Source organism: Bradyrhizobium sp. ma5 (assembly GCF_042258955.1).
Classification (GTDB): domain Bacteria; phylum Pseudomonadota; class Alphaproteobacteria; order Rhizobiales; family Xanthobacteraceae; genus Bradyrhizobium.
This window is the reverse complement of record NZ_CP170156.1, coordinates 4712778-4825026: the sequence shown is the minus strand read 5'-3', so window position 1 is coordinate 4825026 and position 112249 is coordinate 4712778. Positions and strand designations below refer to the sequence as shown.

The window sequence follows — 112249 nt, the reverse complement described above, 5'->3', positions numbered from 1 at the left end:
GGGATACGAGCTTCAACGACGCGATCGCCGCGGGCGCAGCAAAGCTCGCGCGGAGTTGACGGCCGTCGTGAGGATGTAGCCCATATGGGCTAGGTGATCGACGGGCAGGTTCCCGGAGATCGCGGCATTCTTCATCGCAAAACAGACGAGAAAGTTCCAGCGCGATCGCCGCCGGCTTGTGCCGTGCTGCCATGCAGGCCGGAAAGCTTGCGGGCCGCGCCAGGTCCGTACCATGATGGTGGGCGGTTCGAATGCGGGTCTGGTCAACGGGCCGGGCACGGCCTCCGAGGGGCCGGGCCAGTTTTGTTTGCAGCGGATGATTGTCGCTCATGCTGATTGTTGCCCGGAGCCGAAATTGAATCACGACACGTTGGCCAAGCTCACCGTCACCATCATCGTCCTGGTCGCGCTGCTGGTCTGGCGCGTCGCCGACCAGAAGAAGGCGATCGCATGCGGGCTGGACTGCCCGACCGACCTGTCGGCGAACCGGAAGCCCGCTCAATAGGAACAGCCCATTGATCGATGCCGCCTCGGAGGTGCGTGCCGCGCGCCTCTATCGGCCGTCGCGCGGCGCGTATATCGTTGGCGGCAAACACAAGATCGGTCCCGCGTGCCGGGTAACGACGTGAGGTGAGGAAGCGATGTCCGATATGCTGCTGTTTTCGCCGATGACCATCCGCGGCGTCACGCTGAAGAACCGCATCGTGGTGCCGCCGATGCATCAGTATTCTGCCGAAAAGGGCTTTCCGACCGACTGGCACCTGATGAATGCCGGCAAGTTCGCCGCCGGCGGCGCCGGCCTCGTGATCGTCGAATCGACCAAGGTCGAGCGTCGCGGTTGCGGGACGATCGGCGATCTCGGCATCTGGGACGACAAGTTCATCGCGCCGCTCAGCCGGCTCGTCAGTTTCATCAAGCAGCAGAACGCGGTGGCCGGCATCCAGCTCGGCCATTCCGGCCGCAAGGCGCGCGCAAGCCGCCCCTGGGAGGGTGACCGTCCACTCGAACGCAGCGCCGCAATCGAGGACTGGGACGCCTGGACCCCGGTGGCGCCGAGCGCGATCGCCCATAGCGAGCGTTGGCCGGTGCCGCGCGCGCTGGAAACGCATGAGGTGAAGGATCTCGTCGCGGCCTGGGGGCAGGCGGCGCGGCGCGCGCACGAGGCCGGGTTCGAGGTGCTGGAGCTGCACGGCGCCCATGGCTATCTCGTGCACGAATTCCTCTCCGCGCGCTCCAACCAGCGCAGCGATGAATATGGCGGCTCGGAAGCTAACCGGATGCGCTTCCTGATCGAGGTGACCGAGGCGGTGCGCGCGCACTGGCCGGATCACAAGCCGCTGTTCGTGCGGCTGTCGGTCGAGGACAATGCCGGCTGGGGTCCGGAGCAGAGCGCGCGGCTGGCGGCGATCCTGAAGGGGAAGGGCGTCGACGTGATCGACTGCTCGTCGGGGGGAATCAGCGAGATGGCGCCGATCCTGGGCAAGGAGATCAAATACAACTATCAGGTGCCGCTGGCGGAATATGTGCGCCGGCATGCCGATATCATGACCATGGCGGTCGGCCTGATCATCCATGGTGACCAGGCCGAGCAAATCCTGCGCAATAAACAAGCAGATTTGATCGCGGTCGGCCGGGAGATCCTCAATAACCCGAACTGGCCGATGGATGCCGCGCTAAAACTCGGGGTTGAAGGGCCATTTCGCAATGTTCCTCCGCAGTTTGGCTATTGGCTGGGTACCCGGGCCAAGCGCGGATTCGGGACTCGGCCATCGACCTGGCAGAACGGGTTGCGGGAGGCTGGGCCAGAGACCGACCGGGAGCTGACTTGAGGCCGGCTTTGGGGTGACTAAATGCTGATTTGGGGCTGACCAGGGCATCGTGACAGGACCGTAATGGTCCAGTGACGTGGCGGCCTTGATCCGACCAAAAAGCCGTTGTGTGGTGCCCCCGTCGGGGTGGGGCAGGCGAACGTTGCGGAACGTTGCCGGCCGATACGAAAAAGGATCGCGGATAATGCGCAAACATGTTGGCTTCTTCCTCGGGACGGTTGCGGGAGCGTGTCTCACCCTGCTCGTGGCCTCGCCGCAGGGGGCGCATCTGTTCGCCGTCGCCAATGCCGCCGCGCATGCCGACAACACCTATTCGCAGCTCAATCTGTTCGGCGAGGTGTTCGAGAAGATCAAGACCGACTACGTCGAGAAGCCCGAGGACTCCAAGCTCGTCGAAGGGGCGATCAACGGCATGATCTCCTCGCTCGATCCGCACTCCCGCTACATGAACGAGAAGGGCTGGGCGGAGATGCAGGAGACCACGCATGGCGAGTTCGGCGGGCTCGGCATCGAGGTCACGATGGAGGACGGCTTCGTCAAGGTGGTGGCGCCGATCGACGACACGCCGGCTTCGCGCGCCGGCATCATGTCGGGCGACGTGATCACCTCTATCGACGATGAGCAGATTCAGGGCCTGACGCTCGACCAGGCCGTCAACAAGATGAAGGGTGCGCCCAACAGCTCGATCCGGCTGAAGCTCATCCGCAAGGACGCCGACAAGCCGATCGAGGTCTCGATCACCCGCGAGATCATCCGCGTCCGCCCGGTGAAGTATCACGTCGAGGGCGGCGACATCGGCTACATCAGGATCACCTCGTTCAACGAGCAGACCACCGAGGGCCTGCGCAAGGCGATCGGCGAGATCCAGAAGCAGGTCCCGCAGGACAAGCTCGACGGTTATGTCGTCGACCTCCGCAACAACCCGGGCGGCCTGCTCGACCAGGCGGTCTCGGTCACCTCGACGCTGATGCAGCGCGGCGAGGTGGTTTCGACCCGCGGCCGCAATCCGGAAGAGACCCAGCGCTTCACCGCCCATGGCGGCGACATGACCAAGGGCAAGCCGCTGGTGGTGCTGATCAATGGTGGCTCGGCCTCGGCCTCCGAAATCGTCGCCGGCGCGCTGCACGACCACAAGCGCGCGACCCTGATCGGCACCCGCTCGTTCGGCAAGGGATCGGTGCAGACCATCATTCCGCTCGGCGCCGGCAATGGCGCGCTGGCGCTGACCACGGCGCGCTATTTCACCCCGTCGGGCCATTCGATCCAGGCGCTTGGCATCAAGCCCGACATCGAGGTGCTGCAGGACGTGCCGGACGAGTTCAAGACCCGCTCCGAGATCAAGGGCGAGGCCTCGATGCGCGGCCACCTCGCGGCCGAAGGCGGCGAGCAGACCGGTTCGCAATCCTACGTGCCGCCGGACGAGAAGAACGACAAGGCGCTGGCCGCGGCGTTCAACCAGCTGCGCGGCGTCACCGTGAACGCCGACGCCAAGAACGCGGACACCAAGGCCGCGCAGAAGCGGCCGGTGCCGAACTAGGCGCCGTCGTTTTCCGGTCGAAGCCGCTCGCTGCGGCAAGGTCCATGGACCTTGCCGGCTGGATCCGACCCGACACCTTGCGCGTCAATTGGGTACTGCGCGTCCGTGATCTTGCGCGATCTCGGTGGCCTGGTAGGCGAGATTTTGCCAGCGGCCGCCGAGCCACACCCAAACGGACAGAAATCGCGCTTGATAATCGAACGAAGCCGGACCGTTGCGGCCTGACGCCAGCCAGCGGCCGACGACGACCGCCGTGTCCTGGTACAGCCGGATGTCAAGTTCGTCGACGCGCGCGGCTTCCCAATGGCGCGTTCCGCTTCGGTACGAGGCGAGCACGTCCGCTTTGGTCTCGATCGCCCCGCCGGGTTGCACGATGACGTAGTCCGGGTGGATCAATCGATCGATCACATCCAGGTCGAGCGTCAGGTGCGCCGCGGCAAGTGCGTGCTCCGCAGCGGCAACCGCATCGAGGTCGGTGTTCGACGGAGCCAAGCGCGGGGGTCTCCTGATCAGGCGGTCACGCCGCGCCGGCGACGGGTTTGCGCCGGCGCGTGGCGGTCGGACCCGCAGCGGGGCCGCGGCGATGCCCGGCCAGGAGCTCGCGGATCTGGGCGGCCGGCTTCGGCGGGCTGAACAGATAGCCCTGCATTTCCGAACAGCCGAGCTCGCGCAGCAATTGCTGCTGCTGTGCGGTCTCAACGCCTTCCGCCGTCGTGGTCATGCTGCGCTCGGCGGCGATATTGACGACGGCCTCGACGATGCCGGCCGAACCTTGCGGATCGGCGATATCGGTGACGAAGCAGCGGTCGATCTTGATCTTGTCGAACGGAAAGCGCTTCAGATAGCTCAGCGACGAATAGCCGGTGCCGAAATCGTCAAGCGCGATCCTGATGCCGATGGCGCGAAGCTGGTGCAGCGCGGCCAGCGCCGTCTCGTCGTCGCGGATCAGCACGGCCTCGGTGATCTCGAGCTCCAGCCGGCCCGCCGACAGGCCTGATGCCGCCAGCGCGCCGATCACCTTGAGCGCCAGCGTGCCGGTCCGGAACTGGACCGGCGAGACGTTGACCGCGAGCTTGACGTGATCGGGCCAGTTCACGGCTTCCTTGCAGGCCGTCATCAGCACCCATTCGCCGAGCTGGTTGATCAGGCCGGTCTCCTCGGCGATCGGCACGAAGTCAGCCGGCGAGATCATGCCGCGCACCGGATGGCGCCAGCGCACCAGCGCCTCGCAGCCGGTGATCTCGTTGCTGCGCAGGTCGACGCAGGGCTGGTAATACACTTCGAGCCCGCTGCCCGCGGCGATGGTCTGCCGCAGCTCCACCTCGAGCTCGCGGCGGGCGCGGGCATCGGCGTCCATCGCCGGTTCGAAGAAACGCGCGACGCGCCGGCCGGCTGACTTCGCCGCATACATCGCAAGGTCGGCGTTCTTCATGATCTGGTCGAGATCGGTGCCATCCCTCGGCGCCAGCGCAATGCCGATGCTGGCGTCGGTCGTGACCTGGTGGCCGAGGCATTGATAGGGCGAACGGATCACCTCGTAGATGCGTGCAACGAGGTCGGTGACCTCGATGTCGTTCTTCACGCCAGTCTGCACGATCGCGAATTCGTCGCCGCCGAGCCGGGCGACGAAATCGCCGTCGCCGATCACGCCGCTCAGCGTCCGCGCAACGGACTTGAGCAGCTCATCGCCGACCATGTGACCGAGCGAGTCGTTGACGCCCTTGAATTCGTCGATGTCGATATAGAGCACCGCGAGCTGGCTGTCGGGGGCGACATGCGGCAGCTCGCGCTTGATCTCCTCGTGGAACAGCGCGCGGTTCGGCAGGTCGGTGAGCGCATCATAGTGGGCAAGATGCGTGATGCGCTCCTCGGCGCGGCGGCGTTCGGTGACGTCCTCGTGGGTCGCAAGCCAGCCGCCATCGGCCAGCGGCTCGTTGACGACCTGGATCGAGCGCCCGTCGGGCGTCGCGATCACCATGGTGTTGCGAATGCCGACGTCGCGCAGCACGAGGTTGACGTAGCGCTCGACGTCGCCCTGGAATGAACCGGTCAGGTGGCGATGCACGATGACGTCGCGGAAGCTGCAGCCAGGCCGGATGATGTCGGCGGACAATCCGTACATCTCGATATAGCGCTTGTTGCAGATCACCAGCCTCTGCGCGGCATCGAACAGCAACAGCCCCTGCGTCATGTTGTTGACTGCGGTGTCAAGCCGGAGCTTCTCCAGCGTCAGGCGCTGCTGCTGGGTTCGGTGCTGCTGCAACAGCTTGCGCACCACCAGCGTCAGCAGGATCGCGATCGCCAGCACCGATGCTGAGGTCACCGCGATCAGCATGCCGATCTGCTCGCGCCAGTTGGCGAGTGCCGCTTCCGTAGTGGTCGTGGCGACGACGACGATCGGGAATTTGGTGAGCGCCCGCGACGACACCAGGCGGTCCTTGCCATCGACCGGGCTGGTCATGCGCGAGGTGCTCTCGGGCTGCTCGAACACCTGCTGCTGATTGGCCGGACCGGTGCGGAAATTCTTCCCGATCATCTCCTCGACATGGGGATAGCGCGCCAGCAGCGTGCCGTCGCGATGGTGCATCGAGATCGCGGCGCCTTCGCCGAGCGCAACGGTCGAGAAGAATTTCTCGAAGGTCGCCGGCTCGATGCCGCGCCCGACCACGCCAAGGAACTCGCCATGCGGGCCCGTGACCTTGCGGACGATCGCGGTGGTCCAGTTTCCGCTGACGCGGCTGACCACCGGCGCGACCATCATGTCGGGCGAGTAGGGGCTGGATTTGAAGATGTTGAAGTAGTCGCGATCGGCGATCGAGGCCTGCGGCAGCGGCCAGGCGCCCGAGCTGTTGATCAGCGCGCCGTCGGCGTCGAACACGTTGAGGCTGCCGACATTGGACAGCGCGTCCATCTTGGACTTGAGCATCGCATGGATGTCGGCGGCGGACATCCGGCGCTTGTAGTTCTCAGGCGTCGCGATCCCGTTGTCGCGCATGAATGCGATCAGGTCGCGCTGGACCACCTCGAGGTCGTCGAGCTGCTGGTCGAAATGCCGCGCCAGCAGCAGCACGGTGTTTTCGAGCTCGCGCTCGCTGTTGTGCAGGGCGCGCTCGCGGAAATTCTCCGCCATCAGGGTGGCGCCGATCGCGATCGCGGCCATCAGCACCGCGCCGCCAAGGATCAGCCAGCGGATCGGACCGCTGCCGATCACTGAGGTGACGTTGAACGAGGCGCTGCCGTTTTGCTTCATCTGACGCTATCGCTTCCAGGCGTTTCACCCGGAAGTAGCTTTCACGCACCTCCGGCCCGCGAAAGTCGTATCCAAACGAAGTGGAGCGCCGGTTAGCGAGATTGGTTAACGAATGCTTGCGGGTGGCCGCGAGAAGTCATGTTCTCTGGATGATCCGGAAGTGAATCCGAAAGAGGTGGAGCCGACGCGACTAGACCCCGAAAGAATGTCGCATCTGAGTAGTCATGCGCTGGACAGCATCGGTATATCGACCCTGGGAAAATTTTTGATCGGCTATGTAAAGAACAAAGATAATTCCGACGGCAATAAGCAGCCCTTTCACCAGACCCTCCTCGTCATCATCGCTCTGGCAATAACCGGCGGAAGTTCTGTGTGTTCCGATTTGGGATTTCCAAGCGCGGTAGACCGCACTCACCTTGATTGGATTCGAACAACGGATAATCGCCACCGCTCATCGTCCTGAGATCGGTGCGGCACGTCGTCGATAATCCACAACGGGACAATTAGTTCCCGAAACGGAACTGCAATTTTTGCCGGTCGGTGCGGCTACACGGAATCTCTTGCCGCGTACGAAGTCGATGTAATCATCCGTTTACGATCTAAGTCCATGACCACACTCGACGTCATCGTCGGCACATTGTTTGCGTGTCGTCTCGCAAGATTCAGTACGTGAGTGTTGTCATAATGAAGAAGCTTGTGCAGAATTTTTGCGCCGACGAAACCGGCGCGACCGCGATCGAATACGGGCTGATCGCAACCGGCATCGCGATCGCGATCATTGCCGCGGTGAAGGGCGTCGGTACCAAGCTCTCGGGCACCTTCAATACGATAAGCGGTTCACTGAAGTGATCGAACGCACTCGCGATCACTTGCCCGCGCGATAGTGCCCGGACTTGCCACCGATCTTCTCGACTAGGTGAACGCCTTCGATCCGGATGCCGCGGTCGACCGCCTTGACCATGTCGTAGATCGTCAGGCAGGCAACCGAAACCGCGGTCAATGCCTCCATCTCGACGCCGGTCGGGCCTGTCACCTTGACGCCGGCGCGGACGATGCAGCCGGGCAGCTTGTCGTCCGTTGCGATATCGATCGTGACCTTGGTCAGCGCCAGCGGATGGCAGAGCGGGATCAATTCCGAGGTCCGCTTTGCCGCCATGATGCCTGCGATCCGCGCGGTCGCCAGCACGTCGCCTTTCTTGGCCTGTCCGGACTCGATCAGTGCCAGCGTTGCCTTGCTCATCAGGACGCGGCCTTCGGCGACCGCGGTCCGTTCGGTCGCGGGCTTGGCCGAGACGTCGACCATGCGCGCCTCGCCCTTGGCGTCGATATGGGTGAGGGCGGTGCCGGGTCCCTTCGATCCGGGTTTGGCCTTGCGCGCCATCGCGTCAACGCGTGCCGGTGGCGCGCGGTGCCGTTTGCCGCGTCAGCAAGGCGCGGGTGGCCGCGGTGACGTCCTCCTGGCGCATCAGGCTCTCTCCGACCAGGAAGGTCGACATTCCGACGCGCTCGAGGCGGGCGAGGTCCTCTGGCGTGAAGATGCCGCTCTCGCCGACCATCAGCCGGTCGGCGGGGATCAGCGGCGCCAGCGTCTCGCTGGTCGCAAGCGTGGTCTCGAAGGTGCGCAGATTGCGGTTGTTGACGCCGATCATCGGCGAGCGAAGTTTTAGGGCACGGTCGAGCTCGGCGCGGTCGTGGATCTCGATCAGCACGTCCATGGCGTAGCCGAGCGCAGCGTCCTCGATCTCCCTTGCCGCCGTGTCGTCGAGCGCGGCCATGATGATCAGGATGCAGTCGGCGCCGTGGGCACGCGCCTCCGCCACCTGATAGGTGTCGAACATGAAATCCTTGCGCAGCACCGGCAGATTGGTCGCCGCGCGGGCCGCGACCATGAAGTCGAGATGGCCCTGGAACGAGGGCGCGTCCGTCAGCACCGACAGGCACGCCGCGCCGCCGGCTTCATAGGCTTTCGCGAGCACGGGCGGATCGAAGTCGGCGCGGATCAGCCCTTTCGAGGGCGAGGCCTTCTTCACCTCTGCGATCAGCGCGTAGTCGCCGCGTGCATGCTTGTCCTTCAGCGCACGGACGAAGCCGCGCGGGGCCGAGGCCGCCTTCGCCTGCGCCTCGACGTCAGCAAGCCGACGCGCGCGCTTCGCGGCGGCGATCTCCTCGCGCTTGTAAGCCTCGATCTTGGTCAGGATGTCGGACATGTCTCGCGCTCTCAGCCGTTGGAAACCGCGACCAGATGCTTCAACCGCGCCGCGGCCGCGCCGCTGTCGAGCGACTGGGCGCCGATCGCCACGCCTTCCTTCAAATCCTTGGCACGGCCGGCCACGATCAGGGCTGCGGCCGCGTTGAGCAAAGCGACGTCACGATAGGCGCTCGGCTTGCCGGCAAGCACGCCGGACAGTGCGATCGCATTGGCATCGGCATCACCGCCCTTCAGCGCCTCGCCGCCGACGCGGCCGAGGCCGGCATCTTCGGGCGTCACCTCGGATGTCCTGATCTCGCCGTTCTCCAGCGTTGCAACGAAGGTCGGGCCGGTGAGGGTGATCTCGTCGAGGCCATCGGAGCCGTGCACGACCCAGACCTTGTCGGAGCCGAGGTTCTTCAGCACCTGCGCCAGTGGCTGCACCCATTGCCGCGAGAACACGCCGACCATCTGCCGCTTGACGCCGGCCGGGTTCGACAGCGGCCCGAGCAGGTTGAAGATGGTGCGGGTGGCGAGCTCGACCCGGGTCGGGCCGACATTCTTCATGGCCGGATGATGCGAAGGCGCGAACATGAAGCCGATACCGGCTTCCTTGACGCAGCGCCCGACTTGCGCGGGCGTCAGGTCGAGCTTGACGCCGAGCGCGGCCAGCACATCGGCGGCGCCGGAACGCGACGACAGCGCGCGGTTGCCGTGCTTGGCGACGGGCACACCGGCGCCGGCCACGATGAAGGCCGCGCAGGTCGAGACGTTGACCGAGCCGGAGCCGTCGCCGCCGGTGCCGACAATGTCGACGGCCTCCGCCGGTGCGGTGACCGGCAGCATTTTGCGGCGCATCGCAGTCACCGCGCCGGTGATCTCCTCGACGGTCTCGCCGCGCACCCGCAGCGCCATCAACAGCCCGCCCATCTGCGAGGGCGTGGCTTCGCCCGACATCATGCTGTCGAAGGCTGACGCCGCTTCTTCACGCGTCAGCGTGGCGCCGGTGGCGACTTTTCCGATGATCGATTTCAGGTCGTCCATTCGCTGGCTCAGGGTCTGTTGTTGGAGCTTGATCGCCGCGCAGCGCGTTGTCGCGCTGTCCCGATCATGCTCAATTATTCGCGCCTGTCACCTGTGCGAAGGCTGCCTGGTTGACGGTCACACCGATGTCGGTCTCGATCTTCGCGACATATTGCGCGACCTGCTCGTCGCTGAGCGAGCGCCGCAGCGCCTCGGTGAGCTGCTTGACCTCGTTGGAGGCGAAGTCGACCGGGGGCACCGTCACGTCGGTGACGCGGAACACCACCCACTGGCTGCCGCCGGCCGCGGAGGTCTGTCCGTCGCTGTCCTTGGCGGTGCGGAATGCGGCCGCGATCACGCCGGCCGGCACGTTGGGCAGCGTGGCCTCGCGGCGCAAGTTCGCAGCGGTCTCGACCCTGACACCGGCCGCGGCGGCCTCGTCGGCGAGCTTGGCGCCGCTGTCGAGCTTCTGGACGATCTCGGTCGCCTTGGCGCGCAGCTTGGCGGAGATCTGGTCCTCGCGCCATTTGGCCTCGACCTGGTCGCGGACCTCGTCGAGGGTGCGCTCGCGCGACGGCGTGATGCCGAGCACGTCGTACCAGACATAGCCGTTGTTGAACTGGATCGGGTCGTTGTCGACGCCGACGTCGCTGTTGAAGGCCTGCGACACCACGTCGAGGCCGCGCGGGATGTTTGAAGCGACCTGGCCGTTCGGCAGACGCCCCGAGCGATCGATCGCGTCGATGGTGACCGCGGTCAATTTCAGCTTCTGCGCTGCGTCGAGGACGCTGGAGCCGCCGCCGCGCTCGTCTTCCATCTTGTCGCGGAGTTCGGCGACCTTGGTGCGGGCACGCTCGGTCGCGATCTCGTTCTTCACCTGCTGCGCAAGGCTCTCATAGCTCGGGGTCACGCCGGGCTCGATCTTGCCGACCTTGACCAGCGCCACGCCGAAGCGGCCCTGGACCGGCTGGCTGACTTCACCTGCGGGCAGCGAGAAGGCGGCGTCGCCGACGGCCGGATCAAGGATCGCAGACTTCGCGACCAGGCCGAGATTGACGTCGGCGGGATTGAGCTTGCGCTCCTTGGCGATGTCGTCGAACGAGGCGCCCGAGGTGATGCGGGCGCGGGCGGCCTGCGCCTCACCGGCGTCCGGAAACACGATCTGCGAGACCTCGCGCTTCTCCGGCGTGCTGAGCCGGTCCTTGCGCTCCTCGAAGATCTTCTTGGCATCCTCGTCGGACACGGTCTCCCACTTGCCGATTTCTTCCGGCGTGATCGCGACGAAGGCGATCTTGCGGTACTCGGGCGCGCGGAACTGGACCTTGTGGTCCTCGAAATAGGCGGCGAGTGCTTCGGGCGAGGGCGGATCGATGGTGCCGGCCTGCGCAACGCCGAGCGTGACGAAGTCGATCGAGCGTTGCTCGTTCTGGAAACGGGTCAGTGCCTCGACCATCGATTTGGTCGGCTCGATTCCGGACGAGATGGTGCCGGCGATCTGCCGCCGCAGGCCGACGCGGCGCTGCTCGGCGATGTAGCGGCCCTCGGTGTAGCCGAAGTTGCGGATCACGGACTGGAAGCGCTGCGGATCGAACTGGCCGTTGAGGCCCTTGAAGTTCGGATCGTTGTAGATGGTGCGCAGCACCTCGGCATCGGACTGGTTGAGGCCCATGCGGCGCGCTTCCTCGTCCAGTGCGGCCTCCGCGAGCGTCTGCTGCAGCACCTGGCGGTCAATGCCGAAGGCGCGCGCCTGGTCCGGGGTCAGCGGACGGCCGAACTGGCGGCCAAGCTGCTGTAGCCGGTCGGTATAGATCTGGCGGAATTGCTCGGCCGAAATCTCGGTCCCGCCCACCTTGGCGAAGGTCGACTGGCCAAACCCCTTGAAGATGTCGGCAATGCCCCAAATTCCGAAACTGACGATCAAAACGCCCATCACCACGGCCATAATGGTCTTGCCGAGCCAGTTTGATGAGGCTTTCCGCATTCCTCGAAGCATGGGTCCAACTTGTTTTACAGGAGGGGAACCGGGTCGTGCCCAAATGGGACCAAAAGTCGGGACTTTTTGTCCGGCAGCAGGGCGTCACCGAATTGAAAACGCTTATAAAGTGGCTCGTGTCCCCCCGCAACCTCGGGCGCGCGGGCGGAAGCGTCGCACGGCAGGCGCGAAGCCGCGCTCTGGAAGTCGCCGCCCGGCTCTGATAGCGCAGGGGCACGCTTGAATGATGGGAAATCCGACATGACCGACGCCATCCGGCCGCTGATCGCCGGCAACTGGAAAATGAACGGCCTGAAATCCTCTTTTGCAGAGTTCGACGCGATGCTGGCCGGTGCCGGCGCTGTCGCCGGGAAGGCCGATCTCCTGGTCTGTCCGCCGGCGACTTTGGTCGGGGCCTTTGCCGACAAGGCGCGCGGCTCGAAGGTCGCCGTCGGCGCCCAGGATTGCCACCCGAAGGCGTCGGGCGCGCACACCGGTGACCTCTCGGCGGAAATGTTTAGGGATCTCGGCGCGGTCGCCATCATCGTCGGCCACTCCGAGCGGCGTGCCGACCATGGCGAGACCGACGGCTTGATTCGGCAGAAGGCGGAGGCCGTGTGGCGCGCCGGGCTGACCGCGATCGTCTGCATCGGCGAGACGCGCGAGCAGCGCGACGCCGGCAAGACGCTCGATGTCTGCGGCACCCAGCTTGCGGGCTCGGTGCCCAATGGCTCGACCGCGGCCAATCTGGTGGTGGCCTATGAGCCGGTCTGGGCGATCGGCACCGGCCTGACCCCGACCGCCAAGGATGTTGAGGAAGTTCACAGGTTTATCCGGGGTCAGCTCACCGATCGCTTCAAGGGCGAGGGAAACCGGATCAAGATCCTCTATGGCGGCTCGGTGAAGCCGTCGAACGCCGCCGAGCTGATGGCCGTCGCCAACGTCAACGGCGCGCTGGTCGGCGGCGCCAGCCTGAAGGCATCGGATTTTCTCGCGATCGCTGCGGGCTGTTAGGCTGGCCGCCGAGCTCCGGCACCGTCATCCTGAGGAGGCCGCGAAGCGGCCGTCTCGAAGGATCGACGGCCCGGCCGGTGGCCGTCGACCCTTCGAGACGCGCTACGCGCTCCTCAGGGTGACGGAATTGGCAGCATTGCGGCGGATCTATTTCTACTTGGCTGACTGACTCAGGCCGCAGCCGTCCCGATCTTCTTCCAATAGATCATCGTCCCGGTAAGGCCGCCATGCGGCTTCAGGGCGTAATCCGGGATGATGCCACTGAGCTGAAAACCCTGCTTCTCGTAAAGCGGCGCGGCGCCGTCGTCGACGGCGGTGTCGAGCACCAGCAGTGTGCGCCCGTGCCCGATCGCGAGCGCTTCGGCGGCGCGCAGCAATGCGGTCGCCACGCCGCGGCTGCGGTGGCTTACGCGCGTCATCATCTTGGCGATCTCCGCGCGGTGCGGCTGGTTCGGCGGCAGCTTCAACAGCAGCGTCACGGTGCTGATCAGGCTGTCGCCGTCGAATGCGCCGAGCACCACTCGCTCACCACGCGCGGCGGCACCAAGCGAGTCCTGCCAGAATGCATGGGCGTCATCCGGCGACAGCGGATGCATGAAGCTGACGGAGCCACCGCTGGCGACGGTCTCAATCAACAGCTCGCTGAGCGCGCGGCGAATCTCCGGCCCGTCCTCGAGCGGCTTGATGGAAAACGGCGACATGCATCAGCTCCGGGCCAGGGCGACCACGTAGGTGCAGCCGGCGTTGGTTTCGTTGGCGAAGGTGGTCTCAGCGGGCGGGCCAAAGCCGAGGCAATCGCCGCTCGCGAGCACGTAGCGTGCGCCGCCCTCGGTGATGACGAGGCTGCCGCTCAGCACCCAGACCAGTTGGCGGATATGGGCGTAGGACGATGCGGGCAGGGTCACGGATTGCTTCGGCGGCATTTCCACCCGGACCAGCTCGACCGGATGGTCGGGACGGCTGAACACCTGGCGGCGCAGATAGTCGGTTTCCGGATCGCGCCAAATCGGCTGCGTGGCGGCGCGCGATAGCCGCTCGCCCTGGCCTTCGGCGCGCAACATCAGCCCGGCCAGGGTGAGGTCGAAGGCCGACGCGAGTCGCACCAGCACGACCGCGGTCGGGCTGACCTCGGCGCGCTCGATCTTGCTGATCGTCGCCTTCGAGACACCAGAGCGGTCGGCAAGCTCGGCCAGTGACCAGCCACGGCCGTCGCGCTCCAGCCGGATCCGCTGCGCCAGGCGCTGGCTTAGATCGTCTATCAAAGTATCCATATGTCTATTATAATAGAAATTCCGGATTCCGATCAAGCCTCGGACTGATGCCAACGGCACCGCTTGAGATGTCGGCCATTGCGACTATCTCGGGGGTGACAATGCCCGGTCCAATCGTGTAACAGGGCGCGACTTCACGAAAAACCGCAAAGCCGATAGCGCCGTTTGTCTGGCCGCTTGGCGGCTTGTGACGGAAGGCTTGCGATGCAGACTGTCGTTATCATTATCCACCTCATGATCGTCGCCGTCATGATCGGCGCAGTGCTCTTGCAGAAATCCGAAGGCGGCGGCCTTGGCATGGGCGGCGGCGCTGGCTTCATGTCGAGCCGCGGCACCGCGAATCTGTTGTCGCGGACCACCGCGATCCTCGCGGCCGGCTTCTTCCTCACCAGCCTGTTCCTGTCCTGGTATGCGGGCTACGACCGCAAGCCGAGCTCGATCATCGGCACCGGCGCACCGGCGCAGACCCAGCCGGCCGGCGGCGCGCCGCTGACGCCTCCGACCTCCGGCGGCATCCTCGATTCGCTGAAGAAGACCGACGAGCAGCAGGGTCAGCAGGCCCCGAGCGGCCCGCAGGCACCACGGTCGCAATAAAGCAGGGGCGCCATGCAGGATGCAGCGCTGGCATCCTGCATCCGAAACCCCCATTAATGCTCTGAAATCGCTCTCAGTTTAACGTAACCCACAGCCCGGTGATTTGTTTGCCGGGAACAGCCGATTCGTTTTGCGAATCGCAGGAAGCGGCTTAAAGGTAAAGTCCCATGGCGCGGTACATATTCATCACCGGCGGCGTGGTCTCCTCGCTCGGCAAGGGTCTGGCTTCAGCGGCGCTCGGCGCTTTGCTGCAGGCTAGGGGCTACAAAGTCCGCCTTCGCAAGCTCGATCCCTATCTCAACCTCGATCCCGGAACGATGTCGCCGTATCAGCACGGCGAAGTGTTCGTGACCGACGACGGCGCCGAGACCGATCTCGATCTCGGCCACTACGAGCGTTTCACCGGTCGTCCGGCCACCAAGGCCGACAACATCACGACCGGGCGGATCTACCAGGACATCATCACCAAGGAGCGCCGCGGCGACTATCTCGGCGCCACCATCCAGGTGGTCCCGCACGTCACCAACGCGATCAAGGAATTCGTGCTGTCGGGCAACGACGAGTACGATTTCGTGCTGGTCGAGATCGGCGGCACCGTCGGCGACATCGAGGGCCTGCCGTTCTTCGAGGCGATCCGCCAGCTCAAGAATGAGCTGCCGCGTGAGCACGCCGTCTACATTCACCTGACGCTTTTGCCGTACATTCCAAGTGCCGGCGAACTCAAGACAAAGCCGACGCAGCATTCGGTGAAGGAGCTGCGCTCGATCGGCATCCAGCCGGACATCCTGCTGTGCCGCACCGACCGCGAAATCCCCAAGGAAGAGCGGCGCAAGCTCGGCCTGTTCTGCAACGTGCGCGAGAGCGCCGTGATCGAGGCGCGCGACGTCGACAACATCTACGCCGTGCCGGAGGCCTATCACGCCGCCGGTCTCGACGACGAGGTGCTGGCCGCGTTCGGCATCACGGCGAAGATTCCGCCTGTGCTGCAGAGCTGGAACGTGATCAACGAGCGCGTGCGCAATCCGGAAGGCGCGGTGACGATCGCGATCGTCGGCAAGTACACCGGCATGAAGGACGCCTACAAATCGCTGATCGAGGCGCTCTCGCACGGCGGCATCGCCAACAAGGTGAAGGTCAATCTCGACTGGATCGAGAGCGAGGTGTTCGAGAACGAGGACCCGGCGCCGTTCCTCGAGCACGTCAACGGCATCTTGGTGCCCGGCGGATTCGGCCAGCGCGGCGCCGAGGGGAAGATTCGCGCGGCGCAGTTCGCGCGCGAGCGTGACGTGCCGTATTTCGGCATCTGCTTCGGCATGCAGATGGCGGTGATCGAGGCAGCGCGCAATCTGGTCGGCATCGAGGAGGCCAACTCGACCGAATTCGGCCCGACCGAGGAGCCGCTGGTCGGCCTGATGACCGAGTGGCTGCGCGGCAACGAGCTCGAGAAGCGCTCGCAGAGCGGCGACCTCGGCGGCACCATGCGGCTCGGGGCCTATCCCGCGGCGCTGAACCGCGGCAGCCGCGTCTCGCAGGTCTATGGCGGCGCGACCGAAATCTCGGAGCGGCACCGCCATCGTTATGAAGTCAACACCGCCTACAAGGACCGGCTCGAGCAGCACGGCCTGCGTTTCTCCGGCATGTCGCCCGACGGTGTGCTGCCGGAGATCGTCGAGTACGAGGACCATCCCTGGTTCATCGGCGTCCAGTTCCACCCCGAGCTGAAGTCGCGGCCGTTTGAGCCGCATCCCCTCTTTGCATCGTTCATCGAGGCGGCAGCGAAGCAGAGCCGGCTGATGTAAGCGGTCATCGACTGCGCCGTCAGACGGCGCAGTCCTCGTTGGCCCGGCGTTCCTTCTTGATCGGTGAGACGCCTGCATCGGCCGCGGGCGTGACGTCGCGCGTGATCAGCTTGTATTGCGCGCGTCGCGTCAGCCGGTAGACCGCAGCGGGCGGCACGTTGAGGATGGCGCGATCGACCAGCGTGGCGCGCAGGCCGAGCCGGTCGAGGATCGGCCGCGGTATCGGGCAGCGCATGCCGTAGGTGAATTGATAGAACGCGCCATTGGGACGCATGTAGCTGAATGCGCCGCTGACGATCGAGATCACCTTGCGCGGCGACATGTTGAGCAGCGGCAGTCCGCTGACCACGGCGCCGACCGGCGCGCCCTCGTACAGCCGTTCCGAAGCCAGCCGCGCGGCGTCCATCCACAGCACGCGTGCGCCGGGAAAGCGGAGCTGCAAAAGCCGCATGAAATCCGAACCGTATTCGATCAGCGTGAGATCCTGCTGGCGCACGCCGCGCTTCAACAGTTGATAGGTGAAGACGCCCGTTCCAGGACCGAGCTCGAGCACCGGACCGGTGTTGGCGCTGATGTCGCGCGTGATCAGTTCGGCGAGCGCTGTGCCCGAGGGCGCGATGGCGCCGACGCGGCCGGGGGCCGCCATCCACGCCGTGAAGAAAGACAGGAGATCATGTGCCATTGGGATTCCCAGCAAAGTGTCACAGCGCCGCGACTCGATGCGCGGCGCGATCTCTTCTTTGCGGGGCCTGCATTGCGACAACATTGCGCTTGCGCGCATCACGATACGAGCGGCGCCAGCGGTAACGTGAGACGGAAGCTCGCGCCGCCCTTCGGTCCGTCGAGCACGGACACGTGACCGCCATGCAACCTTGCGATCTCGCGCACCATGTTGAGTCCGAGACCGGCGCCGCGATCGAGCGGCGCAAGCCGATAGAACGGATCGAAGATCCGGGTGCGCTCGTGCTTCGGAATGCCGTCGCCTTCGTCTGACACGTCGACAGTGGCGGCGCTGCCGACATGGATGGTGATGGTGCCGCGGCGGCCGCCATGCTGGATGGCGTTCTGCACGAGATTGGTCAGCGCGCGCTCCAGCGCGGCGCGGTCGCCCAGCGTCTCGACTCGACCGGTTGCAGTCTCGAGCGACAATTCGTAACCGGCCGCGATCGCGAGCGGCGCGAGGTCGGCGGCGACGCTGCGCGCGACCGCGACGAGATCGACGCGGCCGAACGGATTGCGGCACTGGTCGAAGCGCTGGATGTCGAGCAGCTGCTCGGCGAGCGTCGCAAGCCGCGCCGAGTCTTCGAGCAGGCGGGTCTTCTCCGGTCCCGGCGGCAGCGACTCCAGCCGCGTGTTGAGGATCGCGATCGGCGTGCGCAGTTCGTGCGCGGCATCCGCGACGAAACGCTGATGGCGCGAATAGCCGTCGTCGAGCCGTTTCAGCGCGTCGTTGACGGCGCTCACCAGCGGCGCGACTTCGAGCGGCAAATGGTCAGCCGACAGCCGGCTGCCGCGTTGGCGGAAGTCGATCCGGCGGGCCTCGTCAGACGCGGACTCGATGCCGGCAAACGCGCGCCGCACCACCATCGGCGTCGTGATGAAGGTGGCGCACGCCATCAGCAACAAGCCGGGCAGGGTAGAGCCCAGACACGTCGCCGCCATTACCAAGAGCGCCTTGGTTCCGGTCATCCGGCCTTGCGTCGCGGTGAGAATCTGGACGTTTCCGGCATCCGTGTTGACGCGCTTCAGCCGCGCCGCCGGCTTGCCGGGGCTGTCCTCCAGCATCTGGTAACCGAGCCGCGCCTGGCTGATATGATCGAGGGCATTGCCGATCCGCGCGAAATCGACCGGCACGTCGCCTTCGGAAAGCGTGTGTCCGTCGCGGTCCCGCACCGCGAACCAGAGATCGGGAATCTCGGCGCGCAGCTTGTTGAGATCGTCGGTCGGACGCAGCACCAGTTCGCCCTGCACGTCGCGCGCGACGGCCGATTGCACGACGTCGATGACGCGATCTTCATCCCGATTGACCAGCAGGAAGCCCGAGGCCCACAGTGCGCCAAGCACCGTGAGCACGAGTCCGGTCAGCAGGGCAGCCTGCAGTGCAACCAGGCGCCAGCTCAGTTGCGAGTGCAGGCAATAGTGATCGGCAGGTTCGCTCATGATACCTGCTTCAGCAGGTAGCCCACGCCCCGGATGCTATGGATTTCGACGCCGGCATCGGAGTCGGCGAGCTTGCGCCGCAGCCGCGAGACGTGAGCATCGAGCGCGTTCGACTGAATCTCGTCCTCGAAATTGTAGACGGCTTCCTCGAGCGTCCCGCGCAGCACGGTGCGGCCCATCCGGCGCAGCAGCGTCTCCAGCACCAGCAGCTCGCGCCGCGGCAGCTCGAACGGGCGGCCATTGACGCTGGCCTCGCGATGGCTGCAATCGAACGCCATGCGGCCGGCCTTGATGATCTCGAACTGCACGCCGGCGGGACGGCGCAGCACGGCGCGCAGCCGCGCCAACAGCTCCTCGACTGCGAACGGCTTGGCCAGATAGTCGTCGGCGCCGCTGTCGAGGCCGGTGATGCGGTCGGCGAGGTCGCCGCGCGCGGTCAGCACGATGATCGGCACGCCGGCGGCCTTAGCGCGCAGCTTCGGGATCAGCGTGAGGCCGTCGCCGTCGGGCAGCTGGCGGTCGAGCAGGACGGCGCCATGCACGTCGGCGGAAATCGCTTCCTCGGCCTCGGCAAGCGTCGGCACATGATCGACGACCATGTCGTAGCCCTTCAGCGCCTGCGCCAGCGCCGCCGCCATTTCGGCCTCGTCTTCAACCAGCAGTATCCGCATGTGCTTTTGGGTCCAGATCCCGTACGGCCGGTGCTAAAGCGCTATGAGGCGCGCCTTAGCCATTTGCTTGAGCATGCCCCATTTCGGAAAGCCGCTTCGCACTTTTCCGGGGACATGCTTTGGGCAGGTAACATTGCAACAACATTGCGGAAATGGCCGCTACCGACGAGCAGGGGTGCCATGTTGTCGCCCCCTCAAGACAGTCTGGAACCCGCTGGCTATAACCGCCCGCACAACTGGATCTGGGAGGACTGCCAATGATCTACGAGACCCGCGTCTATCGCTGCCTGCCGGGCCGGCTGCCGGCGCTGCTCAAGCGCTTCGAGACCATTACGCTGAAGCTCTGGGACAAGCACGGTATCAGGCAGGCCGGCTTCTTCACGACGCTGGTCGGCGAATCCAACCAGGAACTGACCTATCTGCTGGCCTGGGAATCGCTTGCCGAGCGCGAGAAGAAGTGGACCGCGTTCGCGACCGATCCGGAATGGATCACCGCGCGCGCCAAGACCGAGGAGGACGGCCAGATCGTTCTCAACATCGTCAACCAGCTGTTGGTGCCGACGTCGTTCTCGTCGGTCAAGTGATGCGGTAGCGATCGGGGCGCGATGGCGAGGCCTCGTCGCGCCCGGTCACCGGGCAGTTATTGCGGGCAGCCCGAGGTCTGATCGCCCTGGGTCACCATCGGCTTGCCGTTGATGAAGACGCCGTGGCTGCCTGAGGTCGTCTTGCCGCCGCAATGCGTGCGGTCGCCCATCACCACGGCCGGCTTGCCGTTGATCAGGACGTTGGGCACGCCCTCGACCAGCGCGCCGCCATTGCTGGTAGTATCGCCGCTACGCGCGGCCGGCTTGCCGTTGACGGTGACGCCGGCGGCGCCGCTGGTGACGACCCCGGGCTGGCTGCTGGTCTGGCCGTGCGCCAGGCTCGACATCGCCGACAAGGCGGCCACAGCTCCAATCATCAGCGAAATGCGCATTTCGTCCCTCATGGGAATCTGGTCCGCGCCAGTCTAGAGCCTTTTCCGTTCCGATTGAATCGGAACGGGGCTCTAGATTTGTTGTTTTGACGCGTTTTCTTCACGCGAACCGGTACCCACTTCGCTCGAAAACGCTCTAGAAGGGGCGGTTGGGGCGGGATTGTGATAGCACGGCGCACCCACGGCGTCAGCGCAACCCCCTCATCGTGCAGGACGGCTTGATCCCTCCCGCGCGCGATTGCATGGTCGCCGGCAAAAGGATGCAGCATTTTGACCAATCAGGTTTCCGCGGCCGCTGCCGCGCCGATCGTTGCCGTCGGATCGGCCAAATTCGGCAATGCCTTGCCCATCTCGATCATCGCTGGTCCCTGCCAGCTCGAGAGCCGCGCACACGCGCTCGAAGTGGCGTCCGCGCTGAAGGAGATCGCGGCCCGGCTCAAGATCGGTCTGGTGTACAAGACCTCATTCGACAAGGCGAACCGCACCAGCGCGGCGGCCGCGCGCGGCATCGGGCTGAAGCAGGCGCTGCCGATCTTCGCCGAGATTCGCAGTTCGCTCGGGCTGCCGGTACTGACCGACGTGCATGAACCCGACCAGTGCGCTGAGGCGGCGCAGGCGGTCGACGTGCTGCAGATCCCGGCCTTCCTATGCCGGCAGACCGATCTCCTGCTGGCCGCGGCTGCGACCGGCAAGGTCGTCAACGTCAAGAAGGGGCAGTTCCTGGCGCCGTGGGACATGACCAATGTGGTCAGCAAGATCACCGGCGCCGGCAACGCCAATGTGCTGGTCACGGAGCGCGGCGCGTCGTTCGGCTACAACACGCTGGTGTCGGACATGCGCGCGCTGCCGATCCTGTCGCGCACCACTGGCGCGCCCGTGATCTTCGACGCCACCCATTCGGTGCAGCAGCCGGGCGGCAAGGGGACCTCGTCGGGCGGCGAACGCGAATTCGTGCCGGTGCTGGCGCGCGCGGCGGTCGCGGTCGGCGTCGCCGGCGTGTTCATCGAGACCCATCCCGATCCGGATCACGCGCCGTCGGATGGCCCCAACATGGTGCCGCTCCGCGATTTCGAATCCCTCGTCAAGCGGCTGATGCAGTTCGACGCGCTCGCCAAGACGGCAGCCTGACGGTGTGACGACGACATGACCGCAAAGAGCGGCATGCCGCCGGTTCTCAACGTCATCACGCTGGCGACCTTCGCGGCGAGCCTGTCGGTGCGCGCGCTCGATCCGGTGCTGCCGCATGTCGCCGAGGATTTCGGTGTCAGCATCGCGACCGCAGCGAGCTTTGCCGCGGTATTCGCCTTCACCTTCGCAATCATCCAGCCGGCGATCGGCGCCGCCGCCGATCTGTTCGGCAAGGCGCGGCTGATGACGATCTGCCTCGGACTGCTCGGCGTCGCCAGCATTCTCGGCGCGCTGTCGACCTCGTTCCCGATGCTGTTCGTGACCCGCATCCTCGCCGGCATCGGCTCGGGCGGCGTGTTTCCGGTGGCGCTGTCGCTGACCTCAGATCTGGTCGGCCCCGACAAGCGGCAGCTTGCGATCGGGCGAACGCTCGCGGGCTCGATGACCGGCAATCTGCTCGGCGCCACGGCCTCAGGCCTGATCGGCGATTTCCTCGGCTGGCGCGGCGTGCTCGCGGTGCTCGGCGGCCTCGTGATCATCGTCGCACTTGCGGTAGCGGCCGGCTTCCGCGGCGCCGCGTTGAACCGTCCGCCGCGCACCAGCCTGAAGGCGCTTCGCCACGGCTATCGTACCATCTTCACCAATCCGAACGCGCGGATCTGCTATTCGGCGGTCTTCATCGAAGGCTGCTGCGTGCTCGGGCTGTTTCCTTTCATCGCCTCGTTTCTGTTCGAACTCGGCGAGACGTCGCTCTCGATCGCCGGCATCGTGATCGCGGGCTTTGCGATCGGCGGATTGCTCTACACGCTGACGGTGGCGCGCCTGCTGCCGTTGATCGGGGTGAGGGGTATGATGATCGTCGGCGCGACGCTGGTCGGTATCCAGCTGGTCGGCGTCGCCTTCGGGCCGCACTGGAAGTTGCAGATGGCGGGCCTCCTCGTGATGGGCCTCGGTTTCTACATGATCCACGGCTGCCTGCAGGTGTTCGCCAGCGAGCTATCGGTCGAGGCGCGCGCCACCGCACTGTCGCTGCACTCGTTCTTCTTCTTCATGGGCCAGACCGTCGGCCCGATCGCCTATGGCTTCGGCCTGCAACACGCCGGCAAGACCGCGACGCTGGTCTCCGCCGCCGCTGTGATGGTCGTGCTCGGATTTATCTGTGCGAGATTCCTGAAGCAGACGCGACCTGCGGACGCCGCCGCGCGGCCGGATGTCGAGCCCTAGCGATCCCAAGTCATCTCGGTCCGCGGACTCCCACAACTTATTTCAAAGATAAGACGACCGGCCCCGCAGCCGGATCGGTCACGCCGAGACCGTTGCCGAGATCTTCGAGCGTGTCGCGAAAAGAATTGAGCGTGGCAATCATGGCTGGCCGCGCCTCGATGCACACGTCCATGTTTTGCCACTCGGCGATGATGCAGTAGGAGCGGTCACCGGTTTTAATAATGTTGGCATGCAATAGACCCGGCCAGGTTGCTCCAATTGTCTTGTGAGCGTCCAGGAACTCCTGATCGCGCCCCGGCTTCACTCGAAAACGCACAGCATTGAAAGCGGTCACCGTCTTCTCCCAAAGCACTGAGACGCTAGAGGAAGCGCGCTTACGTGGGGCGCGTAAGTTGAAAGCACATGCATTCACTTCCGCTTCGCGGCGGTCACAGATCGATTGGCCGGCCTACTGGGCTTTTATCATCTTCGCCAATTCATGGCGCAATTCCGGGCTATCGTGATGGCCATGCACCGCGACAGCGTGTTGTACCGCCGCTTCCAGAAGTTCCTTTTGAGTATCAGCTGAAATCGCGATCGTGCAGTTCATCTCACTTGGGTATTCTCGGCAATCTACAAACAATCTACCCATATCTGTCTCCGTCAATACGAGCATACTATTCGCCATGCTGAACTTATCTACTCGCGACAATTCTGCGTCTGCGCGCCGTGCCTGACTTCTTCAAATGATAGTTCATGGCCGGCCAGCTTGCCCGCCGCCTACACCGAGCGTGTCAGTCGTCTCGATCGTGGTCGCGTCGCCCACATTGGAGGAGCCGTTATCGAACATATCACACATCGGAGGGAGCGCCATGTCGGTTCCTGGCCTGAGGCCGAACATGTATCTCGGCTTCTGCGCCGCCTTCGAGGATCAGTAGACGTGGCGAACTGAAGGGTGCCCGTCCTACCCCCGCCCGCGATACGTCGCGACGCCCTGGTCGGGAACCCAGAGGCCCTTCGGCAGCCGGCCGGTCTGGAAGAACACATCGATCGGGATGCCGCCGCGCGGATACCAGTAGCCGCCGATACGCAGCCATTTCGGCTTGATCTCGTCTGATATCCGCTTGCCGATCATGACCGTGCAATCCTCATGGAATGCGCCGTGGTTGCGGAAGCTCGCGGCGAACAGCTTCAGCGATTTGGATTCCAACAGCCAGCTGCCCGGAACGTAGTCGATCACCAGATGCGCGAAATCCGGTTGGCCCGTCACCGGGCAGATCGAGGTGAATTCCGGCACCGTGAAGCGTACCAGATAATCGGTACCAGCCTGCGGATTGGGCACACGGTCGAGCTGTGCCTTTTCCGGCGCGTCGGGCCATTCCACCGCACGGCCGAGTTGCAGGCCGGGGGAGGTCGTTGATTTGCTGGATTTCTTTGCCATTCGGGTCTCCGTGCCGCTCTCTTAGCTAATGCCGGGGGGCTCGTCACCCGGCCTTTTCCCCCTCGATGCATTGCGCTAGAAGCACCGCCATCCGACCCCCTGACTGCCACAAGAGGTTCTCATGACTGACATCGTCGACATCATCGGCCGCGAAATCCTGGACAGCCGCGGCAATCCCACGGTCGAGGTCGATGTGGTGCTGGAAGATGGGTCGATCGGCCGCGCGGCGGTGCCGTCCGGCGCCTCCACCGGCGCCCATGAGGCGGTCGAACTGCGCGATGGCGACAAGTCGCGTTATCTCGGCAAGGGCGTGGAAAAGGCGGTCGCCGCCGTCAATGGCGAGATCTTCGAGGCGCTCAGCGACCAGGCGGTCGAGGAGCAGGTCGCGATCGACCAGATCATGATCGAACTCGACGGCACGCCGAACAAGAGCCGGCTCGGGGCCAACGCCATCCTCGGGGTCTCGCTGGCCTGCGCCAAGGCCGCAGCCGAATCCTTCGACATGCCGCTGTATCGTTATGTCGGCGGCACCTCGGCGCGGACGCTGCCGGTGCCGATGATGAACATCATCAATGGCGGCGTGCATGCCGACAACCCGATCGACTTCCAGGAGTTCATGATCCTGCCGGTCGGCGCCACGTCGTTCGCCGAAGCGCTGCGCTGCGGCTCGGAGATCTTCCACACGTTGCGCGGCGAGCTGAAGAAGGCCGGCCACAACACCAATGTCGGCGACGAGGGCGGATTTGCGCCGAACCTGCCGTCGGCCGACGCTGCGCTCGAGTTCGTCATGAACGCGATCGGCAAGGCCGGCTACAAGGCGGGCGACGACGTCGTGCTCGGCCTCGACTGCGCCTCCACCGAATTCTTCAAGGAAGGCGCCTACGTCTATGGCGGCGAGAACAAGACCCGCTCGCGTTCGGAGCAGGTGAAGTATCTCGCCGACCTCGTCGGCCGTTATCCGATCGTCACCATCGAGGACGGCATGTCGGAAGACGACATGGACGGCTGGAAGGAATTGACGGACGCGATCGGTAACAAGTGCCAGCTGGTCGGCGACGATTTGTTCGTCACCAACGTCACGCGGCTTGCCGACGGCATCAAGAACGGCCGCGGCAATTCGATCCTGGTCAAGGTCAACCAGATCGGCACGCTGACCGAGACGCTTGCGGCGATCGAGATGGCCTACAAGGCCGGCTACACCGCGGTGATGTCGCATCGCTCCGGCGAGACCGAGGACTCCACGATCGCCGATCTCGCGGTCGCCACCAATTGCGGGCAGATCAAGACCGGCTCGCTGGCGCGCTCCGACCGTACCGCCAAGTACAACCAGCTGCTGCGCATCGAGCAGCAGCTCGGCACCCAGGCGAAATACGCGGGCAGGGCGGCCTTGAAGGCGCTGGCCTAGCGCCCCAACTGATCGGGACTGAACAAACGCAAAAAAGGGAGGTCGGGATGAGTGACGGCAAGAGCGGTCTGCAGCTGCGTTCGCTGCTCAAGAAGGATGGCGAACTGGAGATATCGCTGGTCAATGTCCCGACCCCCGAGCCCGGTCCCGACGAGGTCGTTGTCCGGGTCGAGGCCAGCCCGATCAATCCGTCCGACCTCGGGCTCCTGATCGGCCCGGCCAACATGGCGGCGGCCAAGGTCACCGGCAGCAAGGAATTGCCCGTGGTGACCGCGCGCGTGCCGGAAGCGGCATTGCCTGGCCTTGCTGCGCGGCTCGACGAGTCGATGCCGGTCGGCAATGAAGGCGCCGGCGTCGTGATCAGGACCGGCTCGTCGGACGCGGCGAAAGCGCTGATGGGGCGCACCGTCGCGATGATCGGCGGCGCGATGTATGCGCAATACCGGACGCTGCGCGTCGGAGAATGCCTGCCGCTGCCCGACGGCACCACGCCGGCGGAAGGCGCGTCCTGCTTCGTCAATCCGCTGACGGCGCTCGGCATGACCGAGACGATGCGGCGCGAGGGACACAAGGCGCTGGTGCACACGGCGGCGGCGTCGAACCTCGGTCAGATGCTCAACAAGATCTGCCTCAAGGACGGCATTGGCCTCGTCAACATCGTGCGCAACAGGGAGCAGGCCTACATCCTGCACAAGATCGGCGCCAAACATGTCGTCGATTCCAGTGCGTCCGATTTCATGGACAAGCTCACCGGCGCGCTGGTCGAGACCGGCGCGACCATCGCTTTCGATGCGATCGGCGGCGGCAAGCTCGCGGGCCAGATCCTGGTCGCGATGGAGACCGCGATCAACAAGACCGCCAAGGTCTACAGCCGCTACGGCTCGAACGTGCACAAGCAGGTCTACGTCTATGGCGGCCTCGATACCCGCGACATCGAGCTGCCGCGCGGCTTCGGCATGGCCTGGGGCATCGGCGGCTGGCTGCTGTTCCCGTTCCTGATGAAGATCGGTCCGGAGGCCGGCAACAAGCTGCGCCAGCGCGTGGTCGCCGAGCTGAAGACGACCTTCGCCAGCCACTACACCAAGGTGGTGTCGCTGCAGGAGACCCTGCAGCTCGACAACATCGCGGTCTACGGCAAGCGCGCCACCGGCGAGAAATTCCTGATCAACCCGAACAAGGGCGCGTAACGCTCTACTCGCGCTCGAATGCCAGCTTCCTGGAGCGCTTGTGGCGCTCCAGGGCGTGGCCGATCAGGACATCCATCAGCTCGGCTTGCGGCAGGCCGCTGGCCTCCCACAGTCGTGGATACATGCTGATGTTGGTGAAGCCGGGCAGGGTGTTCGCCTCGTTCACGAACGCCTGCTCGCCGTGCAGGAAGAAGTCGATCCGCGCCATGCCTTCGCAACCGAGCACGCGGAATGTCTTGATGGCGAGCTCCCTGATGGTTTCGGCGACGGCAGCCGGCACGTCGGCCGGCACTTGCAGCAGCGCGCCATCCGCATCGAGATACTTGGCGTCGTAAGAATAGAAGCCGTGTCTGTCGGACGGAACGATCTCGCCAAGCTGGGAGGCACGGATGCGGCCCTCGGCATCCTCGAGCACGGAGCACTCGACCTCGCGGATCGGTACGACACCGCGCTCGATCAGGATCTTGCTGTCGAAGCGAAACGCCAGTCTGCAACCAGCCTCGAACTCCTCTGCGGTGCGCGCCTTCGACACGCCGACCGATGATCCCATGTTGGCCGGCTTGACGAAGACCTCCTGCGACCCCAGGGCGCTGACCGCGTCGTCATAGCTGATGGGCGCCGCGCTCGACATCGCGACAAAGGGGACGATCGGCAATCCCGCCTCGCGCATCAAGCGCTTGGCTATGTCTTTGTCCATGCCGGCCGCCGAGCCCATCACGCGCGAGCCGACATAGGCGACATCGGACAATTCCAGCGCACCCTGCACCGTGCCGTCCTCGCCGTTCGGTCCATGCAGCACCGGGAAGACGACGTCGAACGCCGGCAATTCCGCGGGCCCCGCCGCCGGTCCCTGAAGCACCACGACGCGGCCCTGTCCGCCCGGCAGCAGAGCGAGTTGCGGTGCGTTGTCCGGAATGATCAGCGCGCCGCTTCCCGTGCCGGCGCCGTTTCCCGCATCGGTGACGAGCCAGCGGCCTTCGCGGGTGATGCCGATCGCCGTGGCGTCATAGCGATCCGGGTCGAGCGAGCGAAGCACGTTGGCGGCTGATGCCCGCGAAACGTCATGTTCGGCCGATCGCCCGCCGAACAGGATTGCAACCCGGATCTTGCGCTCTGCCATCAGCTGCTCTTCGGTCGGCTCGATGCTGCGTGGAACCGGTACAGTATGTTGCGAGGAACGTGTCGACAATTTGCCGCCGGTTGCGCTCGGCGCAGCTTTCGGGCGGAATGGCGTTGTCCGGCGGCGAGCTGACGGCGCTTGAGCCGCGGGGCCTCAGGGCCGTTCGTCCAAGATTCGCGAACGCTGCGTTTCCGGAATTGAGCGATCCATGCACTTGCATCTTTCTTGGCGTGCCGGTAGGTGATGTGCACCAGTCTTACGCGCAACCCGAGGGGAATTTTGCAATGGCCTATAACATCGTCGCCATCGTCGGCAGCATCCGCAAGCAGAGCTTCTCGCTCAAGATCGCCAATGCGCTGGCCAAGCTCGCGCCGGCCTCGCTGAAGCTCGATGTGACGACCCTCGAGGGCATTTCCTTCTTCAACCAGGACCTCGAGGCGGCGCCGCCGGCCGACTGGCTCGCCTTCCGCGAGAAGCTGCAGAAGTCGAACGGCGTGCTGTTCGTGACTCCCGAATACAATCGCTCGGTCCCGGGCGTGCTGAAGAACGCGATTGACGTCGCCTCGCGGCCCTATGGCAAGAGCTCGTTCATCGGCAAGCCGGTCGGCATCATCTCCAACTCGCCGGGCCCGCTCGGCGGCGTCAGCGCGGCGAAGCACCTGCAGAACATCCTGCCGGGCATTTCCGGCCCGATCCTCGGTCAGCCGGAAACCTATCTCAACGGCATCGGCGATGCCTTCGACGACAAGGGCGAACTGACCAAGGAGTCGCTCAAGACGGTGTTGCAGCAGTACCTCGACGCCTTCGCGGCTTTCGTCGCGAAGCAGAATGGCTGAGCAAGTTTAGCGTTCGTTAACCCCATGGCCGCATCTTCGCGGCCATGGTTTCCCGCACACGCCTTAAATCGATTCTGACCGGGCTCGCCCTCTACACGCTGGCGGCGCTGATGGTCGGCTATTTCGGCGTCAACGCCTACACCGGCAAATACGGTCTGAACGCGCGGCAGGAGCTCGACCAGGAAATCATCGCGCTGACCTCGGAGCTGGCGCGGTTGAAGAAGGAGCGGGCCGAGGGCGAGCAGCGGGTGTCGCTGTTGCGGTCGGACCGGGTCGATCCCGACATGCTGGACGAGCGTGCGCGCTTCCAGCTCGACTACGCCAACCCGCGCGATCTCGTTCGGATCAACAAGTCGAACTGACGCGTTCGCAAATTTCAAAAACGTTCGCGCACTATCACAAAAGTGTCGCGCCGCGCTGCAGTGCGGCATAGCAAAATTCCATCGGGCGAACGCAATCCTTTCAAGGCGATTTGAGTTGGGTTAGAGAGGGTTCTTCGACTTCTCTCACCCGGAATTGCCATGGCTGCACCCAAAAAAACCGTCGCAAAAGAATCAGGGCACGAGACGGCCGGCTCTCCTCCCGAATTCTCCAGGGAGCAGGAGCTCAAGGCACTGCGGGACATGCTCCTGATCCGGCGCTTCGAGGAGAAGGCCGGTCAGCTCTACGGCATGGGTGCGATCGGCGGCTTCTGCCATCTCTATATCGGCCAGGAAGCCGTCGTGGTCGGCATGCAGATGGCATTGAAGCAGGGCGACGAGGTCATAACGGGCTACCGCGACCACGGCCACATGCTGGCTTGCGACATGGAAGCCAAGGGCGTGATGGCGGAACTGACCGGACGCCGCGGCGGCTATTCCCACGGCAAGGGCGGCTCCATGCACATGTTCAGCAAGGAGAAGCATTTCTACGGCGGTCACGGAATCGTGGGCGCGCAGGTGTCGCTCGGCACCGGCCTTGCGTTCGCCAACCGCTATCGCGGCAACGATAACGTCAGCGTGACCTATTTCGGCGACGGCGCGGCCAACCAGGGCCAGGTCTACGAAAGCTTCAACATGGCGGAGCTGTGGAAGCTGCCGGTGATCTACGTCATCGAGAACAATCGCTATGCGATGGGCACCGCGGTGTCGCGCGCCTCGGCGCAGCAGGACTTCTCCAAGCGCGGCGTCTCTTTCAACATTCCCGGCAAGCAGGTCGACGGCATGGACGTGCGTGCGGTCAAGGCCGCCGCCGATGAGGCCGTGGCATGGTGCCGCGGCGGCAACGGTCCGATCATTCTCGAGATGCAGACCTACCGTTACCGCGGTCATTCGATGTCCGATCCGGCGAAGTACCGCACCCGCGAGGAGGTCGAGAAGGTTCGCCATGACCAGGACCCGATCGAGCAGGTGCGCAACCGCTTGCTGGCGGCAGGCGTGAGCGAGCAGGATCTGAAGGCGATCGACGCCGGCGTGCGCGAGATCGTCAACGAAGCCGCCGACTTCGCGCAGCACGATCCGGAGCCCGATCCGTCCGAGCTCTACACCGACATCTACCGCTGACCCCACCCGCGCAGAAGAATCTCAAGACCGATTTCGGGAGCTGATATGCCCATTCAAGTGCTCATGCCTGCGCTGTCGCCCACCATGGAGAAGGGCAACCTCGCCAAATGGCTGAAAAAAGAAGGCGAGACCATCAAGTCCGGTGACGTCATCGCCGAGATCGAGACCGACAAGGCGACGATGGAGGTCGAGGCGACCGACGAGGGCACGCTCGGCAAGATTCTGATTCCGGAAGGCACCGCCGATGTCGCTGTGAACACGCCGATCGCCACCATCCTGGCCGACGGCGAAAGCGCCGCCGATCTCGCCAAGGCACCTGCCGCACCAGTGCCGCAGCCGAAGGCCGCGGAGGCTCCTGCTGCGGAAGCCAAGGGGGATGCAAAGGCGGAAGCGCCGCAGCCCGCCGCGAAGGTGCCGGCCGCGCCGGTCAGCGAAGCGTTGCCCGACCCGGAAATTCCGGCGGGCACCGAGATGGTCACCCAGACCATTCGCGAGGCGCTGCGCGATGCAATGGCCGAGGAGATGCGGCGCGACGGCGACGTCTTCATCATGGGCGAGGAGGTCGCCGAGTATCAGGGCGCCTACAAGGTGACGCAGGGCCTGTTGCAGGAATTCGGCGCCCGCCGCGTGATCGACACGCCGATCACCGAGCACGGCTTCGCCGGCGTCGGCGTTGGCGCAGCGATGGCGGGCTTAAAGCCGATCGTCGAATTCATGACCTGGAATTTCGCGATGCAGGCGATCGACCAGATCATCAACTCCGCCGCCAAGACGCTGTATATGTCGGGCGGCCAGATGGGATGCTCGATCGTGTTCCGCGGCCCGAACGGCGCCGCCGCGCGCGTCGCCGCCCAGCACAGCCAGGACTACGCCGCCTGGTACTCGCAGATCCCGGGCCTCAAGGTGATCGCGCCGTACTCGGCCGCCGACTACAAGGGTCTGCTCAAGGCCGCGATCCGCGATCCCAATCCGGTGGTCTTCCTCGAGAACGAGATGCTGTACGGCCACACCGGCGAAGTGCCGAAGCTGCCCGATTTCGTGGTGCCGATCGGCAAGGCGCGGATTGCGCGCGCCGGCAAGGACGTCACCATCGTCTCCTGGGCGATGGGCATGTCCTACGCGCTGAAGGCGGCCGATGAACTCGCCAAGGAAGGCATCGAGGCAGAGGTGATCGATCTCCGTACCATCCGTCCGATGGACACCGAGACGATCATCAACTCGGTGAAGAAGACCGGCCGCGCGGTCACGGTCGAGGAAGGCTGGCAGCAGAGCGGCGTCGGCTCCGAGGTCGCTTCGCGCATCATGGAGCACGCCTTCGACTATCTCGATGCGCCGGTCGCGCGCGTCTCAGGCAAGGACGTGCCGATGCCCTATGCCGCGAACCTCGAAAAGCTCGCTCTGCCGTCCGTCGCCGAGGTGGTCGCGGCCGCCAAGGCCGTGTCGTACCGGTAACGCCGATGGCCGGTCCCAAGGAGCAGCCGCTGCCGCCTGATGTGATGGGCCGCGACGACGCCGTCGAGGTGCTGCGCGCCTTTGTCGTCGACGGCGGCCTGTCGATCGCGTTCCAGCGCGCCTTCGAGGAGCCGGACATGTGGGGGCTGATGCTCGTCGACATCGCCCGCCACGCTGCCCGCGCCTATTCGCGCGAGAGCGAGTTCACTGAAGACGAGGCGCTCGCGCGCATCGTCGAGATGTTCGAAGCCGAAATCGCCCGGCCGACCGACATGGGCCAAACCAAACCGCGGTCGCAACAAGGTCACTGACAATGCCGATCAATATTCTCATGCCCGCGCTGTCGCCGACGATGGAAAAGGGCAATCTCGCCAAGTGGCTCAAGAAAGAGGGCGACAAGGTCAAGTCCGGCGACGTGATCGCGGAGATCGAGACCGACAAGGCGACGATGGAAGTCGAGGCGGTCGACGAAGGCACCATCGCCAAGATCCTGGTGCCCGAAGGCACGCAGGACGTGCCGGTCAACGACGTCATCGCCGTCATGGCCGGTGACGGCGAGGACGTGAAGGCGGCAGCCAGCGCCGGAGCGGGCGCTGCACCGGCCGCCAAGCCCGCCGAGGCCCCGAAGCCCGCTGCCGCCCAGGCCGCGCCTGCCGCGGCTCCCGCACCGGCGGCTGCGCCCGTGCCCAAGCCGGCTGCTGCCCCCGCGGCGCCTCAGGCTGCTGCACCGGCCGCGCAGGCCAACGGCCACGCCCGCGTGTTCTCGTCACCGCTGGCGCGCCGTCTGGCGAAGGAAGCCGGCATCGATCTCGGACGCATCACCGGCACCGGTCCGCACGGCCGCGTCATCGCGCGCGACGTCGACGACGCCAAGTCCGGCAAGGGCCTGAAGGCGCCTGCTGCTGCGCCCGCTGCCGCAGGGCCCAGCATCGCGCCGTCGATGTCGGACAAGCAGATTCTCGCGCTGTTCGAGCCGGGCTCCTACGAGGTCGTGCCGCATGACGGCATGCGCCGCACCATCGCGCAGCGTCTCACCGCCTCGGTGCAGAACGTCCCGCACTTTTATCTCACGATCGACTGCGACATCGGCAAGCTGCTCGCCGCGCGCGAGGAGATCAACGCGGCTGCGCCGAAAGACAAGGAGAAGAAGCCGCTCTATAAGATCTCGGTCAACGACTTCGTCATCAAGGCAATGGCGGTCGCGCTGCAGAAGATCCCGAACTGCAACGTCAGCTGGACCGAAGGCGGCATGCTCAAGCACAAGCATTCCGACGTCGGCGTCGCCGTGGCGATGCCGGGTGGCCTGATCACGCCGATCATCCGCAAGGCCGAGACCAAGACGCTCTCGACCATCTCCAACGAGATGAAGGATTTTGCCGCGCGCGCCCGTGCCCGCAAGCTGAAGCCGGAAGAATACCAGGGCGGCACCACCGCGGTGTCGAACCTCGGCATGTACGGCATCAACCACTTCACCGCCGTGATCAACCCGCCGCATGCCTCGATCCTCGCGGTCGGCACCTCGGAGGAGCGTCCGGTGGTGCGCGGCGGCAAGATCGAGATCGCCAACATGATGAGCGTGACGTTGTCGTGCGATCACCGCGCGATCGACGGCGCGCTCGGCGCCGAGCTGATCGGCGCCTTCAAGCAGCTGATCGAAAACCCCGTGATGATGATGGTGTGACGGGCATCCGCCATGTACGCGATCTACGGTCCGTACGTCCTGCTCGCCGTTGTCGCCGTCGCGTTGCTCGTCGCGGTCAACCGCGACCTGATTTCGACGATCCAGTTCAGGATCATGATGATCGCCGCCGCCGTGCTGGCGCTGGCGTGGACCGTGTTCCTCGGTGCGGTATGGCAGGAGTACAGATAGATGGCCGGCACGGCTCGCACGCGCTGGCCCTGGATCTCGCTGCTGCTGTCGGCCGCACTGGTGTGCAATCCAGTCGGATTGGATTTTCTGCATTCCGCGTTCTTCGCCGGCGAACAGCTGGCGCGGAACATCGCCCAGCCGATCGTGCTGACCGCCCTGGCCATCATGGCCCTGGTGATCGGGCTCGAATGGCTGGTCAGGTCGTTGATCGCAAGAAGCCGCGGGCGCGGCGCCACACATTGAGTTGAACGGGAGCCGCCATGGCCGATACATCCTTTGACGTCATCATCATCGGCTCCGGCCCCGGCGGCTACGTGACCGCGATCCGCGCCGCGCAGCTCGGCTTCAAGACCGCGATCGTTGAGAAATCCTATCTCGGCGGCATCTGCCTGAATTGGGGCTGCATCCCGACCAAGGCGTTGCTGCGCTCCGCCGAGATCTACCACTACATGCAGCACGCCAAGGATTACGGGCTGTCGGCGGATAATGTCTCGTTCGATCCGAAGGCTGTGGTGCAGCGCTCGCGCGGGGTCTCGAAGCGCCTTAACGACGGCGTCGGCTTCCTGATGAAGAAGAACAAGGTCACCGTGATCTGGGGCGACGCCACGATCGACGCGCCCGGCAAGATCACGGTGAAGAAGTCGGCGGTCGAGGCGCCGAAGGGCGCGAGCGGCGAGGGCGTCTACCAGGCCAAGCACATCATCGTCGCGACCGGCGCACGGCCGCGCGTGCTGCCCGGGCTCGAGCCCGACAAGAAACTGATCTGGACCTATTTCGAGGCGATGGTGCCGGAGCGGATGCCGAAGTCGCTGCTGGTGGTCGGCTCCGGCGCGATCGGCATCGAATTCGCCTCGTTCTTCCACACCATGGGCTCTGACGTCACCGTGGTCGAGGTGCTGCCGCAGATCCTGCCCGTCGAGGACGCCGAGATCGCGGGACTGGCGCGCAAGCGGTTCGAGAAGATGGGCATCAAGATCATGTCCTCGACCAAGGTCACGAAGCTGGAGAAGAAGGCCGACAGCGTGGTCGCGACCATCGACGACGGCAAGGGCCAGCCGCAGACCAAGGAATTCGAGCGCGTGATTTCGGCGGTCGGCGTGGCCGGCAACATCGAGAATCTGGGGCTGGAGAAGCTCGGCGTCAAAACCGACCGCGGCTGCATCGTGATCGACGGTCTCGGCAAGACCAACGTCCCCGGCATCTACGCGATCGGCGACGTCGCGGGACCGCCGATGCTCGCGCACAAGGCCGAGCATGAGGGCGTGATCTGCATCGAGGCGATCAAGGGCCTGCATCCGCATCCGATGGACAAGTTGCTGATCCCGGGCTGCACCTACTGCAACCCGCAGGTCGCCTCCGTCGGCCTCACCGAAGCCAAGGCCAAGGAAGGCGGTCGCGAGATCCGCGTCGGCCGCTTCCCGTTCGTCGGCAACGGCAAGGCGATCGCACTCGGCGAGGACCAGGGCCTCGTCAAGGTGGTGTTCGACAAGAAGACCGGCCAGCTGCTCGGCGCGCACATGATCGGCGCCGAGGTCACCGAGCTGATCCAGGGCTATGTCGTGGCGATGAATCTGGAGACCACGGAAGAGGAACTGATGCACACCGTGTTCCCGCATCCGACCCTGTCGGAAATGATGAAGGAAGCCGTGCTCGACGCCTACGGGCGCGTGCTGAATATCTGATTGGCTCGGTCAGAGCTGGCAGTCCCGTCATCCTGAGGCGCTCACGCAGCGAGCCTCGAAGGATGCACGGTCCGGAACTAGCAGCTGGGCTCGTCGCCCTTCGAGGGCCGCTAAGAAGCGGCCACCTCAGGGTGACGGGTCTGATATGAGTGAACCCAAGAACAAGAAAGAGCACATCTCGTGAAAGACAACGACAACCTCACCATCGAACGTCCGACCTTCGTGACCCATCTCGAATGCGCGATGGAGGGCGATCATTATGCGGCCGATCAGGTGCACAACCTCTCCAAGGCCGGCAAGCCGCTGCTGGTGCGCTACGACCTTGCCGGGGTGAAGAAGGCGCTGACCAAGGACGCGCTGGCTGAGCGCCCCGCCGACCTGTGGCGCTACCGCGAGCTGTTGCCGGTGCGCAAATGCAAGGACATCGTCAGCCTCGGCGAGGTCACGACGCCGCTGATCCGGCTGCCGAAGCTCGGCGCCAAACTTGGCGGCGGCGAGATCATCGTCAAGGATGAGGGGCGGCTGCCGACCGGCTCGTTCAAGGCGCGCGGCCTTGTGATGGCGGTGTCGATGGGCAAGGCGCTCGGCATCAAGCACATGGCGATGCCGACCAACGGCAACGCCGGCGCGGCGCTCGCGGCCTACGCCACGTCCTGCGGCATCAAGACCACGATCTTCTGCCCCGCGGATACGCCGGAAGTGAATGTCAGCGAGATCGAGCTGCAGGGCGCCACCGTTTATCGCGTCAACGGCTACATCGACGACTGCGGCAAGATCGTCGGCGAGGGCAAGGCCAAGGTCGGCTGGTTCGATACTTCGACCCTGAAGGAGCCGTACCGGATCGAGGGCAAGAAGACGATGGGCCTCGAACTCGCCGAGCAGCTCGGCTGGGACGTGCCCGACGTGATCTTCTATCCGACCGGTGGCGGCACCGGCCTGATCGGCATGTGGAAAGCGTTCGACGAGCTCGAGAAGATCGGCTTCATCGGTTCGAAGCGCCCGCGGATGGTCGCGGTGCAGGCCTCAGGCTGCGCACCGATGGTGCGCGCCTATGAGGCCGGCACCGAGCATGCGGTGCGCTGGGAGGACGCTCACACCATCGCCTCCGGCATCCGCGTGCCGCAGGCGGTCGGCGACTTTCTCATCTTGCGCGCGGTGCGCGAGAGCAAGGGATTTGCGATCGCGGTCGATGACGACAAGATCACCGCCGCGCTCAACGAGGTCGCGCGCGAGGAGGGGCTGTTGCTGTGCCCCGAGGGGGCTGCAACCTATGCCGCCTACAAGCAGAGCCTTGCCGACGGCCGCGTCACCAAGGCCGACCGCGTGATGCTGTTCAATTGCGCCAGCGGCCTGAAATATCCGCTGCCGCCGGTGACCCGCGCGCTCGACAGGCACAAGCCGATCGACTTCTCGCAGTTCTGACGCTGCTACTGCGTCGTCATTGCGAGCGTAGCGAAGCAATCCATTGCACCGCTTGCGCTGAAGCATGGATTGCTTCGTCGCTTCGCTCCTCGCAATGACGGCCAGAAATCTTTGGAGAGGTGGGAATGATGCGTAGAGCAATTGTGACTGTGTTGGCGATGCTGGCACTTGCGGGTTTTGCGCGTGCGGAAACCTGGCCCGCGCACCCGATCACCATCGTCGTGCCGTTCGCCGCCGGTGGTCCGTCGGATGCGATGGCGCGCATCCTCGCCGAGCGCATGAAGCAGTCGCTCGGCGAAGTGGTTCTGATCGAGAACGTGACCGGAGCGGGCGGCTCGCTCGGCGTCGGCCGCGCGGTGCGCGCGGCGCCCGACGGCTACACCGTCTCGTTCGGCCATCTCGGCACCCATGTCGCGAACGGCGCGATCTACAAGCTCGGCTACGACCTCGTCGATGATCTCGAGCCGGTGGTGCTGCTGCCGAGCAATCCGATGATCATCGTCAGCAAGAACGCCGTGCCGGCGAAGTCGCTGAAGGAGCTGTTGGAGTGGCTGAAGTCGCGGCCGGCGCCGCCGACCGCGGGCACTGCGGGCGCCGGCAGCGGCAGCCACATCGCTGGGCTGTATTTTGAGAACGTCTCCGGCATCAAGCTGCAATACGTGCCGTATCGCGGCACCGGGCCGGCGCTGAACGACCTCGTCGCCGGCCAGATCGACATCATCGTCGACCAGACGTCGAACTCGATCAACCAGGTCCGCGCCGGCAACATCCGCGCCTATGCGGTCACCGATTCCAAGCGGGTCGCGAACGCGGCTGAGGTCCCAACGGTCGATGAGGCCGGCCTGCCGGGCTTCCACATGACGCTGTGGTCCGGCCTGTGGGTGCCGAAGGGCACGCCAAAGGAGATCGTGGACAAGCTCAACGTCGCGGCGATCCAGGCAATGAACGATCCTGCCGTGAAGAAGCAGCTCGAAAATCTCGGCTTGCAGATGCCGCCAAAGGACCAGCTCAAGCCGGACGCGCTCGGCGCCTGGCAGAAGGCGGAGATCGCAAAATGGTGGCCGATGATCAAGGCCGCCAATGTGAAGGTGGAGTGAGGGCGGGTCCCTCCACGTCGCCCCGGCGAAGGCCGGGACGACGGAGCATTATTGCGACGGCATTGTCTGCGCCGGCGCCGCGTTGCTCTCCTGGGTCACGACGCGCTCGCCGCTCTTTGCCGCCAACGCCGTGCCTGCGTCCTCGAACCGCGCCTGATAGACCGCGAAATTCTCCATCACGCGCTGGACGTAGTTGCGCGTCTCCGAGATCGGAATCCGCTCCACCCAGTCGACCGGATCGACCTTGGGATCACGCGGGTCGCCATAGGCCTTGATCCAGTCGCGGACGCGGCCGCGGCCGGCGTTGTAGCCGGCAAAGGTCATGATGTGGCAGCCGCGATATTCCGCCAGCAGCGCACTCAATTCGGCCGCGCCCATCTGGGTGTTGTAGACCGGATCGGAGACCATCCGGCTCCAGTCATAGCCGACGCCGAAGCGCTTGGCGGTGTCGCGTCCGGCCTCGGGTGTCACCTGCATCAGGCCGACGGCATTGGCCGCCGACTTGTCGCGCTGATCGAACGCGCTTTCGGTGCGTGCGATCGAGTAGGTCATGCTGCGCCCGATATCGGGGGCGATCGGGGTGTGTTTGGGAATGCCGATGACCGGGAAGGCGTAATGGTCGAAGGCAAAGCCCCGCGCGAGCGCGATCTTGCCGATCTGCAGCATGGCGCGGGCATCGTTATGGCGGCCGGTGAGCTCGCCGAGCGCCTCGAGCATTCCGACATCTGCGCTTTCCTCGGCAAGGTCGGCGGCGAAATAGAGCACGATGTCGGGCTCGCCGATCGCGTAGAGCATGTCGGCGGCACGCACGCGCTCGTCGGCCGCCATGCTGCCGGCGCTGGCCGCCGGCGAGGGCGCGCGCAGCTCGATGCCGTCACGGCCGAGCCTGGCGAGCGCGAGCTGACCGTAATAGGCGGTCGGGTAGCGCGCCGCGGCCTGGTAGTCGGCCCGCATCGCCACGCTGTTGCCCAGCGCCTCGGCGGCGCGGCCGCGCCAATAGGCGGCGCGCGCCAGCACGGTCGGGTTGGTCTGGCCTTCGTCGATCCGTGCGAAATGCGCCGCCGCGGTCCTGGCATCGTCGAGATAGCGCAGCGCGATCCAGCCGCGCATAAAGTGCATGTCGGAGCGGTAATACGGATTGTCCGGCGCCGCCGCGGCGCGGATGACGTCATAGGCCGCCTGGTACTCGCCCTGGTCGAGCAGCTTGCGTGAGAGGACGCGGCGCTCGCGCCACCACTGGTCGGTGTCCTGCTGCGCCATCGTCTCGGGCGCCGCCGCAATCGTCACGCGTGCCGCATCGTCGATCCGGTTCTTCGCGAGCAGCCACTGGATGCGGCACAGCGTGTAGCCAAGGTCGCTACGGGCGTCCGCCGGCACGTCCTTGAGCGTGTCCTCCGCCTTGCTGGATTGCCCGCGGACCGCGCCGCAAGCCTTCACGATCGCCAGCTCGTCGCTGCCGAGGTGCTGTGCCGCGCGCCGCGCGCCGGCGAGATCCTTGGCGCCGATCCGCTTGTCCATGCGCGCGCGATGATCGTCGCGCGTCAGCAGGTCCTTGAATGCGTCGTAGGCGTCGCTCTCGGTACGGTCCAGCAGTTCTTCCGAGCGCCAGGCCTCGCGCACCAGCCGCGTGGCGCCGTCGCGATCGCCTTCGGCGAGCAGCGTGCGTGCGAGCGCGAACTTGCCCTTGGGGCTGATAGGCTGGTCGAGCGTGAAAGCGTGCACCGTCGCCGGATCGCTGCGCTCCTGCCAGATTCGCGCTTCAGCCCGTCTGCGCAACAGCGTGACGCTTGGCCAGTCCGGGTTGGCCGTGACGAATGCCGCATAGCGGCTGAACGGCGCATTCGACTCGGAGTGGCGCAGCAGATACCACTCGACGAGCTTCCGCCCGACGGGATCGGTGATCTTTGCCTGGATATCGGTTGCGTCGCTGGTCTTGCCCCGGCGCGCCGCAGCGATCGCGTCCCTGACCGCGGCGAGATCGCCCGACAGCTGCGGCCCGGCGGGCTTCTCAGGCTCGGACGCCTTCGAGGTCTCAGCCGATTTGGACGGAGCGGATTTGGCCTTCGCGGATTTGTGTTTGTCGGCGCCGTGCCTGGCGTGCCGGCGCTTGCCGGAGGCGCTTTCGCGCGCAGCCTTCGTGCCGGCCTTGATGCCGGCCTTGGCGCCATGCACCTTCTTGTCCCCGTGGCCGCTCTTGGCCTGGTGCTGGTGATGTGGTTTAGCGGCTGCCTGAACGGGGAGCAGCGCAAGCGCGGAGGCGGTGGCGAAACACGCCAGCGGACGTAGGCACCGGTTCATTCCCTGGTCCCCCCTGAGAAACCACGAGGCACAAACAGAACGCGTCATACGGCGGCACGATCGCCGCAGATTATCACCACCCTCGATTCTCGAGTGTTAATGCTGACGCAACTCAACAGGGAAAACACGACAAAATAAGGCACAATGCGTGTGGAACCCGCGGGAACCGAGGATTTGGCGGCCATTTTGTGGGGGCTGAGGGTCCGGTTTGACCGGTTCCAGCGGCGATATATCCTCGTTGAACCGTGCGGCAGCGGGGCACTCTGATGTCAGATCAACTCAAAACCATCCTGGATGGCGGCCGCTATTTCGAGGGCCCGCGCTGGCATCGCGGGCGGCTCTGGTTCGTCGACTGCATGGCGCGGACGCTGCTCAGCATCAGCCCGTCAGGCGAACGTCAGGAGCATGCGGTGGTGACCGACGACACGCCGTGCGGTCTCGGCGTGCTGCCTGAAGGCGACATCGTCGTGCTGACGATGTTCAAAAAGCGGCTGCTGCGGTTCTCCGGCGGAGCGCTGTCGCTGTATGCCGATCTCTCCGGGATCGCGACCGGCACGATCGACGACATGATCGTCGACGGGCCGGGCCGTGCCTATGTCGGCGATCTTGGCTTCAATCTGCCGCCGCCGGAGGGCCGCGGCGCCGTCGGCCGCATTATCGTTGTCTTACCCGACGGCAGCGCCCGCGTCGTCGCCGACGGCTTGCGCTTTCCCAACGGCATTGCCGTCTCCTCCGACCATCGCCGGCTCGTCGTCGCGGAGATGGATGGTGCCGGTCTCGCCGATTACGACATCGCGCCGGACGGCGGCTTGAGCCTTCGCGGGCGGTTCGGTCGCGTCAATGAACCCGACGGCATCTGCCTCGATGGCGACGGCGCAGTCTGGGTCGCGTCGTTCACTGAAGACGCGTTTGTCCGGATCGATCGCGATGGTGTGGAGCGTGCACGCGTTGCGGTCCCCGGCCGCCGTGCGCTCGCTTGTGCACTCGGCGGTGCGGACCGCAGGACGCTGTTCTGCCTGAGCGCGGAGACGTCCTATGAGGAACTGCGGAAGGGTAAATCGGTATCGCGGATCGATGCGGTCGAGGTCGAGACACCGGGTGACGGCTATCCCTGACGGCGCCAGTTGCGTTGTGTCGTCCGGGTTCCAGCGCCAGCGACGGCATCCTGGGACTTGAGTTTTGTTCTTGTTTCGTTCATAGTGAAGGCGCTCCCGGAGAATGCCGTCATGGACGCCGAGCGAGACCGCGAAATCATCAGGCTATGGAATGAGCTCCGCCGGCTACAGCGCGAGGGACGTCCGACGGCGTTGCTGGTTCGCCGGATCGAGCAGGCTCTGGCGGCACGGGAGCAGGAGGCGGCCTGAAGCTCGGGCTTGACGCGCTTGCTTCAGGCGAACCGGTATCTGCTTCGCCCGAACGGGCCTAGCGCCCGCCGTCCGGCCCCATCACCAGATTGGGCAGCCCGGTCGAGATCTCCGGGAAGAAGCACAGCATCAGCACGGCGAACATCATCAGCAGCACAAAGGGCAGCGTGCCCCAGATCACCTCGCTCAGCGGGATGTCGGGTGCGACGTTGCGGATGACGAAGATGTTGAGGCCGACCGGCGGGTGGATCAGGCCCATCTCCATCACGATGGTCATGACGACGCCGAACCAGTTGATGTCGAACTCGGCGGCGCGGAGCGGCGGCAGGATGATCGGCGCGGTCATCAGGATGATCGAGACCGGCGGCAGGAAGAAGCCGAGCACGATCACCATCACGAGGATCGCAAACAACAGCTCCCAGCGCGGGAGATGCATCGCGACGATCGCCTCCGCCGCCGACTGCGAGATGTGCAGATAGCTCATCACATAGGAATAGAGCAGCGACATGCCGATGATCAGCATCAGCATGGTCGACTCGCGGATGGTCGATTTCAGGATCGGCGACAGGTCGCTCGGTTTCCACACGCTGTAGATCACGGCAATCAGGCCGAGCGCCAACAGGCCGCCGAGGCCGGCGGTTTCCGACGGCGTGGCGTAGCCGCCATAAAGCGCGATCATCACGCCGGTCAAGAGCAGCACGAACGGGATCACGCGCGGCAGCGCGCTGAAGCGTTCGGCCATGGTGAACTCGTCGCGCTGCAGGATCGCCGCATCCTTGCCGGTCGCGTCATAGGCGGCCTTGGCCATGGCGTATTCCTTGCGGAAGCGGAACACGGCGTAGACGCCGAACAACGACACCAGCAGCAGTCCGGGGCCGATGCCGGCGAGAAACAGCCGTCCAAGCGATTTTTCGGCCGCAACCGCGAACAGGATCATCGTGATCGAGGGCGGCAGCAGGATGCCGAGCGTGCCGCCGGCGGCGATGATCCCCGCGGCAAAGCCGCCGGAATAGCCGCGCTTGCGCATCTCGGGGATGCCGGCCGAACCGATCGCCGAGCAGGTCGCGGGCGAGGAGCCGGCCATCGCCGCGAACAACGCGCAGGCGAACACGTTGGCGACGCCGAGGCCGCCGGGCACGCGGTGCAGCCAGGCATGCAGCGCCGAGTAGAGGTCTTGGCCGGCGCGCGATTTGCCGATCGCCGCACCCTTCAGAATGAACAGCGGGATCGACAGCAGCGTGATCGAGGCCATCTCCTCGTAGACGTTCTGGGTCACCGTATCGAGCGAGGCCGCCGGCATGTAGATCGCCATGAACACGACGGCGACCGCACCGAGCGCGAATGCGATCGGCATGCCGGAGAACATCGCGAAAAGGGTGGCAAGCCCATAGGAGATGCCAATACCAAACACGGTCATCGGCGCGCGCCACCGGTCAGCGGAATGAGGATTTGCAGAAGCAGCTGCACGCAGAGCAGCGTCATGCCGAGCGCCATCAGCCCGTAGGGGATGGCGAGCGGCGGCGACCACATCGAGTTGGACACCTGGCCGTCGACATAGGCCTCGTGCGCCAGGGTCCAGGACTTCCAGGCGAAGAAGGTGCAGAACGCGAAGCTCGCGACATCGACCAGCCACAGCCTGATGCTGTTGGCGCGCGCCGAGAGCAGGCCGACGAACGCCTCGATGCTGACGTGACCGCGCTGGCTCTGTACATAGGCCGAGGACATGAAGGTGGCGCCGACCAGCAGGAACACGGCGGCCTCGTCCTGCCAGTAGTTCGGGCTGTGGAACACGGCGCGGCCGAGCACGCTGTAGCTCAGGATCACGCAGGCCGCGATCAAGGCAAGTGCGGCGAACACCACGATGATATTGTTGCAGACGGACAGCGCACGCGCGAGCATCGCCACGGCGGTATTGCCCGCGGCTATGCTTACGCTTTCACCTTGATCCGGGACCGGACCATGGATCATGCGGCGACGTCGCTTGCGAGTTTCAGCAAATTGGCGGCCGTCGCTGTCTTGGCGCCGTAGTCCTTCCAGGCGGTATCGCGCGCGATGTCGCGCCACTTGCCGACAATAGCGGCATCGAGCGCGCTGACCTTGGCGCCGGCCTTCTCATAGACCTTGGTGACCTCGATGTCGTCGTCCTGCGCACCCTTGCGGCCGAAGGCCTCGAGCTCGGCGCCGACGGCAAGGATGATGTCCTGCTGGTTCTTCGGCAGCTTGTCGAAGATCGCCTTCGACATCATCAACGGCTCCAGCATGAACCAGTAGGAGGCGCCGGCGCCGGAGGTCAGCGACTTCGCAACTTCCTCCAGGCGGAACGAGATCAGGCTGGTGGAGGAGGTGATGCCGGCATCGCAGGCGCCGGTCTGCATCGCGGCGTAGATCTCGTTGGAGGGCACCGACAGCACGGCGGCGCCGGCGGTCTGCAACACCATGTCCATCTCGCGCGAGCCGCCGCGCACCTTGAGGCCCTTGGCGTCTTCGGGCGCCACGATCGCCTTGGAGCGGCTGGCGACGCCGCCGGCCTGCCAGACCCAGGAGATCAGCAGAATGCCCTTGTCGGCGAGGAAGTCGCTCAGCGCCTTGCCGACCGGCTCCTTCTTCCAGCGCAGGCCTTGGTCATAGGTCGTCACCAGGCCCGGCATCAGGCCGATATTGGTCTCCGGCAACTCGCCGCCGGCATAGGGCATCGGATAGAGGCTGAGATCGAGCGCGCCCTTGCGCATCGCCGAGAACTGCGCGTTGGTCTTGATCAGCGAGGAGTTCGGATAGATCTCGGCGGTGAGGTCGCCGCCCGAGCGCTTGGCGACCTCGGCTGCGAACATCCGGCACAGCCTGTCGCGGAAATCGCCCTTGTCGATGGTGCCGCCGGGGAACTGATGCGAGATCTTCAGCGTGGTCGCGGCATGCGCGGTCCCGACACCCATCCGCAGGACGGCGGGCGCGGCGAGGGCGGAAGCGAGGACGTGGCGGCGTGTGAGCATGGTTCTTCCCCTGAAGAGCTTCTTGGGTGGCTGTTAGGCCGGCGCGGAGCTTTAGTTTAGCCGGTCTTCGCGTGAAACTTCTCTAGTCTGATAGTTCGAGGCGCCCTGATAGTGCGGGCCGACACGAGGTCGCACTCTTGTCATTCAAGTCTTGCCGTTGCTGCGGCGCACACTGCGCTGACGCAGCGTCGTCGTTCGGGCCTCGCGTGATGAGCGACGGGCGTACGCGGCGGCATGCTTCAAGAAATCGTTATTGAAGGTAACAACCGGCGGCGCAAGTGCGTCGAGGAGAGAGCGGCAAGTCGTCGCGCTCACATTTGACCACAAAAGGGATCACTCATCATGACCACCAAGACCCGCCTCGGCCTTTCCGCCGCGCTGCTCTCCTTCAGCCTTGCGCTGGCACCCGCCGCCTTCGCTCAGGACAAGATGGGCAAGGACGACGCGATGAAGAAGGAAGGCACGATGTCCAAGGATGCCATGAAGAAGGACGATGGCATGATGAAGAAGGACGACGCCATGAAGAAGGACGGCGGCGCGATGATGAAGAAAGACGACGGCATGAAGAAGAACTGACCGCCGCCACCGCTCATCCTTCACAGGCCCGCCGTCGTGGCGGGCCTGATTGCGCCTCAGCGCTTCTTCTTGCCGCGCTCCTTGCGCGCCGCGTAGCGCGCGTCGCGCTTGGCCTTTTGCTCCGCCTCGAGCGCGGCCAGTCTTTCGACTTCCTCTTCCTTCTCCCGAGCGATCCGGGCGGCCTCGGCTGCGGCCGCCTCTTCCTCGCGACGCTTCCGCTCGGCCCTCTCGATTTCACGGGATTCCCTGGCCTTGGCGCGGCGTTCGGCGATCGCCGCGCGCTCCTCGGCCCGTGCCTTCACGGTCGGATCGTCAGCGCCCGGCTGGGTACGAAACTTGTTGAGGAGGTTTTGCCGCGCCTGCAGGGCCGCTTTCTGGCGGTCGGCAAAACCCGGTTCCTTGAAGCCACTCATAGAGGAAGCCTGCTGCTTTCTGTTCGTTGATGGATGGGGTTCGGTTCGGCGTTCAATAAGTGAATAGCGGCGAAAAGGCCAGTGGCGAACGGGGGGCTGTGGAGCAAAGGAGATATGAGCGGAGAGCAAACGGCCGACGGCAGTGGTTGCACCCGGCTGGCGACCGGCGTGGTGAGTGGTTGGTCACCGAACCTGCAGATACGCCTAGCCGCGCTGAAACTGCTCGCGCCGGCCGTTGCCCGAGAGCTTTGTGCCCAGGACCTTGGCGACCGTCTCGGCGGTCATCGCGCTGCGGTCCGAGGCGCGCTGGGCTTCCAGCCTGTCGCGCGCCTTTTCGGTGATCAGGAGGCTGATCAGCCGCAGTCTGCTGGTCTCGTCGACAGCCTCCGAGAGCAGCTGCCTGTAACGCTGATAATCGTAATTCGCTTCGTGTTCGCTCACCGGCACGCCCCGCACACGCGCTCCACTTCAGCGAGCAGTTTTTCGCGAGTCGCGCGAGCCCGCAACGGAATTGCGTCGCCGATCGCTGCCGGCGCGCATTTCGTTGTGCGACTGTTGCAGAATTGATCGCACGCAACCGTGCAAAAGGTCATGATGCGGGCGATGGCAACAGGGAACCGAAGCGGCCATGAGCGAATCCGAAGACGGAGGCAACCGCCGCGGGGCGCTGATCGGACTGCTGGTCGCGGTGGTCATGCTCGCGGTCGGTCTCTGGCTTGCGCATGACCTCACGGCGGCGAGCAAGATGCAGGACTGCCTGATGTCGGGCAGGACCAACTGTAATGTGATCGAGCCGGCGCGCTGACCCTGCCTTGCGGCAGTGCAATATAGCTCCCACTTCAAGCCCAAAGATTCGGGCTGAACTGTTTGGTCCCGGTTGTGATTCCGGTCACACGCGGACAGGCGGGCTGCCTCGACTCCCAGAGATCGGCGGGAACCTAGGCCATGATGTCCAAGCTGTGGTCCGGAACGGGCGCGGCACTGGCTGCCGCAGGCGCGGCGGGTGCCGTTTTGGTAGCGTATCTATCCCTGACGCTGGCGTCGCCAGAGCCGGTGTCCAGCGCCGCGCTCGGGCCGGCGTGGCAGTGCAACCGGGTGGCTTTCGTGCTGACCACCTGCACGCGGGCGGGCGATGATGAGCAAGAGGCCAAGGCTGAGCGCGAGGTCAACGCTGAGCGCGAGGTCAAGACCGAGGGCGAGGTCAAGGCGATCCCGGTGCGGGCCAAGGACGATTGTCCGCCGGAACCCTAGATTTCTGGTTTCTGAGGTATCGTCTTCAGGCTGACGACGGCCCACTTCGCGCGAGAGCGCTCCGGCCGGGCTGCGCCCGCGGCCGCATTTCAAATTATTTCTTGGTGGCGCTGCGCGGCTTGATGGAGAGGCCAAGGCGCATCGCCATCTTCTTGATTCGCTCCGGCGAACGGCCGGTCGCCTTCACGACCTCCTCCAGCGACTTGGAGGAGCGCGCCAATTCCATCAGTCGTCGGTCCTCCTTGAACGACCACCGCGGCTTTCGGGCCATCTTGTTGGTATCCTTGTGCACTGCTGGGCAACAAAGCCGCCAGGCGGGGACGCCTGACGGCCTTGCCGGTGTGGGCCCGGACCTTGGGGAAATGTCCGGTGGATAAGCAATACTGCTTCCAGGTAAGGTCGCAATTGAAACCGGAATTTAACCTAACCTATCAAGGTTACTTGCAGGGTTTACATCGATAGAGCGTGGCAGGAGGCCTTATGCGCAAGGTCGCCATTTTGAGTGCCGCAGCATTTTTACTGTCCGGTTGCTGGTCCGACCCCGAGGTCACGGGATCGACCAACAGCTGCGCGGCCAATCTTTATAGCCAGTACAATCCCAAGGTCATGGATCAGTGCGTCAACGCCTGCATCAAGTGTGACCACGGCAACGTCACGACCTGCACGACCTCGTGCACGCTGAAGGGCGCGCGGTAATCGATCGCGCATTCACTGACGCGAACCGGGCTAAGCGGCCGTACGCTCGCTCGCGTGGATCGCGTGGCCTCGCGATATTGCCGCGCCTTGCGCGGCGTGATGAACGCCGTTATCGCGTCTGGTCAGCGGCGCCCTCGCAGCGCCGGAAACCCAGAGCGTGGAACAGAGCGCGATGAGCGGGCCTTCCTATGTCGCGGTCGATTGGGGCACCAGCAGCTTCCGGCTCTGGCTGATGAGCGCCGGCGGCGAGGTGTTCGGCGAACGGCGCAGCGACGAGGGCATGACGACGGCCGCCAGGATCGGCTTCGCGTCCTTGCTGCAATCGCATCTCGACGCGCTGGGCGCGGCGGCCAATCTGCCGGTCGTGATCTGCGGCATGGCAGGGGCGCGGCAGGGCTGGGTCGAGGCCGGTTACGTCGACACGCCGGCGCATCTCTCCGAGATCCTCAAGGGCGCCGTCGTGGTCAGCGGGCAGCCGCGTGACGTCCGCATCCTGCCCGGGATTGCGCAGCGCGATGCCGCGGCCCCGGACGTGATGCGTGGCGAGGAAACCCAGTTGCTCGGCGCGCTCGGTCTGGATGCGTCGGGTGAGGCCCTCGTTTGCATGCCGGGAACCCATTCCAAATGGGTGCGCCTGCGCGGTGGAACCGTCGCGCGCTTTGCGACCTTCATGACCGGCGAGTTGTTCAGCGTGGTTGCGCGCGACACCATCCTGTCGCACGCCGTTGCCGGCGCGGACGAGGCGGTTGATGCCGATGCGTTTCGCTTGGCCGTCGCCGAGGCGTTCGCCGCGCCGGCGCTATCCGGCAATTTGCTGTTTCGGGTGCGATCCCGGCAGTTGCTGTTCGGCGGCAGCGCGCAGGCGGGCCGTGAGACGATCTCCGGCACGTTGATCGGTGCCGAGTTGGCGGCCGGCCTTGCGGAGCGGGAGCGAGCAACGCCGGTGACGCTGATCGCATCGGGCCGCCTGCAGCGGCTCTATCAGATCGCGCTCGAAAGCCTTTCGATTCAGCCCCACGTAATGGATGCGGAGGAGGCGGTTCGCCGCGGCCTCGCCGGTGCCGCGGCGGCGATCTGGAACCATTGAGGGATCAACGCATGAGCATTCCGTTTCCGCCGATGAAGCGTCCGCTGGTCGCGATCCTGCGTGGTGTCAAGCCGGACGAGGCCTTGGGCATCGTGAGCGCGCTGCTCGAGGCCGGCATGACCGCGATCGAGATTCCGCTGAACTCTCCCGAGCCGTTCCGTTCGATCGAGATCGCGACGAAGCGGGCGCCGGCTGATGTCCTGATCGGCGCCGGCACGGTGCTGACCCCGGCAGATGTGGATCGTCTCCATGGCGTCGGCGGGCGCCTGATGGTGTCGCCGAACGTCGATGTCGACGTGCTGGCGCGCGCCCGGCACCACGCGATGATCACGATGCCCGGCGTGTTCTCGCCGACGGAGGCGCTGCTCGCCGCACGCGCGGGCGCCTCGAGCCTGAAATTCTTTCCGGCAAGCGTGCTCGGCGCGTCCGGCATTTCGGCGATCCGCGCCGTGCTGCCGCCGGATGTGATGCTCGCCGCCGTCGGCGGCGTCTCGGACCAGAATTTCGCGGAGTATGTGAAGGCGGGTATTCGCGCCTTCGGTCTCGGCAGCAGCCTCTACAAGCCGGGCATGTCGGCCGCGGACGTTGCGGCCAGGGCGAAAGTCACGATCGAGGCGTATGACAGCGCCGTGCAGGGCGCGAGCTAGGCCGGGTCCGAATTCCCGACCGCGGTCTATTCGTCCCGCTTGCCGCCGTCGATCACCCTGAACAGCGGCGCTGCCTCGCGGGGGTTTTCAAGCAGCTCTTCGACCATGGCGATCGCGGCCGCAACGTATTTTTCGGTCGCGGCGTCCAGCGGCCGTTCGGCTTCGTCTGCCAGCGCGAGCTTGGCGCCTTCGAGCAGTTTGCGGGTGCGGACGGCGGACTCGTCGCCGGAGGTGAGGGCGGCGCGAGCGATCGATCGCAGCACGAATAGCTCGCCCTCCAGCCGCAGCAGGCGGTCGTTCAGCTTGCTCAGCACAGTATTCAGGTTCCGCATGTCGTCCTCTCCGGCCGTTGGACCCGTCTTCCATACACGGTCATTCCTGACGAAATTCTTGTACCGGCCACACACCATCTGGTTCGTTGCGCCGCGTTGCCGGTCTCTTCATGGTCCCGGCGGCCCGGGCAGGCGCTGTCTTGCGGCGGAGCGATTTGTGGATCAGGGCGAATAGCCCTAGTAGAATGGCGCATGGGTGGGGCGCCATGCGCCCATCTGCTTCATTCAAGAAACGACGAAGGAACGCATATGAGGATTGCCGTCGAAACGATCGTTGTCGCGCCGATCGCCGATGTCTGGCGCGCCTACACCACGCCCGAGGACATCAAGCAGTGGAATGCGGCGTCCGACGATTGGCACACCACTGCTGCGACCGTGGACCTGCGCGCCGGCGGCGCATTCTCGTCGCGGATGGAAGCCAAGGACGGCAGCATGGGGTTCGATTTCGCCGGCACCTACACCAAGGTCGAGGCGCCCCGCCTGCTCGAATATTCGTTCGGCGACCGCACCGCGCAGGTTGCGTTCGCTCCTGAGGCGGACGGCGTCAAGGTGGAGGTCTCCTTCGACGGCGAGGACACCCATTCGGTCGAGCAGCAGCGCGGCGGCTGGCAGGCGATCCTGGATAATTTCAAGCGCTACGTCGAGGCAAAGCGGCGGTCCTGATCCGGCCATCGGAGGCGACGTGATCGATGCAGCAAGGGTCTGGCAGCTTGGCGCTGCCAGCGAGATCGAGGGACGGACCACCGGATCCGAGGCCTCGGTGATCGTCGTCGACATGCCGCCCGGGCCGGGACCGGCCTTGCACCGCCATCCCTATGCCGAAACCTTCATCGTGCTCGAGGGGCGCGCACGTTTCACGATCGAGGGCAGGGACGTCGAGGCTTCCGCCGGCTCGGTCGTGGTGGCGCCGGCGCATGCGGCCCACACCTTCATCAATCCCGGGCCGGGCCGGCTTCTGCAGGTCGACGTCCATGCCTCCGACCACTTCGTCACCGAATGGCTGGTACCGGAGGCGGAGCGCCCGCGGGGCCAGGTCGCAGCTCCGCGCGAGCGGAAGGCGTGATGCTGAAACGACCGCGCGCGACCATGCCGGCGGGGATCCGTCGCGAGCTCGACGCGAGCGGCCTGATGCAGGCGTTCAAGGAGCGCCCGCCGTATCAACGCAACGACTATCTGCACTGGATCGAACGCAGCGTGCGGGCTGCCACCAGGCGCAAGCGGATCGACCAGATGCTGGAAGAATTGAAAGCCGGCGGGGTCTATATGGGAATGGCGCACCGGCCGAGCAAACGGGCGAGGTGATCGTTCTCTCGGCGCGGTCGCGATGGTCGTCAGGAGCAAATGCGATGCGTTGTGTCTTGGCACTTGGCCTGTTGGTCATCCTGTGCGTGTCTGCGAACGCCGCAACACGGCGTCACTCCCACGCACGCCAACCCGCAACTGTTCGTGCGCCCGCGGATGCGCCGCCGTCTGGGCGCTTCGCCGTTCCCGGCTGGAGTGACGAATCGACGCGGCAATGGCTCGACCGCGCGTCGGAAAATGCCGGCCGAGGCGGATAGTGCGGCAACTCCCCGGAGCCAAGCTCAATCGGCGCCGTCGTCCTCGGTTCCCCGAGCGTTCGATGCCGAGCGCCCGCTGTATTGCCGGGGCACGCCCGCGGCCCTTCTCGCGCTCACGCCCTCGCTCTCACGCAGTTCCTTCCGTGCGCGCCGCGCGGTTCGCATCGCTCGCTTGATGTTTGAATCATGCGCGTCTTCGTCGAAGAAGAGGACGATCTCGCAGCTCGGGCACTGGCGCGAGTAACCGTTCTGCAGCCGCTTGGCTCGATCACGAAAGACGTTCTTGCAGCGTGTGCAACGGATCTGGACGGAGTCTTCCATATCGACCCCAAATATCGACGAACAATGAGAGCGCTGGCAATCTCTTCAAGGAAGCAATTCCGGATTAACAAATCACGAAGCACGCCGCGCAAGATCGCGAGAATCGGAACCTGCAACGTGACGAACAGAATACGTTCGGCATCTCAGGCGCCGTCGGAACTTTGTTCACGCACGGAGAACTACGGAAACGTTGCGTGCGCTGATTGATAAGGAACAAGACGCGATTTCAGAGCAGATCGTGAACATCAGAAAAAGAAAGGCCTCAGCGCGTGGGACACACTGAGGCCAAGTTGACACTTTGGTCGTGAGGCACCGTCACCGATGCCTCGGTGCTTAACCTACCTTCGTTTCTCTCCAGCCAAATGGCCCATATGGGCCATGATCGTTGGCACAAGACGTGCAAGCTTGGAGCTGTCAGGATTTTGCATCACCTTCCTGGGGCTAGAGCAACGCCGTCCGTACACATTTCAAGCGGGCGGCGTTGTGCGTTTCGGCGGCGGGTACGCGGCTTCGATCAGGATCAGCGATCCATCGGCCGAATTTCCAGGCTCTCGATTTTGACCGGCGGACTCGAGAACGCATCCTCGTTCAACGGATGCAGCGTGATCGGCGTAGTCGTGCCGCCGGTGAGGACATTGTCGCGCGCGCCGCTTTCGTGGGTGTAGCTGCCGGCGAGTTGGTCGAGCCCGAGCCACGGCGCTGGCGCCATCACCTTCCAGGCCAGTGCGACCTCCTCGTCGCCGATGAAAATGCCGAGGTTGGGAATGGCTGCGACGTAGTGACCGTCCGGTGCGCTATCGGCCTGCAGCACGCAATCGAGATTGGTCACCGGGCCCAGGGTGAAACCGGTATCGGGGCCGCCACGACAGGCGAGCGTTCCGGCCTGCACCTGTTGTGCCTCGGCGGTTGCGACGGGCGTGGCGAGAACGGCCGCGCTACACACCGCAACGATGATCCAATGACCCTTTGTACGCATGGCGCTGTACAACGTGGAGGGAAGCGCAATCGGTCCACGCTCTCGCGTGCGGCCTTCGCTTGTGGTTAAGGGATCCTTAGAATTGGGGCGGCCAACGAAACTACGCCGCCGGGCTCGAAATGAATTGTCCCGACGGCGCCCTGTTTCAATCTGGGCCCGCAATCCCAGTCATGTTCTGTCTGCGAGACTGGCGTCGAGGTTCGAGTAACCCGTATTCATACGGGCGTTAGCGTCTCGCGACAGTCTGGGGTTGGCTGCTGACCCTCTTGTGTCCCGGTGGCGGTCCGATGGTGACCCAGACCACCGCGGCGATCATCATCGCCGTCAGGATGGCGCCGACCAAGGGCTGATCGTTGTCCATGCTCGGCGCCCGTTCAGATATGATGCTCCAGCTTCCGCATCTCCTGCAGGCGAGCCAGGCAGAAATCCCGATACAATTCGTTGATGAAATCCCACATGACCGAATCCCCTTTTGGTGCAATGGCGGGACGCTAGACCGGGTTTGTTTCCGGCCGGCTTCGCGGCGTCCGGAAAATGGCTTCATCGAAGGGGAGTGGGGTGGCGATCCCGGCGGGATTCGAACCTGCAACCCGCGGAGTAACCCGGGCGCCGCGGCGATTGTCGCGACACCTCCAATCGTTAGCGCGCATCGTTCGTGCGGCCCGGTGATTTTTCCGGGGATCGGGCGCCGTGCCGCCGCGCGATCTCCTCCTCGCAATCGGCATTGAGCTGCCGCGCCTGGCGCGCTGCCCATGCCCGGTCACGCTCGCGGCGCGCGTCGCTCTTGCTGCAGCTCGCGCGTCCGCAGGTCAGGTGCCGTAGACGTCCTGATACCTGATCCGCGCGTGGCGCGCCTTCGTCGTTGACGTCGGGCATCGAGACGCTGCCTTCGCGGCAGGAAACGTGTCCCGACAAAGCGTCGTCAATAAAGAGTGAATAGCGAAATCGCTCGCAGCCAAGTATTAGACGACCGGTCTAATTTAATGGGTCTCGGTAAAATGCAGTGATCTCGGCTTTGGCGGAGTTCGGTCGCTGCCGAGCGCTGACGGATTGATCGAGACATCTTCAATAAACAACGCCCGCCGACTCCTTCTCGGTTGGCTGGTTTCCAACATGAGAGGTCACGTATGGTTCGCAAGATCGCGCTTGGAATGACGATCGCTCTCGCAATGGCTCTGACCGCTCCGGTGGCCATGGCCCAGCAGAAGCACCATGTCAGCTATGATACCCCGGCAACTCAGACGACATACACCCAACAACATGTCATCGATGTCGGCGATATTCCGGGACATCAAGCTCGGCTCTTCGAAATCCGGCGGATCTACGGGAACGATGCCCCCCTCATCAACGGGTCGAGGTTGAAAGAGCAGTGGACGCGCGGCATGTCCGACTACATCGATAACAATGGTCCGGCCCTCATCTACAACGTCTGGATACTGGAGAATGGCGACAAGTTTTTTGTCAGGACATCTCTGGTCGCCCAAAGCAGTGGAGACGGCAAGCTTACAAACATGACATCGGGCGTCATTACGGGAGGCACAGGTAGCCTCGCCAGGATTCGTGGCATCATCAGCAGCCATGGGCCATCCGAGCCGAAGGCCGGCGTCAATGCCAATCAGACCGACATCGACTACTGGATGGAGTGAGAAACTCTGCGCCAGAGGCGATGGACCGGTGAGAAATTGCCGGTCCATTATGCCCGTTTCCATGATGGCTCCCCCAGTGACGATATCGGGGCACCGCAACACCAAAAACGTCATGGCGATCAAGCCGGGAGGATTCCAATGTTGCACCTGAACAGGCCCATCGTGTCGTTTCTGCTCTGCCTGCTCGGCCTCATCGCTGTGACGCGATCTGCAACTGCGGAAATCACCAAAATCGAATTCACGTCGAAACAGCCGTACGGCACGTTTCGCACCGGCGACTATGTGATCTGGCAGGGCATGATCCATGGCGACTTGGCGCCGCAAGAGGCCATTCCTGGCCTCGAGAAGGCGGCGCGCAATGAACGCGGGCGCGTCGACTACGCGGCAAAGATCATTCTCATGATGCCGGCGGCTCTGCGCGCCGGCAACGGCGCATTGCTGGTGGATGTGCCCAACCGCGGTCGCGTCTACGCCGAGGCGCTCTACAACTCGCCGCGCGACGCGCCGTTTCTCTCCGGCACGCTGGAGCAGGGCACCGGCTTTCTCCAGGACCACGGTTTTGCGATCGCCGAGGTGCATTGGGAGCTCGGACAGGGCGCGGAGCTACCTTCGTTCGCCGACAGCGACGGCAAGACGCGCTACGTCGAGGGGGTCGGCTTTGCGATCGTGCGCGATGCCGCGGATTTCCTCGCGCACGCAGCCACTGACGCCGGAGGAACGCCGAACCCGCTCAAGGGCGCTATCAGCCGCGTGCTCGCGAGCGGCAAATCCCAGGACGGACGCTTCCTGAAGACCTTTCTCTTGAACGGCTTCAACATGGTGGGCAACCGGCGCGTATTCGACGGCATGCATGTGTTCGTCTCGGCTGCTGGTCTTCTTCCGATCCTGCAGACCGGCCTTGGACCAATGTCGAGCGGCGAGGGAGCTCCCACCTTCGCCAATCCGGACTTTCCCGGCGTGAATGACGGGCCGCTCACGATCGGCGAGATCACCGCCAAGGTCGCGGCGCGCGGCGAGGTGCCGCCGAAGATGATGCTGATCAACTCGACCACGGATTACTACTCGCTGCGCGCTTCGCTCGGCCGCACCGGCGCGTCCGGTACCGCGGATCAACCGCTCCCCGCCAATGTGCGGATGTACGATGTCGCCGGCGGCTCGCATGTGGTGGTTCTAAAGGCGCCCACGTGCACGCAATCGCCCGGCCGTCTCGATTGGGCTCCCTTGTCGCGGGCCTTGTTGCTGCATCTCGATGACTGGGTGAGCCGCAACGCCGAGCCGCCCGCCAGCGAACTGATGCCGCTCGATACCGTGAGCGGCGATCCGCCCGCGCTGCGCGCACCGACCGCGCTTTCCGCTGCCGTGATCCAGGTGCCGAAGCGCGATCAGGACGGCAACGCGCTCGGCGGAGTGCGGCTGCCGGATGTCGCCGTGCCGACCGGCACCAATGGCGGACAGAACGCGCCGCAGACATTCACCTGCATGCTGATTGGGACCTTCTCCCCGTTCGCAGCGACGAAAGCCGAACGGGAACGCACCGGCGACGCCCGCCCGTCGATCGAGGAGCGCTACCACGGCCGCGACGATTATGTGAACCGGATCCGGATCGCCGCGCTGGACCTCGTGACGCGAGGCTTCGTGCTGCCAGAAGATGCGGCGGTGATCGTTCAGGAAGCCGCGTCGAGCAAACTGTTCGCGCCCGCCGCCGCGAATGACGCGCCACGCTGAGGGACGGTGCTTGCTTCTCCTAGACGACCGGTCTATTTGACTTTTTATGAGCAAGACGTTGCCTCTTCTTCGCCGCCGCGGGCGACCACCGAAAGAACTTGCCGGCTTTAGCGCGACCCGTGACGCGCTGGTCCGTGCAGGCGTCGTCATGCTGACGGAGAAGGGCTATTCCGCGACGGGAATCGAGGAAGTCTTGCGTAGCGTCGACGTGCCAAAGGGTTCGTTCTACCACTACTTTCCGAGCAAGGAAGCATTTGGAGCGGAACTGATCGACAGCTACGCTGCCTATTTTTCGCGGAAGCTCGACAGCTTCTTCCTGAACGAGCAACACCCCCCGCTGGAGAGGCTCAGGGGTTTTACCGACGATGCTGCGTTTGCCATGAAGCGCTTCCGTTATACGCGCGGCTGTTTGGTCGGCAATCTTGGCCAGGAGATGGGCGCACTTCCGCAATCTTTTCGTCAGCAACTATTCGCCGTGTTCATCGACTGGCAGCAGCGCACAGCCAAGTGCTTGAGGTCTGCTCAAACCATGGGTGCGATCTCTTCCAGCCACGATTGCGATTGGCTTGCTGAATTCTTCTGGATCGGCTGGGAGGGCGCGGTCCTGCGCGCCAAACTCGAGCGCCGTTCCGACCCGCTTCACTCCTTCTCGAAAGGTTTTTTCAAGCTCCTCAGTAAATGAGCCTTTTTGTCATTGGGTCGTTCAATATCAAACAATCGATTCGCTGTGCGGAATAGGTCCGGGGATTTGGTGCAGGATTCGGCGACAAACAGCTGCATTGATCGGCATCTGCTTCACAAACCGTGAATTTGCTTTGCGTTGCAAGCCAGCGAAAGGCCTTTGAAATCTAAGGAATTTCGGGCGCTGAAAACTGGCGATCCCGGCAGGATTCGAACCTGCAACCCGCGGAGTAGAAATCCGCTACTCTATCCAGTTGAGCTACGGGACCGTGGCCGCCTTGTAGCACCCGCAATATGAAAAATCCGCCTTTCCGCCAAGTCCGTCCGAACCGATTTTTGTGGTCGGACGACAAAGGCGAGCAGGGGTCCCGTCCTGCAGTGGCCTGACCAGCCCGCCGAGTCGGCATCATGCTGCCGCCGGGGCCGGTCGAAGGAATGTCGGCAATGCAATCTGCGACGTTTTCGTCCATTCATGTCAGCGCCTTCACTCCGTCACCTTTTCGCGCATTTTTTAACCCCAACGCGGCGGTCGACCGCGGGGCGTCCAGGAGCTCCATCATGATCGGATTGGTTCGTGCGGCCGCACTTTGCGCCACGCTGGCGCTCGGCCTGGTGAGCGCCCAGGCTGCGGACAAGGCCTTTAAGCGCGACGATCTCGCCGATTCCGCGATCAAGCTGGAGGCCCAGATCAAGAGCGAGGCAGGCGCGGTCAACAAGTCGGCCGCGACCTTGCGCACCGATGCGGACGCTGCCTTCAAGCGCAATGATTTCCGCGGCGGTCTCACGATCCTCGGCCAGATCGCGGCAACCGCGCCCGAGGACGGCGCCAACTGGCTGCGGCTTGCCAAAACCGTCTTCCAGATCCGATCGGCCAGCTCCAGCGAACAGACCTTCCTGATGGAGCGCGCCTCCACCGCCGCCTACATCGCCTATCAGCGCGCCGGCAATGCGGGCGAGGAGGCCGATTCGTTAGCCGTGCTCGGCAAGGCGCTCGCGGAGCGCAAGCTGTGGCGTCCGGCGCTCGATGCGCTGCGGCTGTCGCTGGATCTGCGCGAGGTCGCCGATGTGCGGGGCCAATATGAGAAGATGCGCGACGAGCACGGCTTCCGGCTGCTCGATTATACCGTCGATTCCGACGCGGCCTCGCCGCGGGCCTGCTTCCAGTTCTCCGAGGAACTCGCCAAGCGCGTCGACTTCGCGCCGTATCTCGCATTGGCCGGCACCGACAAGCCGGCTCTGTCGGCGGAAGGCCAGCAGCTCTGCGTCGACGGGCTGAAGCACGGCGAACGCTACAACATCAATCTGCGCGCCGGCCTGCCGTCGACCGTCAAGGAGACCCTGCCGAAATCGGCCGAGTTCAACATCTATGTCCGCGACCGCAAGCCGTTCGTGCGGTTCACCGGGCGCGCCTATGTGCTGCCGCGGACCGGCCAGCGCGGTATCCCGGTGGTCAGTGTCAACACGCCGGCGGTCACGGTCAACGTGTTCCGGATCGGCGACCGCAACTTGATCAACACCGTGATCGACAGCGACTTCCAGAGCACGCTGAGCCGCTATCAGCTCTCCGATCTCGGCGACCAGCGCGGCGTGAAGGTGTGGTCCGGCGAGCTCGCCACCGCCACCACGCTGAACCAGGACGTCGTCACCGCATTTCCGGTCGACCAGGCGCTCGGCGACCTGCAGCCGGGTGTCTACGTCATGACCGCCGCGGCCAAGGGGCCGGGCAGCGACGACGACGGCACGCTGGCGACGCAATGGTTCATCGTCTCCGACATGGGCCTGTCGGCGTTCTCCGGCAACGACGGTATCCACGTCTTCGTCAACTCGCTGGCCTCCACCGAAGCGGTTGCTAATGCCGAGGTAAAGCTGGTCGCCCGCAACAACGAGATCCTGGCCACGCGCAAGACCGATGCAGCGGGTCATGTGCTGTTCGAGCAGGGGCTGGCGCGCGGCGAGGGCGGATTGTCGCCGGCACTGCTGACGGTAACGGGCGAGAAGGCCGACTACGCCTTCCTGAGCCTGAAGACGAACGCCTTCGACCTGACGGACCGCGGCGTCGCGGGCCGGGCAATCCCGGCCGGCGCGGACGCCTTCGTCTACGCCGAGCGCGGCGTCTACCGTTCCAACGAGACCGTCTATTTGACCGCGCTGCTGCGCGATGGACAGGGCAACGCCCTGACCGGGACGCCGCTGACCATGGTGATCGAGCGGCCCGACGGCGTCGAATTCCGCCGCACCGTGCTGCCCGACCAGGGCGCCGGCGGCCGCATGCTGGCGGTGGCGCTCAACTCTGCGGTGCCTACGGGCACCTGGCGGGCGCGCGTCTTTACCGATCCCAAGGGCTCGTCGGTCGGCGAGACCACCTTCATGGTCGAGGACTATATCCCCGAGCGGATCGAATTCGACCTAACCAGCAAAGAGAAGGTGATCAAAGTTGAAGTTCCAGTGGAACTTCAGGTTTCCGGCCACTTCCTCTATGGCGCGCCGGCCTCGGGCCTGCAGCTCGAAGGTGACATGCTGGTTGCGCCCGCGGCGGCCGGCCGGCCCGGCTACGCCGGCTACCAATTCGGCGTCGACGACGAGCAGACCGCGAGCAACGAGCGGACCCCGATCGAGGACCTGCCGGAGGCCGATGCCAACGGCGCGGCGAGCTTCCCAGTCAAGCTCGACAAGGTCCCGGCCTCGACGCGGCCGCAGGAGGCCCAGATCTTCATCCGTATGGCGGAGACCGGAGGCCGTTCGGTCGAGCGCAAGATCGTGCTGCCCGTGGCGCCTGCGGCCTCGCTGATCGGCGTCAAGCCGCTGTTCGGCGACAAGAGTGTGGCCGAGGGCGACAAGGCCGAGTTCGACGTCGTGTTCGTCGCGCCCGACGGCAAGCAGCTGCCGCGCAACGGGCTGCGCTACGAGCTGTTGAAGCTGGAGTCGCGTTACCAATGGTACCGGCAGAATTCGTCCTGGCAGTATGAGCCGGTCAAATCGACTCGCCGCGTTTCCGACGGCGACGTCAATCTCGCCGTCGACAAGCCGATGCGCCTGACCTTCCAGCCGCAGCCCGGCCGCTACCGGCTCGATGTGAAATCGACCGATGCCGACGGTCCGGTGACCTCGGTGCAGTTCGATGTCGGCTGGTATTCCGACGGCAGTGCCGACACGCCAGACCTGCTCGAAACCTCGATTGACAAGCCGGAATACCAATCCGGCGACACCATGACGGTGTCGGTCAACGCCCGCACGGCCGGCAAGCTCACGGTCTACGTGCTGGGCGACCGCCTGCTGACGACCCAAAGCGTCGACGTCAAGGAGGGCACCCAGCAGGTCAAGCTTCCGGTCGGCAAGGACTGGGGTACCGGTGCTTATGTCATGACGACGCTGCGCCGTCCGCTCGATGCCACCGCTGGACGCATGCCCGGTCGCGCGATCGGGCTGAAATGGTTCGGCATCGACAAGAAGACACGCACACTGGCCGTCGAGCTTTCGCCGCCCGCATTGGTGCGGCCGGGCACGGCGCTGAAGATCCCGGTCAAGCTCGGCGGGCTCAATCCTGGCGAAGATGCCAAGGTGGTGCTGGCCGCGGTCGATGTCGGCATCCTCAATTTGACCAACTACAAGCCGCCCGCGCCGGATGACTATTATCTCGGCCAGCGCCGCCTGACCGCCGAGATCCGTGACCTCTATGGCCAGCTGATCGACGGCATGCAGGGCACAACCGGCCAGATCCGCAGCGGCGGTGACGCCGCCGGTGCCGAGCTGCAGGGCTCGCCGCCCACGCAGAAGCCGCTGGCGCTCTATTCCGGCATCGTCACGGTCGGCCCCGACGGCACCGCCGAGGTGAGCTTCGACATCCCCGAATTCGCCGGCACCGCGCGGGTGATGGCGGTGGCGTGGAGCGCCACCAAGCTCGGCCGCGCCAATGTTGATGTCATCGTGCGCGATCCCGTGGTGGTGACGGCGACCTTGCCGCGCTTCCTGCTGACCGGTGACAAGGGCACCATCAGCATGGATATCGACAATGTCGAAGGCGCCGCCGGCGATTATGCCGTCAGCGTCAAGGCGAGCGGCCCGATCAAGGCTTCGGGCAATCCGACCACGACGGTGAAGCTCGCCGCCAAGCAGCGCACCTCGCTGTCGCTCGGCCTCGAAGCCGGCGGCGCGGGTCGTGCCGATTTCGACGTCGACATATCAGGGCCGAACGGGATGACGCTGGCGCGGCATTATGCGCTCGACGTCAAGCCGGCGACCCAGGTGCTGGCGCGCCGCTCGATCCGCACGCTGGCGAAGGGCGAGAGCCTGACGCTGACCTCGGACATGTTCTCCGATCTGGTGCCGGGCACCGGCAGCGTCTCGGTCTCGGCGAGCCTGTCGACCGCGCTCGATGCCGCGAGCATCCTGAAGGCGCTCGACCGCTACCCCTATGGCTGCTCCGAGCAGATCACGAGCCGCGCGCTGCCGCTGCTCTATGTCAACGATCTCGCCGCCGGCGCTCATCTTGCGATGGACACCGCGGTCGACCAGCGCATCCGCGACGCGATCGAGCGGCTCCTTGCACGGCAGGGATCGAACGGTTCGTTCGGCCTGTGGTCGGCGGGCGGCGACGACGCCTGGCTCGACGCCTACGTCACCGACTTCCTGACCCGGGCCCGCGAAAAGGGCTTTGCGGTGCCGGACGTGCTGTTCAAGAACGCACTCGACCGCGTCAGGAACTCGGTGGTCAATGCCAACGAGCCGGAGAAGGACGGCGGCCGCGATCTGGCCTACGGCCTCTACGTGCTCGCGCGCAACGGTGCGGCGCCGATCGGCGACCTGCGTTACCTTGCCGACACCAAGCTGAACAATCTGGCGACGCCGATCTCGAAGGCGCAGCTTGCCGCGGCGCTGGCGCTGGTCGGCGACAAGGCGAGGGCGGAGCGGGTCTATGGTGCCGCGCTCGACGCGCTGAACCCCAAACCGGTGATCGAGTTCGGCCGGGTCGATTACGGCTCGGCGCTGCGCGATGCGGCGGCGCTGGTTTCGCTCGCAGGCGAGGGCAATGCGCCGCGCACGACGCTGACGCAAGCCGTGCTGCGGGTCGAAGCGGCGCGGGGGCTGTCGCCCTACACCTCGACGCAGGAGAATGCGTGGATGGTGCTGGCGGCACGCGCGCTCGCCAGGGAGACAATGGCGCTCGACATCAACGGCCAGCCGGTCAAGACCGCGGTCTATCGCAGCTACAAGGCCGAGGAGATGACGGGCCAGCCGCTCAAGATCACCAATACCGGCGATGCGCCGGTGCAGGCGGTGATCTCGGTGTCGGGCTCGCCGGTGGCACCGGAACCCGCGGCCTCCAACGGCTTCAAGATCGAGCGCAGCTACTTCACGCTCGACGGCAAGCCGGCCGACGTCAGCAAGGCGAAACAGAATGACCGCTTCGCGGTTGTCTTGAAGGTGACGGAAGCCAAACCCGAATTCGGTCACATCATGGTGGCCGACTATCTGCCGGCAGGGCTCGAGATCGACAACCCGAACCTGGTGTCGTCGGGCGATTCCGGCACGCTCGAGTGGATCGAGGATGGTGTCGAGCCCAAGAACACCGAGTTCCGCGATGACCGCTTCACTGCGGCGATCGACCGGGGCGCCAACGACAAGTCGGTGTTCACCGTCGCCTATGTCGTGCGCGCGGTGTCGCCGGGCAAATACGTGCTGCCGCAGGCCTATGTCGAGGACATGTACAACCCCTCGCGCTACGGCCGCAGCGGCACCGGTGCGGTCGAGGTGAAGCCGGCGAAATGAGTGGAACGTTGACGACAGCACCGGTACGCGGATCGCGCTGGCAAGGGCTCAGGCCAATCCTGGCGATCTGTGCCGTCGCGACGCTGGTTACAGCCGGCGCCTTCGCCGCCTGGGTCGTGTCGCTCGGTCCGCTGCCACTTGCGCAGGCGCAGCAGGTCTCGACCACGGTCATCGACCGCAACGGAAAACTGTTGCGCGCCTATGCGATGGCGGATGGACGCTGGCGGCTGCCGGTGGATGCGAAGACAGCAGTGGATCCCGGCTATCTGAAGCTGCTGTTCGCCTATGAGGACAAGCGCTTCTACGCGCATCATGGCATCGATCCGCTGGCGCTGTCGCGCGCCGGTTTCCAGCTGCTCACTCGCGGCCATATCGTCTCCGGCGGTTCGACGATCACGATGCAGCTCGCGCGGCTGATCGAGCCGCGGCACCAGCGCTCGGTCTACGCAAAACTGCGGCAGATGGTGCGCGCGGTTGAACTGGAGCGGCAGCTTTCGAAGGACCAGATCCTCGACCTCTACCTTGCGCTGGCGCCGTTCGGCGGCAATCTCGAGGGCGTGCGCGCCGCCTCGATCGCCTATTTCGGCAAGGAGCCGAAGCGGCTCTCGCTCGCCGAAGCCGCGCTGCTGGTGGCGCTGCCGCAATCGCCGGAGCGGCGGCGGCTCGATCGTTATCCGGAAGCGGCCCATGCCGCGCGCGACCGCGTGCTCGAACGGATGGTCGAGGACGGCGTGGTGTCGAAGGACGACTCCGCGCAGGCCCGGGCCACGCCAGTGCCGAAGCTGCGCAAGCAGATTCCGATCCTGGCGCCGCATTCATCCGATCAGGCGATCGCGACGATGAAGGATGCGCCGGTCATCAAGCTGACACTGGACGCCGCGCTACAACGGAACCTGGAGGTGCTGGCGCGCGACCGCGCCATCGCGCAGGGGCCCGATGTCTCGGTTGCGATCGTCGTGGTCGACAATGAGACGGGTGACGTGCTCGCACGCGTCGGTTCGGCGGATTATTTCGACGAGCGGCGCGCCGGGCAGGTCGACATGACGCGCGCGGTGCGCTCGCCGGGCTCGACGCTGAAGCCGTTCATCTACGGCCTCGCCTTCGAGGACGGCTTTGTTCATCCCGACAGTTTGATCGAGGATCGGCCGATCCGGTTCGGCACTTACGCGCCGGAAAATTTCGACATGACGTTCCAGGGCACCGTGCCGATCCGCAGGGCGCTGCAATTGTCGCTGAACGTGCCGGCGATCGCGCTGCTCGACCGGGTCGGCGCGAGCCGGCTGTCGTCGCGGCTGAAGCAGGCCGGCACCAACCTCGTGCTGCCGAAGGACGAGGCACCGGGCCTTGCGATGGGCCTCGGCGGCGTCGGCATCACGCTGCAGGATCTCGCCCAGCTCTATTCCGGTTTGGCGCGGCTCGGTGCGACCAAGCCGCTGCGCGAGATCATGCAGGCGAATGACAGCCGCGACACGATGCGGCTGATGGACCAGGCGGCGGCCTGGCAGGTCGGCAACGTCCTGCTCGGCACGCCGCCGCCGGAGAACGGCGTGCATAACCGGATCGCGTTCAAGACCGGCACCAGCTATGGCTATCGCGATGCTTGGTCGGTCGGCTTCGACGGCCGCATCACCATCGGCGTCTGGGTCGGCCGCCCGGATGGCGCGCCAGTGCCGGGGCTGGTTGGGCGCACGGCGGCGGCGCCCATCCTGTTCGACGCCTTTGCGCGCACCGGCAAGATGCCGGCGGTGTTGCCGAAGCCGCCGCGCGGCGTGCTGGTCGCCTCCAACGCAAAACTGCCGCCGCCGCTGCGCCGGTTCCGGCCGCTCGGCGAACTGGTCCGCAGCGGCAACGACCAGGCGCCACACATCCAGTTTCCGCTGAACGGCTCACGGATCGACGTCGAGCAATCCGAGGGCGGTCATGCGGCCATGCCGGTCAAGGTCGCCGGCGGGGTGCTGCCGCTGACCGTACTCGTGAACGGTGTCTCAGCCGGGGACATCGACAGCCGGCGCCAGCGCCTGATCGACCCGCCCGGGCCGGGCTTCGCGCGGCTCACCGTGATCGACGCCACGGGGGCAGCGGATACCGTTGTGATCCGCGTGCAATGATCGCGCGGGAAAGCGGAGCGGCAGGGTTGGAAAGCGGAACAGCACGGTTGTTTGCGCTGCGGTTTCATCGTATGCGAAACCCATGGTGGATAGCCTCCAACCCCGGCGCTTCGGAGCAGGGCAACAGTCTGTAAAACCTGCGCATTCGAGCCGCAGGCTGTTCATGGCGTTTGAGTTCGCGACGGCCAGCCAATGGCGTTCGATCCTGTTTCTGACGCTGACCTGCTTGGTGCTGTTCCTGCCGGGCTTCTTCACCATCCCGCCGATCGACCGCGATGAGGTTCGCTTTGCCCAGGCGACCAAGCAGATGGTCGAGAGCGGCGACTTCGTCGACATCCGCTTCCAGGACGACGTCCGCTACAAGAAACCGGTCGGCATCTACTGGATGCAGGCGGCGGCGCTGAAGACGATCTCCTCGCTCGGGGTGCCGCGCGCCCAGGTCCGCATCTGGGTCTACCGCCTGCCGTCCCTGATCGGCGCCATCGGCGCCGTTTTGCTGACCTATTGGACGGCGCTCGCCTTCGTGACTCGACAGGGGGCGGTGCTGGCTGCCTTGATGATGGCGAGCTGTGTGCTGCTTGGCGTCGAAGCGCGGCTCGCCAAGACCGACGCCATGCTGCTTCTGACAGTCACCGCGGCGATGGGCGCGATGGCGCGGGTGTATCTGTCCTGGCAACGCGGCGAGGATCCGGCGCATCCATCATGGGCCCCGCCTGCGATCTTTTGGACGGCGCTGGCGGTCGGCATCCTGATCAAGGGCCCTCTGATCCTGATGTTCGTCGGCCTTGCCATGGCCGGACTTGCGATCCTCGATCGCTCGGCGGCCTGGTTCTGGCGCATGCGCCCGGTCTGGGGCCTGATGTGGACCCTGGTGCTGGTGCTGCCATGGTTCGTGCTGATCTTCCTGCGCGCCGGCGAAACCTTCTTTGCCGACTCGGTCGGCGGCGACATGCTGAGCAAGCTCGGCGCACAGGAGTCGCACGGCGCGCCGCCCGGGCTCTATCTGCTGCTGTTCTGGATCACGTTCTGGCCCGGCGCGCCGCTCGCGGGCCTGGCGGCGCCGGCGGTCTGGCGCGCGCGGCGCGAGCCGGGCGCGCAGTTCCTGCTGGCCTGGCTGATCCCGTCCTGGATCGTGTTCGAGGCGGTGCTGACCAAGCTGCCGCATTACGTGCTGCCGCTCTATCCGGCGATCGCGATCCTGACCGTCGGCGCGCTGGAGCGGCGTGTGCTGTCGCGTTCCCCCTGGCTGTTGCGTGGTGCCGCCTGGTGGTTCGCCATCCCCGCGTTCGGCGCGGTGCTCGTGATCGTCGGCGCCATCAAGGCAATCCATCAGCCGGTGTTTCCGGCCTGGCCGTTGTTCGCCGTGGCGATGGTGTTCGGCCTGATCGCGTGGTGGATGTTCGAGGACAGCCGCGCGGAGCGCTCGCTGCTCAATGCGGTGATCGCCGCGGCGCTGATGGCGGGGGCAACCTATGGCGTGGTGCTGCCGCGGCTCACCACCGTGTTTCCGAGCCAGGAGGTCGCGCGCGCGTTGCGCAACGTGACCTGCGTCGGCCCGAAGGCGGCGGCCGCCGGCTTCCATGAGCCGAGCCTCGTGTTCATGACCGATACGTCGACGCTGCTCACCGACGGATCGGGCGCCGCGGATTTCCTGGGGCAGGGCTCCTGCCGCTTCGCTCTGGTCGAACAGCGCTCCGAGCGCGCCTTCGTGCAACGCGCCGAGGCGATTGGCCTGCGCTACAACGCGCCGGTGCGGATCGACGGCTACAACATCTCGCAGGGCAAGGCCGTTTCAATCGCGATCTTCCGTTCCGAAGGGACGGAGTGACATGCCGGCGCCGCCAGCCACCGCGGAATCCGCCAATTATTTCGGACGATTGCTGACGCTGGTCTGGCTATCCTTCGCCCAGCTCGTGCGTGCCCCATCGCATTCGCGCCGGGCCGAGGCGGCGCGACGCTCCGCGCGCCACGCACTCCTGCTCGTCGTCGTCGTTGGCGCCGTGATCATCACGCTGATGTATGCGGTCGATGTCGCCGAGATCAGCCTGATGCCGCCGCGCGGCACGCCTGGTCTCTGGTGGGTGAAGATACTCACCGATTTCGGCAAGGACGAGTATGTGCTGAGCGCGCTCGGCCTGCTGCTGGTTGCGGTCGCGTTGGCGTCGCCCGCGCTGCGCGGTGTGCCGCGCGCGACTCTGCTCGGCTTAGGTACGAGGCTGCAATACCTGTTCCTGTCGGTCATGCTGTCGGTGGCGATGGGGGAAGTGCTCAAGTGGATCGTCGGCCGTGGGCGGCCGTTCGTCGGCGGCAAGGCCAATGCTTTCAACTTCCAGCACTTCACCGGCACCGAGGCCTATTCGAGCTTTCCGTCGGGACATTCGATCACGGCATTCGCGCTGGCCTTCGCCGTGTCGGCAGTATGGCCACGTGCACGGGTCGCGATGCTGGTCTATGCGCTGATCATCATCGCAACGCGGCTCGTGCTGCTGGCCCATCATCCGAGCGACGTGGTGGCCGGCGCACTGGTCGGCGTGATCGGCGCAATGGCCGTGCGCTACTGGTTCGCGGCCCGCCGCCTTGGTTTCGCCATTGATCGCGATGGCACCGTGCTGGCGCTATCAGGACCGTCGAAAGGGCGCCTCAAAAGGGTTGCGGGGAACGCCTTCGCCCCATAAAAGCGGTCGCCCGATGGCCGGATCGGGCGGGTTCCAGCCCCTGCCAACACCAACCACGAGTGCCGATTTGCCTGCTTCCGACCAGACGCCGGTCGCCGTTTCCATCGTCGTGCCTGTGCGCAACGAGGCCGACAATATCGCGCCGCTGATCGCCGAGATCGCGACCGCGCTCGACGGGCGCTGGGCTTACGAGATCGTCTACGTCAATGACGGCTCGACCGACACAACCGGCGAACGGCTGAACGCGATCATGGCGCGGCGGCCCAATCTCCGGCAACTCCGCCACACCGTCTCGTCGGGCCAGTCCGCCGCGGTGCGCAGCGGCGTGCGCGCCGCGCGCGGGGCGATCGTGGCAACGCTTGACGGCGACGGCCAGAACGATCCGGCCTTCCTGCCCAAGCTGATCGCGGCGATCGAGAGCGGCAATGGCCGCGTCGGCCTCGCCGCGGGCCAGCGCGTCGGACGCAAGGACACCGGCTTCAAGAAGCTGCAATCGCGGATCGCCAACGCCGTGCGCGGCATCATCCTGCGCGACGGCACCCGCGACACCGGGTGCGGCCTGAAGGCGTTTCCGCGCGAGGTGTTTCTGGCGATGCCTTATTTCGACGGGCTGCATCGATTCCTTCCGGCGCTGGTCCGCCGCGAGGGGCTCGCGATCGCCTATGTCGATGTCGTCGACCGCCCGCGCCATTCCGGCGTGTCGAATTATGGATTCTTCGACCGGCTCTGGATCGGGATCATGGATCTCGGTGGCGTGTGGTGGCTGATCCGCCGCAAGAAGCCGACGCCGGTCGTCACTGAAGTGACAGGCACTGAAGTGCCTGTCGTGACCGAGGTGAAGTGATGCTGATTCAGTTCGGACAGGCGCTCAGCGCCTATTTCTACGACGTGTTCATCGCCAAGTTCGACTTCTGGCTGGCGTTCGGCCTGATCGCGCAATTGTTCTTCACGGCGCGCTTTCTCGTGCAGTGGATATCCAGTGAGCGTGCCGGCCAGAGCGTGGTGCCGATGGCGTTCTGGTTCTTTTCGATGGGCGGCGGTCTGATGACGCTGATCTACGGGCTCGCCAAGCGCGAGCCTGTCATCATCATCGGGCAGGGCCTCGCGACGCTGATCTACATTCGTAACATCATGCTGATCGTGAAGAACCGCGGCAAGGCGTCGAAGACGCTCGACAACTGATCCTCGTGGTCGTCAGTACGACGAGCGGTATGCTGGTCTCCTCGGCCGTCTCGACGGATTCCAGTCGACCTCAATTGTGATCAAAGCTGAACGACGGTCAAACAATCGCCCCAAGGCGTATGGCATCTACGCTTCGTCGTGGGCGTGGCTGCATCCCGCGCCAGGGGATGAGGGGCGTTGATGACCGGCCATGGCGAACCCACCAAAGCGCGTGGTTATCCATCGAGCGACCGTGATCTCGGGTTTCCTGAAGAGCCGCCGCTGACCGGCGAGCGCGGCCTGCCGGACCGGCGCGCCATCAGTATACGCTGGATGGCGGGGACGGTTCTGATTGGGGCAGCAGCCGTCGTGCTCCTTGGTGGCGCGCTGCGTGGAGCATTCGGTGATCGCACGCGATTCGCGGCATCGCCGGTCGTTTCACTTCCGCGTTTCACGGGGCAGGTGGTCGACGAGGCGCGGCGCGGCGATCGTCTGGATCGGAAGCCGGGCCCGCAAGGCCATCCGTCTGCGCTCAAGATCGAGCAGCTGAGTGATGCGGGCTCGGTCCGTCGATTTACCCGCGTGTCAGCGCGGCTCGCGGTGATCGATCCCGAACCACAACAGGACCATCGCCGGGAAGCACCGGCAGACGGTAAGGACGAGCAGCGAGCGAACGCGCAATTGCTGTCGGAGTTACCCGCCATCATCCGGACTGGTCCATCACGCCGCGAGCTGCCGGGCCAAACCAGCGCCTATGCCGACAGTGAAGTTGCGCCGCAGCCGTCTTCTCCGATCGGTGAGGCTGTCAACGTCACCAGCCTTCCGAAGTCGACTTCCTCTGCGCGTCACCATCGACATGTCCTGATCGCAAGAGCCGGTGACACACTGTTCGCCATTCTGCGGGCGTTGACCGCGGCTGCGGAGGACGCTCCGGCGATCCTTGCCGCTTTCCCGTCGACTGGCGGTCACGAGACGCTGTCTGGTGGCGAGAAGATCACGATCATCGAACAGGACGGAGACACCGGCTCGCCACGCGGCCATGTCGCCAAAGTCTCGATCGAACGGCCAGACTCGGCAGTGTCCGCTGTCGGTCGCACCGACAGCGGCCGATACCAGGCGATCGTGCCGGAACAGCCGGATGTCGCCGCGTCGAACGGGAAGTTGTTGCGTCAGTCGACCGACATCCACTCCGTCCCCGGTGAGACGCTACGTGACGGGCTTAACGCGCTTGCTCGCTCCAATCACGTCGACGAGGGGATCGTTGCCGAACTCATGCGGCTTTGCGGCCGCGATTTCGACCTCGACGAGCCTCTCGGCGACGCCGACGTCGCCAACATCATCTATGCGCCCAACGACATTGGCCAACCCGAGCTGGTCTTCATCGACTTGACGGCCGGCGGGCAGGCGCGCCGCTACTATCGCTTCACGGCTCCGGACGACGGCAGCTCCGATTTCTACGATGAGGATGGCCAGTCCATCACCAAGTTCCTGTTGCGCAAGCCGGTCGTCAGCGGGCGCCTCGGCGACGGCTTTGGCTGGCGCATCCATCCGATCCTCGGCGACCGCCGCTTCCATGAGGGCGTCGACTTTGCGGCGCCCTATGGTTCACCGATTGCGGCCGCGGGCGCCGGCGTCGTCGAGACCGAAGGATACGAGCACGGCTACGGGAAATTTATCCGCGTGCTGCACGATCGCGGCTATGAGACGACCTATGCTCATGTCGCGAGCTTTCCGCCCGGGCTGAAGATCGGAGACCGCGTTCGTCAGGGCGAGACGATTGCCTATGTCGGATCGACAGGGCTCTCGACCGGACCGCATCTTTATTATGAGGTGCGGATCAACGGCCGCAACGTCGATCCGCTGCGGATGAAACTGTCAGGCGGCCGGGTGCTGCAAGGCGATCTGCTTGGGGCTTTCGATCGCCAGCGGGACAGCATCGACCAACTCGCCGCGGCCTCGGCGTTTCCACAGCGCCAGTCTGGCTCAGAACACCGGCCGCCGACGTAGCTTGGAAGGCAGGTTTAATCAGGGACGCCCGGGTGCCGGCAGTTCGGTCGCCTCGACCGCGTTCTCGCGATCGGCGGCGGTCTCGCCGGCGGCGTCGAGCACGGGATAGGCGACCGAGCAGATGTGCGAATGGACGCGGCGAAGATCACGCAGCACGTCGAGATGCAGCGAGGTTGTCTCGATGGTCTCGGGCCGGCCTTCGCGCAGGCGCTCCAGATGGCGCTCGACGGCGGCGAGCTCGGCCGCGCGCAGCGCCGCCTTCTCGGTGAGCAGCTTGCGCGCCTCGGCGGCATCGCCCGACATGAACACGCCGAACGCGAGCCGCAGCGAGTCGATCGTGCGCTTGTGGAACGCCGACAATTCCTCGGCGCCTTCGGCCGAGAATTGCAGGCGATGCTTGATCTTCTTGGTCGCGAGCTCGCTCAGATTCTTGTCGATGATGTCGCCGATATGCTCGAGATTGATCGCGAATGCGACGATCTCCATGGCGCGGTGACCCTCGCGCTCATCCAGGCTGCCGCGGGTAAGTTTCGTCACGTAAAGCTTGATCGCCTCGTTCAGGCGGTCGACGGTGTTGTCCATCTTCGACACCTGGTCGACCAGCGCGCGATCGTTAGTCAGCATCGCCGTCATCACCTTGCGCAACATCGCCTCGGTGTGGTCGCCCATATGCAGCACCTCGCGCGCGGCATCGGCCAGCGCGAGCGAAGGCGTCTCCAGCGCGCTCTCGTCGAGATAGCGCGGCCGTGACGGATCGGTTTCCTGCGCCCGTTTGGGTAACAGGCGCTCGAGCAGCCGCGCCATGTGGTCGAGCACGCCGATGAACAGCACCGCTGTCGCAACGTTGAAGGCAATGTGGAACAGCGCGGTCGCCTTGGCGAGATCCGGCTGCCAGGCGTAGATGGTCTCCGTGATCGGGCGCAGGAACGGCGCCACCAGCAGCACGCCGACGATGCGGTTGACGAGGTTGCCGACCGGCAGCCGGTAGCTCGCCGGATTGTCGCGCCGCGCGCCCTCCATTAACGGATTGATGGCGCTGCCGAGGTTGGCGCCGAGCACGAGCGCGAACGCGGCATAGGGCGAGATGAACTGCGAATAGGCCAGCGACATGATCAGCAGCACGCTGGCGACGCTGGAATGAACCAGCCAAGTCACGATTGCGCCGATCAGGATGCAGAGCACGGGATCGCCGGTGATCGCGTTCAGGAACACGCGCACGCCCGGGGCATTCTCGGCCGGCGCCATCGTGTCGAGCAGGATATGCAGCGCGAGCAGCATCAGACCGAGGCCGATCGAGACGCGGCCGAGATCCTTGATGCGGGAGCGCGGCCCGCTGCGGAATGCGACGAGGCCGACAATGAACAGCACCGGCGCCACGGCTGCGACGTTGAACGACAGCACCTGCACGATCAGCGTGGTGCCGATATTGGCGCCGAGCATGATCGCAAGCGCCGGCACCAGGCTGACGATCTCCTCGGCGGCAAAGGAACTGGTGATCAGGGCGGTCGCGGTCGAGCTCTGGAGCAGGGCCGTCAGGCCGAGGCCGGCGCCAAGCGCCGTGAAGCGGTTGTTCAGCGCGCGGGCCAGCAACAGCCGCAAATCGGGCCCGAAGGCCCGCAGAATCCCGCTGTGGACCATGTGCAGGCCCCACAGCAGGAGCGCGACGCCCCCCATCAGATCAAGCAGAACTAGACTTCCCATACTTCCTGGATATCCCGGCAAATTCGAGTCGAAGGGGTCACGCTATCGCCAAATGACCTGGGATCAACCCCTTTTTGTTCACGTTGGAACCGGCTGTTGGAAAGGGCCCCGTTGGGAAGGAGGCCGCCAATTGAGGCACTGAGGTCACCGGAGCCGGCCTCATGGTCCAACGGTGAGGCCCGGTAAACGAATCTCGAACATCACCGCTCAATTGCGATTGGTTCCGCTAGGCAGTTTCCAATCTTTCCCCGTTATGACGGTGGGAACGAGTAGCTGTCCAGCCGAGAAGCTATCCAGAAGAGGGCTTGGGGATCAGAATGTTTGTCAATCGCCGCAAGAGCGAACGCCGTGAGTGCCGGAGCGTCGCCAAAATTCAATTGGGCACAGGGTCGTTGCCACGCGACTGCATGATCACCGATATCTCGGCCGGCGGCGTCAAGGTGATCGCCGAATATCTGGAGATTCCGCCGGAATTCACCATCATCCTGTCGAGCGGCAGTCCGCGTCAGTGCCGGCTGGCCTGGCGGATCGGGCACGAATTCGGCGCCCAGTTCGTCGACTGATCCAGCCGCCAAGTTGGCGGTTTGCGCCGCGTCCGGCACCGCTTCTGGGCCGGATGACGGCGAGATGATGGCATCCTTAACCGGAACTTAGGGTTAAGCTGTGAGCATCCCGGAACCTTCGCTGTTCCGAGTCTCGTTGATGTCTGACAAATTACCCCGACCTTCAGGCCGTATGCACCGTCTCGCCGGCTCGGTATCGGCTGCGATCCTGCTGATCGGGTTGTCCGCCTGTCAGACCTCGGGTCCGTCCGACATCACCGGGTCATTGGGCGATACGGCGGAGTCCACGCCGGCCCCAGCCGACCCGCGGCGAGACATCGCGACCTACCACGAACGCGTTCGCGCCAATCCGAAGGATACCGACGCCGCGCTGAAATACGCCCGGGCGCTGCGCGCCACCGGCCAGCGGGCGCAGGCGGTCGCGGTCATGGAGCAGGCGGTGCTGGCGCAGCCCAGCAACAAGGCGCTGCTCGCCGGCTACGGACGGGCGCTCGCCGACAACGGCAATTTCCAGCAGGCATTCGACGTGCTCGGGCGCGCCCACACCCCGGAAGACCCGGACTGGCGCATCCTGTCGGCGCAGGGCGCCGTGCTCGACCAGCTCGAGCGCCACGACGAGGCCCGCCAGTATTACGCAAGTGCCCTGAAGATCGTGCCCGACGATCCGTCGGTGCTCTCCAATCTCGGCCTGTCCTATCTGCTGTCGAAAGACCTGCCGAAGGCCGAGGAAACGCTTCGCCGCGCGCGGGATCGCGCGCCCGACGACATGCGGGTGCGCACCAATCTCGCTGTCGTGGTCGGCCTGCAGGGCCGTCAGGCCGACGCTGAAGCCATCATGAAGGCCGATGTGCCGCCGGAGCAGGGCTCCGCCAATGTCGCCGCCTTGAAGCGGCTATTGGCGCGCAAGGATGCGAGCCGCACCGATACGGACAAGATCCCGGTCGCGGCGAGCCGCCGCGACTAGAGCGTTCTCACGCGAAAGTCTGGAAAGCTAGAGCGTTTTCGAGCGAAGTGGACACCGGTTCGCGTGAAGAAAGCGCGTCAAAACGAAAATCTAGAGCTTCCGTTCTGATTCAATCAGAACCGAAAATGCTCTAGCCCGCGGCGCGGCGTCCATCGTTGCGACGCGACTGCAGCTTCCGCAGAAGCGGCGACAGGAACGACTCGCGCGTCTCGGCGAGATCGGGGCGGCCGGTCAGGCGTTGCGCGATCTGCAGGAAGGTCCTTGTGGTGCGGTGACGCGCCGAGACTTCCGCGATCATCTGACCGTTGTTGGCGGCTTCGCCGAACAACCTGCAATCGAACGGGATGGTCGCGATCGGCTGGCTCTCGATCGTCTTGGCGAAGTCCTTGACCTCGATCTCGGGACGCTTCGACATGCCGACCTGGTTCAGGCAGTAGAGCGGCGGGCGGTCGTTCGGACGCGCGGTGCGCAACAGGTTCATCATGTTCTTGGTGTTGCGCATGTTGGCGAGGTCGGGCTCGGCGACGATCAGGATATCGTCGGCGCCGACCAGCACACGTTTGGTCCAGGCGGTCCATTGATGCGGAACGTCGAGCACGATGCAGGACGTGGTCATGCGCATCGTATCGAAGATGGCATCGAATGCTTCGGCGCCGAAATCGTAGACCTGGTCGAGCGTGGCCGGTGCCGCCAGCAGGCTCAGGTGATCGCCGCATTTTGCCAGCAGGCGCTCCATGAAGGCACTGTCCGGGCGCTCGGGTGAGAACACCGCATTTGCGATGCCCTGGGTCGGATCCTGGTTGTAGTCGAGGCCGGCGGTGCCGAAGGCGAGGTCGAGATCGACCACGACCGAATCCAGCCCGAGGTCGCGCGCGATGGTCCAGGCGACATTGTGGGCAACGGTCGAGGCGCCGACACCGCCCTTGGCGCCCGCGACCGCGATCAGGCGGCCTACAGAGACCGCTTCCGTGGACGAGAACAGGCCGCAGATCGAGCGCACGATGTCGAGCACCTTGACCGGCCCGATGACGTAGTCGTTGACGCCGCGCCGGACCAGTTCGCGATACGGTGCAGTCTCGCCGGGCGTGCCGAGCACGACGACGCGGGTGCCGGGATCGCAGACCGTGGCGAGCTCGTCGAGACCGGCGAGCAAATCGATGTCCGGCTCGGTCTCCAGCATGATGACATTGGGCGTCGGCGCCTTGTGATAGGCGTCGATGGCGGCAGCGATGCCGCCCATATGGACGGAGAGGTGGGCCTTGGCGAGCCGGCGGTCCTCGGCGGCAGCGCGCGCCGTCGTGGCAGTCGCGACGCTGGCGCAGAACGCTTGCACGGAAATCCGTGGCGCCGGCGCGATGTGGTCGTTGGGGTGCTGTGGCTCGTCTTGTTGTTCGGTCATTTCCCGGCGTCGCTCAGCTTGGCTCTATCGGCTTCTGGGTAGGTGGTCGCGGTCGACTCACCCTTGCCGTATTTCTGGAACGCGACCGACCGGCGCGGCGTGTAGGCTGCGGTTTCGGTCCGTGGCTGTACCAGGTCGGACGGATTGGCGACCATCGCGGCTAGGTTGCGCTGGGTGGCGCAGCCGAAATTGTCCCACTGCTTGTTCTCGTTGTAGCTCGGATTGTAGATCGAGGGACCAAGGTCGCTCGGCCACACGCCGCAGGGGCCGGCGACCGCGGCCATCTTCGGATAGCTGATGCGAATGGTCGGCAGTGCGCGCGGATCGTCGACGCGATAGGAACGCCGCGTGATCGCGTGGGCGGGCACGCCCATCGACGCCAGCGCGCCGCGGATCTCCTGGTACACCGCCTGCGCCGAGCGCGCATTCGAGGTGTCGGCCGGGACGTCGATCGCGATCGCGCCGGTGCCTTCGCGGCGCCAGGCGCGAGCCAGTCCCATGACGTCGTCGCGCTGCGTCTCGGTAAGGTTGCCGCGGGCGCGGCCCACGAACACGACGATCGACTGCTCACCCTCGGTGACGGCGATCGGATGCCGCTCCCGGTAGTCGTCGGGCACCGTGCCGGTGGCGATATTGTCGCCGGTCAGATTGCAGCCGCCAAGCGCGATCGCGGTGGCGACGAGGGCGCCGGACAGCGACAGCGTCCTCGCAAGACCGGCTCGTGTGTTGCGTGTCATCATGGCATCCCCCAATCCTTCAGCGCCTCAGTCGATGATGAAGCCGAAATTGACCGGCGTGGCGCCGATCGGCTCGGCACGGGCGGCAACGCCGTAGATGCGATTGACGCGCGCCAGCAGCGCCGACTGCGCGTCGGAGGCCGGCGCGAAGCCGTCATCGGGACGCGACAATTCCTTCTGCGCAACCGCGCGCACCACATAGGGCGTCACGATGACCATGAGCTCGGTCTCGTTGTTGACGAAGTCCTGGCTCCTGAACAGCTGTCCGAGCACCGGGATCTGATCGACGCCGGGCATTCCGTTGATGGCCTGCTTGGTCTGCTCCTGGATCAATCCGGCCATCGCGATCGAGCCGCCGGAGGGCACTTCCAGCGTGGTGTCGGCGCGACGGGTCTTGATCGAGGGAATGGTCGTGCCGCCCTGGCCGCCGGTCAACGCGTTGTCCATCGAGACCTCGGAGACCTCGGTCATCACCTTCAGGCTGATGCGCCCCTCGGACAGCACCACCGGGGTGAAATTGAGCGAGATGCCGAACTTCTTGAAGCTGACGGTCTGGACGCAATTCCCGATCGTGCCGGTCGCCGAGGTCTGACAGGTGACGCCGGTCGGAATGGGAAACTCGCCGCCTGACACGAAGGTCGCGGACTCGCCGGAGATCGCCGTGAGGTTGGGCTCGGCCAGCGTCTTCACCACGCCCGCGCTCTCCATCGCGCGCAGCGTCGCCGTGACGGTCGGCACGCCGAGCTTGTTCAGGGCCGCGCCGGTCAGCACGTTGTTGGCGAGCGGTCCGTTGTTGGCGGTGAAGGCATTGGCGTTGTTGAAGACGACCGCGGCGGTACCGTAGTTCATGTTGGCACTGAGATCGACGCCGAGCTGCTTGACGACGTCGCGGCGCACTTCGGCGACGGTGACCTTCAGCATCACCTGGTCGCGGCCGCGCACCACGATGGAGTTGACGACCTTGTCGGCGCCGCCGACCAGCTTGGCTGCGATGTCGCCGGCCTGCTGCGCCTCGACCGGGCTTGCCACGGTACCGGTCAGCACCACGCTCTCACCGACACCCTCGATCTGGACGCCCGGCAGCATCTGCTTCAGCGCGGCACGCATGCCGTTGAGGTCGCGCTTGATCGCGATGTCGTAGGAGGCGACCTGGTTGCCGTCGGCGTCGAAGAAAACCACATTGGTCTGGCCGACCGCCGCGCCGATGATATAGGCGCGCTGCGCCGAGCGGATCACGGCGTTGGCGATCTTGGGATCGGCGACCAGGACGTCCTTGGCCTCGCGCGGGAGGTCGACCACCACAGACTTGCCGACGCCGAGCGAGACGAAGCGCGTCTTGGCGGCAATGCTGCTGGTCACCGCGACGTCCGCGTTCTTGTCGGGATCGGTCGCGCTCGCGAGGGCAGGGATCAGCATCAGGGCGGTGACCGCCGAGAATGACAGCGAGCGGACCAGTGTGGCCCGCGTCGCCAGTTGTTTTGCACCAATCGTCATATCGAAGCCCCCATCACTTCTGTGTCGTCTGAGAGCTCGGGATGCCGAAACGCACCACCCGGATGCTCTCGCCCCGCTTCGGGGCATGGTCTGTGGTCTCGTCGGTCTTCTCGTTGACGTCGGCGATGCTGCGCAGCGCCAGCGCCAGCGTGCCGCTCTGCCGGGCCCGCGCGAGCGTCTCGGCCTGTTCGGGCTTGAGCTCGAGGGTCACGGTCTTGCCGATGAGGGAGTTGTTGCCGTCCTTCTCTTTGGGCGCCTGGTCGATCGCCAGCACGCGGACGTTGGACAGCAGGATCTCGGTGGTGATGATGTCGCCGCTGCCCTGTTGCCGATCGGGATTCTTGTCGCGTCGCGACAGGATCACGTCGACGCGGTCGTTGGGCAGGATGAAGCCGCCGGCGCCGGTTTCCGGCGAGATTTCCGTGGAGATCGCGCGCATGCCGGTGGGCAGGATCGCGGCCATGAAGCCGCTGCCATTGGCCTTGACCAGTTTCTGCTCGCGGATCGGCTCGCCGATGATGAAGGGAGCGCGTGCGATCGAGCCGATGACGTCGTTCATGGCGTCGGCATTGGTGTCGTGGCGGATGAACGCGCTGCTCGCGGTCTCGGCCGGCCAGCGCTGCCATTGCACGTCTTCAGGCTTGACCGACTGACCGAGCCCGATGTCGGACTTCGCCACCAGCACCTCGACGGTCGGCAGCTGAACTACTGGCGGCGCGACCGGCGCCGGTTTGCGATCGCCAACGCTCGCGAGATACATGGCCGCGAGGCCTGCGACGCCGGCGATGCCGAGGACCACGATGCGTGCCGTCTTCATGCGATTGTCTGAATGCCCTTAACGCAGGGCAGTCACGTCCTTGCGGCACTGACAACCCTTCCCGGGAGCATCACTACGGCCGCAAAAGTATAAGGGAACTTGATGGAACGTCCGGACAATTAAGGGATTGGTGGGGATGGTGAACGGCGAGTTATCGGGCGCCGTCGCATCTCCGCAGAATCCCTGAGATCGCGCGCGTGCAACGCGTGCAACGTGTGCGACGTGGAGGTCGCAACGCGGCGTCACGGCCAGTCGGTCGTGGTTAATGTCGCCTAACGCGCAAGCCGGCGCCGAAGGATCAGAGCGCGGCCTTTAACGCGGCAAAGCCGCGATCAAGATCGGCCTTGAGGTCGTCGAGATTTTCGAGCCCGATATGCAGCCGCAGCGTCGGCCCGCCCGGCGACCATTTGGTCGCGCTGCGGTAGTCGCTGCAGTCGAACGGGATGGCGAGGCTTTCGAAGCCGCCCCAGGAAAAGCCCATGCCGAACAGCGTGAGCGCGTTGAGCATCGCATCGACCGCGCTCTGCGGCACTGGCTTCAGCACGATGCTGAACAGCCCGGAGGCACCGGTGAAGTCGCGCTTCCAGATGGCGTGCCCCGGATCGGTTTCCAGGGCCGGGTGCAGTACACGATCGACCTCGGGCCGCGCGCCAAGCCAGCGCGCGATCTCGAGCCCGGAGCGGTGGTGCTGCGCCAGCCGCACCGACAGCGTGCGGACACCGCGCAGCGCGAGATAGACGTCGTCCGGACCGGCGCAGACGCCGAGCAGGCGGATCGCCTCCTGAATCAGCGGCCAGGCCTTTGCATTGGCCGCGATGGTGCCGAACATGATGTCGGAGTGGCCGCCGATATACTTTGTGCCGGCCTGCATGCTGATGTCGACGCCCTGTTCGAGCGAGCGGTGATAGAGCGCCGTCGCCCAGGTGTTGTCGTCGATCACGAGCGCGCCGCGGCCGTGCGCCACGGCCGAAATCGCGCGGACGTCGGGCATCTCGAAGGATTGCGAGCCGGGGGCTTCAATCAGCACCGCGCGGGTATTCGGCTTGAACAGCATCTCGATGCCGGCGCCGATCAGCGGATCGAAATAGCTGGTCTCGATGCCGTAGCGCTTCAGCATGTTGTCGCAGAAATTGCGGGTCGGCCGATAGGCGTTGTCGCACACCAGCAGATGGTCGCCGGCCTTCAGCACGGCGAGCAGCGTGGTGCTGATCGCGGCCAGTCCCGACGGGGCGATGCCGACGCCGGCGCATTGCGGGCCTTCCAGCGCCATCAGCACGTCCTGCAGCGCCCGCGTGGTCGGACTGCCGTGGCGGCCATAGGTAAATTCGGCACGATGGGCGTGGAGGTCCTCGGCGGTCGGATAAAGCACGGTCGAGCCATGGAAGACCGGCGGATTGACGAAGCCCTTCTGGGCCTTGGTGTCGCGGCCGGCCGTGACCAGACGGGTCGCGGCGTCTTGCGGGCGGAAGGGCGTGGAGCCGTCGGAGGAGGTCATGGTTTGCTGCCGTTGGATTTTAGACTTTTTGCCGCAGCGGTACCGCGTCGGGAAGACAGGGCCACGCCGGGAGGTGTTACTAACAAGAGGTAGAAGACGTGCGTCAACCCCTTGACCCGGCTCGTCAGTCGCTATGTGATGCGCCGCAACTACCAGTCGCCGCACGTTGAGGGGCCTGCCGCGACCTACGATCCGTTGCCTGGCCGGTTTGCATGTCAAACTGACTGTCAGATCAGCATCTTTTGCTGCAGGGGATCATTGGGATGGCCCGTGAACGCGAGGCGATCACAAAGCAAAACGTCCAACGGACGACCCTGAAAGGCCTACCCATGAAACGCGTATCCCTGGCTGTCCTCCTTGCCGCTGCCGCTGCCTTGTCGGTCCAGTCCGCCTCGGCGCAAACCCTCAAGACGGTCAAGGACCGCGGTCAGCTGTCCTGCGGCGTCAGCCAGGGTCTGCCTGGCTTTTCATCACCGGACGACAAGGGGAACTGGACCGGGATCGACGTCGACGTTTGCCGGGCCATTGCTGCCGTGGTGCTCGACGACCCGACCAAGGTCAAGTTCGTGCCGCTGTCGGCCAAGGATCGCTTCACCGCGCTGCAATCCGGCGAGATCGACGTGCTGTCGCGCAACACCACCTGGACGGTGTCGCGCGATACCTCGCTCGGCGCCAATTTCACCGGCGTGACCTATTATGACGGGCAGGGCTTCATGGTGAAGAAGTCGCTCAAGGTCAATTCGGCGCTCGAATTGAACAGCGCGTCGGTCTGCGTGCAGACCGGCACCACGACGGAGCAGAACCTCGCCGACTTCTTCAAGGGCAACAACATGAAGTACGAGGTGATCGCATTCGGCAGCATCGACGAAGCGGTCAAAGCCTATGAATCCGGTCGCTGCGACGTTTTCACCGACGACGCCTCCGGGCTCTATGCCAGCCGTCTGAAGCTCGCGAACCCCGCTGATCACATCGTGCTGCCGGAAATCATTTCCAAGGAGCCGCTGGGGCCGATGGTGCGCCACGGCGACGACCAGTGGTTCGACATCGTGAAGTGGACGCTGTTTGCGATGATCAATGCCGAGGAGCTCGGCATCACCCAGAAGAATGTCGACACGATGCTCAAATCGGACAAGCCGGAGATGAAGCGGGTGCTCGGCACCGACGGCAATCTGGGTGAACAGCTCGGCCTGACCAAGGACTGGGTGGTGCGCATCGTCAAGGCGGTCGGCAATTACGGCGAGACCTTCGAGCGCAATGTCGGCGCCGGCTCGCCGCTCGGCATCGCCCGTGGCGTCAACAATCTCTGGAACAAGGGCGGGATCCAGTACGCGCCGCCGATCCGCTGATCGGTCCGGCCAACGGCTGCCGCGATGAGCATCGCGCCCCGCAAACCACCGCTGCAATTTGCCCTCAGGCTGAAGCGTGCGCTTGGCGGCAAGACCGGCTGGAACGGGTTTGCCGCCCAGATTGGCTTCGCCGCGGTCCTGGCCTGGATCGCCTACGAGATCGTGGCGAATGCGCGGACGAACCTGGAGACCCAACACATTGCGTCGGGCTTCGGCTTCCTCAATTACAATGCGGGCTTTGACGTCAATCAAAGCCTGATCGCCTACAACAATTCCGATACCTACTGGCGGGTGTTCTTCGTCGGCTTGTTGAACACGATCCTGGTCTCGGTGATCGGCATTGTCTTCGCCACCGTGATCGGCTTCGTCGTGGCGCTGTGCCGGTTGTCGCCGAACTGGCTGCTGTCGCGGATCGGCGGCATCTATGTCGAGATTGTCCGGAATTTGCCGGTCTTGTTCCAGATCCTGTTCTGGTATCTCGCAGTGCTCGCGGCGCTGCCGGCGCCGCGGCAGAGCATCTCGATCTTCGGTGCGTTCTTCCTCAATAATCGCGGCCTGATCGTGCCGCAGCCGGTCAGTGAACCCGGCCTCTATCCGTTCCTGGCCGCGCTCGCGGTCGGCATCGTCGTGGCGCTGGGCTTGCGGCACCACGCGCGGCGTGCCCTGTTCCAGCGCGGGCAGGTGATCCGGATCTGGCCCTATCTGCTGGGTTGCCTGGTCGGTCTGCCGCTGGTCTCGATGCTGATCTTCGGCTGGCCGTTGAAGTTCGAGTTGCCGCAGCTGAAAGGCTTCAACTTCGCCGGCGGCGCGCGGGTCATCCCCGAATTCGTTGCGCTGACGGTCGCGCTCTCGACCTACACGGCGGCCTTCATCGCCGAGATCGTCCGGGCCGGCGTCATGTCGGTCCACAAGGGGCAGATGGAGGCGGGCTCCTCGCTCGGCCTCAGCCGCGCCGCGACGCTGCGGCTGATCGTGGTGCCGCAGGCGATGCGGGTCATCGTGCCGCCGCTGACCAGCCAGTACCTCAATCTCACCAAGAATTCGTCGCTGGCGGTGGCGATCGGCTATCCGGATCTGGTCTCGGTGTTCGCCGGCACCGCGGTGAGCCAGACCGGGCAGGCGATCGAGATCATCGCCATGACGATGGGTGTCTACCTGCTGCTCTCGCTGACGACGAGCGCCCTGATGAGCGTCTATGGCTGGCGCATCAACCGGAGCATGGCGGCATGACCGATCTGTCCGCCTCGTCCTTTGTCCGGCAGGATCTGGTCGCCGAACGCGCGGCGCCGGCCCAGACCACCGGCTTCATCGGCTTCCTGCGAACGCGGCTGCTGAATTCGCCGGGCAACATCCTGCTCACGATTCTCGGGCTGCTGCTCGCCTGGTACATCGTCGTCCCGACGCTCAAGTTCCTGCTGGTCGACGCGGTCTGGACCGGCAAGGAGCGCACCGCTTGCCTCGCCGAAAAGGCGGGGCACGAGGTCGGCGCCTGCTGGCCGTATATCCAGGCCAAGCTGACGCAGCTGGTCTATGGCTTCTACCCGGAAGCCCAGCGCTGGCGGGTCAATCTGACCTATGGGCTCGGCGCCGCGCTGTTGCTGCCGCTGCTGATGCCGCGCCTCCCGGCCAAGGGCATCAACTCCGGTCTGTTCTTCTTCGCGTTTCCGGTGGTGGCGTTCTTCCTGCTGCATGGCGGCGGCATCGCCGGCTTCGGCGTGAGTTGGACCGCCGGCCTGTTGCAGCTGTTCGAGCAGAGCATTGGCGGCGCCGGCGATCTCTTGGTCAATCTCAGCAAGAGTTCGGCGATTGCCCCGCTGCCATGGGTACTGGGCAAGGTGCTCGTCCTGGTCGGCCTTCTGATCCATTGGCTGATCTATCCGCTGACCTGGCTGCGCGACCAGTTGCAGCTCTCGTCGCTGCCGGTCTGGGGCGATTTCCTGGTCACTGCCGTGATCGTCTCCGCCGTGCTGTTTTTGCTCGGAGGCGGCATGCGGACCGGGCACCGGGCGCTCATCGGCAGCCTGCTGACGTTTGCCGGGATCGCCGCAGGCATCAAGCTGATGGGGCTCGATCGCGGCGGCTTTCCGATCGTCGACACGCGGCTGTGGGGTGGCCTCCTTGTGACGCTGGTGATTGCGATCACCGGCATCGTTGCTTCGATGCCGATCGGAATTGCGCTTGCGCTCGGCCGCCGGTCGAGCATTCCGCTGATCCGGATCTTCTCGATCGCCTTCATCGAATTCTGGCGCGGCGTGCCGCTGATCACGGTGCTGTTCTTCGCGACCTACATGCTGCCGCTGTTCGTGCCGGGCAATTTCGCCGTCGACGGCCTGTTGCGCGCCCTGATCGGCGTGGCGATCTTTACCGGCGCCTATATGGCCGAGGTGATCCGGGGTGGGCTGGCTGCGGTGGCTCGCGGGCAGGCAGAGGCCGCCTCGGCGCTCGGCCTGTCCTGGTGGAAGACGACGTCGCTGATCGTGTTGCCGCAGGCGCTGCGCTACGTCATTCCCGGCATCGTCAACAGCTTCATCTCGCTGTTCAAGGATACCTCGCTGGTGTCGATCGTGGCGCTGTTCGATCTGTTGGGTTCGCTGCGGGCATCGTTCTCCGACCCGAACTGGTCGACGCCGACGACGGCCTTTACCGGCTTCGCCTTTGCAGGAATGATCTATTTTGTGTTCTGCTTCGGAATGTCGCGCTACTCGCTGTTCGTCGAAAACAGGCTCAACGCTCACCGCCGCCACTGAACAAGGTCACCATGTCCACAACCCCGATCGTCAACATTTCCACGCTCAACAAATGGTACGGCGACTTCCACGTGTTGCGCGATATCAACCTTGAGGTCGGCAAGGGCGAGCGCATCGTGATCTGCGGCCCGTCCGGCTCGGGCAAGTCGACGCTGATCCGCTGCATCAACGCGCTGGAGGAATTTCAGGAGGGCGAGATCGTGGTCGACGGCATCGAGCTCGGCCCGAACCTGCGCCGGGTCGACGAGGTGCGGCGCGAGGTCGGGATGGTGTTCCAGAGCTTCAACCTGTTCCCGCATCTCACCGTGCTCGACAATTGCACGCTGGCGCCGATCTGGGTGCGCAACATCCCAAAGAAGGATGCCGAGGCGGCCGCGATGAAGTTCCTCGAGCGGGTCAAGATCCCGCATCAGGCCAACAAGTTTCCCGGCCAGATGTCGGGCGGTCAGCAGCAGCGCGTCGCGATCGCCCGCGCGCTGACCATGAACCCGAAGGTGATGCTGTTCGACGAGCCAACCTCGGCGCTCGACCCGGAAATGGTCAAGGAGGTGCTCGACACCATGGTCGATCTCGCCAGGGAGGGCATGACCATGCTGGTCGTGACCCACGAAATGGGCTTTGCCCGCGAGGTCGCCAACCGCGTCGTGTTCATGGACGCCGGTCAGATCATCGAGTCGAACACGCCGCAGGAATTCTTCGCCAACCCGCAACACGCGCGGTCGAAGCTGTTCCTAAGCCAGATCTTGCGGTGATAGTCATTCCGGGGCGATGCGTAAGCATCGAACCCGGAATCTCGAGATTCTCGGTGCGCAATTGCGCACCTGAGGGTTCGGCCCTGCGGATTGCCCCGGAATGACGATGCCTGTCAAACAAACGGCAGCTCGATCTTGCTCCGCTTTTCCAGCCATTCCGGGACCGGCAGATTCTTCGAACGCATGAAGGCCGGGTTGAACAGCTTCGACTGATAGCGGTTGCCGGAGTCGCAGAGAATGGTGACGATGGTCTTGCCGGGACCGAGCTGCTTGGCGAGCTGGATCGCACCCGCGATGTTGACGCCGGTCGAACCGCCGAGGCACAGGCCTTCGTGCTCCAGCAGCTCGTAGATGATGGTCACGGCTTCCTCGTCGGAGACCAGGAACGCGTCGTCGACATTCGCGGTCTCGATCACGGGCGTCTTGCGTCCGAGCCCGATGCCTTCGGTGATCGAGTCGCCCGGCGTCGATTTGACCTGGCCGTTCTTGAACAGCTCGTACATGGCGAAGCCGTGCGGATCGGCGCAGGCGGTGACGATGTCCTTGTTCTTTTCCTTCAAATAGCGGCTGATGCCGGCGAGCGTGCCGCCGGTGCCGACCGAGCAGATGAAGCCATCCACCTTGCCGTTGGTCTGCTGCCAGATCTCCGGTCCGGTCGAGTCATAGTGTGCCTTGGGATTGTCGAGATTGTTCCACTGGTCGGCGAACAGCACGCCGTTCGGCTCGGTCTTGCGCAGCTGCTCGGCGAGACGCTTGCCGAGATGCTGATAGTTGTTCGGATTGGAGTAGGGCAGCGCCGGCGCCTCGACGAGCTCGGCCCCGCACAGCCGCAGCATGTCCTTCTTTTCCTGGCTCTGCGTCTCCGGAATGACGATCAGGGTGCGGTAGCCCCGCGCACTGGCGACGACCGCAAGTCCGATGCCGGTATTGCCCGCGGTCGATTCGACCACGAGCCCGCCGGGCTTTAGATCGCCGCGCTTTTCGGCCTCCAGGATCATGCCCTTGCCGGCGCGATCCTTCACCGACTGGCCGGGATTCATGAATTCGGCCTTGCCGAGAATGGTGCAGCCGGTCAGTTCGGATGCGCGTTTCAGCTTGATGAGGGGGGTGTTGCCGATCGCTTCAATGACGTCTTTGTTGAATGCCATGTCGGGGTAATCTTTTGCCGGTCCGTGTTTTGCTCTGGCCGGAAACTAGTGTGCCGATGGCAAAAGGGGAAGGCTTTTGCAGTGCGGCGAATTTCGCGTGGCGGTCTGCGTTAACCAGTTGGCCGTGCGGGGGATGACACAGCCGGAAAGATCGTTTTGAAAATGCGCTGCGATCCGGCCAAATCTTGCTGCAAATCGGCGCTCTGCGTCAGATTCGCACGACACGGTTCGTTCAAGACGGTCGCTCGATCTTGTACAGCCCCACATTAAGAGCGCCGATTTCGAAGCCGAGCCTGCAATAGGCCAGATAATACTCCCACATCCGCTTGAAGCGGATATCGAAGCCGAGGGCTTCGATCGATGGCCACGCGTCGACGAACCGGTCGCGCCAGTCGGCCAGCGTGCGCGCATAGCTGGCAGCGAAGAACTCGGTCGAAACCAGCCGAAGTCCGGAATTGTCGACCAGTCGTTCGACGATCTCGACGGTCGGCAACATTCCGCCCGGAAATACGTATCGCTGGATGAATTCCGGCCGCCTGCGATAGCTTTCGAAGCGACGTTCGTCGATCGTGATCACCTGCAGCACCGCGATGCCGCCGATATCGAGCCGTTGCCGCAGATTGTCGAAAAACAACGGCCAGTACGCCTCGCCGACTGCCTCCAGCATCTCGATCGAGACGACGCGATCATAGGTGCCCTTGGTGTCGCGATAGTCCTCGAGCCGCAGATTTGCCCTGTCGGCGAGACCCTGTTCGGAGAGTTGCTCGCAGGCGTAGCCAAGCTGTTCGGTCGACAGTGTCAGGCCGGTGACGTGACAGACATTCCGTTCGACAAGATGCTGTGCCAGCGCGCCCCAGCCGCAGCCGATCTCGAGAATCCTCTCGCCGCCACTGAGATCGAGCAGTTCAGTCACCCGATCGAGCTTGTTCTGCTGGGCCTGCGCGAGCGTCTGGTGTGGCGAGGTGTAGATCGCCGATGAATAGGTCATGCTCGGATCGAGCCAGAGGCGGTAGAAATCATTGCCGAGATCGTAATGGGCGCGAATGTTGCGCCGGCTGCCGCGCCTGGTATTGCGATTGAGCAGGGCGTGACGAAGCCAGTTCAGAGGCTGCGGCGGCCTCAGCCGCTCGAACGAAGGGGCGCGTGCCGAACGCGGTGCAGCCGCGCTGAGGAACGAGTAGATGTCGGGCGTCGACCATTCACCGGCAAGGAAGCCTTCGGCAAAACCCAGATCACCGCCGATCAGCAGCCGCAGCAGGCATTTCCAACCATGGATCCTGATATGCGCCTGCTCTTCGCCGCGCATCCCGGAAATCACGATGCCGCGCCCACTCGGCGTCTGGAGCAGGATTTCGCCGCAGTCGATACGGCGGAACAGCCGCCGCAGCAGCGTCCCGACAGTCGCCCGCAGCACCGGCGGCCATTCGACGGGATGCGGGCAGGGGACGGTCTGCGGGTGGTCAGAGTGCATGCGAGTCAATCCGATGCTGGGGCGATGGAGGCACGGTCGTGATCGTGTGAGGGGAGCGCTGCGGGCGCCCGCGTAACCGCAAGCCCTTCATCCAGAGCCGCAACGCTTCCCAATGAATCGCAAGGATCACCTTGATCGTGACTAGCGGAATGGCGATGAAGTTGTGCAACAGCGCTTGATCGCTGAGCTCGTGGCGTGTCGCGGTCAGGCAGGCGCCGAGCACGGTTGCTCCGCCCGCGCTTGCGCTGATACCGAGCGCAAAATGCTCGTCCGGTTGGTTCAGCCGGAAGTGATAGGACATGTCCATGTTCAGGAAGGGAGACACGTAGAAGGCCTTGTCGCAGTCATGCCGGATGGTGCCAGTATCGGCCGCGACCGAGGCCACATAGGCGTGGCGTTCGCCGAACGTGTTGTGAACCTGATAGATGATCGCGGCGAGCTGGCCGTCGTGTCGGTGGCAGAAATAGATGCTGAGCGGATTGAAGCTGTAGCCGAGGGTTCGAGGCATGCAGAAGAGCCGGATCGGCCCTCCGGCGATATCGATCCCTGCCTGCATCAGGCAACGTTCGGCCTGCAGGCGTAGTGGCGTCGCGCTACCGTCGCCGTGATCGGCATCGTGAAGTGCAAACAGGTTGAATCTGTTGCGGGAGAACAGCCGCAAACGGGAAGCGAGCAGGGGCATCTCGTCGAGATCGAGCAGCAGCCAGAACGCACGATAGCGGAAGCGATGCGTCGTGGGCCGCAGCCGCCGATGCATGACGCTGCCGCGATAGAGGCAGGAGCGGAGCGTCATGGTTGCAGCTCCGGTTCGGGCAACGACCTCGCGCTTGCGGCGAGCGCGATGCGTCCGGATTCGTCTGATACGGTCCACGGCCGCCGCACGCCTCCCAGCTGTTCGGCGACCGCAAGCCCGGATTGCAGCCCGTCTTCGTGGAAGCCGGCGCCAAAATGCGCGCCGCAGAACCAGGTATTTTTCTGGCCTTGCAGCGACCATAGCCGCCGCTGTGCGACGATCGCGGCGGCATCGAAGATCGGATGCTCGTACACCTCCGTGTGATGCAGCGTGTCGCTGTGTGGCGGATGCGTTGGATTGAGCGTGACGAAGAGGGGCAAATGCTGGGGAATGCCCTGGAGCCGGTTCATCCAATAGGTCACGCCGACCGGCGCGGCGGCCTTGTCGCGCGAGCCGACATAATTCCAGCTCGACCAGGCCGGTCGGCGCCGCGGCATCAATCCGGGATCGGAGTGGAGCACCGCAAGATTGCGGCTATAGCGGAACGCGCCGAGCAGCTCGGCTTCATCGGGCGTCGGATCGTCGATCGTCGACAATGCCTGATTTGCGTGTGTTGCCAGCACGACGTGGTCGTATGGCTGCGTTACGCCGTGGACATCCGTGACAAAGACGCGGCCGGACGATCGGCGTATCCGGACCACGCCGCAGTCGAGCCTGATCCGGTCCCCGAACGGCTGAACCAGCCGCTGCACATAGACCTGACTGCCGCCGACCACAGTTTCCCATGGCGGTCGCTGCGTCAATTGGAGCAGCCCGTGATTGTGGTGGAAGCGAATGAATGTCGCCGCGGGAAAGGCGAGAATTTCATCCGGGGGGGCCGACCAGATAGCGCTTGCCATCGGTAGCAGGTGGTCGTCGCGGAACGCTGCGCCATAACCACCTTGCACGAGATAATCGCCGAGGCTGATCGACTCGTCGCTCAGCCGAGCGGCGTCGCGTGTCGCGCGATCGTAGAACCGGACGACGTCGCGCAGCATCGACCAGAAGCGCGGGCGCAGGAGGTTGCCGGGCTGGGCCAGCAGACCCGAGAGGCCGGTCCCGGAATATTCCAGATTGCCGCGGTCGAGCGAAATCGACAGCGACATCTCCGATGCTTGCGTAGCGACATCGAGATGCCGGAACAGCGCAGCGAGATTAGGGTAGGTGCTCCGGTTGAACACGATGAAGCCGGTATCCACGGCAACGCGCTCGTGACCGATGGACGCTATCACGGTGTTGGAATGCCCGCCGATCCGATCGTACTTCTCGTAGACCGTCACGTCGTGCCGCTGGCTGAGCAGCCAGGCGGCCGAGAGGCCGGAAATGCCGGTTCCGACTACGGCTATGTTCAATCTGCCGTCGCTGCTCAACTACAATCCCTCAGCGGCACGATGCGCCGGCCGATTGCGCGGTCGGCGTCATGGAACGAAACGACGGATATTGCGGGTTGGATCACCGGCAGTGATCCAACCGCGGCCGGGTGGCGTTCCTGATGCATGCAAGCCGCCGCTCGACATGTTTCCGGGGTCATCGGTCTGGTCAGGCCCGGCGCGATCCGGTACTGCGGTCGCAGAGCCGTCAGTGATAGGGAGTGCCCGCGCGGCATGCTGAGTGAAACTCCCGACAATGAGACGTCGGATGCCGCCAGATGGGCCCGGCTGATCGAAGCCGTTGCTGTCCGCAGGGATCGCGAGGCCTTCGCGGCGTTGTTTCGGCATTTTGCGCCGCGCATCAAGACGTTCATGCAGCGCTCCGGTGCGGGCGAGCAGCTTGCCGACGAACTGGCGCAGGAGGCCTTGTTCGCCGTGTGGTCGAAGGCCAGCCTGTTCGATCCCGGCAGCGCTGGTGCCGCAGCCTGGATATTTACGATCGCACGAAATCTCCGCATCGACGCGCTCCGTCGTCAGAAACGAACCCCAACGAGCGATACGTCCGAGACGGAACTCGAGTTTCAGCGCGATGAGGGGCCGTTGCCCGACGCCGGGGTGGCGGCATCTGAAATCGAGGCGCGGGTGCGCGATGCGCTGTCAGTGCTGCCGGAAGAGCAGATGCGGGTGATCGAACTATCTTTCTTTCACGAAACGGCCCACGCGGAGATCGCAAGGGCGCTCAATATCCCGCTCGGCACCGTCAAATCACGCTTGCGGCTGGCGATGGCCCGGCTGCGCAGCTTGCTGGATGACTTCTCATGACCGTCCATCATCATCCCCCGGACGAGCTGTTGGCGATGTTCGCAGCCGGCACGGCCGACCTTGGCCAGCAAATTGGCATTGCCACCCATCTGGTCGGCTGTGCGAAGTGCCGGGCGGTAGTACGCGCGATGGAGCATGTCGGCGGCGCGATCTTGACTGGATTGCCGCCGACCGCAATGTCGGACGGAGCGCTCGAGGCGATGGAGCGCAGGCTGGACGAGACCTCGCTGACCTCCATCCCGGAGCGGCGTCGGGGGCAGGCATTCCGCGACGTACCGGGTTTGCCGAACTTTCTGGACAGCTATCCCGATAGTCCGTGGAGATGGATCGCACCGAAGGTGCATTTGCGGTCGATCCGATTGCCCGAGCCGAGCGCGACACGCGTCTTTCTCCTGAAATCCAGCCCGGGAACGAGGATGATCGAACATACCCACACCGGGTTTGAAATGACCTGCGTGCTGTCAGGAAGCTTCGTCCACGCTGGCGGCCATTTCGGGCCCGGAGATTTCGACTTTGGCGACGGGTCGGTGGATCATGACGTCAGGATCAACTCGACCGAAGACTGCATCTGCCTGGTCGCGATGCAGGGAGATTTGAAGCTCAACGGAATGATCGGCCGTTTGCTGCAGCCGTTGATCCGCATGTGACGGCCGCTCGTGGGAGATGCTCCGTGAGCCTGCTCCAGCTGATATTTCAACTCGTACTCATGGCCCTTGCGCTGTCCACGGTCATGGCGGCCGCCTGGCAGATCCAGCGACGGACCAGAGCCACCGGATGGATCGATGTCTGCTGGACATTCGGCACCGTTTTGGTTGCTTGCGTGGCCAGCCTCGTCCCGGTCCCGGAAGATGGCGTGCCGACCGCGCGGCAGATCATGGTCGCGCTGCTGGTCGCGATCTGGTCGCTGCGGCTCGGAAGTCATCTTCTGTCGCGGACTTGGAAAGCGGGCGATGATCCGCGCTATCGCGACCTGATCGATCAATGGGGCGACACGGCCGACAGGCGGATGTTCCTGCAGCTCCAGGCCCAGGCGGCGGTTGGGCTCATCCTGACGATCTCCGTTGCGCTCGCGGCGCATAACCCGCGACCCGCACTTGGGCTTGCGGACTTGTTCGGCGCGGTGCTGCTGCTGACTGGCCTGATCGGGGAGGCCTTGTCCGACGCGCAGCTCAGCAAATTCCGCTCGAACCCTGCCAATCGACATCGGATTTGCGAGGCGGGATTATGGAAGTGGTCGCGCCATCCGAACTATTTCTTCGAGTGGCTTTGCTGGCTGGCGTATCCGTTGATCGCGATCGACGCCTCGTATCCGCTCGGCTGGATCACGCTGCTGGCGCCGGCCTGCATGTATTGGGTTCTGGTCCATGTGTCCGGCGTGCCGCCGCTCGAACAGCACATGCTGCGCTCGCGCGGCCAGCAATTTCGTGACGTGCAGGCGCGGACCCGGCCGTTCTTTCCGTTTCCGAAGCCGACTTCAGGCAGCTAGCCTTGCAGTAATGAGGCAGGCCACCGTGGCGGACATGGCGCCAAGCAGCGTTCCCCAAGTCATATCGAGCAGAGTGAGCTGGAAGGTCCAGTTCCGCACAGTCGCCTGATTGGTCAAATCATACGTCATGTAACTGAAGAAGCCGAAGAGTGCGCCGCTGAGCGCCGCCTGGGCCAGGCTTTCGGACCTTATGGCCGGGAGCACCGCGAACACCACGAGCCCGATCGGGTAGATCAGATAGAAGGCGATCGCCGGAGGCAGGTTGACCTCCGTCGACAGGATGTCGCCGAGTGTCGGGCGATACAATCGGCTCGCCATCGCCCCAAGCCAGGCCATGTCGCAGAGCAAAAAGACGATGAGTGTCGACAGGTAGGCGTAGAGGTAGGTCATGACGGGGCCCGAAGGTTGAACGCCGCTGTCGCAAGGCGCAGCTCTCAATGAGGTAACGACTGATCGATGCGTCTGGATCATCCCGGCGGCGGTCGGGGACGGCAAGCTGCGGATTCGGTGCAACAGGGCGGAGAAATCCCCATGAAATCTTTGTTAGAATCCGAACGTCCGGATACTGGTTCGGGTGCGCGCAAACGCTGCAAAAATGGGGAAAAGTCGTCCGTCCGGGTGGCGGCGAATCGCAGTGGATGCGACGTCGCGCGATCCTGACAGGGCTGTCCGCCCTATCGTCCCAAGGATAGGATGGGACAGTCAGGTTCCATTGGAAGATTCACCCCGTGCACGTCACCCAGACCATTGCTGATCGCGTCATTCGTACGCCACGGGCGAAGTCTGGCTTTGGCGGAGAGTGGGTGTGACCCAGCCCGCGTCCGTGATGCTGCCTGGAGGCCGGTTCGGCCTCGCCGTCCGCCTGCGACGGCTCGCGGGACGATCGCTCGTCGCGCTCGGCCTGGTCGCGGGTTCAGCCGGCTGCATTCTGACCCAGGACATCCCCGATCCCGCGCTCGACGTGCCGCAGGGCTACAAGGCCGCGCGCCTTGGCCGGCCGGGCGACGCGCTTCCGACGCTCGACTGGTGGCGGGGCTTCCGCTCCAAGGAGCTGACGCAGCTGATGGAGGAGGCGCAGACCGTCAACCTCGACATCGCGGCGGCCGTGGCGCGCTTCCGGCAAGCCGACGCGCTGGCGCGGCAGGCGGGCGCGGCGCTGCTGCCGACCCTCAATCTCAACGGGTCTGAAACCTATTCACGCACCTCGGGCTCCAGCGCCAGCGGCCTGACCAATGGCGGGCGCGAGGTGGTGAACTACAGCGGCTCGCTCAGCGCCAGCTACCAGCTCGACTTCTGGGGCCAGAATCGCGACGCCGCGCAGGCGGCGGAGGAGACCGCCGTCGCCAACCGGTTCGACCGCGAGGTGGTGGCGCTGACGACGCTCGCCAGCGTCGCCAACGCCTATTTCACGGTGCTCGCCACCCAGGACCGGCTGCGAACCGCACAGCGCAACATCGCCAGCGCCGAGCGCATCCTCAATGCGATCCGGGACCGCTTCAAGGCCGGCACCGGCTCCGATCTCGATGTCGCGCAGCAGGAAAGCCTGGTCGCGAATCAGCGCGCGCTGGTGCCGCCGTTGCGGCAGACGCTCGACCAGAACGTCAACGCACTCGCGGTGCTGGTGTCGCGTCCGCCGGAGAGCGTGCGCGTCGCCGGCAGCTCGCTCAACTCCGTTGCGATCCCGCGCGTCACGCCAGGGCTGCCGTCCGAACTGCTGACCCAGCGTCCCGACATCCGCCGGCAGGAGGCGCAGCTCGCATCCGCCACCGCCAACGTCGGCAGCGCGCGGGCGCAATTCTTTCCCAGCATCCAGCTGACCGGGACGGGCGGCTACCAGAGCCAGGCGCTGGTTTCGCTGTTCCAGCCGCACGCGGCCTTCTTCAACCTGGTCGGCGGCATGACCCAGCCGATCTTCGACGGCGGCCGGATCCTCGGCAATTTCGAGAACGCGAAGGCGCGGCAGGATGAGCTGCTGCAGACCTATCGCAAGACGGTCGTGCAGTCGTTCACCGATGTCGACAACGCGCTGGTCGCGATCCGCGAGACCTCGCGGCGGCTGCAGCTGCAGCGCGACGTGCTGTCGTCGTCGCGACGCGCCTTCGATCTGGCCGAGCAGCAGCTCAAGGCCGGCACCGCCGACATCGTAACTGTGCTAAACACGCAGCTGACCCTGTTCCAGGCGGAAGACGCTTATTCCCAGGCCCAGCTGGCCCGGCTATTGGCGATCGTGAGCCTGTATCAGGCTTTGGGGGGCGGCTGGGAACCGAAGATGGAAAGACCGGTCGATGCTCTTTAAGCCTGACTCGACGGATGACGAGAAAAGTACTGCGCCGCGCAAGCGGAGCCTCCTCTCGCGCCTGCTTGGGCGCATGGTGTCGCTGCTCATCACGCTCGTGATTCTCGGCGGGCTCGGCTATCTCGGCTGGCTTGCTTTCCAGCCCAAGCAAAATGGCGGCGGCGGGCGCGGCGCGGGCGCGCGGCCCGATCTGCCGGTGCCGGTGCTTGCGGCGACGCCGCAGGTGCATGACGTGCCGGTCTATCTCGACGGCGTCGGCTCCGTGAAGGCGCTCAACACCGTCACGGTGCGCTCGCAGGTCGACGGCAAGTTGCTCAAGGTCAATTTCGTCGAGGGCCAGGACGTCAAGAAGGACGATGTGCTGGGCGAGATCGATTCCGCGATCTATCAGGCGCAATACGACCAGATGGTGGCCACGAAAGCCAAGGACGAAGCGCTGCTCGCCAATCAGAAGATCGACCTCGCCCGCTATGAGCAGCTCGCCGCCACCAACGCGGGCTCCAAGCAGCAGGCCGATACGCAGCGTGCGCTGGTCGCGCAGCAGGAAGCCATCATCAAGGCCGACCAGGCCCAGGTCGACAATGCGCGCGCCACGCTCGGCTACACCAAGATCGTCGCACCGATCTCCGGCCGCGCCGGCCTGCGTCAGGTCGACCAGGGCAACATCATCCACGCCTCCGACACCACCGGGCTGGTGATCCTGACCCAGCTGCAGCCGATCGCGGTGTGGTTCAGCCTGCCGCAGCAGCAGATCATGCGGGTCAACGCCGCGGCGGCGAAGGGCCAGCTCGCGGTCGATGTGTTCGGCAATGACGGCGTCACGGTGATCGATACCGGCAAGCTCACCGGCATCGACAACCAGGTCGATCCGACCACCGGCACGCTGAAGCTGAAGGCCGAACTTCCGAATACCAGCTACCAGCTCTGGCCCGGGCAGTTCGTCAACGTGCGGCTCAAGGTCGAGACCTTGCCGCAGGCGATCGTGGTGCCGACATCTGCCGTGCAGCGCGGTCCCGCCGGTACGTTCAGTTATGTCATCGGCGCGGACAACACCGTCACCGCCAAGCCGGTCACGGTCACGCAGCAGAACGAGCATGAAGCCGTCATCGCCAGCGGCCTGACCACGTCGGACCGCGTCGTGACGACGGGCTTTGCCAATCTCGCCGATGGCTCCAAGGTCGTGGTCGGCAAGGACGACGGGCCGCCGGCCGCCGATCTGGCGCCGCGCAAGCGCAGCCGCAATCCGGACGGTAAGCGCGGGGCGCAAGGCGAGGGCCCAAGCAAGGACCAGGGCAAGGAGCAGAGCAAGGACGCCAAGCAGGACGGGCAGGGCGGCGAGCATCGCGGCCGGCGCGAGCACAGCGATGGCGATCAGAAGGGGCAGACCGGACCGGCGCCCGCGCCGGCGGCAGGGGGCGAACAGTCGGGCGGCGCGGCGAAGGCGCAGCCATGACCGACATCCTGACCTCGTAATGTCCGACCCAACAGGCGAGCACGCAACCATGAGCGTCTCCGAACCGTTCATCCGCCGGCCGATCGCCACCTCGCTGCTCGGCATCGCCCTGATGATCGGCGGCGCGCTGGGCTATTGGGCGCTGCCGGTCTCGGCGCTGCCGCAGGTCGACTTCCCGACCGTGCAGGTGTCGACGCAACTGCCGGGCGCGAGCCCTGATGTGGTGGCCTCGCTGATCACGGCGCCGCTGGAGCGGCAGCTCGGCCAGATCCCGTCGCTGTCGTCGATGAACTCGACCAGCTCGTTCGGCGTCAGCCAGATCTCGCTGCAGTTCGACCTCAACCGCGACATCGATGGCGCCACCCAGGACGTTCAGGCCGCGATCAATGCCGCCGCCGGCATCCTGCCGAAGACGCTGCCCTATCCGCCCGTGTACGCCAAGGTGAACCCGGCGGACGCGCCGGTCATGACCCTGGCGCTCACCTCGGACACGATCTCGCTGCGGGCGATGAGCGATCTCGCCGACACCATCCTCGGCCAACGGCTGAGCCAGATTTCCGGCGTCGGCCGGGTCTCGATCCTCGGCGGATTGAAGCCCGCGGTGCGCGTGCAGGCCGATCTGGCGCGCCTTGCGGCCTATGGCATCGCGATGGAGGATCTGCGCAACGCGATCGCCGGCGCCAATGTGTCGGGGCCGAAGGGCTCGCTCGACGGCGCCCAGCAATCGTACACCATCGCCGCCAACGACCAGATCGCCGCCGCCGACGCCTACCGGGCGATCATCATCGCCTATCGCAACGGCTCACCGGTCACGATCGGCGACGTTGCGCAGATCGTCGACGGGCTTGAAAACGACCGCACCGGCGGCTGGTACCAGGGGACGCCGGCCGTCATCATCGACATCCAGCGCCAGCCCGGCGCCAACGTCATCGATGTCGTCCAGCAGATCCGCGGCGAAATCCCGCGGCTGCAACGGTCCGTCCCGGCCGGCGTCAAGCTGACCGTGGTCTCCGACCGTACCGTGACGATCCGCGCCTCGGTCCACGACGTGCAGTTCACGCTGATCCTGAGCGTCGTGCTGGTGACGCTGGTGGTGCTGTTGTTCCTGCGGTCGCTGCGCGCGACCCTGATCGCAGGCGTCGCCCTGCCGCTGTCGCTGATCACGAGCTTCGGCGTCATGTATTTCGCGGGCTTCAGCCTCGACAATCTGTCGCTGATGGCTTTGACCATCGGGACCGGTTTCGTGGTCGACGACGCCATCGTGATGATCGAGAACATCGTCCGCCACATGGAGAACGGCGAGACTGTTATGGAGGCCTCGCTGAAGGGCGCCAGCGAAATCGGCTTCACCGTGATCTCGCTGACGGTGTCGCTGATCGCGGTGTTCATTCCGCTGCTGTTCATGTCTGGCCTGGTCGGCCGCATGTTCCGCGAATTCGCGCTGACCTTGACGATCGCGGTCGTGACCTCGGCGATCGTCTCGTTGACCTTGACGCCGATGATGTGCTCGCGGCTGCTCAAGAACATCCATGAGGAGATGGCGGTCCCGGGCCTGGCCGCGGTCAGCCGCTTCATCGACCGCATGGTGGAGGTCTACCATCGCACGCTGCTCTGGGTGCTGCGGCGCCAGCGCGCGACGCTGCTGGTGACGTTCGCGACCATCGCGCTGACGCTCATCATGTATGTGCTGGCGCCGAAGGGTTTTCTGCCGCTGCAGGACACGTCTTCGATCACGGCGGTGACCGAGGCCGGTCCCGACGTCTCGTTCGCCGAGATGCAGCGCCGCCAAAGCGCTGTCTCCGACCTCATCAAGGCCGACCCTGACGTGGTCGGCGTGGTCTCGGTGATCGGCGCCGGCTCGGTCAATCCGACCACCAATGTCGGCCGCCTGGTGATGACGCTGAAGCCGCTCGACCAGCGGCGCGACGGTGTCGTCAAGGTGATCGAGCGGCTGAAGCAGAAGATCGCAACGGTCCCCGGCATGACCGTCTACTTCCAGCCGGTGCAGGACGTGCAGATCTCGACCCAGTCGAGCCGCTCGCAGTACCAGTACACGCTGACCGCGACCGATGCCGCCGAGGTCTCGCAATGGTCGCAGAAGCTCGTCGCCGAGATGCGGCGCGACCCGATCTTCCGCGACGTCTCGTCGGAAGCGCAGGAGGGCGGCCTGCGCGCGGCGCTCGACATCAATCGCCAGCGCGCCGGCCAGCTCGGCGTCAGTCTGCAGGGCGTCACCGACACGCTGAACGACGCCTTTGCGCAGCGGCAGATCTCGACGATCTACGGTCAGGCGAACCAGTACCGCGTCGTGCTCGAGGCGCTGCCGATGTATCAGCGCGATCCATCGATCCTCGACAAGCTCTATCTGCCTGGCGCCAACGGGGCACAGGTGCCGCTGTCGGCGGTTGCGACGCTGGTCCGCACCACGGCGCCGCTCGCGATTTCGCACCAGGCGCAATTCCCGTCGGTTTCGCTGAGCTTCAACCTGGCGCCGGGCGAGGCACTGGGCGATGCGGTCGAGGCGGTGAAGGCGATCGAGACCAGGATCGGGATGCCCGGCAGCATCGTCGGTATCTATTCCGGCGACGCCGCCGAATTCGCGCGCTCGCTGGCCGGGCAGCCCTGGCTGATCCTGGCCGCGATCATCACGATCTACATCGTGCTCGGCGTGCTCTACGAGAGCTACATCCATCCGATCACGATCCTTTCGACGCTGCCCTCGGCCGGCGTCGGCGCCATCCTCGCCTTGATGCTGTGCGGGCAGGACCTCTCGGTGATCGGCCTGATCGGCATCATCCTCTTGATGGGCATCGTCAAGAAGAACGCGATCATGATGATCGACTTCGCGCTGGAGGCAGAGCGGCATCAAGGCATGTCGTCCTATGACGCCATCGTGCAGGCCTGCCTGTTGCGGTTCCGGCCGATCATGATGACGACGCTGGCGGCGCTGTTCGGCGCGCTGCCGCTCGCGATCGAAAGCGGCACCGGCGCCGAGCTGCGCTTTCCGCTCGGCATCTCGATCATCGGCGGCCTGCTGCTGAGCCAGCTGCTGACGCTCTACACCACGCCGGTGATCTATCTCGCGCTCGACCGGCTCAACCGCCGGATCGAGCGGGCCGTGCCGGAACCAGGTCCCAGCGGCCCGCCGATCGCGGGCGCCACCGAGGGCATGCAGTGATCTCGATCTCCGAGCCCTTCATCCGCCGGCCGGTGGGCACCACCTTGCTGGCGATCGGGCTGTTCCTGGTCGGGATCGTCGCCTACGAATTTCTGCCGGTGTCGTCGGTTCCGAATGTCGACTTCCCGACCATCCGGGTGTCGGCGTCGCGGCCCGGCGCCGATCCCTCGGTGATGGCCGCGACCGTCGCGGCGCCGCTGGAACGCAAGCTCGGCACCATTTCGGGCGTCGACCAGATCACCTCGACGAGTTCGCTCGGCACCACCAGCATCCAGGTGCAGTTCTCGATCGGCCGCAACATCGACCGCGCCGCGCGCGACGTGCAGGCCGCGATCAACGCCTCGCTCGCCGATCTGCCGAGCGACCTGCCGTCGTTGCCGAAATTCCGCAAGGCCAATCCGGCCGCAGCGCCCGTGTTCGTGCTGGCGCTGACCTCGAAGACGATCTCGACCAGCGCGATGTACGACGTCGCCGACACCGTGCTGGCGCAGCGCATCTCGCAGGTGTCGGGAGTGGGCGAGGTGACCGTCAGCGGCGCCGACCAGCCGGCAGTGCGCATCGCACTCAATCCGGTGTCGCTGGCCAATGCCGGGATCGCGACCGATGATGTCCGGCTTGCGATCATCAATGCCAATCCGCTGGGTCCGGTCGGCATCTTCAACGGCGACCGGCTGAGCGAGACGCTTTCGATCAACAAGCAGATGCGCACCGCGGCCGAGTTCCGCGACATCGTCATCAAGAGCTCGAACGGTAATTTCGTCCGTCTCTCCGATGTTGCCGAGGTCGAGGATTCCGTTCGCAACTCGCGCTCGATCGCCTGGTTCAACAAGCAGCCAGCGGTGCTGATCCAGATCACCAAGCAGGGCGACGCCAACGTCATCGATACCGTCGACGGCGTTCGCAGGATGCTGCCGGAACTGAAGCAGTGGATCCCGGCCGGGGTCGAGATCTCGACCCTGGTCGATCGTACCGGGACGATCCGCGCCAGCGTCGAGGACATGCAGTTCACGCTGCTGGCGACCGCCATGCTGGTCATGGTGGTGGTGTTCGTGTTCCTGCGCAGGATCGTACCGACGATCGCCGCCGGCGTCTCGGTGCCGCTGGCGCTGGCCGGCACCTGCGCCGGGATGTGGCTCGCTGGCTTCTCGATCGACAATCTGTCGCTGATGGCGCTCGCGATCTCCGTCGGCTTCGTGGTCGACGACGCCATCGTGATGATCGAGAACATGTACCGCAATCTCGAGCAGGGCATGGCGCCATATCCGGCCGCAGTCGAAGGCGCCAAGCAGATCGGCTTCACGGTGCTGTCGATCTCGCTATCGCTGATCGCGGCCTTCACGCCGCTGATCTTCATGGACGGGATCGTCGGCCGGCTGCTGCGCGAATTCTCGCTGACCCTGACGTTCGCCATCATCGTGTCGACCCTGGTGTCGGTGACGATCACGCCGATGATCTGCGCGCACTACATCAAGGAGGCGACCTCCGACCGCGCCACCTGGTACGATCGTGTTATCGAGGGCACGCTGTCGAGGGTCGTGGCATTCTATGCGTCGACCCTGCGCATCGTGCTCGGCTATCCCTTCCTGACCCTGGTGGTGTTCTTCGCCACTGTCGCGCTGACGGTGGTGCTGTACGTCAAGACGCCGAAGGCCTATTTCCCGACCGACGACAGCGGCTTCGTGATCGGGGCGACCCGCGCGTCCGCCGACATCTCGTTCCAATCGATGCTCGGCTTGCAGCAGCGGCTCGCCGACATCGTGATGGCCGACCCCGCGGTCGCCGGCATCGGCTCGTCGGTCGGCTCCGGCGGCGGCCCGGGTGGCGCCACCTCCAACCGCGGCACCATGTTCATCAGCTTGAAGCCGCCGGAGGAACGGGGAGGTCTGTCGACCGCGCAGGTGATCGACCGGCTGCGCCGCAACCTGTTCATGGTGCCGGGCATCCGCCTGTTCATGTTCGCCGCCCAGGACATCCGGACCGGCGGCCGGCAGAGCGATTCCGACTACCAGTACACGCTCGCCTCGACTGATCTCGATCTGTTGCAGAAATGGGCGCCGCTCGTTGCCAAGCGCATGGAGACGGTGGAGGGCATCACGGACGTCTCCTCCGACCGCGATCCCGGCGGCTTGCAGCTCAACCTCGTGATCGACCGCAAGATGGCCTCGAGTCTCGGCGTCCGGGTGCAGGACATCGACAACGCGCTCAACAACGCGTTCTCGCAGCGGCAGATCTCGTACATCTACACCCAGCGCAACCAGTACGTGGTGGTGCTCGAGATCGACCCCAAATTCCAGAGCGACCCGTCGAACCTCGAGCGCATCTATGTCGCCGGCGCCAATGACGCACAGGTGCCGCTGTCGGCGCTCGTGCACTACCAGCGCGGACTGTCGGCACTCGCGGTCTATCACTCCGGCGGCTTCCCCTCGACCACGGTGTCGTTCAACCTGCTGCCGGACGTGCCGCTGGAGGTCGCGACCACCAACATCCAGCAGGCGGTCAACGAGCTGCACATGCCCGAGGGCATTCGCGGCAGCTTCGACGGCAATGCCGGCGACTTCAACAAGACCAGCGGGCGGCAGCCGCTTTTGATCCTCGGCGCGCTGGTTGCGATGTATATCGTGCTCGGCGTGCTCTATGAGAGCCTGGCGCATCCGATCACGATCATCTCGACACTGCCGTCGGCTGGCCTCGGGGCCTTGCTGGCGTTGCAGGTGACGAACACGCCGCTGACGGTGATCGCCTTTGTCAGCATCATCCTGTTGATCGGCATCGTCAAGAAGAACGGCATCATGATGGTCGACTTCGCGCTCGAGGCCGAGCGGCATCAGGGCCTGTCGTCGCGGGATGCGATCTTCGAGGCCTGCCGGGCGCGCTTCCGTCCGATCCTGATGACGACGATGGCCGCGCTCTTCGCGGGCATTCCGCTGGTGATCGCGACCGGCCCGGGCACCGAGCTGCGGCGGCCGCTCGGCATCACCATCATCGGCGGCCTGTTCGTGTCGCAGATCCTGACGCTATACACCACGCCGGTGATCTATCTGCTGATCAACCGGTTGCGCCGGCGCCCGGCGCCGTCAGGCGTGCACGCGCCGGCGGAATAGGTTGGATTGAACGGCTCCGCACGCGTATAGCGAAGCGATGTCCGAAACAAAGACCGAACTTGCCACCGAGATCCCGGAGTGCCCGCATTGCGGCAAGCCGATGCCGCTGTGCATCTGCGACAGCGTCACGCCGATCAAGAGCCGGATCCGGCTCCTGATCCTGGTCCATCCGCAGGAGCAGGACAGGGCGCTCGGCACCGCGCGACTGTTGGCGCGGCATTTCGAGAACGCCGTGGTGCGGATCGGTCTGTCCTGGCCGAGCCTTGCCAAGGCGCTCGGCCGGCCGGTGCCCGATCCCTCGCGCTGGGCAGTGCTCTATCTCGGCTCGGCCAAGGTTGAGGATCTCGAAACCGACGCCGAGATCGTCGCGATCAACCGCAAGGGTGAGCTGGAGCCGCACCAGCGCGGGATCCTCGCCGACATCGAAGGCATCGTGCTGCTCGACGGCACCTGGAGCCAGGCCAAGGCGCTGTGGTGGCGCAACGCCTGGATGCTGAAGTGCCAGCGGGTGATTCTCGGACCGAAAGGGCCCTCGCTGTACGGCAAACTGCGCCGGGAACCGCGGCGCGACGGCCTGTCCACCATCGAGGCAGCCGCGATCCTGCTGGCCGGGCTGGAAAAGCGGCCGGATATCGCCACAGCGTTAACTGATAGTTTCGAGCGGATGCTGGCGAGATTCCGCGAAGTGCAGGCCGAAATGCCGGAATTGGCGCCCAAACCGAAGAAGCGGGACTTCCGGAAGCGCCGGCGTTAGCTGTCCGGCTTGGTTGCCTATCGCAGAGAGGGCGTATATGAAGTGCGCCGCAAGGGGCCACGTGGCGGAGTGGTTACGCAACGGTCTGCAAAACCGTGTACACCAGTTCAATTCTGGTCGTGGCCTCCACTCATCTCATCAATGGCTTGCAGCCAATACGTGAGAAGCCGCCTTAGCTCGCGGCGTACCAGCCTTCAGGAAACGGAATCAGCGGCCACGGCACCTGGTTGTCATTGGCGGCGCGCGGCGGCGGCTGAATGCGGGGCGACGGCTGGGCCACGAAATCCTCCTGAGCAATAGGCGCGATCGCCGTTCGCACGGCGTCCAGCAGCAGATCAAATTCGACTTCGCTCATCGCGCTCTCCGAGGTTCGAGAGCGCCATGGTCGCAAAACTGTCTTCGGTCCGGATTGAGCCAATCGTTCGAATTTTATGAAAAGAACGATGGCGCCCGCTTTGGTTAATAAAACGCTGCTGACCCCGCGGGGAACCTAGGTCGGCAAGGCCGCACCTCGTGTGAGACAAATCACATCTTGCGAAAAACTCTTCCCGGACTTCCCGGCAATATTGATAGCCGTCAAATATCGCAGAAATTTTAGGGAGACGTGACAGCGGAGACAAGCCGGGGAAATTCCCGGTGTCGGCGCGATCGTGGTCATGCCAGCCCGGCGAGGTCTCCCGGCAGCATGGTCTTGAATTGCGTCAGCACCTGCCGCGCTTTCCGCGGCGGCAGCGTGATCGCGTGACGCACGGCGGCTGCGATCAGCGTCATCGTCAGTCCTGAGAAGGCCGTGAGGGAGGCGGCCGGCATGCTGGGCGCAACCCGCCTGACCGCGTCGGACAAAAGGCCGGAGAGCACGGCCATGTCGTCCGCATCGAGCTTTTGCAGGGCGCGGTCGGCCTGCGTCGCCTGCCAGATGTCACGCATCACGGGCTCGCGCACGAACATCTCGTAGTAACTGTCGACGATCCGGCATAGCGCCGGGTGCAGGTCGCGCGCGGACGAGACCGCGGCCAGATCGCGCCTGACGCAATCGCGCCCGACGGCATTGTGTCGTTCCGCCAGCGTGCCGATGATCGCGGCCTTGTCGGGAAAATATTGATAGAGCGAGCCGAATGCGACGCCGCTGCGTTCGACGATGTCGCTCATGCGGAAGGCCTCGCTGCCTTTCTCCGCCATGATCTCGGTCGCGCAGGCGAGGATGCGCTCGAACCGCTCGCGGCTGCGCTGTTGCGTCGGAGAAAGCCGCGCCAGCCCGGGCAGGGGGGCTCCCACCTCAGGCGCGGCCCTTGCCGCCGCCTCGGGCGCGGCCCTTCGTCTCGCCATTTCTCGCCTCCGCAATCGGGGTTGACGCCTCAAATACGAGAGTTTATCTCATTTTACAAATACGAGTATTTATCGCATTTGGAGATGAAACGATGCGCAATGTCCTGACCTCGGGCTTGCTGTGGTTTTCCGCACTCGGCTGCGGCCTGCTTGCCGGCGTCTATTTCGCGTTCTCGGCGTTCGTCATGACCGCGCTCGGCCGCATCGATCAGGCCGCCGGCATCACGGCGATGAACGCGATCGATGTCGACATCGTGCGCTCGCTGTTCATGCCGCTCTTTCTCGGCACCGCGCTGTCTTGCGCCGTGCTGGTTTTGCTCGGTGGGCTGCGATGGCAGGAGCCGGGCGCGGTTGCGATGATCTGCGGCGGCATCGTCTATGTCGTCGGGATGTTCGTCGTCACGGCCGTCTTCAACGTGCCGCTGAACGATCAGCTTGCGGCCACAGATCCGGCGAGCGCAGCGGCCGCACCGGTCTGGGCGCGCTATCTCACCGATTGGACCTTCTGGAACCACGTGCGGACCATCGCCTCGCTTGCGGCGACGGCGCTGTTCATTGTCGCCATCGCTAAGCGATAGAGCGTTTTGTGAGCGATGCGCTTCGCATTCTGTGCACGATTTGTACCCGTGCGGCACGATCGCTAAGGAGGTGACGCCGCACACCGATGCGCGGCCGACTGCCAGGAGATTTTCAATGAAGTCTATTTTGCCGGCACTGCTTGTGATGGGACTGGCGCTGATCGCCTCGCCCGCGTCGGCCGCCGATAACCGCAACGTTTCGGTGGTCAACGAGACCGGATACGCCATCAAATTTCTCGGCTTCAACGGGCCCGATGACGGCCTCGATGAATGGGAGAATGAGCTCGAAGGCACATTGAAGAATCAGGACACCGCTTATGTCGAGTTCGGCAACGACGACGAGGGCTGCGTCTGGAACATCAAGGTCGACTGGGCCAACTACAATGAATCGGTGCTGTGGAAGAACGTCAATCTCTGCAAGCTCAATGTTCTGAGGTTGCGCTACGACCCCGGTACCAAGACCACCTCGTTCATCGCGGAGTGACGTCAGGGGCGGGCCGGGCCCGCGGAAGAATCAACGGTGCGGCGGAATGGCCGCGCCGGCGGCGTTTGCGGGCGCGCATGGCGCCGAAAGCGGGACAGCCGGGACAGGCCTGCATCGTCCTGGAACGCCGGCAAAGCCTTGCACCGCAGAGGTTTACCGTCCCGCGCTAAAGTTTCGCCGGAGGCCCATTTGGTTCTTTGCAAGGCCGAAAGGCTTTGTTATACGCTGCCCGCTCGCGAACGCTTTGTTCGCCTATTCCTCGGTAGCTCAGCGGTAGAGCATTCGACTGTTAATCGAATGGTCGCTGGTTCGAATCCAGCCCGGGGAGCCAGTTTTGGCCCCATCAATACCCTTCATCGTCGTTCACAAGCCTGTGGTCCGTAACAGGCAGACAAAAATCGTCGTCAAATCGACTCAATAACCGCGGAGACTTCGTCCTGCCGGGTCTTGAGAGGTGATTCTGATGGCCATTACCCTGATCGACCTGTCGATGCCGCAGCCGACGCTTGTTCCGAACGATGCTCCCTGCATCAGTGACGATGAATGCGTTCGCCGGCTCGCGCGGGCCGTCGAGGAGCATGATTCCGAGCATCTCGACGAAGTGGCGCGCCTGATCGGCCGGCTTGCCGTCACGATCGAATAGGGCGCACCGCGAAGCGCCTTTTGAGAGCGCGTTTTGCGCGGCAACGGCGTGTTGCGTTTTCGCGAAGCTTGTTCCAAAAGATGGCCCTGTTCTAGCTTCTCCAGCGGCAATGCCGCGACTTGCAGGGTCCCGCCAATGACCGGTTTTTCGACCGCGCGCCAGTACATGGTGGATGGTCAGGTGCGTCCGAGCGACGTGACCGATGATCGTATTCTTGAAGCCATGCTGACCGTGCCGCGCGAGGTGTTCGTGCCGGCCAGCAAGCAGGCACTGGCCTATCTCGACCTCGATCTCGACGTGACCGAGGGCGATGCGGCCAAGCGCTGCCTGATCACGCCGGCGCTGCTCGCCAGGATGCTGCAAGCCGCCGAGATCAAGGCGACCGACCGCGTGCTGGTCGTCGGCTGTGCGACCGGCTACGCCGCCGCCATCGTGGCGCACTTTGCCGGAGAGGTCAGCGCAACCGAGAGCGATCCGGCGCTTGCCGGCAAGGCCTCTGCCGCGTTCGCCCAGCTCGGCATCCAGAATGTGACCGTCAAGACCGCGGCGGTGGCCGACGGCGATGCCGCCGGCGCGCCGTACGACGTCATCGTTCTCAACGGTGCGACCGAGATCATCCCGACCGTGCTGTTCGGTCAGCTCAAGGAGGGGGGCCGGCTGGTCGGGGTGTTCGGCCTGACGCCGCCGCCGCGCGCCACCCTCGTGACTCACACCCACGGGGATTTCGGACATCGCGAGCTGTTCGACGCCACGGCCCCCGTACTGCCCGGACTGGAACGGGTTCCCGCCTTCGTGTTCTGACCGCTACCGCGCTGCGCCACCTGATAAAATCCCGTTCCGAATCAGAAGTGTGGCCCGTTTGCCCCATGTGAAGAGTTTCCGCCGTGTTCCGTTGCGGGGTGGTTCCGTTGGCCTTAGCTGCGGACTAAGGTGAGGCGGGACTCACTTCGTCTGAAGCGACCGCCGGAACTGACTTGCGTGTGGAGACGGCGACTACAATGATTGGATTACCGGGGATGCGTGGGGTGAAAGCTATCACCGCGGCTGCGACTGCCGTCCTTCTCTTGGCGGAGCTGGGCCCCGTGCCCGCGCTCGCCGATACTATCGAGGCCGCGCTGGTGCGGTCCTACCAGAACAACCCCCAGCTGAATTCGCAGCGCGCGCTGGTGAGGGCGACCGACGAAAACGTTCCCCAGGCGCTCTCGGGCTATCGTCCGAAAGCTGCGCTGACCGTGAGCGGCGGATATCAGTACACCGACCAGCAGCCGACGGGTATCAAGAGCGCGATCAACGGAACCCAGAATCCGGCCAGCGCGGGCCTGACGGTGAACCAGTCGCTGTACAACGCGCAGACCCCGCACAGGGTGCGCGCGGCCGAAAGCCAGGTGTCGTCGGCACGCGAAGGTCTGCGCGTGCTCGAGCAGACCGTCATCCTGAGCGCCGCCACCATCTACATGGATTATCTGCGCGACGCGGCGATCGTCGAGGTCCAGCGCAGCAACACGCGCGTGCTGGAACAGACGCTGAAGCAGACCCAGGACCGCTTCAACGTAGGTGAGGTGACGCGGACGGACGTCGCGCAATCCGAGGCGCAACTTGCGGCCGGCAAGACCCAGCAGCTCACCGCAGAATCGAACCTGACGACCACGCGGTCGAACTTCCGCCGCATCATCGGCAACGAACCGCAGAATCTCGCGCCCGGCTCGCCGGTCGATCGCTTCTTGCCGACGACGCTTGCGGCGGCCGTCGAGCTCAGCCTGACCCAGAATCCGAACGTCACGTCCGCGATGTACGGCGTCGACGTCAACTTCCTGCAGACCAAGGTTGCCGAAGGCGCGCTGCTGCCGACGGTCGGATTGCAGGCGTCGGTGACCGAAGGCTACCAGCAGCAATTGTCGGTGAACCGGCTGTTCAATGCGGCGGCGCAGGTTCAGGTGTCGGTGCCGATCTATCAGGGCGGCGCTGAGTATTCGCTGATCCGGCAGTCGAAGGAATCGCTGGCGCAGCAGCGTCTGGTCCTGGAACAGACCAGGGATCAGGCGCGTGCCAACGTCGTCACTGCATGGGGCCAGCTGGTCGCCGGTAAGTCGCAGGTCGCGTCGGCGCAGGCGCAGGTGACCGCGTCCGAAATCGCGCTGAACGGCGTGCGCGAAGAGGCCAAGGCCGGTCAGCGCACCACGCTCGACGTGCTCAACGCGCAGCAAGCGCTGGTCAATGCGCGCAACGCACTCGTCACCGCGCAACACGACCGCGTCGTTGCATCCTACAACGTGCTGAGCGCGATCGGCCGGCTGTCACCGCAGGTGATGGGCCTTTCGACCAACGTCTATGATCCCACCGTGCATTATCAGCAGGTGCGCGACAACTGGGCCGGCGTACGCACGCCCGACGGCCGCTAAACACCTTCACATCAACATCGCTTGTCGCGCCATGTTTGTGGTTCTGAGTTAATCAGGACCACAGACTGGCGCGTTTGCTTGCAATCGATAATTGGCCTGACATACCGTTTTGTCGGGCAGCAACGCGATTCGCGGCGCCGGCGTTGCGTGATGGCAGGTGCGACGCCACCTGTGATCACGCTGCATTGGGCGACACGAAGCTTGCACAAAGCCTCGGGCGGGCTTGATCTGGGGACAAGTCGGGCGGGAGCAATGAAAATCTCCGCCTGCTTCATCGGAACCGGCGAATCCTCTCGGGCTTGATGTAAAATAAGTTTCGATGTGGAGTCGGAGATGACGCAACCTGCGAAGGTCCAAGAGCCCTCGATGGAGGAGATTCTGGCGTCGATCCGTCGCATCATTGCCGACGACGAGGCGAAGCCGGCCGCGGCCGAGAAACCTGCTGCTGCTGCTGCTGCTGCACCGCCGCCGCCGAAAGTCGAGCCGCCGCCACCAGCCGCCAAGCCTGCGATGAAGAGCCCGCCGCCCGCAGCACCCCCGGCCGCGAAGCCCGCCGCGTCGGCACCGAAATCACCGCCGCCGGCGCCAGCGCCGGCCAGCAACAGTCAGGACGACATCGACTCGCTGCTCGCCAGCCTCGACGAGGCGACGCCTGCGGCCGAGATCAGGCCGTCGCCGCAGCCCGAAGCCCAGCCCGAAGCCGATGTATTCGAGCTCACCGACGACATGGCGCTGCCGGAACCGGCGGCCATGCCGTCGTTCCGCAAGGTCGAGCCGCAGGATGACGTCGAGTTCACGGAAGCCCGCACACGGGCGCCGGAGCCAATGCGAGAACCGGTTCGAGAGCGAGAACCGCCGGCAATCGAAACTGCGCCGATGCAGCAGATGATCTCGGGAACCACGATGCGGGCGGTCGAGTCCGCCTTCAATTCGCTGGCCAACACCGTGCTGAGCAACAATGCACGGACGCTGGAAGATCTGGTCAAGGAGATGCTGCGGCCGATGCTGAAATCCTGGCTGGACGACAATCTGCCGGGGCTGGTCGAGCGGATCGTCAAGGCCGAGATCGAGCGGGTTTCCCGCGGGCGCTAGCTCCGCCGCGGGCGTCAGCTCCTACCGCAGGGGCTTGGCAGCCCTCATTCAGCCCCCAAATGCCCGATAGTTTCGGTTTTGATCGGGGCAGGCCCGAAACGCCAGTTCCCTGTTTTGACGCGTTTTCACGCGAACCGGTGTCCACTTCGCTCGAAAACGCTCTCAACGCCGTTTTGACGTGCCGGTCCGGTTGACTTGGTGCGTTCTGGCGGCTTTCTAGCCTTTCCCCATGGTCCACAGCGCATTGTCATGATCGAGAAAAACTACCAGCCCGCTGATATCGAGCTCCGGATGGCCCAGATCTGGGAGGAGAGCGGTGCGTTCAAGGCCGGCCGGCCCGAGCGCAAGGACGCCGCGCCTTTCACCATCGTGATCCCGCCGCCGAACGTGACCGGCTCGCTGCACATGGGCCATGCGCTCAACAACACGCTGCAGGACATCCTGTGCCGCTTCGAGCGGATGCGCGGCCGCGACGTGCTGTGGCAGCCCGGCACCGACCATGCCGGCATCGCCACCCAGATGGTGGTCGAGCGTCAGCTGATGGAGCGGCAGGAGCCGGGCCGTCGCGACATGGGCCGCGCCAAGTTCCTCGAGCGGGTCTGGCAGTGGAAGGCCGAGAGCGGCGGTACCATCGTCAACCAGCTCAAGCGCCTCGGCGCCTCCTGCGACTGGTCGCGCGAGCGCTTCACCATGGACGAGGGCCTGTCGCGCGCCGTCGTCAAGGTGTTCGTCGAACTGCACCGCCAGGGCCTGATTTACAAGGACAAGCGCCTGGTCAATTGGGACCCGAAGCTGCTCACCGCGATCTCCGATCTCGAAGTGCAGCAGGTCGAGGTCAAGGGCCATCTCTGGTACCTGCGCTATCCGATCGAGGGGCGGACGTTCAATCCCGAGGACCCCAAATCATTCATCGTGGTCGCGACCACGCGTCCGGAGACGATGCTCGGCGACACCGCGGTCGCGGTGCATCCGGACGATGAGCGCTACACCGAACTGGTCGGGCGGCATGTGATCCTGCCGCTGGTCGGCCGCAGGATTCCGATCGTCGCCGACGACTATTCCGATCCGGAGAAGGGCTCGGGCGCCGTCAAGGTGACGCCGGCGCACGACTTCAACGACTTCGAGATCGGCAAGCGCCACGGCCTGCCGCAGATCAGCGTGCTCGACCAGGAAGGCTGCCTCAGCCTCACCGGCAACGAGGACTATCTGCGCGGCCTGCCAACGGGCGCCGACGAGTTCGCGGCGGAGTTTCACGGCATCGAGCGCTTCGCGGCGCGCAAGAAGATCGTGGCGCGGCTGGAGGAGTTCGGCTTCCTCGAACGGATCGAGCCCAACACCCACATGGTGCCGCATGGCGACCGCTCCAACGTCGTGATCGAGCCGTACCTCACCGACCAGTGGTATGTCGACGCCAAGACGCTGGCGCAGCCCGCGATGGCGGCGGTGCGCTCGGGCGAGACGACGTTCGTGCCGAAGAACTGGGAAAAGACCTATTTCGAGTGGATGGAGAACATCCAGCCCTGGTGCATCTCGCGCCAGCTCTGGTGGGGCCATCAGATCCCGGCCTGGTACGGGCCCGACGGCAAGGTGTTCGTCGCCGAGACCGAGGAAGAGGCGGTCGGCAACGCGCTCGGCTACTACGTCGAGCAGGAAGTCATCACACCGGAGCAGGGCCACGACATGGCGGTCGATCCCGCCAAGCGCGAGGGCTTCATCACGCGCGACGAGGACGTGCTCGACACCTGGTTCTCGTCGGCGCTGTGGCCGTTCTCGACGCTGGGCTGGCCCGACGACACCCCGGAGGTCGCGCGCTACTACCCGACCAACACGCTGGTCACGGGCTTCGACATCATCTTCTTCTGGGTCGCCCGCATGATGATGATGGGCCTCCACTTCATGAAGGAGGCGCCGTTCTCGACCGTCTACATCCACCGTCTCGTCCGTGACGAGAAGGGCGCCAAGATGTCGAAGTCGAAGGGCAACGTTATCGACCCGCTCGGCGTGATCGACGATTTCGGCGCCGACGCGCTGCGCTTCGCGCTGACCCGCGAGGCGGCGCAGGGCCATGACATCCGCCTGTCGCCGCACCTGGTCGAGACCAACCGCAACTTCGCGACCAAGTTCTGGAACGCCTGTCGCTTCGCCGAGATGAACGAGTGCGTGAAGCCGGATGGTTTCGATCCGAAGGGCGCCAAGGAGACGTTGAACCGCTGGATCGCGCACGAGACCTCGCGCGTCACCCGCGAGGTGACCGAGACGATTGAGGATCATCGCTTTAACGACGCGGCCGGCGCGATCTACCGCTTCGTCTGGAACGTGTTCTGCGACTGGTATCTCGAACTCGCAAAGCCGGTGCTGATGGGCGAGGAGGGCGCGGCCAAAGCCGAGACCCGCGCCATGATCGCCTGGACCCGCGACGAGATCCTCAAGCTGCTGCATCCGTTCATGCCCTTCATCACCGAAGAGCTGTGGGCCGTGACCGCAAAGCGCGACGGCCTCCTGGTGCTGGCGCCCTGGCCGCGCAAGTCGGGCGTGACCGGGGAGCAACTGGCGGCGATCGCGACCGCAGGTCCGGTGGTCGATCCGATCATTCCGCCGGTGATTGCCGCGCTCGATGCGGACGAGTTCAGCGATCCCGCAGCCGAGGCCGAGATCGGCTGGGTGGTCGATCTCGTCACCACGATGCGATCGGTGAAGGCGGAAATGAACATCCCGCCGTCGACGCTGACGCCGCTGGTGATCGTGACCACCTCCGACGAGACGCGCGACCGCGCCCAGCGCTGGAACGACACCATCAAGCGCCTCGCGCGATTGTCGGAGATTTCCTTCGCTGACGCCGCCCCGGAAGGCGCCATGCAGCTGCTCGTGCGCGGCGAAGTCGTCGCGCTGCCGCTGAAGGGCGTGATCGATCTTGCGGCCGAACGGGCGCGTCTGGAGAAAGAGCTCGGCAAGGCCGACGCCGACATCAAGCGGGTCGATGCAAAGCTCTCCAACGAGAAGTTCGTCGCCAACGCGCCGGAAGAGCTCGTCGAGGAAGAGAAGGAAAAGCGCGCGGCAGCAACGGAGCGCCGCGCCAAGATCCTCGAGGCGATCGAGCTGCTGAAGAAGGCGTCATAGCTGATAGCGCTGTGACGCTCAGAACCGCTTGCTGAGGAACTTCGATCCTTTCAGCCCGTAGCGCCAGGGCAGGTCGACGGCCTTGGTGATGCCGATCCGCAATCCGGTGACGATGTCGGGCGGCTCTAGCCGCGCGTGGAGCGCGATCGGCGGACGGTCGAGCGGCAGTTCGCTGTGCGCGATCGTGATGCCGAGCGCCTCGCAGAGCTTGCCGGGCCCCGAGCACAAGGCGCGCTCATCCTCCAGTCCGCGCCGCCGGCGCATCGTGGCAAGCCCATGGGTCGGCTCGAGCGCGCGGATCAGGACGGCGCTGGCAGAGCCCGGCGCCTCGCAGACAAAGTTGACGCACCAATGGATGCCGTAGGATCGGTAGACATAGGAGAAGCCCGGTGGGCCGAACATCACCTGGTTGCGCGGGGTCGGTCCGTTGAACGAGTGGGCCGCCGGTTCGGTGTGATGGTAAGCCTCGACCTCCGTGATGATGCCGCCGACGCCGCCGACCAGGAAGGTCGCGCCGATCAGGTCGGGCGCGACCTCGAGGACGCTGCGATCGAAGAACGAGCGTTTCAGAGCTTTGCCGAGGCGCGGCGCGGTCGCACGGGTCGAGCGGGGTTTTTGAGCCATTTTGAGGTGGGAATCGGGGCGGAACGGACCTCGACACTGCCAATATATTGGCTGATCTGCTAGGGTTGCATAGGCCGGGTTGCGAGCCGTGCCAACACGGACTAGCTATGGCCTCTCGCGACTTGCAGGCACAAATGGTCACCATCGTCGACACCATCTCCACCACTCAGGTCCGC

Annotated in this window: 108 protein-coding genes, 3 tRNA genes and 1 pseudogene (2 of these 112 only partly in view); 70 read left to right on the top strand and 42 right to left on the bottom strand. The window is 64.9% G+C overall.

Annotated elements, in window-relative coordinates:
* The 4 genes from ACE103_RS22360 to ACE103_RS22345 form a co-directional block, all read left to right on the top strand.
* On the top strand, positions 1-59 hold the final stretch of the coding sequence (locus ACE103_RS22360; protein WP_375774924.1) for an ABC transporter substrate-binding protein. 955 nt of this gene lie to the left of the window's left edge; only the last 59 of its 1014 coding nucleotides appear in the window; the start codon falls outside the window, past its left edge; its stop codon occupies positions 57-59.
* Between the two features lie 173 nt (positions 60-232).
* Positions 233-505 (top strand): hypothetical protein, encoded by a 273-nt coding sequence (locus ACE103_RS22355; protein WP_375774923.1) that lies wholly within the window; start codon positions 233-235, stop codon positions 503-505.
* A gap of 136 nt (positions 506-641) precedes the next feature.
* Positions 642-1829, top strand: a complete 1188-nt coding sequence (locus ACE103_RS22350) for an NADH:flavin oxidoreductase/NADH oxidase (RefSeq protein WP_375774922.1) — start codon at positions 642-644, stop codon at positions 1827-1829.
* 184 nt (positions 1830-2013) lie between these two features.
* Complete coding sequence (locus ACE103_RS22345; protein ID WP_375774921.1) at positions 2014-3366, top strand: S41 family peptidase; 1353 nt, start codon at positions 2014-2016, stop codon at positions 3364-3366.
* An 84-nt stretch (positions 3367-3450) separates the two neighbouring features.
* On the opposite strand, the gene ACE103_RS22340 is transcribed toward ACE103_RS22345, so the two are convergent.
* Together ACE103_RS22340 and ACE103_RS22335 are read right to left on the bottom strand one after the other, a co-directional pair.
* The gene (locus ACE103_RS22340; RefSeq protein ID WP_375774920.1) at positions 3451-3858 is read right to left on the bottom strand and encodes a nuclear transport factor 2 family protein; all 408 of its coding nucleotides are present in this window, start codon (positions 3856-3858) and stop codon (positions 3451-3453) included.
* Between the two features lie 25 nt (positions 3859-3883).
* Positions 3884-6616: an EAL domain-containing protein gene (locus ACE103_RS22335; protein ID WP_375774919.1), complete on the bottom strand. Its 2733-nt coding sequence runs from the start codon at positions 6614-6616 to the stop codon at positions 3884-3886.
* 112 nt (positions 6617-6728) lie between these two features.
* On the opposite strand from ACE103_RS22335, the gene ACE103_RS22330 reads away from it, so the two are divergent.
* Positions 6729-7079: a hypothetical protein gene (locus tag ACE103_RS22330; protein ID WP_375774918.1), complete on the top strand. Its 351-nt coding sequence runs from the start codon at positions 6729-6731 to the stop codon at positions 7077-7079.
* A 221-nt stretch (positions 7080-7300) separates the two neighbouring features.
* Complete coding sequence (locus ACE103_RS22325) at positions 7301-7465, top strand: Flp family type IVb pilin (RefSeq protein ID WP_223967310.1); 165 nt, start codon at positions 7301-7303, stop codon at positions 7463-7465.
* Positions 7466-7481: 16 nt separating this feature from the next.
* Here the strand turns inward: ACE103_RS22325 and moaC are convergent, their stop codons facing one another.
* The 4 genes from moaC to ACE103_RS22305 form a co-directional block, all read right to left on the bottom strand.
* Complete coding sequence (gene moaC, locus ACE103_RS22320; protein ID WP_375774917.1) at positions 7482-7997, bottom strand: cyclic pyranopterin monophosphate synthase MoaC; 516 nt, start codon at positions 7995-7997, stop codon at positions 7482-7484.
* Between the two features lie 4 nt (positions 7998-8001).
* Entirely contained in the window at positions 8002-8823 is an 822-nt protein-coding gene (trpC, locus tag ACE103_RS22315) for an indole-3-glycerol phosphate synthase TrpC (RefSeq protein ID WP_375774916.1), read from the bottom strand.
* 11 nt (positions 8824-8834) lie between these two features.
* Positions 8835-9848 carry an anthranilate phosphoribosyltransferase gene (trpD, locus tag ACE103_RS22310; protein ID WP_375774915.1) on the bottom strand — a complete coding sequence of 338 codons (1014 nt, stop codon included), beginning with the start codon at positions 9846-9848 and terminating at the stop codon, positions 8835-8837.
* Positions 9849-9918: 70 nt separating this feature from the next.
* The gene (locus ACE103_RS22305) at positions 9919-11820 is read right to left on the bottom strand and encodes a SurA N-terminal domain-containing protein (protein WP_375774914.1); all 1902 of its coding nucleotides are present in this window, start codon (positions 11818-11820) and stop codon (positions 9919-9921) included.
* A gap of 240 nt (positions 11821-12060) precedes the next feature.
* Between ACE103_RS22305 and tpiA the strand changes: the two genes are divergently transcribed.
* On the top strand, positions 12061-12813 hold the full coding sequence (gene tpiA, locus ACE103_RS22300) for a triose-phosphate isomerase (protein WP_375774913.1): 753 nt from the start codon (positions 12061-12063) through the stop codon (positions 12811-12813).
* A 170-nt stretch (positions 12814-12983) separates the two neighbouring features.
* Here the strand turns inward: tpiA and ACE103_RS22295 are convergent, their stop codons facing one another.
* Together ACE103_RS22295 and ACE103_RS22290 are read right to left on the bottom strand one after the other, a co-directional pair.
* Positions 12984-13514, bottom strand: coding sequence for a GNAT family N-acetyltransferase (locus tag ACE103_RS22295; protein ID WP_375774912.1), 531 nt, complete (start codon positions 13512-13514; stop codon positions 12984-12986).
* A 3-nt stretch (positions 13515-13517) separates the two neighbouring features.
* On the bottom strand, positions 13518-14084 hold the full coding sequence (locus ACE103_RS22290) for a helix-turn-helix domain-containing protein (protein ID WP_375774911.1): 567 nt from the start codon (positions 14082-14084) through the stop codon (positions 13518-13520).
* 204 nt (positions 14085-14288) lie between these two features.
* On the opposite strand from ACE103_RS22290, the gene secG reads away from it, so the two are divergent.
* Positions 14289-14678: a preprotein translocase subunit SecG gene (gene secG / locus ACE103_RS22285; protein ID WP_050419627.1), complete on the top strand. Its 390-nt coding sequence runs from the start codon at positions 14289-14291 to the stop codon at positions 14676-14678.
* Between the two features lie 167 nt (positions 14679-14845).
* The gene (locus ACE103_RS22280; RefSeq protein WP_375774910.1) at positions 14846-16477 is read left to right on the top strand and encodes a CTP synthase; all 1632 of its coding nucleotides are present in this window, start codon (positions 14846-14848) and stop codon (positions 16475-16477) included.
* A gap of 19 nt (positions 16478-16496) precedes the next feature.
* On the opposite strand, the gene ACE103_RS22275 is transcribed toward ACE103_RS22280, so the two are convergent.
* From ACE103_RS22275 to ACE103_RS22265, 3 genes are all read right to left on the bottom strand, one after another.
* Entirely contained in the window at positions 16497-17159 is a 663-nt protein-coding gene (locus tag ACE103_RS22275) for a class I SAM-dependent methyltransferase (protein ID WP_375774909.1), read from the bottom strand.
* Positions 17160-17257: 98 nt separating this feature from the next.
* Positions 17258-18637, bottom strand: coding sequence for a sensor histidine kinase (locus ACE103_RS22270; RefSeq protein ID WP_375774908.1), 1380 nt, complete (start codon positions 18635-18637; stop codon positions 17258-17260).
* Positions 18634-19308: a response regulator gene (locus ACE103_RS22265; RefSeq protein WP_375774907.1), complete on the bottom strand. Its 675-nt coding sequence runs from the start codon at positions 19306-19308 to the stop codon at positions 18634-18636. Before ACE103_RS22265 ends, ACE103_RS22270 begins: the two co-directional genes overlap by 4 nt.
* Positions 19309-19565: 257 nt before the next feature.
* On the opposite strand from ACE103_RS22265, the gene ACE103_RS22260 reads away from it, so the two are divergent.
* The gene (locus ACE103_RS22260; protein ID WP_375774906.1) at positions 19566-19892 is read left to right on the top strand and encodes an NIPSNAP family protein; all 327 of its coding nucleotides are present in this window, start codon (positions 19566-19568) and stop codon (positions 19890-19892) included.
* A 56-nt stretch (positions 19893-19948) separates the two neighbouring features.
* Here ACE103_RS22260 and ACE103_RS22255 read toward each other — a convergent pair whose 3' ends face one another.
* A complete protein-coding gene (locus ACE103_RS22255; protein WP_375774905.1) occupies positions 19949-20284 on the bottom strand; it encodes a PAAR domain-containing protein in 336 nt (111 codons plus the stop codon).
* A gap of 270 nt (positions 20285-20554) precedes the next feature.
* Here ACE103_RS22255 and kdsA point away from each other — a divergent pair, with 270 nt between their 5' ends.
* On the top strand, positions 20555-21412 hold the full coding sequence (kdsA, locus tag ACE103_RS22250; protein ID WP_375774904.1) for a 3-deoxy-8-phosphooctulonate synthase: 858 nt from the start codon (positions 20555-20557) through the stop codon (positions 21410-21412).
* Positions 21413-21427: 15 nt separating this feature from the next.
* Positions 21428-22636: an MFS transporter gene (locus tag ACE103_RS22245; RefSeq protein WP_375774903.1), complete on the top strand. Its 1209-nt coding sequence runs from the start codon at positions 21428-21430 to the stop codon at positions 22634-22636.
* A 37-nt stretch (positions 22637-22673) separates the two neighbouring features.
* On the opposite strand, the gene ACE103_RS22240 is transcribed toward ACE103_RS22245, so the two are convergent.
* The 3 genes from ACE103_RS22240 to queF all read right to left on the bottom strand — a co-directional run bounded on the left by ACE103_RS22240 (position 22674) and on the right by queF (position 24056).
* On the bottom strand, positions 22674-22970 hold the full coding sequence (locus ACE103_RS22240) for a DUF718 domain-containing protein (protein ID WP_375774902.1): 297 nt from the start codon (positions 22968-22970) through the stop codon (positions 22674-22676).
* Between the two features lie 114 nt (positions 22971-23084).
* Positions 23085-23267, bottom strand: coding sequence for a DUF1059 domain-containing protein (locus ACE103_RS22235; RefSeq protein WP_375774901.1), 183 nt, complete (start codon positions 23265-23267; stop codon positions 23085-23087).
* Between the two features lie 312 nt (positions 23268-23579).
* A complete protein-coding gene (gene queF / locus ACE103_RS22230; RefSeq protein ID WP_375774900.1) occupies positions 23580-24056 on the bottom strand; it encodes a preQ(1) synthase in 477 nt (158 codons plus the stop codon).
* Positions 24057-24177: 121 nt separating this feature from the next.
* Between queF and eno the strand changes: the two genes are divergently transcribed.
* Both eno and ACE103_RS22220 read left to right on the top strand, forming a co-directional pair.
* Positions 24178-25461: a phosphopyruvate hydratase gene (gene eno / locus ACE103_RS22225; RefSeq protein WP_223966336.1), complete on the top strand. Its 1284-nt coding sequence runs from the start codon at positions 24178-24180 to the stop codon at positions 25459-25461.
* Positions 25462-25508: 47 nt separating this feature from the next.
* Entirely contained in the window at positions 25509-26648 is a 1140-nt protein-coding gene (locus ACE103_RS22220; RefSeq protein WP_375774899.1) for a zinc-binding dehydrogenase, read from the top strand.
* Positions 26649-26652: 4 nt separating this feature from the next.
* Here ACE103_RS22220 and ACE103_RS22215 read toward each other — a convergent pair whose 3' ends face one another.
* Complete coding sequence (locus ACE103_RS22215) at positions 26653-27768, bottom strand: D-alanine--D-alanine ligase family protein (protein ID WP_375774898.1); 1116 nt, start codon at positions 27766-27768, stop codon at positions 26653-26655.
* 284 nt (positions 27769-28052) lie between these two features.
* Here ACE103_RS22215 and ACE103_RS22210 point away from each other — a divergent pair, with 284 nt between their 5' ends.
* From ACE103_RS22210 to ACE103_RS22160, 11 genes are all read left to right on the top strand, one after another.
* The gene (locus ACE103_RS22210; RefSeq protein WP_375774897.1) at positions 28053-28604 is read left to right on the top strand and encodes an NADPH-dependent FMN reductase; all 552 of its coding nucleotides are present in this window, start codon (positions 28053-28055) and stop codon (positions 28602-28604) included.
* A 44-nt stretch (positions 28605-28648) separates the two neighbouring features.
* Positions 28649-28966 (top strand): septum formation initiator family protein, encoded by a 318-nt coding sequence (locus ACE103_RS22205; protein ID WP_021079258.1) that lies wholly within the window; start codon positions 28649-28651, stop codon positions 28964-28966.
* 159 nt (positions 28967-29125) lie between these two features.
* Positions 29126-30145, top strand: coding sequence for a pyruvate dehydrogenase (acetyl-transferring) E1 component subunit alpha (pdhA, locus tag ACE103_RS22200; RefSeq protein ID WP_223966344.1), 1020 nt, complete (start codon positions 29126-29128; stop codon positions 30143-30145).
* Between the two features lie 45 nt (positions 30146-30190).
* Positions 30191-31597 carry a pyruvate dehydrogenase complex E1 component subunit beta gene (locus ACE103_RS22195; protein WP_375774896.1) on the top strand — a complete coding sequence of 469 codons (1407 nt, stop codon included), beginning with the start codon at positions 30191-30193 and terminating at the stop codon, positions 31595-31597.
* A gap of 5 nt (positions 31598-31602) precedes the next feature.
* Entirely contained in the window at positions 31603-31908 is a 306-nt protein-coding gene (locus ACE103_RS22190; protein WP_097676349.1) for a DUF5076 domain-containing protein, read from the top strand.
* Between the two features lie 2 nt (positions 31909-31910).
* On the top strand, positions 31911-33278 hold the full coding sequence (locus ACE103_RS22185; protein ID WP_375774895.1) for a pyruvate dehydrogenase complex dihydrolipoamide acetyltransferase: 1368 nt from the start codon (positions 31911-31913) through the stop codon (positions 33276-33278).
* Positions 33279-33290: 12 nt separating this feature from the next.
* Positions 33291-33467: a hypothetical protein gene (locus ACE103_RS22180; RefSeq protein ID WP_375774894.1), complete on the top strand. Its 177-nt coding sequence runs from the start codon at positions 33291-33293 to the stop codon at positions 33465-33467.
* The gene (locus tag ACE103_RS22175) at positions 33468-33710 is read left to right on the top strand and encodes a hypothetical protein (protein ID WP_375774893.1); all 243 of its coding nucleotides are present in this window, start codon (positions 33468-33470) and stop codon (positions 33708-33710) included.
* A 17-nt stretch (positions 33711-33727) separates the two neighbouring features.
* The gene (gene lpdA, locus ACE103_RS22170) at positions 33728-35149 is read left to right on the top strand and encodes a dihydrolipoyl dehydrogenase (protein WP_375774892.1); all 1422 of its coding nucleotides are present in this window, start codon (positions 33728-33730) and stop codon (positions 35147-35149) included.
* Positions 35150-35329: 180 nt separating this feature from the next.
* On the top strand, positions 35330-36571 hold the full coding sequence (locus tag ACE103_RS22165) for a threonine synthase (RefSeq protein WP_375774891.1): 1242 nt from the start codon (positions 35330-35332) through the stop codon (positions 36569-36571).
* 128 nt (positions 36572-36699) lie between these two features.
* Complete coding sequence (locus ACE103_RS22160; RefSeq protein ID WP_375774890.1) at positions 36700-37668, top strand: tripartite tricarboxylate transporter substrate binding protein BugD; 969 nt, start codon at positions 36700-36702, stop codon at positions 37666-37668.
* A 48-nt stretch (positions 37669-37716) separates the two neighbouring features.
* Here ACE103_RS22160 and ACE103_RS22155 read toward each other — a convergent pair whose 3' ends face one another.
* Positions 37717-39966, bottom strand: a complete 2250-nt coding sequence (locus ACE103_RS22155) for a transglycosylase SLT domain-containing protein (protein ID WP_375774889.1) — start codon at positions 39964-39966, stop codon at positions 37717-37719.
* A 266-nt stretch (positions 39967-40232) separates the two neighbouring features.
* On the opposite strand from ACE103_RS22155, the gene ACE103_RS22150 reads away from it, so the two are divergent.
* Both ACE103_RS22150 and ACE103_RS22145 read left to right on the top strand, forming a co-directional pair.
* Positions 40233-41081 carry an SMP-30/gluconolactonase/LRE family protein gene (locus ACE103_RS22150; protein WP_375774888.1) on the top strand — a complete coding sequence of 283 codons (849 nt, stop codon included), beginning with the start codon at positions 40233-40235 and terminating at the stop codon, positions 41079-41081.
* A 111-nt stretch (positions 41082-41192) separates the two neighbouring features.
* Positions 41193-41330, top strand: a complete 138-nt coding sequence (locus ACE103_RS22145) for a hypothetical protein (RefSeq protein ID WP_158231348.1) — start codon at positions 41193-41195, stop codon at positions 41328-41330.
* 58 nt (positions 41331-41388) lie between these two features.
* On the opposite strand, the gene ACE103_RS22140 is transcribed toward ACE103_RS22145, so the two are convergent.
* From ACE103_RS22140 to dctP, 3 genes are read right to left on the bottom strand one after another with little or no spacing between them, the layout of a single operon-like run.
* Positions 41389-42747, bottom strand: coding sequence for a TRAP transporter large permease (locus ACE103_RS22140; protein ID WP_375774887.1), 1359 nt, complete (start codon positions 42745-42747; stop codon positions 41389-41391).
* Positions 42744-43298: a TRAP transporter small permease gene (locus ACE103_RS22135; RefSeq protein WP_375774886.1), complete on the bottom strand. Its 555-nt coding sequence runs from the start codon at positions 43296-43298 to the stop codon at positions 42744-42746. Before ACE103_RS22135 ends, ACE103_RS22140 begins: the two co-directional genes overlap by 4 nt.
* Positions 43295-44317 carry a TRAP transporter substrate-binding protein DctP gene (gene dctP, locus ACE103_RS22130; RefSeq protein ID WP_375774885.1) on the bottom strand — a complete coding sequence of 341 codons (1023 nt, stop codon included), beginning with the start codon at positions 44315-44317 and terminating at the stop codon, positions 43295-43297. The genes ACE103_RS22135 and dctP overlap by 4 nt, the downstream gene beginning before the upstream one ends.
* A gap of 342 nt (positions 44318-44659) precedes the next feature.
* Between dctP and ACE103_RS22125 the strand changes: the two genes are divergently transcribed.
* Entirely contained in the window at positions 44660-44893 is a 234-nt protein-coding gene (locus ACE103_RS22125) for a pentapeptide MXKDX repeat protein (protein WP_092114537.1), read from the top strand.
* A gap of 56 nt (positions 44894-44949) precedes the next feature.
* Here ACE103_RS22125 and ACE103_RS22120 read toward each other — a convergent pair whose 3' ends face one another.
* Positions 44950-45306, bottom strand: coding sequence for a DUF6481 family protein (locus ACE103_RS22120; RefSeq protein ID WP_375774884.1), 357 nt, complete (start codon positions 45304-45306; stop codon positions 44950-44952).
* A gap of 204 nt (positions 45307-45510) precedes the next feature.
* Positions 45511-45747 (bottom strand): hypothetical protein, encoded by a 237-nt coding sequence (locus ACE103_RS22115; RefSeq protein WP_375774883.1) that lies wholly within the window; start codon positions 45745-45747, stop codon positions 45511-45513.
* A 122-nt stretch (positions 45748-45869) separates the two neighbouring features.
* Here ACE103_RS22115 and ACE103_RS22110 point away from each other — a divergent pair.
* A pseudogene (locus ACE103_RS22110) lies at positions 45870-46111 on the top strand (hypothetical protein).
* Positions 46112-46251: 140 nt separating this feature from the next.
* Entirely contained in the window at positions 46252-46557 is a 306-nt protein-coding gene (locus tag ACE103_RS22105) for a hypothetical protein (protein WP_375774882.1), read from the top strand.
* 94 nt (positions 46558-46651) lie between these two features.
* On the opposite strand, the gene ACE103_RS22100 is transcribed toward ACE103_RS22105, so the two are convergent.
* Positions 46652-46828, bottom strand: coding sequence for a hypothetical protein (locus ACE103_RS22100; RefSeq protein WP_198964853.1), 177 nt, complete (start codon positions 46826-46828; stop codon positions 46652-46654).
* A 209-nt stretch (positions 46829-47037) separates the two neighbouring features.
* On the opposite strand from ACE103_RS22100, the gene ACE103_RS22095 reads away from it, so the two are divergent.
* From ACE103_RS22095 to ACE103_RS22085, 3 genes are all read left to right on the top strand, one after another.
* On the top strand, positions 47038-47253 hold the full coding sequence (locus ACE103_RS22095; protein ID WP_050402491.1) for a hypothetical protein: 216 nt from the start codon (positions 47038-47040) through the stop codon (positions 47251-47253).
* Between the two features lie 172 nt (positions 47254-47425).
* Positions 47426-48340, top strand: a complete 915-nt coding sequence (locus ACE103_RS22090) for a 2-dehydro-3-deoxygalactonokinase (RefSeq protein ID WP_375774881.1) — start codon at positions 47426-47428, stop codon at positions 48338-48340.
* An 11-nt stretch (positions 48341-48351) separates the two neighbouring features.
* Positions 48352-48987 carry a 2-dehydro-3-deoxy-6-phosphogalactonate aldolase gene (locus tag ACE103_RS22085; RefSeq protein WP_375774880.1) on the top strand — a complete coding sequence of 212 codons (636 nt, stop codon included), beginning with the start codon at positions 48352-48354 and terminating at the stop codon, positions 48985-48987.
* A 26-nt stretch (positions 48988-49013) separates the two neighbouring features.
* Here ACE103_RS22085 and ACE103_RS22080 read toward each other — a convergent pair whose 3' ends face one another.
* Positions 49014-49319, bottom strand: a complete 306-nt coding sequence (locus ACE103_RS22080) for a hypothetical protein (protein ID WP_375774879.1) — start codon at positions 49317-49319, stop codon at positions 49014-49016.
* A gap of 249 nt (positions 49320-49568) precedes the next feature.
* On the opposite strand from ACE103_RS22080, the gene ACE103_RS22075 reads away from it, so the two are divergent.
* From ACE103_RS22075 to ACE103_RS22065, 3 genes are read left to right on the top strand one after another with little or no spacing between them, the layout of a single operon-like run.
* Positions 49569-49982 carry an SRPBCC family protein gene (locus tag ACE103_RS22075; RefSeq protein WP_375774878.1) on the top strand — a complete coding sequence of 138 codons (414 nt, stop codon included), beginning with the start codon at positions 49569-49571 and terminating at the stop codon, positions 49980-49982.
* A 19-nt stretch (positions 49983-50001) separates the two neighbouring features.
* Positions 50002-50382, top strand: coding sequence for a cupin domain-containing protein (locus ACE103_RS22070; RefSeq protein ID WP_375774877.1), 381 nt, complete (start codon positions 50002-50004; stop codon positions 50380-50382).
* Positions 50382-50621 (top strand): YdeI/OmpD-associated family protein, encoded by a 240-nt coding sequence (locus ACE103_RS22065; RefSeq protein WP_308444383.1) that lies wholly within the window; start codon positions 50382-50384, stop codon positions 50619-50621. Before ACE103_RS22070 ends, ACE103_RS22065 begins: the two co-directional genes overlap by 1 nt.
* Positions 50622-50902: 281 nt before the next feature.
* Here ACE103_RS22065 and ACE103_RS22060 read toward each other — a convergent pair whose 3' ends face one another.
* The 3 genes from ACE103_RS22060 to ACE103_RS22050 all read right to left on the bottom strand — a co-directional run bounded on the left by ACE103_RS22060 (position 50903) and on the right by ACE103_RS22050 (position 53051).
* Positions 50903-51199, bottom strand: coding sequence for a hypothetical protein (locus ACE103_RS22060; RefSeq protein ID WP_375774876.1), 297 nt, complete (start codon positions 51197-51199; stop codon positions 50903-50905).
* Between the two features lie 520 nt (positions 51200-51719).
* The gene (locus ACE103_RS22055) at positions 51720-52175 is read right to left on the bottom strand and encodes a DUF992 domain-containing protein (RefSeq protein WP_375774875.1); all 456 of its coding nucleotides are present in this window, start codon (positions 52173-52175) and stop codon (positions 51720-51722) included.
* Positions 52176-52814: 639 nt separating this feature from the next.
* Positions 52815-53051: a hypothetical protein gene (locus tag ACE103_RS22050; RefSeq protein ID WP_375774874.1), complete on the bottom strand. Its 237-nt coding sequence runs from the start codon at positions 53049-53051 to the stop codon at positions 52815-52817.
* Positions 53052-53302: 251 nt separating this feature from the next.
* Between ACE103_RS22050 and ACE103_RS22045 the strand changes: the two genes are divergently transcribed.
* The 3 genes from ACE103_RS22045 (at position 53303) to ACE103_RS22035 (ending at position 56228) form a co-directional block, all read left to right on the top strand.
* On the top strand, positions 53303-53821 hold the full coding sequence (locus tag ACE103_RS22045) for a hypothetical protein (protein WP_375774873.1): 519 nt from the start codon (positions 53303-53305) through the stop codon (positions 53819-53821).
* Between the two features lie 138 nt (positions 53822-53959).
* On the top strand, positions 53960-55546 hold the full coding sequence (locus tag ACE103_RS22040; protein ID WP_375774872.1) for an alpha/beta hydrolase domain-containing protein: 1587 nt from the start codon (positions 53960-53962) through the stop codon (positions 55544-55546).
* 46 nt (positions 55547-55592) lie between these two features.
* The gene (locus ACE103_RS22035; protein WP_375774871.1) at positions 55593-56228 is read left to right on the top strand and encodes a TetR/AcrR family transcriptional regulator; all 636 of its coding nucleotides are present in this window, start codon (positions 55593-55595) and stop codon (positions 56226-56228) included.
* A gap of 191 nt (positions 56229-56419) precedes the next feature.
* Here ACE103_RS22035 and ACE103_RS22030 read toward each other — a convergent pair.
* Positions 56420-56496 (bottom strand) — tRNA-Arg (locus tag ACE103_RS22030).
* 289 nt (positions 56497-56785) lie between these two features.
* Here ACE103_RS22030 and ACE103_RS22025 point away from each other — a divergent pair.
* From ACE103_RS22025 to ACE103_RS21995, 7 genes are all read left to right on the top strand, one after another.
* Entirely contained in the window at positions 56786-61993 is a 5208-nt protein-coding gene (locus ACE103_RS22025) for an alpha-2-macroglobulin (RefSeq protein WP_375774870.1), read from the top strand.
* On the top strand, positions 61990-64101 hold the full coding sequence (gene pbpC, locus ACE103_RS22020; RefSeq protein ID WP_375774869.1) for a penicillin-binding protein 1C: 2112 nt from the start codon (positions 61990-61992) through the stop codon (positions 64099-64101). The genes ACE103_RS22025 and pbpC overlap by 4 nt, the downstream gene beginning before the upstream one ends.
* 82 nt (positions 64102-64183) lie before the next feature.
* A complete protein-coding gene (locus ACE103_RS22015) occupies positions 64184-65929 on the top strand; it encodes a glycosyltransferase family 39 protein (protein ID WP_223966392.1) in 1746 nt (581 codons plus the stop codon).
* Position 65930: 1 nt separating this feature from the next.
* Entirely contained in the window at positions 65931-66776 is an 846-nt protein-coding gene (locus tag ACE103_RS22010) for a phosphatase PAP2 family protein (protein WP_375774868.1), read from the top strand.
* Between the two features lie 67 nt (positions 66777-66843).
* The gene (locus ACE103_RS22005) at positions 66844-67620 is read left to right on the top strand and encodes a glycosyltransferase family 2 protein (protein WP_375774867.1); all 777 of its coding nucleotides are present in this window, start codon (positions 66844-66846) and stop codon (positions 67618-67620) included.
* Entirely contained in the window at positions 67620-67958 is a 339-nt protein-coding gene (locus tag ACE103_RS22000) for a lipid-A-disaccharide synthase N-terminal domain-containing protein (protein WP_223966396.1), read from the top strand. The genes ACE103_RS22005 and ACE103_RS22000 overlap by 1 nt, the downstream gene beginning before the upstream one ends.
* Positions 67959-68138: 180 nt before the next feature.
* Entirely contained in the window at positions 68139-69944 is a 1806-nt protein-coding gene (locus tag ACE103_RS21995; RefSeq protein WP_375774866.1) for a M23 family metallopeptidase, read from the top strand.
* 18 nt (positions 69945-69962) lie between these two features.
* Here ACE103_RS21995 and ACE103_RS21990 read toward each other — a convergent pair whose 3' ends face one another.
* Positions 69963-71645, bottom strand: a complete 1683-nt coding sequence (locus tag ACE103_RS21990; protein ID WP_375774865.1) for a Na/Pi cotransporter family protein — start codon at positions 71643-71645, stop codon at positions 69963-69965.
* A 317-nt stretch (positions 71646-71962) separates the two neighbouring features.
* Between ACE103_RS21990 and ACE103_RS21985 the strand changes: the two genes are divergently transcribed.
* Both ACE103_RS21985 and ACE103_RS21980 read left to right on the top strand, forming a co-directional pair.
* Positions 71963-72208: a PilZ domain-containing protein gene (locus ACE103_RS21985; protein WP_021079298.1), complete on the top strand. Its 246-nt coding sequence runs from the start codon at positions 71963-71965 to the stop codon at positions 72206-72208.
* Positions 72209-72380: 172 nt separating this feature from the next.
* Positions 72381-73172 (top strand): tetratricopeptide repeat protein, encoded by a 792-nt coding sequence (locus ACE103_RS21980; protein ID WP_375774864.1) that lies wholly within the window; start codon positions 72381-72383, stop codon positions 73170-73172.
* A 130-nt stretch (positions 73173-73302) separates the two neighbouring features.
* Here ACE103_RS21980 and ACE103_RS21975 read toward each other — a convergent pair whose 3' ends face one another.
* The 5 genes from ACE103_RS21975 to metC form a co-directional block, all read right to left on the bottom strand.
* On the bottom strand, positions 73303-74571 hold the full coding sequence (locus ACE103_RS21975) for a CpaE family protein (RefSeq protein WP_375774863.1): 1269 nt from the start codon (positions 74569-74571) through the stop codon (positions 73303-73305).
* Positions 74568-75308 (bottom strand): CpaD family pilus assembly protein, encoded by a 741-nt coding sequence (locus ACE103_RS21970; protein ID WP_375774862.1) that lies wholly within the window; start codon positions 75306-75308, stop codon positions 74568-74570. The genes ACE103_RS21975 and ACE103_RS21970 overlap by 4 nt, the downstream gene beginning before the upstream one ends.
* Positions 75309-75335: 27 nt before the next feature.
* Positions 75336-76802 (bottom strand): type II and III secretion system protein family protein, encoded by a 1467-nt coding sequence (locus tag ACE103_RS21965; RefSeq protein ID WP_375774861.1) that lies wholly within the window; start codon positions 76800-76802, stop codon positions 75336-75338.
* Positions 76803-76815: 13 nt separating this feature from the next.
* Positions 76816-77619, bottom strand: a complete 804-nt coding sequence (gene cpaB / locus ACE103_RS21960) for a Flp pilus assembly protein CpaB (RefSeq protein WP_223966403.1) — start codon at positions 77617-77619, stop codon at positions 76816-76818.
* Between the two features lie 298 nt (positions 77620-77917).
* Complete coding sequence (metC, locus tag ACE103_RS21955; RefSeq protein ID WP_375774860.1) at positions 77918-79114, bottom strand: cystathionine beta-lyase; 1197 nt, start codon at positions 79112-79114, stop codon at positions 77918-77920.
* A gap of 329 nt (positions 79115-79443) precedes the next feature.
* Here metC and ACE103_RS21950 point away from each other — a divergent pair, with 329 nt between their 5' ends.
* From ACE103_RS21950 to ACE103_RS21935, 4 genes are read left to right on the top strand one after another with little or no spacing between them, the layout of a single operon-like run.
* Positions 79444-80460, top strand: a complete 1017-nt coding sequence (locus tag ACE103_RS21950) for an amino acid ABC transporter substrate-binding protein (protein ID WP_173642910.1) — start codon at positions 79444-79446, stop codon at positions 80458-80460.
* 24 nt (positions 80461-80484) lie between these two features.
* The gene (locus tag ACE103_RS21945; RefSeq protein WP_375774859.1) at positions 80485-81690 is read left to right on the top strand and encodes an amino acid ABC transporter permease; all 1206 of its coding nucleotides are present in this window, start codon (positions 80485-80487) and stop codon (positions 81688-81690) included.
* Positions 81687-83207 (top strand): amino acid ABC transporter permease, encoded by a 1521-nt coding sequence (locus ACE103_RS21940; RefSeq protein ID WP_375774858.1) that lies wholly within the window; start codon positions 81687-81689, stop codon positions 83205-83207. The genes ACE103_RS21945 and ACE103_RS21940 overlap by 4 nt, the downstream gene beginning before the upstream one ends.
* Positions 83208-83218: 11 nt before the next feature.
* Entirely contained in the window at positions 83219-83959 is a 741-nt protein-coding gene (locus tag ACE103_RS21935; protein WP_029083902.1) for an amino acid ABC transporter ATP-binding protein, read from the top strand.
* 113 nt (positions 83960-84072) lie between these two features.
* Here the strand turns inward: ACE103_RS21935 and ACE103_RS21930 are convergent, their stop codons facing one another.
* From ACE103_RS21930 to ACE103_RS21915, 4 genes are all read right to left on the bottom strand, one after another.
* The gene (locus tag ACE103_RS21930; RefSeq protein ID WP_375774857.1) at positions 84073-85107 is read right to left on the bottom strand and encodes a cysteine synthase A; all 1035 of its coding nucleotides are present in this window, start codon (positions 85105-85107) and stop codon (positions 84073-84075) included.
* 232 nt (positions 85108-85339) lie between these two features.
* Positions 85340-86578: a class I SAM-dependent methyltransferase gene (locus tag ACE103_RS21925; RefSeq protein WP_375774856.1), complete on the bottom strand. Its 1239-nt coding sequence runs from the start codon at positions 86576-86578 to the stop codon at positions 85340-85342.
* Positions 86568-87335 (bottom strand): DUF1365 domain-containing protein, encoded by a 768-nt coding sequence (locus ACE103_RS21920; protein ID WP_375774855.1) that lies wholly within the window; start codon positions 87333-87335, stop codon positions 86568-86570. Before ACE103_RS21920 ends, ACE103_RS21925 begins: the two co-directional genes overlap by 11 nt.
* A gap of 32 nt (positions 87336-87367) precedes the next feature.
* Positions 87368-88702, bottom strand: coding sequence for an NAD(P)/FAD-dependent oxidoreductase (locus tag ACE103_RS21915; protein ID WP_375774854.1), 1335 nt, complete (start codon positions 88700-88702; stop codon positions 87368-87370).
* 144 nt (positions 88703-88846) lie between these two features.
* Between ACE103_RS21915 and ACE103_RS21910 the strand changes: the two genes are divergently transcribed.
* From ACE103_RS21910 to ACE103_RS21900, 3 genes are read left to right on the top strand one after another with little or no spacing between them, the layout of a single operon-like run.
* Entirely contained in the window at positions 88847-89542 is a 696-nt protein-coding gene (locus tag ACE103_RS21910) for a sigma-70 family RNA polymerase sigma factor (protein WP_375774853.1), read from the top strand.
* Positions 89539-90189, top strand: coding sequence for a ChrR family anti-sigma-E factor (locus ACE103_RS21905; RefSeq protein WP_223966414.1), 651 nt, complete (start codon positions 89539-89541; stop codon positions 90187-90189). The genes ACE103_RS21910 and ACE103_RS21905 overlap by 4 nt, the downstream gene beginning before the upstream one ends.
* A 23-nt stretch (positions 90190-90212) precedes the next feature.
* On the top strand, positions 90213-91028 hold the full coding sequence (locus tag ACE103_RS21900; protein ID WP_375774852.1) for a DUF1295 domain-containing protein: 816 nt from the start codon (positions 90213-90215) through the stop codon (positions 91026-91028).
* Here ACE103_RS21900 and ACE103_RS21895 read toward each other — a convergent pair.
* Positions 91017-91418: a DUF2177 family protein gene (locus tag ACE103_RS21895; protein ID WP_223966416.1), complete on the bottom strand. Its 402-nt coding sequence runs from the start codon at positions 91416-91418 to the stop codon at positions 91017-91019. The genes ACE103_RS21900 and ACE103_RS21895 overlap by 12 nt on opposite strands.
* A gap of 436 nt (positions 91419-91854) precedes the next feature.
* Between ACE103_RS21895 and ACE103_RS21890 the strand changes: the two genes are divergently transcribed.
* The 6 genes from ACE103_RS21890 (at position 91855) to ACE103_RS21865 (ending at position 101939) form a co-directional block, all read left to right on the top strand.
* Positions 91855-93324 carry an efflux transporter outer membrane subunit gene (locus ACE103_RS21890; RefSeq protein WP_375781161.1) on the top strand — a complete coding sequence of 490 codons (1470 nt, stop codon included), beginning with the start codon at positions 91855-91857 and terminating at the stop codon, positions 93322-93324.
* On the top strand, positions 93314-94777 hold the full coding sequence (locus tag ACE103_RS21885) for an efflux RND transporter periplasmic adaptor subunit (protein ID WP_375774851.1): 1464 nt from the start codon (positions 93314-93316) through the stop codon (positions 94775-94777). Before ACE103_RS21890 ends, ACE103_RS21885 begins: the two co-directional genes overlap by 11 nt.
* A gap of 49 nt (positions 94778-94826) precedes the next feature.
* On the top strand, positions 94827-97955 hold the full coding sequence (locus ACE103_RS21880) for an efflux RND transporter permease subunit (protein WP_375774850.1): 3129 nt from the start codon (positions 94827-94829) through the stop codon (positions 97953-97955).
* Positions 97952-101056 (top strand): efflux RND transporter permease subunit, encoded by a 3105-nt coding sequence (locus ACE103_RS21875; protein WP_375774849.1) that lies wholly within the window; start codon positions 97952-97954, stop codon positions 101054-101056. Before ACE103_RS21880 ends, ACE103_RS21875 begins: the two co-directional genes overlap by 4 nt.
* A gap of 37 nt (positions 101057-101093) precedes the next feature.
* Complete coding sequence (locus ACE103_RS21870) at positions 101094-101810, top strand: tRNA-uridine aminocarboxypropyltransferase (RefSeq protein ID WP_375774848.1); 717 nt, start codon at positions 101094-101096, stop codon at positions 101808-101810.
* A gap of 55 nt (positions 101811-101865) precedes the next feature.
* Positions 101866-101939, top strand: a tRNA-Cys gene (locus ACE103_RS21865).
* A 43-nt stretch (positions 101940-101982) separates the two neighbouring features.
* Here the strand turns inward: ACE103_RS21865 and ACE103_RS21860 are convergent.
* Both ACE103_RS21860 and ACE103_RS21855 read right to left on the bottom strand, forming a co-directional pair.
* Positions 101983-102165, bottom strand: a complete 183-nt coding sequence (locus ACE103_RS21860) for a hypothetical protein (protein ID WP_223966421.1) — start codon at positions 102163-102165, stop codon at positions 101983-101985.
* Positions 102166-102464: 299 nt separating this feature from the next.
* On the bottom strand, positions 102465-103136 hold the full coding sequence (locus ACE103_RS21855) for a TetR/AcrR family transcriptional regulator (protein ID WP_375774847.1): 672 nt from the start codon (positions 103134-103136) through the stop codon (positions 102465-102467).
* Between the two features lie 92 nt (positions 103137-103228).
* On the opposite strand from ACE103_RS21855, the gene ACE103_RS21850 reads away from it, so the two are divergent.
* From ACE103_RS21850 to ACE103_RS21815, 8 genes are all read left to right on the top strand, one after another.
* The gene (locus ACE103_RS21850; protein ID WP_375774846.1) at positions 103229-103714 is read left to right on the top strand and encodes a DUF1772 domain-containing protein; all 486 of its coding nucleotides are present in this window, start codon (positions 103229-103231) and stop codon (positions 103712-103714) included.
* A gap of 115 nt (positions 103715-103829) precedes the next feature.
* The gene (locus ACE103_RS21845; protein ID WP_223966425.1) at positions 103830-104198 is read left to right on the top strand and encodes a hypothetical protein; all 369 of its coding nucleotides are present in this window, start codon (positions 103830-103832) and stop codon (positions 104196-104198) included.
* A gap of 256 nt (positions 104199-104454) precedes the next feature.
* Positions 104455-104529: transfer RNA gene (locus ACE103_RS21840), tRNA-Asn, on the top strand.
* Between the two features lie 132 nt (positions 104530-104661).
* The gene (locus tag ACE103_RS21835) at positions 104662-104841 is read left to right on the top strand and encodes a hypothetical protein (RefSeq protein ID WP_223966426.1); all 180 of its coding nucleotides are present in this window, start codon (positions 104662-104664) and stop codon (positions 104839-104841) included.
* A gap of 135 nt (positions 104842-104976) precedes the next feature.
* Entirely contained in the window at positions 104977-105642 is a 666-nt protein-coding gene (locus ACE103_RS21830) for a protein-L-isoaspartate O-methyltransferase (RefSeq protein WP_375774845.1), read from the top strand.
* Between the two features lie 215 nt (positions 105643-105857).
* Complete coding sequence (locus tag ACE103_RS21825; protein ID WP_223966430.1) at positions 105858-107240, top strand: TolC family outer membrane protein; 1383 nt, start codon at positions 105858-105860, stop codon at positions 107238-107240.
* A 333-nt stretch (positions 107241-107573) separates the two neighbouring features.
* Complete coding sequence (locus tag ACE103_RS21820; protein WP_375774844.1) at positions 107574-108332, top strand: DUF2497 domain-containing protein; 759 nt, start codon at positions 107574-107576, stop codon at positions 108330-108332.
* 249 nt (positions 108333-108581) lie between these two features.
* On the top strand, positions 108582-111449 hold the full coding sequence (locus ACE103_RS21815; RefSeq protein ID WP_375774843.1) for a valine--tRNA ligase: 2868 nt from the start codon (positions 108582-108584) through the stop codon (positions 111447-111449).
* A gap of 18 nt (positions 111450-111467) precedes the next feature.
* On the opposite strand, the gene ACE103_RS21810 is transcribed toward ACE103_RS21815, so the two are convergent.
* Positions 111468-112073 (bottom strand): DNA-3-methyladenine glycosylase, encoded by a 606-nt coding sequence (locus ACE103_RS21810; RefSeq protein WP_375774842.1) that lies wholly within the window; start codon positions 112071-112073, stop codon positions 111468-111470.
* A gap of 134 nt (positions 112074-112207) precedes the next feature.
* On the opposite strand from ACE103_RS21810, the gene lipA reads away from it, so the two are divergent.
* A protein-coding gene (gene lipA, locus ACE103_RS21805) for a lipoyl synthase (RefSeq protein ID WP_375774841.1) crosses the window boundary here: on the top strand, positions 112208-112249 show its start. 918 nt of this gene lie beyond the right edge of the window; 42 of the gene's 960 nt are visible here — the first part of the coding sequence; it begins with the start codon at positions 112208-112210; its stop codon lies off the right edge, out of view.

Coding starts and splice junctions, on each gene's coding strand:
- ACE103_RS22355 (WP_375774923.1), top strand. CDS start 233: ATGATGGTGGGCGGTTCGAATGCGGGTCTGGTCAACGGGCCGGGCACG.
- ACE103_RS22350 (WP_375774922.1), top strand. CDS start 642: ATGTCCGATATGCTGCTGTTTTCGCCGATGACCATCCGCGGCGTCACG.
- ACE103_RS22345 (WP_375774921.1), top strand. CDS start 2,014: ATGCGCAAACATGTTGGCTTCTTCCTCGGGACGGTTGCGGGAGCGTGT.
- ACE103_RS22335 (WP_375774919.1), bottom strand. CDS start 6,616: ATGAAGCAAAACGGCAGCGCCTCGTTCAACGTCACCTCAGTGATCGGC.
- ACE103_RS22330 (WP_375774918.1), top strand. CDS start 6,729: ATGCTTGCGGGTGGCCGCGAGAAGTCATGTTCTCTGGATGATCCGGAA.
- ACE103_RS22325 (WP_223967310.1), top strand. CDS start 7,301: ATGAAGAAGCTTGTGCAGAATTTTTGCGCCGACGAAACCGGCGCGACC.
- moaC (WP_375774917.1), bottom strand. CDS start 7,997: ATGGCGCGCAAGGCCAAACCCGGATCGAAGGGACCCGGCACCGCCCTC.
- trpC (WP_375774916.1), bottom strand. CDS start 8,823: ATGTCCGACATCCTGACCAAGATCGAGGCTTACAAGCGCGAGGAGATC.
- trpD (WP_375774915.1), bottom strand. CDS start 9,848: ATGGACGACCTGAAATCGATCATCGGAAAAGTCGCCACCGGCGCCACG.
- ACE103_RS22305 (WP_375774914.1), bottom strand. CDS start 11,820: ATGCTTCGAGGAATGCGGAAAGCCTCATCAAACTGGCTCGGCAAGACC.
- tpiA (WP_375774913.1), top strand. CDS start 12,061: ATGACCGACGCCATCCGGCCGCTGATCGCCGGCAACTGGAAAATGAAC.
- ACE103_RS22295 (WP_375774912.1), bottom strand. CDS start 13,514: ATGTCGCCGTTTTCCATCAAGCCGCTCGAGGACGGGCCGGAGATTCGC.
- ACE103_RS22290 (WP_375774911.1), bottom strand. CDS start 14,084: ATGGATACTTTGATAGACGATCTAAGCCAGCGCCTGGCGCAGCGGATC.
- secG (WP_050419627.1), top strand. CDS start 14,289: ATGCAGACTGTCGTTATCATTATCCACCTCATGATCGTCGCCGTCATG.
- ACE103_RS22280 (WP_375774910.1), top strand. CDS start 14,846: ATGGCGCGGTACATATTCATCACCGGCGGCGTGGTCTCCTCGCTCGGC.
- ACE103_RS22275 (WP_375774909.1), bottom strand. CDS start 17,159: ATGGCACATGATCTCCTGTCTTTCTTCACGGCGTGGATGGCGGCCCCC.
- ACE103_RS22270 (WP_375774908.1), bottom strand. CDS start 18,637: ATGAGCGAACCTGCCGATCACTATTGCCTGCACTCGCAACTGAGCTGG.
- ACE103_RS22265 (WP_375774907.1), bottom strand. CDS start 19,308: ATGCGGATACTGCTGGTTGAAGACGAGGCCGAAATGGCGGCGGCGCTG.
- ACE103_RS22260 (WP_375774906.1), top strand. CDS start 19,566: ATGATCTACGAGACCCGCGTCTATCGCTGCCTGCCGGGCCGGCTGCCG.
- ACE103_RS22255 (WP_375774905.1), bottom strand. CDS start 20,284: ATGCGCATTTCGCTGATGATTGGAGCTGTGGCCGCCTTGTCGGCGATG.
- ACE103_RS22245 (WP_375774903.1), top strand. CDS start 21,428: ATGACCGCAAAGAGCGGCATGCCGCCGGTTCTCAACGTCATCACGCTG.
- ACE103_RS22235 (WP_375774901.1), bottom strand. CDS start 23,267: ATGGGTAGATTGTTTGTAGATTGCCGAGAATACCCAAGTGAGATGAAC.
- queF (WP_375774900.1), bottom strand. CDS start 24,056: ATGGCAAAGAAATCCAGCAAATCAACGACCTCCCCCGGCCTGCAACTC.
- eno (WP_223966336.1), top strand. CDS start 24,178: ATGACTGACATCGTCGACATCATCGGCCGCGAAATCCTGGACAGCCGC.
- ACE103_RS22220 (WP_375774899.1), top strand. CDS start 25,509: ATGAGTGACGGCAAGAGCGGTCTGCAGCTGCGTTCGCTGCTCAAGAAG.
- ACE103_RS22215 (WP_375774898.1), bottom strand. CDS start 27,768: ATGGCAGAGCGCAAGATCCGGGTTGCAATCCTGTTCGGCGGGCGATCG.
- ACE103_RS22210 (WP_375774897.1), top strand. CDS start 28,053: ATGGCCTATAACATCGTCGCCATCGTCGGCAGCATCCGCAAGCAGAGC.
- ACE103_RS22205 (WP_021079258.1), top strand. CDS start 28,649: ATGGTTTCCCGCACACGCCTTAAATCGATTCTGACCGGGCTCGCCCTC.
- pdhA (WP_223966344.1), top strand. CDS start 29,126: ATGGCTGCACCCAAAAAAACCGTCGCAAAAGAATCAGGGCACGAGACG.
- ACE103_RS22195 (WP_375774896.1), top strand. CDS start 30,191: ATGCCCATTCAAGTGCTCATGCCTGCGCTGTCGCCCACCATGGAGAAG.
- ACE103_RS22190 (WP_097676349.1), top strand. CDS start 31,603: ATGGCCGGTCCCAAGGAGCAGCCGCTGCCGCCTGATGTGATGGGCCGC.
- ACE103_RS22185 (WP_375774895.1), top strand. CDS start 31,911: ATGCCGATCAATATTCTCATGCCCGCGCTGTCGCCGACGATGGAAAAG.
- ACE103_RS22180 (WP_375774894.1), top strand. CDS start 33,291: ATGTACGCGATCTACGGTCCGTACGTCCTGCTCGCCGTTGTCGCCGTC.
- ACE103_RS22175 (WP_375774893.1), top strand. CDS start 33,468: ATGGCCGGCACGGCTCGCACGCGCTGGCCCTGGATCTCGCTGCTGCTG.
- lpdA (WP_375774892.1), top strand. CDS start 33,728: ATGGCCGATACATCCTTTGACGTCATCATCATCGGCTCCGGCCCCGGC.
- ACE103_RS22160 (WP_375774890.1), top strand. CDS start 36,700: ATGCGTAGAGCAATTGTGACTGTGTTGGCGATGCTGGCACTTGCGGGT.
- ACE103_RS22155 (WP_375774889.1), bottom strand. CDS start 39,966: ATGAACCGGTGCCTACGTCCGCTGGCGTGTTTCGCCACCGCCTCCGCG.
- ACE103_RS22150 (WP_375774888.1), top strand. CDS start 40,233: ATGTCAGATCAACTCAAAACCATCCTGGATGGCGGCCGCTATTTCGAG.
- ACE103_RS22145 (WP_158231348.1), top strand. CDS start 41,193: ATGGACGCCGAGCGAGACCGCGAAATCATCAGGCTATGGAATGAGCTC.
- ACE103_RS22140 (WP_375774887.1), bottom strand. CDS start 42,747: ATGACCGTGTTTGGTATTGGCATCTCCTATGGGCTTGCCACCCTTTTC.
- ACE103_RS22135 (WP_375774886.1), bottom strand. CDS start 43,298: ATGATCCATGGTCCGGTCCCGGATCAAGGTGAAAGCGTAAGCATAGCC.
- dctP (WP_375774885.1), bottom strand. CDS start 44,317: ATGCTCACACGCCGCCACGTCCTCGCTTCCGCCCTCGCCGCGCCCGCC.
- ACE103_RS22125 (WP_092114537.1), top strand. CDS start 44,660: ATGACCACCAAGACCCGCCTCGGCCTTTCCGCCGCGCTGCTCTCCTTC.
- ACE103_RS22120 (WP_375774884.1), bottom strand. CDS start 45,306: ATGAGTGGCTTCAAGGAACCGGGTTTTGCCGACCGCCAGAAAGCGGCC.
- ACE103_RS22105 (WP_375774882.1), top strand. CDS start 46,252: ATGATGTCCAAGCTGTGGTCCGGAACGGGCGCGGCACTGGCTGCCGCA.
- ACE103_RS22100 (WP_198964853.1), bottom strand. CDS start 46,828: ATGGCCCGAAAGCCGCGGTGGTCGTTCAAGGAGGACCGACGACTGATG.
- ACE103_RS22095 (WP_050402491.1), top strand. CDS start 47,038: ATGCGCAAGGTCGCCATTTTGAGTGCCGCAGCATTTTTACTGTCCGGT.
- ACE103_RS22090 (WP_375774881.1), top strand. CDS start 47,426: ATGAGCGGGCCTTCCTATGTCGCGGTCGATTGGGGCACCAGCAGCTTC.
- ACE103_RS22085 (WP_375774880.1), top strand. CDS start 48,352: ATGAGCATTCCGTTTCCGCCGATGAAGCGTCCGCTGGTCGCGATCCTG.
- ACE103_RS22080 (WP_375774879.1), bottom strand. CDS start 49,319: ATGCGGAACCTGAATACTGTGCTGAGCAAGCTGAACGACCGCCTGCTG.
- ACE103_RS22075 (WP_375774878.1), top strand. CDS start 49,569: ATGAGGATTGCCGTCGAAACGATCGTTGTCGCGCCGATCGCCGATGTC.
- ACE103_RS22065 (WP_308444383.1), top strand. CDS start 50,382: ATGCTGAAACGACCGCGCGCGACCATGCCGGCGGGGATCCGTCGCGAG.
- ACE103_RS22060 (WP_375774876.1), bottom strand. CDS start 51,199: ATGGAAGACTCCGTCCAGATCCGTTGCACACGCTGCAAGAACGTCTTT.
- ACE103_RS22055 (WP_375774875.1), bottom strand. CDS start 52,175: ATGCGTACAAAGGGTCATTGGATCATCGTTGCGGTGTGTAGCGCGGCC.
- ACE103_RS22050 (WP_375774874.1), bottom strand. CDS start 53,051: ATGCCCGACGTCAACGACGAAGGCGCGCCACGCGCGGATCAGGTATCA.
- ACE103_RS22045 (WP_375774873.1), top strand. CDS start 53,303: ATGGTTCGCAAGATCGCGCTTGGAATGACGATCGCTCTCGCAATGGCT.
- ACE103_RS22040 (WP_375774872.1), top strand. CDS start 53,960: ATGTTGCACCTGAACAGGCCCATCGTGTCGTTTCTGCTCTGCCTGCTC.
- ACE103_RS22035 (WP_375774871.1), top strand. CDS start 55,593: ATGAGCAAGACGTTGCCTCTTCTTCGCCGCCGCGGGCGACCACCGAAA.
- ACE103_RS22025 (WP_375774870.1), top strand. CDS start 56,786: ATGATCGGATTGGTTCGTGCGGCCGCACTTTGCGCCACGCTGGCGCTC.
- pbpC (WP_375774869.1), top strand. CDS start 61,990: ATGAGTGGAACGTTGACGACAGCACCGGTACGCGGATCGCGCTGGCAA.
- ACE103_RS22015 (WP_223966392.1), top strand. CDS start 64,184: ATGGTGGATAGCCTCCAACCCCGGCGCTTCGGAGCAGGGCAACAGTCT.
- ACE103_RS22010 (WP_375774868.1), top strand. CDS start 65,931: ATGCCGGCGCCGCCAGCCACCGCGGAATCCGCCAATTATTTCGGACGA.
- ACE103_RS22000 (WP_223966396.1), top strand. CDS start 67,620: ATGCTGATTCAGTTCGGACAGGCGCTCAGCGCCTATTTCTACGACGTG.
- ACE103_RS21995 (WP_375774866.1), top strand. CDS start 68,139: ATGACCGGCCATGGCGAACCCACCAAAGCGCGTGGTTATCCATCGAGC.
- ACE103_RS21990 (WP_375774865.1), bottom strand. CDS start 71,645: ATGGGAAGTCTAGTTCTGCTTGATCTGATGGGGGGCGTCGCGCTCCTG.
- ACE103_RS21985 (WP_021079298.1), top strand. CDS start 71,963: ATGTTTGTCAATCGCCGCAAGAGCGAACGCCGTGAGTGCCGGAGCGTC.
- ACE103_RS21980 (WP_375774864.1), top strand. CDS start 72,381: ATGCACCGTCTCGCCGGCTCGGTATCGGCTGCGATCCTGCTGATCGGG.
- ACE103_RS21975 (WP_375774863.1), bottom strand. CDS start 74,571: ATGACCGAACAACAAGACGAGCCACAGCACCCCAACGACCACATCGCG.
- ACE103_RS21970 (WP_375774862.1), bottom strand. CDS start 75,308: ATGACACGCAACACACGAGCCGGTCTTGCGAGGACGCTGTCGCTGTCC.
- ACE103_RS21965 (WP_375774861.1), bottom strand. CDS start 76,802: ATGACGATTGGTGCAAAACAACTGGCGACGCGGGCCACACTGGTCCGC.
- cpaB (WP_223966403.1), bottom strand. CDS start 77,619: ATGAAGACGGCACGCATCGTGGTCCTCGGCATCGCCGGCGTCGCAGGC.
- metC (WP_375774860.1), bottom strand. CDS start 79,114: ATGACCTCCTCCGACGGCTCCACGCCCTTCCGCCCGCAAGACGCCGCG.
- ACE103_RS21950 (WP_173642910.1), top strand. CDS start 79,444: ATGAAACGCGTATCCCTGGCTGTCCTCCTTGCCGCTGCCGCTGCCTTG.
- ACE103_RS21945 (WP_375774859.1), top strand. CDS start 80,485: ATGAGCATCGCGCCCCGCAAACCACCGCTGCAATTTGCCCTCAGGCTG.
- ACE103_RS21940 (WP_375774858.1), top strand. CDS start 81,687: ATGACCGATCTGTCCGCCTCGTCCTTTGTCCGGCAGGATCTGGTCGCC.
- ACE103_RS21935 (WP_029083902.1), top strand. CDS start 83,219: ATGTCCACAACCCCGATCGTCAACATTTCCACGCTCAACAAATGGTAC.
- ACE103_RS21930 (WP_375774857.1), bottom strand. CDS start 85,107: ATGGCATTCAACAAAGACGTCATTGAAGCGATCGGCAACACCCCCCTC.
- ACE103_RS21925 (WP_375774856.1), bottom strand. CDS start 86,578: ATGCACTCTGACCACCCGCAGACCGTCCCCTGCCCGCATCCCGTCGAA.
- ACE103_RS21920 (WP_375774855.1), bottom strand. CDS start 87,335: ATGCATCGGCGGCTGCGGCCCACGACGCATCGCTTCCGCTATCGTGCG.
- ACE103_RS21910 (WP_375774853.1), top strand. CDS start 88,847: ATGCAAGCCGCCGCTCGACATGTTTCCGGGGTCATCGGTCTGGTCAGG.
- ACE103_RS21905 (WP_223966414.1), top strand. CDS start 89,539: ATGACCGTCCATCATCATCCCCCGGACGAGCTGTTGGCGATGTTCGCA.
- ACE103_RS21895 (WP_223966416.1), bottom strand. CDS start 91,418: ATGACCTACCTCTACGCCTACCTGTCGACACTCATCGTCTTTTTGCTC.
- ACE103_RS21890 (WP_375781161.1), top strand. CDS start 91,855: ATGCTGCCTGGAGGCCGGTTCGGCCTCGCCGTCCGCCTGCGACGGCTC.
- ACE103_RS21885 (WP_375774851.1), top strand. CDS start 93,314: ATGCTCTTTAAGCCTGACTCGACGGATGACGAGAAAAGTACTGCGCCG.
- ACE103_RS21880 (WP_375774850.1), top strand. CDS start 94,827: ATGAGCGTCTCCGAACCGTTCATCCGCCGGCCGATCGCCACCTCGCTG.
- ACE103_RS21870 (WP_375774848.1), top strand. CDS start 101,094: ATGTCCGAAACAAAGACCGAACTTGCCACCGAGATCCCGGAGTGCCCG.
- ACE103_RS21860 (WP_223966421.1), bottom strand. CDS start 102,165: ATGAGCGAAGTCGAATTTGATCTGCTGCTGGACGCCGTGCGAACGGCG.
- ACE103_RS21855 (WP_375774847.1), bottom strand. CDS start 103,136: ATGGCGAGACGAAGGGCCGCGCCCGAGGCGGCGGCAAGGGCCGCGCCT.
- ACE103_RS21850 (WP_375774846.1), top strand. CDS start 103,229: ATGCGCAATGTCCTGACCTCGGGCTTGCTGTGGTTTTCCGCACTCGGC.
- ACE103_RS21845 (WP_223966425.1), top strand. CDS start 103,830: ATGAAGTCTATTTTGCCGGCACTGCTTGTGATGGGACTGGCGCTGATC.
- ACE103_RS21835 (WP_223966426.1), top strand. CDS start 104,662: ATGGCCATTACCCTGATCGACCTGTCGATGCCGCAGCCGACGCTTGTT.
- ACE103_RS21830 (WP_375774845.1), top strand. CDS start 104,977: ATGACCGGTTTTTCGACCGCGCGCCAGTACATGGTGGATGGTCAGGTG.
- ACE103_RS21825 (WP_223966430.1), top strand. CDS start 105,858: ATGCGTGGGGTGAAAGCTATCACCGCGGCTGCGACTGCCGTCCTTCTC.
- ACE103_RS21820 (WP_375774844.1), top strand. CDS start 107,574: ATGACGCAACCTGCGAAGGTCCAAGAGCCCTCGATGGAGGAGATTCTG.
- ACE103_RS21815 (WP_375774843.1), top strand. CDS start 108,582: ATGATCGAGAAAAACTACCAGCCCGCTGATATCGAGCTCCGGATGGCC.
- ACE103_RS21810 (WP_375774842.1), bottom strand. CDS start 112,073: ATGGCTCAAAAACCCCGCTCGACCCGTGCGACCGCGCCGCGCCTCGGC.